Raw genomic sequence first — 113,420 nt, 5'->3', positions numbered from 1 at the left:
GACCCCCTCCAGCCCGTCCGCGTCCACGCCGAGCACGGGGAGGCGGTCGAGGCGCGGCGTACCGGCCTCCTCGCGGGCCAGCACGACCGTGGAGCGCAGCACGTCGGTCGCCGCGGTCACGCCGGGCCGCAGCCGCACCCGCTCGGCCGTCGTGCCGGAGACCGCGAGGTTCGCGGTGGTCGCCGCCCGCGCCTGGGCGGCGCCGGCCCGTTCCATGGTGGCGCCCGCGGTGAGCTGGACGAGGGCGAAGGCGGTGACCAGGACGACCGGGGTGAGGGCGGCGCCCAGGCGCCGCGAGCGGGCGGCGGCACCGGCGGCGGCGAGCCGCCCAGGCGCACCGCCGAGCCGCCGGAACGGCCGGTCCAGGACCCGCATCGCGCCCCGCGCGAGCCACGGCCCGAGCAGCGCGCACCCGGAGACGAGCGTCACGGTGGCCGCTCCCGCCGCGACGCCGGCGGCCTCGCCGCCCTGGAGCGTGGCCGTTCCGGCCGAGCCCACGCCGAGCACGAGCAGCACGAGCCCCGCCACCCGCCGGGCCCGCCCGGGACCCGACGGCGCCCGGCCCGGACGGCCGGCCCCGAAGGCCACGACGAGCCGGGCGAGTCCGGTCACCAGCAGGGCGGTGACGAGCGGTGCCGCGAACAGCCAGAACGGAGTGGCGAGTTCGAGCCCCTCGGCCGCCGCGCCGGGCCGGGCGCGCAGCGCCGCCCACAGCGCCAGGAACGCGGGTACGGCCCCGAGCGCGCCGAGCACCGCCGCCGCGCCCGCCACCCGGACCACCTCCCGGCCGGCCGCGGCCCGCACCTGACGGGGCGTCGCGCCGACGGCGAGCAGCAGCTCCCGCTCGGCGGCGCGCTGCTGGAGCGCCTGCGCGACGAGCGAGGCGAGGACCAGGACGGAGACGAGGACGACGGCGCCGGAGACGGCACCGAGGAGCTCCAGGAGCGCGGACCGGGCGGGCCGCGCGCCGAGGTGTTCGGCGTCTCCGCGCCCGTCGCCGGTCAGGGCGCGGAGCGGCAGGCCGGAAGCGGTGTCCGTGAGCCCGGCGGAGTCGAGGGCCGCCCGCACGCGCGCGTGGAGGGTGTCCACCGGGACGCCGGGCGCGGCGACGACGCCGACGGCGTCGATCTCCCCGGGGTGCCCCGCACGCTTCCGGGCCTCCGCCTCGGTGACGTACACGGCGGCGGGCCCCTCGGCGACCCCGACGACCCGGAATCCGCCCGTCCGGTCCCCCGTCCGGAGCCCCAGACCCGCGCCCACGACGGCCTCGTCGTCCCGCCGGGGCCCGCGGCCCTCGGTCAGGGCGTACGGGGCGAGGGCGGCGGCGGCCCAGGAACGGCCGGGACGGGTGAGCGGCGGGCCCTCCGGGTCCGTGCCCGGCTCCCGTACGGCGAAGGTGTGGTCCGGGACCGCCGCGCGGACCCCCGGGACCGCGCGCACCGCGGCGGCGGCCGCTTCCGGGATCCGTACCCGTTCGGTCAGGCCCGCGGTGGCGGTCCTGGGTTCGCTGCCCCAGGGCGTGGCCGTCCAGCGGACCTCCTGGTCTCCCGTGACGACCACGGCGGCGCCCGCGTACCGCTCCACGCGCGCGTGCCCGAGCGCGGTCGAGCCGAGGGCGAGGGCGAGGGCGCCGAGCAGGACGGAGGTGACGGCGACGGCGGCGAAGACGGCCGCCCACGCTCCGCGGTGGGTCCGCAGGGAGCGGGCGGCGAGGAGGCGCACGGCCGGGTTCACCGCGTCACCGCCGCCGGGCGCGCGACGGCGGCAGCGGCGGCGCCGGTCCCGGGGACCGGGCCGGTCCCGTCGCCGAGGCCGGTGAGCACGCGGCGGACGCGGGCCTCGTCCGGCCGGTCGAGGTGGCCGGCGAGCCGGCCGCGGTCCAGGAAGACGGCCTCGTCGGCCCAGGCCGCCGCCACCGGGTCGTGGGTGACGAGGACGACGGTCCGGCCGCGCGCGTCGACCGCGTGCCGCAGCAGGGCGAGCACCTCGCCCGCCGTGACCGGGTCGAGCGCGGCGGTCGGCTCGTCGGCGAAGACGACCGCGGGATCGGTGAGCAGGGCGCGGGCGACGGCGACCCTCTGCCGCTGGCCCCCGGAGAGGTTCCCGGGCCGGTCCTCGGCCCGGTCGGCGAGGCCCACGGCGGCGAGCCCGTCCAGGGCGCGGGCGTCGGTCGCCCGGTCGTCGCGGGCCCCGGCGAGCAGCAGGGGGAGGGCGACGTTCTCGCGCACGTTCAGGGCGGAGACGAGGTTGAGCGACTGGAAGACGAAGCCGATCCGGTCGCGCCGGAGCCGGGTGAGGGCGGCGGTCTTCAGGCGGGCGAGGTCGGTGCCCCCGATCCGTACCGTGCCCGCCGTCGGCCGTTCGAGGCCCGCCGCGCACCGCAGCAGGGTGGACTTGCCGGATCCGGAGCGGCCCATCACGGCCACGAACCTGCCGGGCGCCACGGTGAGGCTCACCCCGTCGAGCGCGGGGAGCGCCCCGGCGCCCCGCCCGTACGTCCGGCTGACCCGGTCCAGGACGAGCGCGCTCCCGTCGTCCGCCACTGCTGTCGTCGTCATGCCGACCACGCTAGGCAGCCGCGGGCCGCGGAGGGAGGGAGCGGGCTGCCCGGCCGGTGGTGGAGCAGGCTCCACCACCGGCCGGGCCGGTGTCACGGGCGGCGGCCCCGGCCGCCGGTCGCGTCGCCGTCCCCGGCTCCGTCCTCGTCCTCGTATCCGCCGAACAGCTCGTCCGCGAGGGTCGGCAGGTCGTCCAGCGGGGTCTCCTCGGCCCAGTCGGAGCGGCGGCGCGGCCGGCCCTGCTCGTCGAGCTGCGGCAGCTCGCGGGTGACGTCGTTCGCCCCCGCGCCGGCCTCCGGCTCGTCGCGGAAGAAGTCGCTCGGCACCCGGTCGACCGGATCGGCCCGCCGCTCGTCCCGCACCCGCGGCAGCACCGCGGTCTCGTCCGGGGCGGTGTCCCGCACCGGCGGCAGCACGGCGGTCTCGTCGGCCGCGCGGTCGCGCACCTGCGGCAGGATCGCGGTCTCGGCCTCGCGGCGCGGGTCCTCCGGCCGGACGACCGGGGTCGCCACGGTGACCTCGTCCGGCGAGACGGCCGGGGCGTCGCCGCCCGCCGCCGGGGCCGTACCGGAGTCCTTGGCGAGCTTCACGACCGGCGTCTGGACGGTGACCTCGGCGGCCGACGCCTCGGCCGCCCGGCGCTCGGCCTCGGCCCTCTCCCGGGCCGCCTTCTCGGCCGCCGCGCGCTCGGCCGCGGCCTTCTCCCGCGCGGCCCTCTCCGCCGCCGCGCGCTGGGCGGCGGCCCTGGACGCGGCCTCGGCGGCCGCCTTCTCCGCGGCCGCCTTCGCGGCCTGTTCGGCGGCGAGCTTCTCCGCCGCGGCGGCGGCCTCCTCGGCCGCCTTGGCGGCGGCGGCCGCCGCCGCGAGCCGGCGGGCCTCCTCCGCGCGGAGCAGGGCCTCCTCGGCCTTGCGCTGCTTCTCCTGGCGGAGCGCCTCGGCCTCGGCGCGGAGCCGGGCCTCCTCCTCGGCCTGCTTGCGGAGTCGTTCCTCCTCCTCGCGGCGGGCCTTCTCCTCGGCCGCGCGCCGGCGGGCCTCCTCCTCGGCGGCGATCCGGGCCTCCTCGGCCTTCCGCCGGGCCTCCTCCGCCTGCCGCTCGGCCTCCAGCCGGCGGGCCTCCTCCTCCTCGCGCCGCTTGCGCTCCTCCTCCTCGGCGCGCAGCTTGGCGAGCTGTGCCTGGCGCTCGCGCTCCAGGCGCTCCTCCTCGGCCTTGCGGGCGGCCTCTTCCTCGGCCTTCCGCCGGGCCTCCTCCTCGGCCTTCCTGCGGGCCTCCTCGGCGGCCTTCACCTCGGCCTCGGAGAGGGGCAGCATCCGGTCGAGCCGGTGGCGTACGACGGTGGTGACGGCCTCGGGCTCCTGGCCGGCGTCGACGACGAGGTAGCGGCTCGGGTCGGCGGCGGCGAGGGCGAGGAAACCGGCCCGCACGCGCGCGTGGAACTCCGGCGGCTCCGACTCCAGCCGGTCCGGCGCCTCGGTGAACCGCTCCCGGGCGGTCTCCGGGGAGACGTCGAGGAGGACGGTCAGGTGGGGTACGAGGCCGCCGGTCGCCCAGCGGGAGATGCGGGCGATCTCGGTCGGCGACAGGTCCCGGCCGGCGCCCTGGTAGGCGACGGACGAGTCGATGTACCGGTCGGTGATGACGATGGCGCCCCGCTCCAGGGCGGGCCGGACCAGCGAGTCGACGTGCTCGGCGCGGTCGGCGGCGTAGAGCAGCGCCTCCGCCCGGTTGGACAGGCCGGCCGAGGAGACGTCGAGCAGGATCGAGCGGAGCCGCTTGCCGATGGGGGTGGCGCCGGGCTCGCGGGTGACGACGACCTCGTGGCCCTTGGCGCGGATCCAGTCGGCGAGCGCCTGGACCTGGGTGGACTTGCCGGCGCCGTCGCCGCCCTCCAGGGCGATGAAGAAGCCGGTGGCGGAGGGCGCCTGGGCCGGGTCGGCGCCGCGCAGCGCGTCGCGCAGGTCGCGGCGGAGCGGCACGCCCGCGCGGTCGTCGGTCTTCGCGAGGACGAGCGCGGCGACGGGCAGCAGCAGCGCGCCGACGAGGGCGAGGGTGAAAGCGGCGCCGCCGTGGTCGAAGACGAACTTCCCGGAGTCGGAGACGAAGCGGTGCGGGCCGATCGCGGCGGCCAGCAGCGGCGCGGCGAGCGCGCCGACGGCGATGCCCACGCGCGCGGTCGCCTGGAGGTGCGCGGTGGTGCGCTCCCGGCGCGGCTCCTCGGTCTCCTGGTCGATGAGGACGTGCCCGGTGTTGGCGGCGACGCCGGCGGCGTACCCGGCGAGGACGGCGAGGAGGAGCACGGTCGCGGTGTCGGGCACGAGGCCGACGGCGATCAGGGCGACGCCGGTGACGGTGACGGCGAGGGCGAGCAGCCGGCGCCGGGAGAGCACCGGAAGCACGGAGCGGGCGGTGCGGATGCCGACGGCGGTGCCGCCGCTGAGCGCGAGCACCAGCAGGGCGTAGGTGACGGGGCCGCCGTCGAGGTCGAAGGCGTGCAGGGCGGCGAGCGAGGCGGCGGCGCCGATGGCGCCGGCGACGGTGGCGCAGGCCAGGACGAGCAGCGGTACGGCTCCGGTGCGGCCCTTCTCGGCGGCGGGGCGGCGCAGCCCCTCCAGCGGCGAGCGGGGGCGCGGGGTGCGTCCGCCGGGCAGGGTCATCGCGGCGAGGACGCTGGCGGAGGCGGCGAAGAGGCCGGCGGCGACGTAGGCGCCGAGGGCGGCCTGGTGGAGCGAGAACCATTCGATGCCGGAGCCCAGCAGGTTGCCGACGAGGGTGGCGGCGAGCAGGACGGCGGCGGCGGCCGGGACGGCGAGGAAACCGGTGCGCTGGGTGAGCGTGCGCAGGGCGCCGAGGTGGTCGGGGAGCGGCCGGACGGCGTCGCCCTCGACGGGCGCGGCGGGCAGCAGGGCCGGGGCGGCGCCGTCGCGGCAGACGGCCCACAGGCGCTCGGCGGCGCCGGTGAGGAAGACGGTGCCGAGCAGGAACCACAGGGCGCTGCCGGGGGTCCAGTCGATCCACAGGGGCGCGATGACGAGCAGCGCGATCCGCAGCCCGTCGGCGCCGAGCATGGTCCACCGCCGGTCGAGGGCCGCGCCGGGGGCCGTCCAGGTGGTGAGCGGGCCGAGCAGGACGGCGCCGAAGAGGACGGTGGCGAGCAGCCGGGCGCCGACGACGGCGGTCACCGCGAAGGCGGCGCCCCGGTAGCCGCCGCCGAAGGCGCCCTCGGTCACGGCGGCCTGGAGGCCGAGCAGGACGAGGACGAGGAGGGCGAGGGCGTCGCCGACCCCGCCGACGACCTGGGCGCTCCACAGCCGTCGCAGTGGCTGATGGCGTACGAGGGCCCGAACGGCACGCTCCCGGGAGTCCGCGACGAGGGCCGCGTCGGAGACGGGGGCGGCGCCGGGGGCGGGTGCGGCTTCGGAGTCGCCCAGAAGCTCTGGCTGCTCTGCTCGCGTCATCCGTCCACCCTATCCGGACGGCCTTGCTCACCGGGTCCACAGCCGAACAAACGTAGGAAGGGCGGGAGCCTCGCTCCCGCCCTTCCCCACCGTCCTTCCGGCGCGCCCCACCGTCCTTCCGGCGCGCGGCCGCTCCGGCCCGGCCGGCGCGGACTACTCCGGCTTGGCCGCCGCGGCCTTCTTCGCCGTGGTGGTCTTCTTGGCGGCCGTCGTGGTCTTCTTCGCCGCGGTCTTCTTGGCCGCGGTGGTCTTCTTCGCGGCCGTCTTCTTGGCCGCGGTCTTCTTCGCCGGGGCCTTCTTGGCGGTCTTCTTCGCCGGGGCCTTGGCGCGCTTCTCGGCGAGCAGCTCGTAGCCGCGCTCGGGCGTGATCGTCTCGACGCTGTCGCCGGTGCGCAGGGTCGCGTTGGTCTCGCCGTCGGTGACGTACGGGCCGAAGCGGCCGTCCTTGACGACCACGGGCTTCTCGCTGACGGGGTCGGTGCCGAGCTCCTTCAGCGGCGGCTTGGCGGCGGCCCGGCCCCGCTGCTTGGGCTGGGCGTAGATCGCCAGCGCCTCCTCCAGCGTGATGCTGAAGAGCTGGTCCTCGCTGGTCAGCGACCGCGAGTCGGTGCCCTTCTTGAGGTACGGGCCGTAGCGGCCGTTCTGCGCGGTGATCTCGACGCCCTCGGCGTCGGCGCCGACGACCCGCGGCAGCGACATGAGCTGGAGGGCCTCCTCCAGGGTGACCGTGTCCAGGGACATGGTCTTGAAGAGGGAGGCGGTGCGCGGCTTGACCGCGTTCTTGCCGGTCTTCGGGGTGTCCTCGGGGAGGATCTCGGTGACGTACGGGCCGTAGCGGCCGGCCTTGGCGACGATCTGGTGGCCGCTGACCGGGTCGGTGCCCAGCTCGAAGTCGCCGCTCGGCTTGGCGAGCAGCTCCTCCGCGTACTCCACCGTGAGCTCGTCGGGCGCGAGGTCCTCGGGGACGTCGGCCTTCTGGTAGCCCTCCTGCTCCCGCTCGCCGCGCTCGACGTAGGCGCCGTAGCGGCCGACGCGCAGCACGATGCCGTCGCCGACGGGGAAGGAGGAGATCTCGCGGGCGTCGATGGCGCCGAGGTCGGTGACGAGTTCCTTGAGGCCGCCGAGGTGGTCGCCGTCGCCGTTGCCCGCGTCGGCCGCGCCGCCGGACCCCTCGCCCTCGCCGAAGTAGAAACGCTTCAGCCACGGCACGGACTGGGCCTCGCCGCGCGCGATGCGGTCGAGGTCGTCCTCCATGCGGGCGGTGAAGTCGTAGTCGACGAGCCGGCCGAAGTGCTTCTCCAGCAGGTTGACCACGGCGAAGGAGAGGAAGGACGGCACGAGGGCCGTGCCCTTCTTGAAGACGTAGCCGCGGTCGAGGATGGTGCCGATGATCGAGGCGTACGTCGACGGGCGGCCGATCTCGCGCTCTTCCAGCTCCTTGACCAGGGTGGCCTCGGTGTAGCGGGCGGGCGGCTTGGTGGCGTGGCCGTCGGCGGTGATCTCCTCGGCGGCGAGCGCGTCGCCCTCGGCGACCTGCGGCAGGCGCCGCTCGCGGTCGTCGAGCTCCGCGTTCGGGTCGTCGGCGCCCTCGACGTACGCCTTCATGAAGCCGTGGAAGGTGATCGTCTTGCCGGAGGCCGAGAACTCGGCGTCGCGGCCGTCGGCGGAGGTGCCGCCGATCTTCACGGTGACCGAGTTGCCGGTGGCGTCCTTCATCTGGGAGGCGACGGTCCGCTTCCAGATGAGCTCGTACAGCTTGAACTGGTCGCCGGTCAGGCCGGTCTCGGCCGGGGTGCGGAAACGATCACCCGAAGGCCGGATCGCCTCGTGCGCCTCCTGCGCGTTCTTGACCTTGCCGGCGTAGACGCGCGGCTTCTCCGGCAGGTAGTCGGCGCCGTACAGCTGCGTCACCTGGGCGCGGGCCGCGGTGACGGCGGTGTCGGAGAGCACGGTGGAGTCCGTACGCATGTAGGTGATGAAGCCGTTCTCGTACAGCTTCTGCGCCACCTGCATGGTCGCCTTGGCACCGAAGCCGAGCTTGCGGCTGGCCTCCTGCTGGAGGGTGGTGGTGCGGAAGGGCGCGTACGGGGAGCGGCGGTACGGCTTCGACTCGACCGAGCGGACCGAGAAGCGGGTGTCGGCGAGGGAGGCGGCGAGCGCGCGGGCCTTCTCCTCGTCGAGGTGGAGCACGCTCTCGCTCTTCAGCCGTCCGTCGGCGCCGAAGTCACGGCCCTGCGCCACGCGCTTGCCGTCGACGGAGGCGAGGCGGGCGGTGAGGGACGAGGGGTCGCTGGGGTCGCCGGGGCGGCCGGTGGAGAAGGTGCCGGTGAGGTCCCAGTACTCGGCGGAGCGGAAGGCGATGCGCTCGCGCTCGCGCTCGACGACGAGCCGGGTGGCGACGGACTGCACGCGGCCGGCGGAGAGGCCGCGCATGACCTTCTTCCACAGGACCGGCGAGACCTCGTAGCCGTAGAGGCGGTCGAGGATGCGGCGGGTCTCCTGGGCGTCGACCATCCGCTTGTTCAGCTCGCGCGGGTTCCGCACGGCCTGCTGGATCGCGTCCTTGGTGATCTCGTGGAAGACCATCCGGTGGACGGGGACCTTGGGCTTGAGGACTTCCTGGAGGTGCCACGCGATGGCCTCGCCCTCGCGGTCCTCATCGGTGGCGAGGAAGAGCTCGTCGGACTCCGCCAGCAGGTCCTTGAGCTTCTTGACCTGCGCCTTCTTGTCGGCGTTGACGACATAGATGGGCTGGAAGTCGTGCTCGACGTCGACGCCGAGGCGGCGCACCTCGCCGGTGTACTTCTCCGGCACCTCGGCGGCGCCACTGGGGAGGTCACGGATGTGCCCGACGCTCGCCTCGACGACGTAGCCGGGGCCGAGGTAGCCCTTGATCGTCTTCGCCTTGGCAGGCGACTCGACGATGACGAGTCGGCGGCCGCCGTGTGCGGTCTCGCTGGTCGGGGACAACTTCGCTCTTCTCTCCGGTCGACACTCTCTAGGCCCGTACGGGCCCGTGCGGGCCAGGGGCTGGCCTGTACGGCGTGGCACGCACGGCAGCGCCACGGACGGTGACGCTCCCGTCGCTGCGGAGTGTGACGGTACAACCCGCCCCCGTGTCAAACGGCGAAAGCCCGCAACGGCCACTCGAACGGTAACCCGACTCCTGCCCTTCCTGCCGCCCGGACCGGCGGACCGGCGGGGCGACCGGGTGTGGAGCGCGTCTCAGCGAGTGGCTCGGGCGGCGGCTCAGAGGCGGCCGAAGCACCAGACGCCGAGGACGAGGAAGGCCGCCCCGGCGAGGCCCGCGAAGGCGGCGGCGGCCCGGGGGGCGACGCCGAGCGCGACGGGCTCGCCCTGCCGGACGCGGACCGTGGTCCACAGCAGCAGCGCGCCTCCGAACAGCGCGAACGCCGTTCCCGCGAAGATCGCCGGCCCGCTCTCCATGCCCGTACCCGCTTCCCGTCCCGCCGCCGTACCCGCGCGGTGTGTGTCCCCCGGAGGTGTCCTGGAAGGGAGGCTGACACCTCCCGGCGTCAGGGACGCGAATTCCGGGTGAACGACGCGGGCCGGGCCGTCCGGTTTCACGAAGATGGCCGGTAGTGCCCCACTACTCCGTCCCCCTCCTCCTTACTTCTCCTCCGCCGGAAGCAGGGACTCCGGGGTGAGGAAGCCCTCCTCGACGAGGAGCCGGATCGCCTGCGGGGTGCGGTCCCGCAGCAGCACCGGGTCCTCGCCCATGAGCTGGGCGATCGCGTCGAGGATCCGTCCTGCGCTGAGGGTGCCGTCGCAGACGCCCGCGAAACCGGCGCCCACGTGGTCGACCCGGGTGGCGCGGCGCATGCCCCGGTTCTGCCGGAGGACGACGTGCTCGGGGTCCTCCGCGCCGGGCAGCCCGACCTGCTCCTGGACGACCTCGGGGGCGAGGGTGAAGCTGTCCGCGAGCAGGGCCGCGTCGTCGCGGGTGCGGAGGTAGTCCTGGCGCTCGAAGTGGGCGCGGACGGCCGGGCCGAGCGGCTGCTCCACGGGGTGCGGCCACTCCTCGACCACGATCGACGGCTCGGCCTTCCCGGCCGCCACCGCCGGGTCGCGCCGCAGGGTGATCCAGCCGAAGCCGATCGACCGGGTCCCGCTCGCCTCGAAGGCGTCCAGCCAGCGGTCGTACGCCGCCCGGTACGCCTCCGGGTCGCCGCGGTGGTCGCCGCTGTCGCGCAGCCACAGCTCGGTGTACTGCGTGACGTCCTGCACCTCGCGCTGGACGATCCAGGCGTCGCAGCCGCGCGGCACCCAGGAGCGGAGCCGGTCCTGCCACTCCTCGCCGTCGACGTGCTGCCAGTTGGCGAGGAACTGGGCGTACCCGCCGTCGTTCAGCCGCTCCCCGGCCTGCCGCACGAGGGTGCGGCACAGGTCGTCGCCGCTCATCCCGCCGTCCCGGTAGGTGAGGCCGGCGCCGGGGGAGATCACGAACGGCGGGTTGGAGACGATCAGGTCGTACGTGTCGCCGTCGACCGGCTCGTAGAGCGAACCCTCCAGGAGTTCGGCCTCGCGGGCCCCGGAGAGGGCGAGCGTGAGCCGGGTGAAGTCCAGCGCCCGCGGGTTGAGGTCGGTGGCGGTGACCAGGGTGGCGTGCTGGGCGGCGTGCAGGGCCTGGATGCCGGAGCCGGTGCCGAGGTCGAGCGCGGCGGCGACCGGGGTGCGGACGGTGATGCCGGCGAGCGTGGTGGAGGCGCCGCCGACGCCGAGCACGACCCCCTCCTCCTTGCTGCCGATGCCGCCGGCGCCGCCGACGGCACAGCCCAGGTCGGAGACGATGAACCAGTCCTCGCCGTCCGGGCCGCCGTACGGCCGGACGTCGACGGTCGCCCGCACGGCGCCGGCCTCCTCGACCACCCAGCCGTCGGCCAGGGCCTCGTCGAGCGGGAGGGCGGCGGCGGCCCGGCCGGACTCGACGTCCCGCTGGAGCAGGAAGAGCCGGACGAGGGTCTCCAGCGGGGAGTCGCCGCGGGTGGCCCGCAGGGCGGGCACGGTCTCGCTGCGGGCGAGCGCCGCGTAGGCGGGGGCACCGAGCAGGTCGAGCAGACCGTCGGCGGTGAAGTCCGCGGCGAGCAGGGCCTCGCGCAGTCGGGCGGCGTGCGCGGGCACCGGAAGGCTGGTGGTCAGGCTGGTCGTACTCACGCGTCCCATTGTGACCGCCACCCCCGACAGCCCGAGCACCGACAGTCCGAGCGGAACGGTCCGGACGTGACCGGTCCGGACGTGGCCGGTCCGGACGTGGCCGGTCCGGGGGCGAGTGGTGCTGGGGCGGGCGATTCCGGGGGCGAGCGGTACGGATGCTGACGGTCCGCCACTGTGCGGTCCGCGGGGCCGGGCAGGGGCGGAACGCCCGTACGGCGGCACGCCCGTACGGCGGCACGCCCGTACGGCGGCACGCCCGTACGGCGGCACGCCCGTACGGCGGCACGCCCGTACGGCGGCACACCCGTGGGCCGGGTGCCTCGCGGCACGGCGGCGCGCCGATGCGGCCGCCGCGGCGGGCGGCCGTATCGGCGCGGACGGGGGCGAGGCGCCGGGGTGTTACTCCGCGGAGGCCGAAGCCTTGGGCTTCGGGGACGCGGAGGCGGTCGGCGTCGCCGTGGCGCCCGCCTTCGGGGAGGCGGAGCCGGACGGCGACTTCGGCACCGACGGGGTCGGCTTCTGGCAGCCCGGCTGCTTGGCCATGGCCTGGCCGAGCTCGCCGTCCTCCAGGTTGGCCAGCGCGTTCTGGTCCATCTTCTCGATCTTGGTGAGGCCGTCGGCGACGTCCTTCAGCCCCTCGGCGAACTTCTGCTGGTTCGTCGGGTCGAGCGCGTCGACCTGCTTCTTCAGCCCGTCGTAGGCGACGGCGGTCGCGTTGAGCTCCGCGACGACGTCCTTCTGGATCTTCTCGCCGTTCTCGACCGGCGGGACGCCGGAGCTCTCCACGGCCTTGGCCAGCGCCCGGTCGGCGTCCGCGATGTCCTTGAACGCCTTGGAGTCCGCGGCCTGGATCTCCGCCGGACGGCTGTCCGCCGCGGTCGAGATGATGATCTGGTGGGCGTCGGCCCGCTTCTGGATCTGCGGCTTCGCCTGGTCGCAGAACGACTTGGCCCAGTCGTTGACCTTGTCGCCCTCGTCGTCGCTGCAGCCGGACAGCACGAGCACCAGTACCGCACCGCCGGACAGCGCTGCCGCAAGCTTCTTGTTCACCGGATCGGTCCCTTCCAAGACTCTCGGCCCCGGAACATACACGCCGCACGGGTGACTTCCACCTTTCGTACGATGGATTCCTCCCGTGTTGAATCCGTTTGAACCAAGCGCCACCGGGCCTCCGGGCGGCTCGCGCGCCCCGGAAGTGAGACGGACGCCACGTCAGGCGACGGCCACCGGACGCCGTTGGGAGACGCCCACCGCGACCGCCACGACGAGCAGCGCCAGGACCGCGATCCCGGCCCGCGCCCAGGCGTTCTCGTCCTCCCCGTACCCGAAGCGCACCACCGCCGGGGCGATCAGCAGCGCCACCAGGTTCATCACCTTCAGGAGCGGGTTGATGGCCGGCCCCGCGGTGTCCTTGAACGGATCGCCCACGGTGTCGCCGATCACCGTCGCCTCGTGCGCCGGACTGCCCTTCCCGCCGTGGTGACCGTCCTCGACCAGCTTCTTCGCGTTGTCCCAGGCGCCGCCGGAGTTGGCGAGGAAGACCGCCATCAGCGCGCCGGTGCCGATCGCCCCGGCGAGGTACGCCCCGAGCGGGCCGACGCCGAGCGCGAACCCGACGGCGACCGGGGCGAGAACGGCGAGCAGCCCGGGGGTGGCGAGTTCGCGCAGCGCGTCCTTGGTGCAGATGTCGACGACCCGCCCGTACTCGGGGGTCTCGGTGCCGTCCATGATCCCGGGATGCTCGCGGAACTGCCGCCGCACCTCGTACACCACCGAACCGGCCGACCGGGAGACCGCGCTGACGGCCAGTCCGGAGAAGAGGAAGACGACGGCGGATCCGAGGATCAGCCCGACGAGGTTGTTGGGCTGGGAGATGTCCATGGAGAGGGTCAGCTCGCCGGCCTTCGCGCCGACCTCGGCGACCGAGGTGGCGATGGCGTCCCGGTACGAGCCGAAGAGCGCCGCGGCGGCGAGGACGGCGGTCGCGATCGCGATGCCCTTGGTGATCGCCTTGGTGGTGTTGCCGACGGCGTCCAGCTCGGTGAGGACCTGCGCGCCGGCACCCTGGACGTCCCCGGACATCTCGGCGATGCCCTGCGCGTTGTCGGCGACCGGGCCGAAGGTGTCCATGGCGACGATCACGCCGACCGTGGTGAGCAGCCCCGTCCCCGCGAGTGCGACCGCGAACAGCGCCAGCATCACGGAGGCGCCGCCGAGGAGGAAGGCCCCGTAGACGGAGAGGGCGATGAGCAGCGCCGCGTAGACGGCGGACTCCAGGCCGATGGCGACGCCGGCGAGGACGACGGTGGCGGGGCCGGTGAGCGCGGAGCGGCCGATGTCCTGGACCGGCCGCCGGCCGGTCTCGGTGAAGTAGCCGGTGAGCCGCTGGATGAGCGCGGCGAGCAGGATCCCGATGGCGACGGCGACCAGCGCGAGGACCCGCGGGTCGCCGTCGTGGCCGGTCAGCCCCGGTTCGGTGACACCGGCGAGCCCGGCGTAGGACGACGGCAGGTAGACCAGGGCGGCGACCGCGACGAGGGCCAGCGAGACGACCGCGGAGACGAAGAAGCCGCGGTCGACGGCGCGCATCCCGCCGCGGTCGGAGCGCCGGGGCGCGACGGCGAGGATGCCGATCACGGCGGTCAGGACGCCGATCGCGGGCACGATCAGCGGGAAGACCAGGCCGTGGTCGCCGAAGGCCGCCTTGCCGAGGATGAGGGCGGCGACCAGGGTGACGGCGTACGACTCGAAGAGGTCGGCGGCCATGCCGGCGCAGTCCCCGACGTTGTCGCCCACGTTGTCGGCGATGGTGGCGGCGTTGCGCGGGTCGTCCTCGGGGATGCCCTGCTCGACCTTGCCGACCAGGTCGGCGCCGACGTCGGCGGCCTTGGTGAAGATGCCGCCGCCGACCCGCATGAACATGGCGATGAGGGCGGCGCCCAGGCCGAAGCCCTCCAGGACCTTGGGCGCGTCGGCGGCGTAGACGAGGACGACGCAGGCGGCGCCGAGCAGCCCCAGGCCGACCGTGGACATGCCGACGACCCCCCCGGTCCGGAAGGCGATCCGCATGGCCCTGTGGGCGGCCTCGGCGGGGTCGCGGCCGGGTGCGCCGGGGGTCGGCGCGGCCTCCCTCGCGGCCGCCGCGACCCGGACGTTGGCCCGGACCGCGAGCCGCATCCCGACGTATCCGGTGGCCGCCGAGAACAGGGCGCCGACCAGGAAGAACAGCGAACGGCCGGCCCGCTGCGACCAGGAGTCGGCGGGCAGCGCCATGAGGAGGAGGAAGACGACGACGGCGAACAGGCCGATGGTGCGCAGCTGGCGGGCGAGGTAGGCGTTGGCGCCCTCCTGCACGGCGGCGGCGATCCGTCGCATCGCCGGGGTGCCCTCGTCGGCCTTGAGCACCTGGCGGCCGAAGAGCCGCGCGGTGACCAGTGCGGCGAGGGCGACACCGGCGACGACGGCGACGATCGTCCGGTTCCCGCTGGTGAGCACCGCCGCGGCGAGGGCGGCGGGGGCCTGGGCCAGTTCCGGTTGCGGGTGCATGGGCACGGATCATAGGCATCCGAAGCAGGACAAACCGGCTTCCGCAGGCTCCACCCCGCCGGAATCCATCGATTGCCCCGAGGGGGTACGCGCAAAGGGAAGAGGCCCTGCCGTGCGGCAGGGCCTCTTCCCTCATGGGTCCGTCGCGGGGGCGCGGGTCAGGACAGGACGTCCGCGTCCGCCTCCGCGGGGGCGGTGGGCCAGCTCATCCGGATGGTGCCGCCGTCCTCGCCGGCGGTCACCTCGACGTCGTCGACGAGCCCGCGGATCACCGCGAGACCCATCTCGTCCTCGCCGTCGGCGTCGCCGTCCTCCGCGGGGGCCTCGGCCCGCGCGCCGGGAACACCGGCGGCCGCACCCGCACCGGGCACCTCGTCACCGACCTCGATGGAGAACGTCTTCTCCTCCTCGGTCAGCACGACCCGGATGGGCGTGGTGACGCCGTTGCTGCGGTGCAGCCCGACCGCACGGGAACACGCCTCGCCGACGGCGAGCCGCACCTCGTCGAGGACCGCCTCGTCCACCCCGGCCCGGCGGGCGACCGCGGCCGCCACCAGGCGGGCCGTACGGACGTGCTCGGGCTGGGCGCTGAAGCGGAGTTCAACGGTGGCCATGGGATCCCCCCGGTCAGTCGACCGCGTTGACGGCCTCGTCGACCGACGTGTGGATCGGGAAGACCTTGGTGAGGCCCGTGATCCGGAAGATCTTGAGAATGCGCTCCTGGTTGCAGACCAGGCGCAGCGAGCCCTCGTGGGCGCGCACGCGCTTCAGGCCGCCCACGAGCACGCCGAGGCCGGTGGAGTCGAGGAAGTCCACTCCCTCCATGTCGACGACCAGGTGGTAACTGCCGTCGTTCACCAACTCGACCAACTGCTCGCGCAGCTTGGGCGCGGTATAAACATCAATCTCGCCACCGACCTCGACGACCGTACGGTCGCCGCCAGCTCCGGGCACAGTGCGAGTCGACAGGGACAGGTCCACGGATCCTCCAGCACCTTGCTATCGGGCGTTCGCCCCCTCGGATCTCCCGGACGGAGTCGGAGAACGAATCGCCAGCCGCGATGGCATTCAATCACTTACCAGCAGCCATGCACGACGCCTTGGAAGCATTGTCCGTCACGCCGGTGACACACTCGGTGCCGATGGCCAAGAATCAGCGCACCGCTCGACCCGCCGGAGACACGGGCAGCCGCCCTTCCCCGCACCGGGTCCTCGAACGGCTCGCCTCCGGCGAGAGCCGGGCCGCGCGCATCACTCATATGGAGCACATGCCCGCCCGGACGGGCCGCCATGCCGTCTGGCCGGACCGCATCCGTTCCGAGGTGATCGCCGCGGTCCAGGACGCCGGCATCGAGCACCCCTGGGCCCACCAGGCCGAGGCGGCCGAGCACGCCCTCGACGGCGAATCCGTGGTGATCGCCACAGGAACCGCCTCGGGCAAGTCGCTCGCCTACCTCGCCCCCGTCCTCTCCGCCCTCCTCGACGGCGCGGAGGCCGCGAACGGGCGCGGCGCGACCGCCCTGTACCTCTCCCCCACCAAGGCCCTCGCCGCCGACCAGCGCCGGGCCGTCCGCGAGCTCGCCGCCCCGCTCGGCAACCGGATCCGGCCCGCCGTCTACGACGGCGACACCCCGGTCGAGGAGCGCGAGTGGGTCCGCCAGTACGCGAACTACGTCCTCACCAACCCCGACATGCTGCACCGGGGCATCCTGCCCTCCCACCCCCGGTGGTCCTCCTTCCTGCGCTCCCTGCGCTACGTCGTCATCGACGAGTGCCACACCTACCGGGGCGTCTTCGGCTCCCACGTGGCCCAGGTCCTGCGCCGGCTGCGCCGGATCTGCGCCCGGTACGGCTCCGAGCCGGTCTTCCTCCTCGCCTCCGCCACCTCCGCCGACCCGGCCCGCGCCGCCGGCCGGCTCACCGGCCTGCCCGTCACCGAGGTCTCCGACGACGCCTCCCCGCGCGGCGAGCTCGTCTTCGCCCTCTGGGAGCCGCCCCTCACCGAGCTCCAGGGCGAGCGCGGCGCCCCGGTCCGCCGCACCGCCACCGCAGAGACCGCCGACCTGCTCACCGACCTCACCCGGCAGGGCGTCCGTTCGGTCGCCTTCGTCCGCTCCCGGCGCGGCGCCGAACTGATCTCGGTGATCGCCCAGGAACGGCTCGCCGAGACCGACCGGGCGCTCGCCCGGCGGGTCGCCGCCTACCGGGGCGGCTACCTGCCCGAGGAGCGGCGCGCCCTGGAGCGGGCCCTGCACTCCGGGGAGCTCCTCGGCCTCGCCGCCACCACCGCCCTGGAGCTGGGCGTGGACGTCTCCGGCCTCGACGCCGTCCTCATCGCCGGCTACCCCGGCACCCGGGCCTCCCTGTGGCAGCAGGCCGGCCGGGCGGGCCGCTCCGGCGAGGGCGCCCTCGCCGTCCTGATCGCCCGCGACGACCCGCTGGACACCTTCCTCGTCCACCACCCCGAGGCGATCTTCGACCAGCCGGTCGAGTCGACCGTCCTGGACCCCGACAACCCGTACGTCCTCGCCCCCCATCTGTGCGCCGCCGCGTCCGAGCTCCCGCTCACCGAGGCCGACCTGGCCCTCTTCGGCCCCGCCGCGCCCGGCCTCATGCCCCAGCTGGAGGCGGCCGCGCTGCTGCGCCGCCGCGCCGGCGGCTGGTACTGGACCCGCCGCGAGCGGGCCGCCGACCTCGCCGACATCCGGGGCGGCGGCGGCAGCCCGGTCCGGATCGTCGAGGAGGGCACCGGCCGGCTCCTCGGCACGGTCGACGAGGCCGCCTCCCACACCGCCGTCCACGAGGGCGCCGTCCACCTCCACCAGGGCCGCACCTACCTGGTCAGGAAGCTGGACCTGGAGGACTCCGTCGCCCTCGTCGAGGAGGCCGTCCCGCCGTACTCGACCGTCGCCCGCGACACCACCTCCATCCGCGTCCTGGAGACCGACACCGAGATCCCCTGGGGCTCGGGCCGCCTCTGCTACGGCTCCGTCGAGGTCACCAACCAGGTCGTCTCCTTCCTGCGCCGCCGGCTCATCACGGGCGAGGTGCTGGGCGAGACCAAGCTCGACCTGCCGCCCCGCACCCTGCGCACCCGGGCCGTGTGGTGGACGGTCACCGAGGACCAGCTCGACGCCGCCCGGATCACCCCGGAGATCCTCGGCGGCGCCCTGCACGCCGCCGAGCACGCCTCCATCGGCATGCTGCCGCTCTTCGCCACCTGCGACCGCTGGGACATCGGCGGCGTATCCGTCCCGCTCCACCCGGACACCCTGCTGCCGACCGTCTTCGTGTACGACGGGCATCCGGGCGGCGCCGGGTTCGCCGAGCGCGCCTTCCACACCGCCCGGGCCTGGCTCACCGCCACCCGCGAGGCGATCGCCTCCTGCGAGTGCGAGGCAGGCTGCCCCTCCTGCATCCAGTCCCCCAAGTGCGGCAACGGCAACGACCCCCTCCACAAACGAGGCGCCGTCCGCCTCCTCACCGAACTCCTCCGCCCACCCCCTCCCCGGACCGAACCACCTGCGACGCCCCCACTGCCGGAGGAGGAAGCGCCGGGGGAGGCATCGCCGGAGGAGGAAGCGCCGGGGGAGGAAGCGCTGGAGGAACTGACGGCAGAGGCATCGCCGGAGGAGGAACCGACGGCAGAGGAATCGCCGGGCCAGGTCCCGCCGGGTCGGGTCCCGCCCGGCCAGGCACCGCCGGAGGAGGCGCCGCCGGGCCGGGTCCCGCCCGGGCTCTGACCGTCGGGGCCCAGGCCCCGACGGTCACCCTCGCCGTCACCTCCGCCTCCGCGCCGGTCACCGCGCACCGCACCACCTCGGCCCCCTGGGCGGCGGCGACCCGGGCGGCCGCCGCGCACGCCTCCACCGCGCCCCACAGGGCCCGGTCGGCGGCGGCGAGGGCCGCGAGGTCGGCGGCTCCGCCCGCCCGGTGCCGCACCGCCACCGCCTGCCCCAGCGCCAGCACCGCCCCGAAGACCACGCAGAGCGCGCAGGCCGCGATGGCCGTCCACACGGTCGCGACCCCCCGGTCACCGCCCCCGCACCGCACCCCGGGCCGCCCCACCAGGGCGCCGGCCCGGCGCCCCGTGTCCCGCCCCGTGTCCCGCCTCATGCCGCGCCACCTCCCCCGACCGCGTCCTCGGCGAGCGCCGCGGCCCCGGCCCGCAGGGTCACGCCCAGGCCGGCCGGTCCCGGCGCGGCCGCCCGCACCGTCACCCGCCACAGCTCTCCCTCCCGTACGACCTCCACCCGGGCGCCCTCGGGCGCGGCGGCGCGGGCGGCGGCCGCCACGGCCTCCGGGGGCTCCGAGCGGGCCGCCGCCCGGGCCCCGGCCCTGGCCGCGTCCACGCAGCGGATCTGCGCGGCGGACGCGGCCAGCGCCCAGAGCAGCGCCATCGCGAAGAGCACGAGCACCGGCAGCACGATCGCCGCCTCCACGGTCACGGAGCCCCGGTCACCCGGTCCTCCGGGCGCGCCCCGGGCCCGGAGGCGGGCCCGGTTCCGGCCTGCCTCAGAACGGCCCATCGAGGGCCTTCGTGACCATCGACTCCAGGGCGCCCGAGACGCTCGCGCCCGTCATGACCTTGTAGAACATCACCGCGACGCCGGCCGCGGTGAGCAGGCCGAGCGCGTACTCGACGGTGCTCATCCCGGTGTCGGTCCGCAGCGCCTTCCGCCGGGTCGCCCAGAACGCCCCCAGCGCCTTCCGCGCCCACCTGTACGTCGTTCCCATCTCCGTCTTCCCTTCCGTTCCTCGCACGTGTCCTCCTGGCCTGTCCCGTCCTGTCACGCCCTGTCCCGTCCGGACCTGCCCCGCCCGCGCTCAGCGGCCGAGCAGGCCCGACGCCAGGCCGATCACCACCGGGGCCACCCCGACCGCGAGGAACGCGGGCAGGAAGCAGAGCCCCACGGGAGCGCTGATCAGCACCTGGGCCCGGCGGGCCCGGGCGGCGGCGGTGCGGGCGCTCGCCGCCCGCAGCCCGGCCGCGTGCCGGGCCACGGCGTCCGCGGCGGGCGCCCCTGAGGCGCCGGCCCGCTCCATGCAGCGGGCGAGCCCCTCTGCGCCCGGTATCGCGCCGAACCTCCCCCACACCTCGGCCGGTTCGCCGCCGAGCCGCAGTTCGGCGGCGGTCCGCAGCAGCCGCTCGCCGAGCGGTCCGCCCAGCGACCGCCCCACGGCCTCCGCAGCCTCCCCCGGCCCGGCCCCGGCCGAGGCGCAGGCCGCCAGCAGATCGGCCGCCTCCGGCAGCTGCCGCACCGCCTCGCGGTCCACGGCCGGCGCCCGGGCGGCTCCGGCCCGCCGCAGCCACCACCGGGCGGCGAGGACACCGCCCGCGCCCGCCGCGAGCGCCGCCGGCCACCCGAGGAACATCCCCGCGCCGAGCACGCCCCCGACGACCGCGCCCCGCACCGGCCCCGGCACCTCCCGCAGTCCGGCCGCCGCACGGTCCCAGGCCCCTCGCCCGGCGGGACGCCCGCCGAGCCGCCCGAACCGCCCGAGCCGCCCCGTGCCGCCGTCCCGGCCGGGCGCCGCCAGGACGCCGAGCCGTCGGCGGGTGTCCCGCTCCCGCCGGGCCCGCGCCAGCCGGAGCCAGGCCCGGCCGAGCAGCCAGCAGGCCAGGAACACCAGCGGGGCCGATTCCGTCAGTTCACTCCGCATCGCCGCCGCCTCCCCGCACGATCCGCGCGGCCCACCACAGGCCGACCGCCTCCAGCCCGCACCCCAGGAGGAGGCAGGCCACGCCGGCGGGCGTGTGGAGCAGGACCCGCAGCGGCTCAGCGCCCATGGCCGCGCCCATGCCGATCCCGGCCACCGGCAGGGCGGCGAGCACGGCCACCGTGGCCCAGGCCCCGGCCAGTTCGGCCCGCAGTCCTTCGCGGCGCTCGTGCCGCTCGCGCAGGGCCGCCTCCAGCCGGTCGAGCCCGGCCGCGAGCCCCGCCCCGCCGTCGACGGCCACCTGCCAGCAGGCCGCCAGGCCCGCGAGCCCCTCGGCGCCCTCCCGGCGGGCCGCCGTCCGCAGGGCCTCCGGCACGTCGCCGCCGAAGCCGACCGCGGCGAGCACCCGCGCCTCCTCCGGGCCGAGGGCACCGGTGCGGCGGGCCGCGTAGGCGAGGGCCGGGCCCGGCTGCCGGCCGGCTCTCAGCTCCCCGCCCGCGGTCTCGCACAGCGCCACCACCCGCCCGGCCAGCGCCTCGCGCTCCTTGCGCCGGCGGGCCGCCCCCAGCCGGCCCCGCGCCAGAGGCACGGCCAGGGCACCGGCCACCAGCGGCAGCGGCGACTCCCCGAGCAGCGCGATCAGCCCGGCGGCGGGCAGGCACAGCCACTCGGGCCGCCCCCGGGCCGCCGCCCACCAGCGCGCCGCCGTCTCCCGGCCGGGTCCGCCGCTCCCGGGCGCCGCGCCAGGCCCGCGGAGCAGGGCCGCCGCCCTGCGGGACGCCCGGCGGGTGCCGGTCGCCCGCCGGAGGGCGAGCAGACAGCTCGCGGCCACGCAGAGCGCGGAGAACCGCTCGGCCGTCACGGGGCACCGCCCACGAGCGCGCGCAGCCGGGGCCAGCCCCGCTCCCGCTCGAACCCGTCCGGGCCCCAGCGGAGCGCGGGCACCGTCCGCACCAGGCCGGCCCGGTCCCGCTCCAGCACATGGACCTCGGCGATCCGGCGCCGTCCGCCGCGGTCCCTCACCAGGTGCACCACGGCGGACAGCCCGGCGCCCAGCTGGCTGTGCAGGGCGGCCCGGTCGAGCCCCGCGGCCGTGCCGAGCGCTTCGAGCCGGGCGGGGACGTCGGCGGCGGTGTTGGCGTGAAGAGTCCCCGAGCCGCCTTCGTGGCCGGTGTTCAGGGCCGCCAGGAGATCGACGGCCTCGCCGCCGCGGACCTCGCCGACCACGAGCCGGTCGGGCCGCATCCGCAGGGCCTGGCGGACCAGGTCCCGGAGGGTGACCAGCCCGGCGCCCTCCTGGTTCGGCGGCCGGGCCTCCAGGCGGACCACATGGGGGTGGTCGGGGCGCAGCTCGGCCGAGTCCTCGGCGAGGACGATCCGCTCCCGCTCCCCGACGAGGCCGAGCAGGGCCGCGAGGAGGGTCGTCTTGCCCGTGCCGGTGCCGCCGCTGACCAGGTACGACACCCGGGCCTCGATCAGCGCGCGCAGGACCCGGTCGCCGTCCGGCGGCACGGTCCCGGCCGCGGTCAGCTCGTCCAGGGTGAAGGCCCGGGGGCGCATCACCCGCAGCGAGAGGCAGGTGGAGCCGACGGCGACCGGCGGGAGGACCGCGTGCATGCGGGTGCCGTCGGGCAGCCGCGCGTCCACCCAGGGCCGGGCGTCGTCGAGGCGGCGCCCGGCCACCGCGGCGAGGCGCTGGGCGAGCCTGCGGACGGCGGCGGCGTCGGGGAAGACGACGGGCGCCCGCTCCAGGCCGGCGCCCCGGTCGACCCACACCCGGTCGGGCGCGGAGACGAGGACGTCGGTCACGTCGGGGTCGGCCAGCAGGGCCTCCAGCGGTCCGGCGCCGGTCAGTTCGCAGCGCAGTTCCTCCGCGGCGCCCAGCACCTCGGCGTCCCCGAGCAGCCGCCCCTGGGCGCGCAGGGCGGCCGCCACCCGGGCCGGGGTCGGCTCGGCGCCGCTCGCCGCGAGCCGCTGCCGCACGGCGTCGAGGAGTCCGGCGCCGCCCGGCCGCCCGACCGGGACCGCCGTCGTCCCGGTCTCCGTCGTGCCCGTCCCCGTCATGCCGCACCTCCGGCGGGCAGCGCGCGCTCCCAGAAGGCGGCGCAGAAGCGGCCGAGCGGTCCCCGGGGCTGGGCGCCCGGTGGGGCGCCCGCGTCCTGGTCGGTCACGATGCCGGGGTCGTAGGGGAGTTCGCCGGCGAGCGGCAGCCGCAGCGCGTCGGCGACCCAGCGCTCGTCGAGCCCCGCCGCGTACGGCCCCCGGACCACGGCCCGCAGGTCGCGCACGAGCAGGGAGAGGGTGGCGGTGATCCGGTGGGCGGCCGCGACCGCCCGCAGTTCTCCGGGGACGACGAGGAGGCCGAGGTCGAGCTGGGCGAGGGCCTCGGCCCCGGCCTCGTCGACGGCGCGCGGCAGGTCGACCACGACGACCCCGCCCCGGCGGCGGGCCGCGGCGAGCACGGAGCGGACCGCCTCGGGCGGCACGGCACCGGTGGGCTCCCGGCCCCAGCTGAGCACCCGCACGCCCCGGGCGGCGGGCAGCGACGCCTCCAGCGCCCCGCCGGCCAGGCGCCCCTTGGAGGCCGCGAAGTCGCCCCAGCGCCGGCCCGCCTCCCGCTCGGCGCCGAGCAGCACGTCGAGCCCTCCGCCCAGCGGGTCGCCGTCGACGAGCAGGGTCCGCCGGCCGGCGCGTGCGGCGGCGAGCGCGAGCCCGCAGGCGAGGGTGGAGGCCCCGGCCCCGCCCCGCCCGCCGACGACGCCGACGGTCAGCGCGGTCCGGCCGACGCCCTCGGCGGCGTCCGCGATCCGGTCGACGAGCACGGACTCGGCCCCCGGCAGGCGCAGGACGCTGTCGGCGCCGACCTCGACGGCGAGCCGCCACACCGCAGGATCGTCCTGGGCGCGCCCGACGAGGACCACTCCGGGCCGGCGGGTGGCGCCCCGGCAGCGGGCCGCCGCGTCCTCGCCGACCAGGACGAGCGGAGGGTCGGTCCAGCTCGCCCGCCGCTCGGGCACCCGGTGATGGACCTCGGGCTCGACGCCGGCCGCGGCGCACAGGCGCAGCAGGTCGTCGAGGAGGACGACGTCCTCGGTGACGATCAGCGGGCCGGGCCCGCGCACCCCTTCCCCGTCCCGCGCCGGGTCCCCGTGCTCCGCTCCGCCCGTGCGGGAAGCCGTCGGCTCCTGCATCGCGCACACCCCTCTCGTGATTCCTTGCCGGCCGCGAACTTCGCGCCGGGAATCACCGTGAGGCCGCCGGGGAAATCGTGCGGAGCCCACCGAAAAACTGTGGACAATCCACCGCCTGTGAATATCTCGACCACCCGCCCGAGGGCTGCCCGGAACGCAGTCCACCGGCTACTCTGAGTGACGAAGCGAGAGATCGCCGGGCCGGGGGCGGCCGGATGTACGGCGACACGAGAGAGGGGAGCGAGCGATGGCTCAGCGCGTGAAAACGGCTCCGGACATGCGACGACCCCCGCCGGGGGGGAGAGCGGGGGTCGTCTTTCCGGCCGACTCGGGGGGGGAGGAGCCGGACCGGGTTAGCACGGTCGCGAACGATCCGTGACTTCCATGGTGTACCCGAGAGCCTTCTCAGGCAAACCCACGCGCCCCAGCGTACGCCGAATGGCGGGCACCTATGCTCAGCGTTGTGGAAAACCACTCCTTGCCGCGCACAGCCGCCTTCTTTGACCTGGACAAGACGGTCATTGCGAAGTCATCGACGCTGACCTTCAGCAAGTCCTTCTACCGGGGCGGACTGATCAGCCGCCGTGCCGCCCTGCGGACGGCCTACATCCAGTTCGTGTTCCTGGTCGGCGGGGCCGATCACGACCAGATGGAGCGGATGCGCGAATATCTTTCCGCGCTCTGCAAAGGCTGGAACGTGGCCCAGGTCAGGGAACTCGTCGCCGAGACCCTGCACGACCTGATCGACCCGATCATCTACGACGAGGCCGCCTCCCTCATCGAGGAACACCACGCCGCCGGCCGCGACGTCGTGATCGTGTCCACCTCCGGTGCCGAGGTGGTCGAGCCGATCGGGGAGATGCTCGGGGCCGACCGGGTCGTCGCCACCCGGATGGTGGTCGGCGAGGACGGGTGCTTCACCGGTGAGGTGGAGTACTACGCCTACGGCCCGACCAAGGCCGAGGCCGTCCGCGAGCTGGCGAAGTCGGAGGGGTACGACCTCTCCCGCTGCTACGCCTACAGCGACTCGGCGACCGACATCCCCATGCTGGAGGCCGTCGGGCACCCGTACGCGGTCAACCCGGACCGGACGTTGCGCCGCGAGGCGGTGGCCCGGGAGTGGCCGGTGCTGGTGTTCGACCGGCCGGTGCGGCTCAAGCAGCGGCTGCCGGCGTTCCGGATGCCGCCGCGTCCGACGCTCATGGCCGCGGCGGCCGTGGGCGCGGCGGCGGCCACCGCGGGGCTGGTCTGGTACGCCACCCGCCGGCGTCACCGGGCCTCCGCGACCGCCCTCGCGGGGCACTGACCGCTTGTCCCGGTTTCGGGCGATCCGGAAAGAGCGCAAAGAAGCGGAGCCACCACTTTCGCTTACCGGCGGACAGGAGTAGAAAGGAATCAGGCCCGCGAGACCTGGGACATCCGAGAGGATCACCTGTTGAGCATCAAGGCCCCACGGACCTGACGCACAAAAACCTGGCACCCACGCGACGTCGACCCGTCGATTACGGGCCAGCCGCACCAGGCGAAGGGCAAAGCAACCCCGCCTGATGGGCACATATCGAGGACGCTTGGTAACTGGGTGGACGTGCCAGCGGCGGTACTGATCCTTGGTACCGCCGCAACCCATGTCCGGGGGTGTGTCAGGCAGCGCCGCGCTGGAGCGCCTCGCAGACCGCGGTCGACTCCCGGACGCCGAGTTCCACCGCCCGCCCGCAGTGCGCGATCCACGCGCCGACGCCCTCCGGGGTGCCGGTGAGGTACCCCTCGAAGGCGGCCGCGTAGGCGGCCCGGCCCTGCTCCGCGTGGCCGACCTCGGCGGGGCAGATGCCCTTCGGGTCGAGGCCGCTCCCCTCCAGCACGATCCGCTCGGCGGTCCGGGCGACGAGACCGTTGTGCGAGGTGAAGGGGCGCAGGGCGAGCAGTTCGCCGTGGACCACGGCGGAGACGACGAGCGCCGGGGCCTCGCTGTCCGCGACGACCAGCTCCGCGAGGCCCTCCAGGCGGGCGGCGACCTCGTCGGGGCTCGGCAGGGGGGCCTCGATCAGCGGCTCGGTGACGGTCTCGCCGGCCTGGCGGGGGCGGCCCGTCGAGTCCTCGTGCTCGCCGGCGGCGACCAGGTGCAGGCGGGCCAGCACCCGGAGCGGCGACTGGCGCCAGATGGAGAGCAGTTCGCCCGCCTCGGCGCTCAGGCGGAGGGCGGCGCCGACGGTGCGGGCCTCGGGGTCGGCGCTGAAGTCGGTCCGGCGGCGGACCTCCTCCAGAGCCCAGTCGGCGCCGGCCAGCGCGGCCGAGCCGCGGGCGCCGCGGAGCGCAGCCTCGTGGGCGATCTCGTTGCTGCGGCGGCGCATCACGCGGTGGCCGTAGACCCGGTCGACGGCCTTGCGTACGGAGTCCACCGCGTCGGCGACGCCCGGCAGGGTGCCGAGGGCGGCCAAGGGGTCAGAGGCGTGCGTACTCATAGGTAGGGAGGCTACGCGCCCCCGGGGCCCGCCCCACGAAGGAGTGGTCTTCTTCATAGACCTCGACCACTAAGCGCGTTCATGCCACTACGCTAGGTGAACATGAAGATCGCTTTCGTCGGGAAGGGCGGCAGCGGCAAGACGACGCTGTCCTCGCTCTTCGTCCGCCACCTCGCCGCCACCGAGTCCCCCGTCGTCGCCGTCGACGCGGACATCAACCAGCATCTGGGGGCCGCGCTCGGTCTCTCCGAGGAGGACGCGGCCGCGCTGCCCGCGATGGGGGCGCATCTGCCGCTCATCAAGGAGTACCTGCGCGGCAGCAATCCGCGGATCGTCTCGGCCGAGACGATGATCAAGACGACGCCGCCCGGGGAGGGTTCGCGGCTGCTGCGGGTCCGCGAGGAGAACCCGGTGTACGAGGCGTGCGCGCGACCGGTCCGGCTGGACCCCGGCGAGGTGCGGCTGATGGCGACCGGCCCGTTCACCGAGGCGGACCTCGGCGTGGCCTGCTACCACTCGAAGGTCGGCGCGGTGGAGCTGTGCCTGAACCATCTGGTGGACGGGGCCGACGAGTACGTGGTCGTCGACATGACGGCGGGCTCGGACTCGTTCGCGTCCGGCATGTTCACCCGCTTCGACATGACCTTCCTGGTCGCCGAGCCGACCCGCAAGGGCGTGTCGGTGTACCGCCAGTACAAGGAGTACGCGCGGGACTTCGGCGTCGCGCTGAAGGTCGTCGGCAACAAGGTGCAGGGCCCGGACGACCTGGACTTCCTGCGCCAGGAGGTCGGCGAGGACCTGCTCGTCACGGTCGGCCACTCGGACTGGGTCCGCGCGATGGAGAAGGGCCGACCTCCGCGCTTCGAGCGGCTGGAGCCGGAGAACCACCGTGCGCTGCGGGCCCTGCGGGAGGCGGCGGACGACTCGTACGCGCGCCGCGACTGGCGGCGCTACACGAGCCAGATGGTCCACTTCCACCTCCGCAACGCGGAGAGCTGGGGCAACGCCAAGACCGGGGCCGACCTGGCGGCGCAGGTCGACCCCGGCTTCGTCCTCGGCGAACCGGCCGCCGCGGCGGCCCGCTGACGGCCCCCGCCGCCCCGGACCGCCCGCCCCGGTACCGCCTTCCCGCACCCCGCCCGCGCGCCCCGGGAGTCCCGCTCCGTTTCCGGGGCGCGCTCCGTTCCCGGGGCGCGGTGGCGCGTCAGCTCCGTGCGGCCGGCTGTGCCGCCGGAGCGGTGGCCGGAGCGGCCGGGGTCGCCGGGGAGGCAGGGGCGGCCGGGGAGGCCGGCCGGGGGGCGAGGAAGGCGGACCAGCCGCCGGCCGGGGCCTCGCCGACCTTCAGGGTGCGCATCTTGGCGACGACGGCCGGGTCCTGGGCGTCGAGCCAGTCCGCGAGCTGGCGGAAGGAGACGCACTCGACGTCCTTCTGCACGCAGACCGTGGCGATGGTCTCCTCGACGGCGCGCATGTAGGTGCCGCCGTTCCAGGACTCGAAGTGGTTGCCGATGACGACCGGCGCCCGGTTGCCCCGGTAGGAGCGCTCGAACGCCTGGACGAGGCCGTCGCGCATCTGGTCGCCCCAGTAGCGGTGCATGCCGGGGTCGCCCTGGGTCGTGCCGGGCGACTGGTTGACCATGAAGTTGTAGTCCATGGACAGGGTCTGGAAGGCGCGGCCGGGGACCGGGACGAGGTGCATGGACAGGTCCCAGACGCCCTGGTCCTTCTTCGGCCAGATCTGGTCGTTGACGCCGCTGGTGTCGTAGCGGAAGCCGAGTTCGGAGGCGGCCTTCACGAAGTTCTCGCGGCCCTCCAGACAGGGCGTGCGGGCGCCGACGAGCTCCTTGTCGTAGTCGAATGGGAGCGGCTGCTCGGCGCGCAGGCCGGCGTTGGTCTTCCAGTTCTTGACGAAGGACCTGGCCTGCTTGATCTCGCTCTTCCACTCCTCCACGGACCAGGTGCCGACGCCGCCCTCGGCGCCGCAGAAGTGCCCGTTGAAGTGGGTGCCGATCTCGTTGCCCTCCAGCCACGCGCCGCGCAGTTCGCGGACGGTGGCACGGATGCCCTCGGTGTCGTTGAAGCCGATGTCGGAGCGGCCCGCGGAGTGCTGCGGCGGGTCGTACATCGTCCGCTTCTCCTCCGGCAGGAGGTACACGCCGCTGAGGAAGTACGTCATGGTCGCGCCGTACTTCTTGCCGACGTTCCGGAAGTGGGAGAAGAGCTTCTGGCTGTCCTCGCCGGCGCCGTCCCAGGAGAAGACGACGAACTGCGGCGGGGCCTCGCCGGGCTTCAGCTTCTTCCACGTCGGCTGGTGCGGCTGGGCGCCGGTGTACGCGGTGGAGCCGTCGCCGATCAGCCGGACGGCGTTCTCCGGCGCGGCGGCGGGACCCTTCTTCCCGGCGCCACCCGCACCCGCACCGGCACCGGCACCGGCACCCGTGGCGCCCCCGGCCGGCGGGCCGGCGGGATCCGAGCAGCCGGCGAGGCCGCCGATCAGGGCGACGGCCAGGGCACCGGCGGCCAGCGCCTTCCTCCGGAACGTACTTCCTCGCGCGGCGGCTGACATCCGCCCACCTCTCTTCTCCGACATCCCCGAGCACGGACACGGGCTACGACCTACGAGCGGCGTCAACCTCGCACCGCACCCGCCGGAGCGATGAAACGACAAGCGGCAATGCGCCTCCCAATCACCGGAACCGGTGAACCATTGCCCTGTTTGCCCCGAAAATAATGCCGGAGACTTTACTCTCCATTACGATTCGTTTACTCAGAGTTGAGGTACCCGTTCGGCCCCGGAGGAGACCGGATGACCCTCTGCACCCCTGCCCGCACGCCCAACCGGCCGCGCGTCCAGCGGCCCCACAGCCCACCCGGAGGCGGACGCCGCTTCCGCCCCGCCGGCGCGGACGTCTCCGCGTCGATCGCCGTCTTCCTGATCGCGCTGCCGCTGTCGCTCGGCATCGCCCTCGCCACCGGAGCACCGCTCCAGGCCGGACTGGTCGCCGCCGCCGTCGGCGGTCTGGTCGCCGGCCGTCTCGGCGGCTCACCGCTCCAGGTGAGCGGACCCGCCGCCGGCCTCACGGTCGTCACCGCCGAGCTGATCCAGCGGTACGGCTGGCGCACCACCTGCGCCATCACGGTCCTCGCAGGACTCGCCCAACTCGCCCTGTCCGCCCTGAAGGTGGCCCGCTCGGCGCTCGCGGTCTCGCCCGCGATCGTGCACGGCATGCTGGGCGGCATCGGCGCCACCATCGCCCTGGCCCAGCTCCACATCGTCCTCGGCGCCACCCCGCAGAGCTCCGCGGTCGCCAACGTCCTCGGGCTCCCCGACCGGGTGACGGACGTCCGGCCGGCCCCGCTCGTCATCAGCGCGCTGACCATCGCCGTCCTGCTCTGCTGGCCCCGGCTGCCGGGTCGCGCGGGCCGCTGGGCGCGCAAGGCGCCGGCCGCGCTGGTCGCCGTCGGCGGCGCGACCCTGCTCGCGGTGGCCGCCGGCCTCTCCGTGCCCCGCGTCGACCTCCCCTCCTGGAGCAGCCACGCGCTGCCGGGGCTGCCCGACGGGCCGGTCCTCGGGATCGCCGCCGGCGTGCTGACGATCACCCTGGTCACCAGCGTGCAGTCGCTGCTCTCCGCCGTCGCCGTCGACAAGCTCGTCGCCGCCCGCCCGGACCGAGGCCGGGGCGTGCCGCGCTCCGACCTCGACCGCGAGCTGGCGGGCCAGGGCGTGGCCAACATGGTCTCCGGGGCGCTCGGCGGCCTCCCGGTCGCGGGGGTCGCGGTCCGCAGCGTCGCCAACGTGTCGGCGGGCGCGGTCAGCCGCGCCTCCACCATGCTGCACGGCCTGTGGATCGTGGTGGCCGCGCTGCTCCTCGTGCCCGCGCTGGACCTGATTCCGCTCGCCGCGCTCGCCGCCCTCGTCATGGTGGTCGGCATCCAGATGGTGAGCATCACCCACATCCGTACGGTCACCCGTCACCGCGAGATCGTGGTGTACGCGGTGACGCTGACCGGGGTCGTCCTGGTCGGCATCCTGGAGGGCGTCGCCCTCGGCATCGCCGTCGCGGTCGCGGTCGCGATGCACCGGCTGGCCCGCACCCGGATCACCCGGGAGGACCGCGACGGGCGCCAGCTGCTGCGCGTCCGCGGCCAGCTGACCTTCCTCGCGGTGCCGCGGCTGAGCCGCGCGCTGCACCAGATCCCCGCAGGCTCGGAGGTGACCGTGGAGCTGGACGGCTCGTTCATGGACCATGCCGCGTACGAGACGCTGAACGACTGGTCCACCGGCCATCTGGCGCACGGCGGGACGGTCGCGCTGACCGGCCCCACCGGCGGCCGGATCACCGGCTCCCCCGCCGCCCGTCTTCCCGGCGCCGATCTGGGGACCGGCTCCGCGGACGCCCCGGCCACGAGCCCCGCGGCCGCCGCGCAGGAGGCGTCCCCCCACGCCTGCTGCCGTCCCTGGACCCCCTGGCACAACCACCAGTGCGCCGAGCGGCCCGCGCCGCCGCCCGCCCCCGCGGCCGAGGAGCCGGCCCGCCCGACGGGTCATCAGCTGGCCCACGGCATCGGCAAGTTCCAGCGGAACACCGCACCGCTGGTCCGGGACGAGCTGGCCCGGCTGGCGCGGGAGGGCCAGACCCCCTCGCAGCTCTTCCTCACCTGCGCCGACTCCCGGGTGGTCACCAGCATGATCACGTCCAGCGGGCCCGGCGACCTCTTCACCGTGCGCAACGTCGGCAATCTGGTGCCGCCGCCCGGGGACGGGAGCGGGGACGACTCGGTGGCGGCGGCGATCGAGTACGCGGTGGACGTGCTGCGGGTGCAGTCGATCACCGTCTGCGGCCATTCCGGCTGCGGCGCCATGCAGGCCCTGCTCGGCGCCGGTCCCGACGAGCCGGCGACCCCGCTGCGCCGCTGGCTGCGGCACGGCCGGCCGAGCCTGGAGCGGATGGCGAGCCGCCGCCACGCCTGGGCGCGGATCTCCGGACGGCTGCCGGCGGACGCGGTGGAGCAGCTGTGCCTCACCAACGTCGTCCAGCAGCTGGAGCACCTGCGGGCGTACGAGTCGGTGGCGCGGCGGCTCGCCGACGGCAGCCTCACCCTGCACGGGATGTACTTCCACGTGGGCGAGGCGCAGGCGTACCTGCTCTCCGGGGACGAGGTGCGCGGGTACGACGACGTCTTCGACAGCGTCCCGCCCGCGGTCCTGGCGGCCCGGGCGTCCTGACGGCCGCGGCCCCGCCCAGGGGCCCGGCCCGACCCGCCCAGGGGTCCGGCCAGGCCAGGAGCCGCGGCCCGACCCGGCGCGGGGCCCGCCCGGCCCCGCGCGCGGCCCCGCCCGCCCTGGGCCGCGCCCCGCCCCCCTCCCCGCGCGTCCTGAACCTTTCCCGGCGCGCGTCCGTGAGACTGTGTGGCCCCTTCTCCCTCCGCTCGGGACGAAGGGGCCCCCGTCCGTCAAGACACTCACAGGTCTAAACCAATTCCCCGGAGACTCTTGTCACCCGGGGCCTCGGGCTGATGAGGTATGACGCGGGACACATACGCACAGAGGACGCCCTGGGAAAGGGAGATGTCGTGAGCAACGAGAGCCTGGCCAATCTGCTCCGGGAAGAGCGCCGCTTCGCGCCGCCCGCCGAGCTGGCCGCGCACGCCAACGTGACGGCGGAGGCGTACGAGCAGGCCGAGGCGGACAGGCTGGGCTTCTGGGCCGAGCAGGCCAAGCGCCTGACCTGGGCCACGGAGCCGACCGAGACCCTCGACTGGTCGAACCCGCCGTTCGCGAAGTGGTTCGCCGACGGCGAGCTCAACGTCGCGTACAACTGCGTCGACCGGCACGTCGAGGCCGGCCACGGCGACCGGGTCGCCATCCACTTCGAGGGCGAGCCGGGCGACAGCCGCGCGATCACCTACGCCGAGCTCAAGGACGAGGTCTCCAGGGCCGCCAACGCCCTGACCGAGCTGGGTGTCCGGAAGGGCGACCGGGTCGCCGTCTACCTGCCGATGATCCCCGAGGCCGCGATCACGATGCTGGCCTGCGCCCGCGTCGGCGCCGCCCACTCGGTCGTCTTCGGCGGCTTCTCCGCCGACGCCGTGGCCTCCCGCATCCAGGACGCCGACGCCAAGGTGGTCGTGACCGCCGACGGCGGCTACCGCCGCGGCAAGCCGTCCGCCCTGAAGCCCGCCATCGACGAGGCCGTCGCCAAGTGTCCGACGGTCGAGCACGTCCTGGTGGTCCGCCGCACGGGCCAGGACACCGCCTTCACCGAGGGCCGCGACGTCTGGTGGCACGAGCTCGTCGAGCGCCAGTCCGCCGAGCACACCCCCGAGGCGTTCCCGGCCGAGCAGCCGCTCTTCATCCTGTACACCTCGGGCACGACGGGTAAGCCGAAGGGCATCCTGCACACCTCCGGCGGCTACCTCACCCAGGCCGCGTACACCCACCACGCCGTCTTCGACCTCAAGCCGGAGACCGACGTCTACTGGTGCACGGCCGACATCGGCTGGGTCACCGGCCACTCGTACATCGTCTACGGCCCGCTGGCCAACGGCGCCACGCAGGTCATGTACGAGGGCACCCCGGACACCCCGCACCAGGGCCGGGTCTTCGAGATCGTGCAGAAGTACGGCGTGACCATCCTCTACACGGCGCCGACGCTGATCCGCACGTTCATGAAGTGGGGCGACGACATCCCCGCCAAGTTCGACCTGACCAGCCTCCGCGTGCTGGGCTCGGTCGGCGAGCCGATCAACCCCGAGGCGTGGGTCTGGTACCGCAAGCACATCGGCGCCGACCGCTGCCCGATCGTGGACACCTGGTGGCAGACCGAGACGGGCGCGATGATGATCAGCCCGCTCCCCGGCGTCACCGAGACCAAGCCGGGCTCCGCCCAGCGTCCGCTCCCCGGCATCTCCGCCACCGTCGTCGACGACGAGGCCCGCGAGGTGCCGAACGGCGGCGGCGGCTACCTGGTGCTCACCGAGCCGTGGCCGTCGATGCTCCGCACCATCTGGGGCGACGACCAGCGCTTCATCGACACCTACTGGTCCCGCTTCGAGGGCAAGTACTTCGCCGGCGACGGCGCCAAGAAGGACGACGACGGCGACATCTGGCTGCTCGGCCGCGTCGACGACGTCATGCTCGTCTCCGGCCACAACATCTCGACCACCGAGGTCGAGTCGGCGCTCGTCTCCCACCCGTCGGTGGCCGAGGCGGCCGTCGTCGGCGCCGCCGACGAGACGACCGGCCAGGCGATCGTCGCCTTCGTGATCCTGCGGGGCACGGCCAGCCAGGACGAGGGCCTCGTCGCCGAGCTGCGCAACCACGTGGGCGCCACCCTCGGCCCGATCGCGAAGCCGAAGCGGATCCTCCCCGTGGCCGAGCTGCCGAAGACCCGCTCGGGCAAGATCATGCGCCGTCTGCTCCGCGACGTGGCGGAGAACCGCGAGCTGGGCGACGTCACCACGCTGACCGACTCCTCCGTGATGTCGCTCATCCAGACGCAGCTTCCGGCCGCGTCCAGCGAGGACTGAGCACCGCCACCGGCAGGACGTGAAGGCCCGCCCCGGCCCCCGGGGCGGGCCTTCGCGCGTCCGCGCCCCGGCGCGACGAAAGCCCTGTACCTCCCTAAAGTGATCCTCGCCGGACACGCCTCGGGCTCCTTAGGTAAAGTAAGGACCGCGTCAGAAACGCGTCAGAAAGACCTAGGTGCGCCGGGAAGTCTGGTCGGCATGTGCTGTGTGCTGCCCACCCGACCGGAGGCTCCCCGTGTCCACCGACCGCAAGTTCCTCGGCCGGCTCTCCCTCCCGGAGCGCCGCTACCTCACCGATGCCCTGCGCACCGAGACGGTCGGCGGTGTCCTGCTGCTCGTCGCCGCCGTCGCCGCGCTCGTCTGGGCCAACGCCTCCCCCGGCACGTACGCCTCCGTCTCCGGCTTCCACATAGGCCCCGCCGCCCTCGGCCTCGACCTGTCGGTCGCGCACTGGGCCGCCGACGGCCTCCTGGCGGTCTTCTTCTTCGTCGCCGGCATCGAGCTCAAGCGCGAACTGGTCGCCGGCGAGCTGCGCGACCCCAAGGCCGCCGCCCTCCCCGTCATCGCGGCGATCTGCGGCATGGCCACCCCGGCCCTCGTCTACGTCCTGGTCAACGCCGTGGGCGGCGGCTCCATGGACGGCTGGGCCGTGCCCACCGCCACCGACATCGCCTTCGCGCTCGCCGTCCTCGCCGTCATCGGCACCTCGCTCCCCTCGGCCCTGCGCGCCTTCCTGCTCACCCTCGCCGTCGTCGACGACCTCTTCGCGATCCTGATCATCGCGGTCTTCTTCACCAGCGACCTGGACTTCGCCGCCCTCGGCGGCGCCTTCGCCGGCCTCGCCCTCTTCTGGTTCCTGCTCCGCAAGGAGGTCCGCGGCTGGTACGTGCACGTGCCGCTGGCCCTGGTCGTCTGGGCCCTGATGTACAACAGCGGCGTCCACGCCACCATCGCGGGCGTCGCCATGGGCCTGATGCTGCGCTGCACCACCCGCGAGGGAGAGGAGCACTCCCCCGGCGAGCACATCGAGCATCTGGTCCGGCCGCTCTCCGCCGGTCTCGCCGTCCCCCTCTTCGCGCTCTTCTCGGCCGGCGTGACCATGTCCAGCGAGGCGCTCCGCGACGTCTTCACCCAGCCCGTCACCCTCGGCATCGTCCTCGGCCTGGTCGTCGGCAAGGCGGTCGGCATCTTCGGCGGCACCTGGCTCGCGGCCCGCTTCACCAGGGCGGAGCTCAACCCCCAGCTGTCCTGGCCCGACGTCTTCGCCGTCGCCACCCTCGCCGGCATCGGCTTCACCGTCTCGCTCCTCATCGGCGAACTCGCCTTCGAGGGGGACGCGGCCCTCACCGGTGAGGTGAAGGCCGCGGTCCTCATGGGCTCGCTCATCGCCGCCGCGTGCGCCACCCTCCTGCTCAAGCTGCGCGTCCGGAAGTACCAGCTCCTCGTCACCGAGGAGGACCGCGACGACGACCAGGACGGCATCCCGGACGTGTACGAGGAGGGCACCGAGGCGTACCACCTCCGGATGGCGGAGATCCTGGAGCGGAAGGCCGCGGAGCATCGCGAGCGCGCCCGACTGGCGGGGGCACCGCGCGACGGGGCCGACCGTCCGGCATGATCTGACTGGACCGTACAAGAGGAGAGGGAGAGCGATGAGCGACCCGTTCGACGGAACCGAGCGCAGCCTCGGCCAGCTGGTCGCCTCGGCGACCGCCGAGATGTCCGCACTGGTGCACGACGAGATCGCCCTGGCCAAGGCCGAGCTCCGGCAGGACGTCAAGCGCGGCGCGATCGGCGGCGCCGCGGGCATCACCGCCGCCGTGGTGCTGCTGTTCTCGCTGCCGATGCTGAGCTTCGCGCTCGCGTACGCCATCAACACCTGGACCGGCGGGCACAACGGCAACGGCGGCTGGAACCTCGTCTGGTGCTTCCTGCTGTCCTTCGCCTTCAACGTGATCGTCGCGGGCCTCCTCGGCCTCGTCGCGGTCTCCAAGTTCAAGAAGGTGAAGCCGCCGGAGAAGTCCATCGCCTCGGCCAAGCAGACCGCGGCGATGCTCCAGAACGTGAAGCCGCACCCCCGTCCGGAGGGTGTCCCGGCCGCCGAGGTGACGATGGCCAAGGCGCAGTCTGTGGCACGCTCGTCCGTATGACCCTCCCCGAGAGCAGCACCCCCGGCGGCGGGCCCGTACGCCTCGACGGTCCGTGGACCCACCGTGACGTCGCGGCCAACGGCGCCCGCTTCCACATCGCCGAGATGGGCGACGGCCCCCTGGTGCTGCTGCTGCACGGCTTCCCGCAGTTCTGGTGGACCTGGCGCCACCAGCTGCCGGCGCTCGCCGAGGCCGGCTTCCGGGCGGTCGCGATGGACCTGCGCGGGGTCGGCGGCAGCGACCGCACCCCCCGGGGCTACGACCCCGCCAACCTGGCCCTCGACATCACCGGCGTGGTCCGCTCGCTCGGCGAGCCGGACGCCGCGCTCGTCGGCCACGACCTGGGCGGCTACCTGGCCTGGACGGCCGCGGTCATGCGGCCCAAGCTGGTCCGCCGCCTCGTGGTCTCCTCGATGCCGCACCCGCGCCGCTGGCGCTCGGCGATGCTCTCCGACTTCGCCCAGTCCCGGGCCGGCTCGCACATCTGGGGCTTCCAGCGGCCGTGGCTGCCGGAGCGTCAGCTGGTGGCCGACGACGCCGAGCTGGTGGGCCGTCTGATCCAGGAGTGGTCGGGCCCTCGCCCGGCCGACGAGGAGGCGGTCGAGGTCTACCGGCGGGCGATGCTCGTCCCGTCCACGGCGCACTGCTCGATCGAGCCGTACCGCTGGCTGGTCCGTTCGCTGGCCCGCCCCGACGGCATCCAGTTCAACCGGCGCATGAAGCGGCCGGTCCGGGTGCCGACGCTGCACCTGCACGGCTCGCTGGACCCGGTGATGCGGACCCGCAGCGCGGCCGGATCGGGCGAGTACGTCGAGGCCCCGTACCGCTGGCGGCTCTTCGACGGCCTCGGGCACTTCCCGCACGAGGAGGATCCGGTCGCCTTCACGACGGAGCTCGTGAACTGGCTGAAGGACCCCGAGCCCGACCGCTGAGTCCCGTACGGGCCCGCGCCCGCACGGGTTTGCGTCGAACGGCCATGTGCCCCGCGCATACTCCGATTGGCGGGCCCCGGAACGGTTACCGGGCCCGGACCCCGGGCAGACGTCCGGGTATGGGCTGGACGCACGACTACGGTGACACGGCACGCGACCGCCGCTCCGCCTCCGGGCCGGGCTCCCGCGAGCGGGGAGGCCCGCCGGACCAGGGCCGCGCTCCCGGCGGGCAGGTCGGGATCTCACGCATCCTCAGGCGGCGGGCCCGCTGGGTCTCGGCCCGGCTCCGCCACCCACGCGACACCTCCTGACCCCGCCTCGGGTCAGAGGGCGCAGCCGTCGGTGTCGACCTGCTGGTTCGCGGTACGGCCGAGCTCGATGTCCTCGCGGATCTCCTCGACCGTCAGCGCGTACCCCGTGTTGGCGTCGTCGCGGGAGCGGGCGAAGATCACGCCCGAGACCGTGCCTTCCTCGGTGAGCAGCGGGCCGCCGGAGTTGCCCTGGCGGACCGTCGTGTACAGCGAGTAGACCTCCCTGCGCACCTCGCCCCGGTGGTAGATGTCGGGGCCGTCGGCGCTGATCCGGCCGCGGACGCGGGCCGAGCGGACGTCGTACGAGCCGTTCTCGGGGAAGCCGGCGACGATGGCGTCGTCGCCGCTGTGCGCCTCCTGCTCGGTGAAGCGCAGCGGGGTGGCCTGGAGGTCCGGCACGTCGAGGACGGCGATGTCGCGGCGCCAGTCGTAGAGGACGACCTTGGCGTCGTAGAGGCGGCCTTCGCCGCCGATCTGCACGGTGGGCTCGTCGACGCCGCCGACCACGTGCGCGTTGGTCATCACGCGGCGGTCGGAGAAGACGAAGCCGGTGCCCTCCAGGACCTTGCCGCAGCTCGGGGCCGTGCCGACGACCTTGACGATGGAGCGCTGCGCGAGGGTCGCGACGGGGCTGCCGGCGAGCGCCGGGTCCGGCGGGAGGACCTCGGTGATGGGCTCGTTGGCGAAGGGGCTGAAGACCTGGGGGAAGCCGCTGCGGGCGAGGGTGGAGCTGAAGTCGGCGAACCAGACGCTCACCTGATCGGGCATCACCCGGGAGACGCCCTGGAGCACCTTGGAGCCGCGCACCTCCTTGCCCAGGGTGGGCAGGGACGTGCCGGCCAGCGCCGAGCCGATCAGCCAGGCCACGAGCAGCATGGCGACCACGTTGACCAGCGCGCCGCCGGTGGCGTCGAGGGCGCGGGCCGGGGACCAGGTGATGTGGCGGCGGAGCTTGTTCCCCAGGTGGGTGGTGAACGCCTGGCCGATGGAGGCGCTGACGATGACCGCCATCACGAAGACCACGGTGACCGTGGTGGTGACCTCGCTCTGCTCGGTGAGCTGGTCCCACAGGATCGGCAGCAGCCACATGGCGGCGAGCCCGCCGCCGAGGAAGCCGACCACGGAGAGGATGCCGACCACGAAGCCCTGGCGGTAGCCGATGATCGCGAACCACACGGCCGCGAGCAGCAGCAGGATGTCCAGCACGTTCACGGTCGTCAGCCTCGCAGTGTCGTTTCCGGTCGCCGCTTCGTCTCCGGTCGCCCGGAGGCCCAGCCTGTCATGACCGCCAGTCGAGCGGGACCTTACGGGAGGTGTCCCAGGGGCGCTCCCAGCCCGCGAAGTGCAGCAGCCGGTCGATCACTCCGGCGGTGAAACCCCAGACCAGAGCGGACGCGACGAGGAACGCGGGGCCCGCGTGGCCGGCCGGGTGGACGGCGGTGGCGCGGTTGGCCGGGTCCGTGAGATCCGCCACGGGCACCGTGAAGACCCGGGCGGTCTCGGCGGGGTCCACGGCCCCGACCGGGCTCGGCTCGCGCCACCAGCCGAGGACGGGCGTGACGACGAAGCCGCTGACCGGGATGTAGAGCCGGGGGAGCACGCCGAAGAGCTGGACCCCGGCCGGGTCGAGGCCGGTCTCCTCCTCGGCCTCGCGCAGGGCGGCCCGCAGCAGCCCGCCGTCGTCCGGGGCGCCGTCCTCGGGGTCGAGGGCGCCGCCGGGGAAGGAGGGCTGTCCGGCGTGCGAGCGGAGGCTGCCGGCCCGCTCCATGAGGAGCAGCTCGGGGCCGCGCTCGCCGTCGCCGAAGAGCACGAGCACGGCGGACTGGCGGCCGGCGCCGCTCGCGGGCGGCAGGAACCGGCTCAGCTGCTCGGGCGCGACCGTGCGCGCGGCCCGGTCGACCGGCGCGAGCCAGTCGGGCAGTCCGTCCCGGTCCAGCAGGCCGCCGGTCCCGGGGCCGTAGATCTCTTCGTCCGTGCGCGTCATGGGCACCCCCGTTTCGTCCAACGCCGTCGCCGTGCCCCTTCGTTCCCGTGGGCCCCGTGCCGCCCGTTCCCGGCTCACTCGGCCCCGGAGGGCCGCTGTACGGCCCCGGGGGCCACGCCGGGCGCGGGCGGGGCGGGGCGGCCGGGATAGTCGGCGGGCGGGTTGAGCCGCTGGCCGGGGTAGCCGCCCTTCTCGTACTTGAGCAGCTTCCGGGCCTTCTCGGGGTCGGTCTCGCCCTCGCCGTAGGCCGGGCAGAGGGGGGTGATGGGGCAGGCCCCGCAGGCGGGCTTGCGGGCGTGGCAGATGCGGCGGCCGTGGAAGATCACCCGGTGCGAGAGCATCGTCCAGTCGCTCTTCGGAAAGATCTCGGCGACCTCGGCCTCGATCTTGACCGGGTCGTCGGACGTGGTCCACCGCCAGCGGCGGGCGAGCCGCATGAAGTGGGTGTCGACGGTGATCCCGGGGACGCCGAAGGCGTTGCCGAGGACGACGAAGGCGGTCTTGCGGCCGACGCCGGGGAGCTTGACCAGGTCCTCCAGGCGGCCGGGGACCTCGCCGCCGTGCTCGTCCCGGAGGGCGGCGGCCAGACCCATGATCGACTTGGTCTTGGCGCGGAAGAAGCCGGTCGGGCGGATGAGCTCCTCGACCTCCTCGGGGACGGCGGCGGCCAGGTCCTCGGGGGTCGGGTACCGGGCGAAGAGCGCGGGGGTCGTCTGGTTCACCCGCAGGTCGGTGGTCTGCGCGGAGAGGACGGTGGCGACCAGCAGCTCGAAGGGGTTCCGGAAGTCGAGCTCCGGGTGGGCGTACGGGAACACCTCCGCGAGCTCCCGGTTGATCCTCCGGGCCCGCCGGACCATGGCGAGCCGCGACTCGGCCTTGCCGGGTCTCGCGGACGCGGCGGACGCGGGCGCCTTCACCCCTCCGGCCGGGGCGGCCTTCTTCGCGGGTGCGGCCTTCTTGGCGGGTGCGGCCGGCTTCGCGGGTGCGGCCGGCTTCGCGGGTGCGGCCGGCTTCGCCGCCCCGGTCCTCTTCGCCGGCGCGGTCTTCTCCGTGGACGCGGGCTTCTTCGCGGCCGCCTTCTTCAGAGGCGAATCATCCCGATCCGCCCCTTTCGACCGCTTCGACACGCCGCGTTCGCCCACAGCGGAATTCCCTTCGGCCGACACTCTTCCAGCCCCCTTGGCCTGCGTTCTCACCGGCGAGTTGGACACCCGGCCAGCCTAGGGGCCGAGGCCGACATCCGCCCCGCCCGCCGCCGATCGGACCCCGATCGGGCCCCTGACGTTCGGCAATGGCGTCCGGTGCGTCAAACTTGTTGTGATTGATCGCACTGTTTGGCACGTCCGGCATCATGGGAGCCAGGTCCCGTGAGCAGGTCGACAGTAGGAGTGAACTCGTGGACGACGTTCTGCGGCGCGCCCCGCTCTTCGCGGCGCTCGATGACGAGCAGGCCGCCGAGCTGCGCGCCTCGATGAGTGAGGTGACGCTCGCCCGTGGCGACGCGCTCTTCCACGAGGGCGACCCCGGCGACCGCCTGTACGTGGTCACCGAGGGCAAGGTGAAGCTGCACCGCACCTCCCCCGACGGGCGGGAGAACATGCTGGCGGTCCTCGGCCCCGGCGAGCTCATCGGCGAGCTGTCCCTCTTCGACCCGGGCCCGCGCACCGCGACCGCGACGGCGCTGACCGAGGTCAAGCTGCTCGGCCTCGGCCACGGCGACCTCCAGCCCTGGCTGAACGCCCGCCCCGAGGTGGCCGGCGCCCTGCTGCGGGCCGTCGCCCGCCGTCTGCGCAAGACCAACGACCAGATGTCCGACCTGGTCTTCTCCGACGTGCCGGGCCGCGTCGCCCGCGCGCTCCTCGACCTGTCGCGCCGCTTCGGCGTGCAGTCGGAGGAGGGCATCCACGTCGTCCACGACCTCACCCAGGAGGAGCTGGCCCAGCTGGTCGGCGCCTCCCGCGAGACCGTGAACAAGGCGCTCGCCGACTTCGCCCAGCGCGGCTGGCTGCGCCTGGAGGCCCGCGCCGTGATCCTGCTGGACGTGGAGCGCCTCGCGAAGCGCTCGCGCTAGCGGAAGCCGTACGTACGCGAAGGGGGCCGCCCGGTTCGACCGGGCGGCCCCCTTCCGCGTGCCGTGCGGGCGGTGGGTCAGCGCTTGGTGCCGTCCACGATCACCGGGGCGGAGCCGCCGCCGGAGCCGCAGGGGACCGCGTAGACCGGGTTCTTGGCCGCCGCCTCCTTGAAGGCGTCGATGCACTGGTTCGCCAGGACCTTGTCGGTCAGCGAGTCGTTGAGGATCTTGTTGGCGCGGGCGATGCCCTCCGCCTCGATGCGGCGCCGGTCCGACTCCGCCTTGGCCGTACGGGCGGCCTCCAGGGCGCGCTCGGTGGCCTGCTGCTGCTGGATCTTGCGGTCGATCTGGCCCTGGAGCGCGTCCGAGGGCTTCACGTTGCGCAGGTTGACCGTGGTGACGACGATGCCGCGCGGCTCCAGGCGCTCCGTGATGAGCCGGGCGATCTCGGCGTTGATCTTCTCGCGGTCGGAGGCGTAGCCCTGCTCGCTGCTGTAGCGGGCGAAGACGTTGCGGACGATCTCACGGCTGTCCGGGTAGACCAGCCGCTGCTGGATGGCGTCCTCGCTGCCCGCGAGCTTGTAGAGCTCGACGGCCTTCGAGGGGACCACGGCCCACTTCACCGTGACCTCGGCGTACATGACGCCGCCCTGCGAGGAGCGGACCTCGACCACGTCCTTGTCGGAGAGGTTGAGGTCGACCGGGCGGGTGGAGAAGGTCGTGACGTCGGTGAACGGCGACTTCACGTGCATGCCGGAGGTCATCGGCGTCCCGACCTTGCCGAAGGCGACCGGCACGCCGACCTCGTACGCGCTGATCACGTACGTCATGCTCACGATCACCGAGAAGACGCCGGCGACCAGCGCGCCGACGGCCCCGAGCTTCCAGCCGGTCGAGTCCTGCGACCGGCCGACGAACCAGAGCACCACCGCGGCGATGACCAGCAGGATGGCTATGACGAACATGGGCATTCCCCCGAGAGCTGCGGCCTGATGTAAGCGGAGCGTAAGACATCAGGGGAAGCTCCCGGGTTCCCGGGGTGCCCGGTCAGATCAGGCCACGTTCCCTGAGGTACTCCAGCTGTGCCCGCACGGAGAGCTCGGCCGCCGGCCACAGCGAGCGGTGCACGTCCGCGTAGACGTGCGCCACGACCTCCGGCGCCGTCCGGTGCCCGGCCTCGACCGCCGCCTCCACCTGCGCGAGCCGGCCGGCCCGGTGCGCCAGGTAGAAGTCCACGGCCCCCTGGGCGTCCTCCAGGACCGGCCCGTGGCCCGGCAGGACCGTGTGCACCCCGTCGTCCACGGTCAGCGAGCGCAGCCGCCGCAGCGAGTCCAGGTAGTCGCCCAGACGCCCGTCCGGGTGCGCCACCATCGTCGTGCCCCGCCCGAGGATCGTGTCCCCGGTGAGCACCGCGCGGTCGGCGGGGAGGTGGAAGGAGAGCGAGTCGGAGGTGTGGCCGGGCGTCGGCACCACCCGCAGCTCCAGGCCGCCGACCGTGACCACGTCGCCCTCGCCCAGGCCCTCGTCGCCGAGGCGGAGCGCCGGGTCGAGCGCGCGGACGGCCGTCCCGGTCAGCTCGGCGAAGCGGCCCGCGCCCTCGGCGTGGTCCGGGTGCCCGTGGGTCAGCAGGGTCAGCGCGATCCGCTTGCCCAGCTTCTCCGCGGTGTCGATCACGTGCCGGAGGTGGCCCTCGTCGAGCGGGCCCGGGTCCACGGCGACGGCCAGGCCGGAGCCGGGCTCGGAGAGCAGCCAGGTGTTGGTGCCGTCCAGGGTCATCGCGGACGGGTTGGGCGCGAGCACGTTCACGGCCCGCGCGGTCGCGGGCCCGGAGACGACGAGCCCGCGCGGCTGGCCCGGCAGGGCGGCGGCGTCGGTCACGGGGTGCCTCCGACCCGCTTGGTGAACTTGTCGTGGCCGGGCCAGCTCAGCACCACCTGGCCGCCCTCCACGCGCGCCTGCGCGAGGACCGGCGCCAGGGACTGCTTCCCGGCCGCCGCCAGGGCCTCGGCGGCCGTGGAGCAGGGCTGGAGGGACCGCAGGGTCGCGATCGTCGGCGGCATCATCGTCAGCTCGCCCCGGTCGTAGCCGTCGGCGGCGGCGGCCGGGCGGGTCCAGACGGTCCGGTCGGCCTCCCCGGAGACGTCCCGGGTCCGCTGCCCCTCCGGGAGGACGGCCACGAAGAACCAGGTGTCGTACCGGCGCTGCTCGAACTCGGGGGTGATCCAGCGGGCCCACGCGCCCAGCAGGTCGGAGCGGAGCACGAGGCCGCGCCGGTCGAGGAAGTCCGCGAAGGACAGCTCGTGGGCGACCAGCGCCGCCCGGTCCCGCTCCCAGTCGTCGCCTGTGGTGTCGCCGACGACGGTGTCCGGGGTCTCGCCGGCGAGCAGCACGCCCGCCTCCTCGAAGGTCTCGCGGACGGCCGCGCAGACCACGGCCTGCGCCCGCGCGGGGTCGTCGAGCCCCAGCCGCTCCGCCCACTCCTCCAGCGCGGGACCGGCCCAGCGCACCGGCTGCTCGTCCCTCGGGTCGACGCCGCCCCCGGGGTAGGCGTACGCGCCTCCGGCGAAGGCCATGGAGGTGCGGCGGCGCAGCATGTGGACCTCGGGACCGGCGTCCGCGTCCCGCAGCAGGAGCACGGTGGCGGCGCGCTTCGGCGTCACCGGCACCAGCTCGCCGGCGGCGAGGGCGCGGATGCGGTCGGGCCATTCCGGCGGGTACCACTGACCATTCGACATGGGCGGATGCTATGCGCAACCAACGGAATGCACGAGAGCCGGCCGCCCCGGGCGAGGGGCGGCCGGCTCCGTGTACGGACGATCCGGTACGAGCTCCGCGGACCGGCGCCACGCGCGCGCGTGGCGGCCGGGAACGGGCCTCGGTCAGGCCCCGGTCAGCTCGACCTGGACCTCGACCTCGACGGGGGCGTCGAGCGGGAGGACGGCGACGCCGACGGCGCTGCGGGCGTGCACGCCCTTGTCGCCGAGGATCTCGCCGAGCAGCTCGCTGGCACCGTTGATGACGCCGGGCTGGCCGGTGAAGTCGGCGGCGGAGGCGACGAAGCCGACGACCTTCACGACGCGCTTGATCCGGTCGAGGTCACCGGCGACCGACTTGACGGCCGCGAGCGCGTTCAGCGCGCAGGTGGCGGCGAGCGCCTTGGCCTCCTCGGCGGTCACCTCGGCGCCGACCTTGCCGGTCACCGGAAGCTTGCCCTCCACCATCGGGAGCTGGCCCGAGGTGTAGACGTACACGCCGGACTGCACGGCCGGCTGGTAGGCGGCGAGCGGCGGGACGACCTCGGGCAGCTTCAGGCCCAGCTCGGCGATCCGCGCCTCGACGGCCCCGCTCACGACTGCGGCCGCTTCATGTAGGCCACCAGCTGCTCCGGGTTGGGCCCGGGCACGACCTGGACGAGCTCCCAGCCGTCCTGGCCCCAGTTGTCGAGAATCTGCTTGGTCGCGTGCACCAGAAGCGGCACCGTGACGTACTCCCACTTGGTCATGGAGGCGACTGTAGCCGCTGCGGAGGAGTGCTCCTCCGAGGCTCTCCCCCTAGGGCCCGGGCTCGGGGACTTCTCCGGGGCGGTCCGCTGATTGCGCGGGCCCGCCAGTGGTTAGGCTCGACAGCGTGAGCAGGCTCCAGGTCGTCAGCGGCAAGGGCGGTACCGGTAAGACGACGGTCGCCGCCGCCCTCGCCCTCGCCCTCGCGACGGAGGGGAAGCGCACGCTCCTCGTCGAGGTCGAAGGCAGACAGGGCATCGCACAGCTCTTCGAGACGGAGGCGCTTCCCTACGAGGAGCGCAAGATCGCCGTGGCTCCGGGCGGCGGCGAGGTGTACGCGCTGGCGATCGACGCCGAGCGCGCGCTCCTCGACTACCTCCAGATGTTCTACAAACTGGGCGGCGCCGGCCGGGCGCTGAAGAAGCTCGGCGCGATCGACTTCGCGACGACGATAGCTCCGGGGGTGCGGGACGTCCTGCTCACCGGCAAGGCGTGCGAGGCGGTCCGCCGGCGGGAGCGGGACGGCCGCCCGGTCTACGACCACGTGGTGATGGACGCGCCGCCGACCGGCCGCATCACCCGCTTCCTCAACGTGAACGACGAGGTGGCCGGGCTGGCCAGGATCGGCCCGATACACAACCAGGCGCAGGCGGTGATGGGGGTCCTCAAGTCCCCCGAGACGGCCGTGCACCTGGTGACGCTCCTGGAGGAGATGCCGGTCCAGGAGACGGCGGACGGCATCGCCGAGCTGCGCGCGGCGGGGCTGCCCGTGGGCCGGGTGGTGGTGAACATGGTCCGCCCCCAGGTCCTCGACGAGGCGGCGGTCCGGGCCGCCTCCGGCGACCACCGCGAGGCCCTCGCGCGGACGCTGGCCGGCGCCGGGGTCGCGGGCGCCGCCGGCCTGGTGGAGCCGCTGCTCGACCAGGCGGCCGAGCACGCCCGCCGGGTGGAGCTGGAGCGGGCGCAGCGGGCCGTCCTGGACGGCGTCGGCGTTCCCGCGTACGAGCTGCCGTACCTGGGCGACGGGGCGGACATCGCGGGCCTGTACCGCCTGGCGAAGGAACTGCGGAAGCAAGGGGTGGGTACGGCGTGACGGAGAAGACCCCGGGCACCGCGGACGGCGGTCCGGTGCCCTCGGCGGGCGCCGGCCTGGACGCGGTCCCCTTCCTGGAGATCGACCCGATCCTCGACGACCGGGGCACCCGGATCATCGTCTGCTGCGGCGCGGGCGGGGTCGGCAAGACGACCACGGCGGCGGCGCTGGGCGTGCGGGCGGCGGAGCGGGGCCGGCGGGTGGTGGTCCTCACCATCGACCCGGCGCGCCGGCTGGCCCAGTCGATGGGCATCGACGCGCTCGACAACACCCCGCGCAAGGTCGACGGCATCAAGGGCTCCGACGGCGGCGAACTGCACGCCATGATGCTGGACATGAAGCGGACCTTCGACGAGATCGTCGAGGCGCACGCGGAGCCGGCGCGGGCGCGCGCGATCCTGGAGAACCCCTTCTACCAGTCCCTGTCGGCCGGCTTCGCCGGTACGCAGGAGTACATGGCGATGGAGAAGCTGGGCCAGCTGCGGGCCCGGGACGAGTGGGACCTGATCGTCGTCGACACCCCGCCGTCGCGCTCGGCGCTGGACTTCCTGGACGCGCCGAAGCGTCTCGGGTCCTTCCTGGACGGGAAGTTCATCAAGCTGCTGATGGCGCCGGCGAAGGTGGGCGGCCGGGCCGGGATGAAGTTCCTCAACGTCGGCATGTCGATGATGACGGGGACGCTGGGGAAGCTGCTGGGCGGTCAGTTCCTGGGGGACGTGCAGACCTTCGTCGCCGCGATGGACACGATGTTCGGCGGCTTCCGGACGCGGGCGGACGCCACGTACCGGCTGCTCCAGGCGCCAGGCACGGCCTTCCTCGTCGTCGCGGCGCCCGAGCGGGACGCGCTGCGGGAGGCGGCGTACTTCGTGGAGCGGCTGGCAGCCGAGGGCATGCCGCTGGCCGGCCTCGTCCTCAACCGGGTGCACGGCAGCGGGGCGGCACGGCTCTCGGCCGAGCGGGCGCGGGCGGCCGCGGAAAATCTTGACGAGGGCCGCATTGTGGATCAGGGGCCCGGGAAGACTGGACTGCGTGGCGCCCCGGCCACGTCGTCCGAGCCGTCGCACGCCACCGCCGCCGACTCCCCCGCACGTCCCTCCGCCGCACCCGAGGCTGCCCCCACAGCCGACGCGACCGAAGAGCACAGCACCACGGACACCGGCCCTGACACGCGCACCGGAGCCGGCCCCGACGCCGGCCCGGACCACGACGCGGACCACGACACCGACATCGCGCGGCTCACCGCGGGTCTGCTCCGGCTCCACGCCGAGCGGATGCGGGTGCTCGCACGCGAACAACGCACACGGGACCGCTTCACGGCCCTCCACCCCGAGGTGGCGGTGACCGAGGTGGCCGCCCTGCCCGGCGATGTGCACGACCTCGCCGGGCTGCGGGCCATCGGTGAGCGCCTCTCCTCCCCGCGCGAGCGGTCCTGACGGGACCTCACGGGGCGAGCGGGACTATCCGACCGCGGCGTACTCCTCGTACGTCGCGTCGTCCTGCATGGCCACGGGCAGCAGGCCCGCGCCGCGCTCATACTCGGTGCGCGCGGTCTCCAGGAGCCGCCGCCACGAGGTGACCGTGGGACGCCGGCGCAGCAGGGCACGGCGCTCGCGCTCCGTCATGCCGCCCCACACGCCGAACTCCACACGGTTGTCCAGGGCGTCGGCGAGGCACTCGGTGCGCACCGGGCAACCGGTGCACACCGCCTTTGCCCTGTTCTGTGCCGCTCCCTGCACGAAAAGTTCATCCGGATCGGTAGTGCGGCAGGCCGCCTGCGCACTCCAGTCAGCTACCCAGCCCATACCGGCGCCGTCCTCTCCCGAATCGAGGCTCCCCCACGGCGGCAGCGGCATATTCACCGCTGCCAGTTGGGACGTTACGGAAGGCGGGGACAGCGCAACACCCCCTTCGGGCCCAATCTTGAATGGTCCGAACGGACTATGCGTGCGCGTCAGATCACCCAGGGGAGTGATCGGAGGACATGCGTGTGTTATGGGGCACCCTGCGACACACGCACCGGAATCGGACACGTCTTGCCCGCGGATTCGGGGACGCGGGAACTCGTGCCGGAAATCAGGCGATTGTCACGCACGGGGGTTGATACGGGACCGCACTCCTGTGACAGTTGGGAGCAGCTTAGGCCAAGGCATATACGTGTGTCCGGCGATTGAGAACGTAGGCTGCCCCCATGGCAAAGAAGCGCTCGGGCGGTGGTCTGACCGGGACCCAGCAGGCCGCCAAGTTCCTCGGTGTCAGTGTGCTCTCCGGAGCCGTGCTGGCGGGCATCGCCCTGCCCGCGGCCGGCGCACTGGGTCTGGCGGCGAAGGGCACGGTCGAGGGGTTCGACGAGATCCCCTCCAACCTGAAGACCCCGCCGCTCAGTCAGCGCACCACCATCCTGGACTCCAAGGGCGGGCTGATCGCCACGGTCTACTCGCGGGACCGCAAGGTGGTGCCGCTGGAGAAGATCTCCCCCTACATGCAGAAGGCGATCGTCGCGATCGAGGACTCGCGCTTCTACGAGCACGGGGCCATCGACCTCAAGGGCGTGCTGCGCGCGATCAACAAGAACGCGCAGTCCGGCGGGGTCTCCGAGGGCGCGTCCACGCTCACCCAGCAGTACGTGAAGAACGTGTTCGTCGAGGAGGCGGGCGACGACCCGGAGAAGGTCGCGCAGGCCACCCAGCAGACGATCGGCCGCAAGGTCCGCGAGCTGAAGTACGCGATCCAGGTCGAGGAGGAGCTGGGCAAGAAGAAGATCCTGGAGAACTACCTCAACATCACGTTCTTCGGGCAGCAGGCGTACGGCATCGAGGCCGCCTCACAGCGCTACTTCTCCAAGCCCGCGGCCAAGCTGGAGCTGGGCGAGGCCGCGATGATGGCCGGCCTGGTGCAGTCGCCGAGCCGCTTCGACCCGATCAACGACCTCCAGGAAGCCACCAAGCGGCGCAACATCGTCCTCCAGCGCATGGCGGACGTCGGCGACATCAGCCAGGCCGAGTTCGACCAGGCCAAGGCCAAGCCGATCAAGCTGAAGGTGAAGACCCCGAGGAACGGCTGCATCACCGCCGTCGACGGCGCCGGCTTCTTCTGCGACTACGTCCGCAAGACGATCCTCAGCGACCCGGTCTTCGGCAAGACCGCCGAGGACCGCCAGAAGCTGTGGAACCTGGGCGGCCTGACCGTCCGGACCACGCTGGACCCGAAGGCGCAGGCGGCGGCGAACGAGGCGGCCGTGGCCAAGGTCAACAAGGACGACGGGGTCGCGACCGCCGTCGTCCAGGTCCAGCCCGGCACCGGCAAGATCCTGTCGATGAGCCAGTCCCGCCCGTACGGCCTGGACCAGAAGCAGCACCAGACCACGCTCAACCTCGCCGTCGGCAGCAAGATGGGCGGCACCACGTACGGCTTCCCGGTCGGCTCGACCTTCAAGCCGATCACGGCCGCCGCCGCCCTGGAGAAGGGGCTGTCCCCGGCGACCAGCTACGACACGCCGTGGAAGATCGCGATGCAGGAGAGCGACTACACGCGCTGCGACGGCAAGCCCTCGGGCTACGCGGAGTGGTCGGTCCAGAACGAGCTCGAGTCGGAGAAGGGGGCGTACGACATGACGAGCGCCCTCGGCAAGTCCATCAACACCTACTTCGCCAAGCTGGAGCAGGCCGCCGGCCTCTGCGAGACGCTGACGATGGCGAAGAAGGTCGGCTACGAGCGCGAGCTGGGCAAGCCGATCAAGCAGAGCCCGTCCGCCACCCTCGGCTCCCTGGAGAGCACCCCGCTCGACATGGCGAACGTCTACGCGACCTTCGCCAACCGCGGCATCTACTGCGTGCCGGTGGTCATCGACTCGATCAAGGCCGCCAACGGCGACAAGCTGAACGTGCCGCAGACCAAGTGCACGCGCGCGATGTCCGACCGGACCGCCGACATGATCAACCAGATGCTGAAGGGCGTCGTCGAGGACGGCACCGGTACCCGGGCCGGTCTGAGCGACCGGGACAACGCGGGCAAGACCGGTACCACCGAGGGCCGCAAGGACGCCTGGTTCGTCGGCTACACCCCGAACCTGTCCACCGCGGTCTGGGTCGGCGACGACGTCGGCAAGCGCGACGAGATGTTCGACCTCACCATCGGCGGCGTCTACTACGACAAGGTCTGCGGTGGCTGCCTCCCCGGCCCGATCTGGCGGATCGCGATGACGGGCGCGCTCGGCGACGACAAGCCCTCCTTCGTCGGCGTCAAGGTCCCCCGGGCCGAGAAGCCGAAGCCGAAGGACAAGCCCGAGGGCGGCAAGCCGCGCGACCGCGACAACGACGAGGACGACAAGCCGGCCGACCGGCCGACCATCCCCGGCATCACGCTCCCGGACCTGACCGGCGGCGACGCCACCCGGGGCAACAACGGGCGCGGCAACCGCTGACGCGGACGCCCGCACACCGGCGCACGCACGAGGGCGCCCCCACCGATCCGGTGGGGGCGCCCTTCCCGTGCCGGGGGCTCAGCCCGCGAGCAGCTTCTTCACCGTGGCGGCGACCCGGCCGCCCTCGGCCAGTCCGGCCACCTTCGGGTTCACGATCTTCATGACGGCGCCCATGGCGCGCGGGCCCTCGGCGCCGGCGGCCTTCGCCTCCTCGACGGCGGCGGCGACGATGCCGTCCAGCTCGTCGTCGGAGAGCTGCTTCGGCAGGTACGCGTCGAGGAGGACGCCCTCCGCCCGCTCGCGCTCGGCCGACTCGTGGCGACCGCCCTGCTCGAAGGCGTCGGCGGCCTCGCGCCGCTTCTTCGCCTCCCTGGCGATCACCTTCTGCACCTCGTCCTCGGAGAGCTCGCGCTTGGTCTTGCCCGCGACCTCCTCCTTGGTGATCGCGGTGATGGTCAGCCGCAGGGTCGAGGAGCGCAGTTCGTCCCGGTCCTTGATGGCGGCGTTGAGGTCGTCCTTCAGTCGTGCCTTGAGCGTGGTCATGGCACCCAGTGTCGCAGGTGCGCCCCGCCCCCCGCCCGTCCATTTCCACCCCGCGGGTCTGGAACGATGGGGGGATGCGCGCACGGTACGGGATCCCCCTGAAGATCACGGCAGGCGTCGCGGCCACGGCCGCGGCCGGACTCGTCTACGCGGCGGGCTTCGAGGCCCGCTCCTTCCGGCTCCGCCGGATCACCGTCCCCGTCCTGCCTCCGGGCATGGACGACCTGCGGGTCCTCCAGGTCTCCGACGTCCACATGGTGTGCGGCCAGGACAAGAAGCGGGCGTGGCTGCAGAAGCTCGCCGGGCTCCGCCCCGACTTCGTCGTGAACACCGGGGACAACCTCTCCGACACCGAGGCCGTGCCGGAGCTCCTCGACGCGCTGGGCCCGCTGATGGAGTTCCCGGGCGTGTACGTCTTCGGCTCCAACGACTACTACGGCCCCCGGCTGCGCAACCCCGCCCTCTACCTGCTGGAGAAGGCGCAGGGCCGGCACGGGCTCAACGGCAACAAGCCGGTCGTCGGCGCCGTGCACAACCCGTGGGAGGGCATCAAGGACGCCTTCGACGCGGCCGGCTGGGTGGACCTCACCAACACCCGCGGCCGGCTCAAGCTGCCCCAGGCCGACCTGGCCTTCACCGGCCTCGACGACCCGCACATCAAGCGGGACCGGTACGAGCGGGTGGCCGGCGGCCCCGACACGTCGGCGGACTTCTCGCTCGGCATCGTCCACGCCCCGTACCTGCGCGCCCTCGACGCCTTCACCGCCGACGGCTACGAGCTGGTGCTCGCCGGGCACACCCACGGCGGGCAGCTGTGCATCCCCTTCTACGGGGCGCTCGTCACCAACTGCGACCTGGACACCGGCCGGGTGAAGGGCCTCTCGACCCACACCGCCGGCGGGCACACCTCCTACCTGCACGTCTCCGCCGGCTGCGGCACCAACCGCTTCACCCCGGTCCGCTTCGCCTGCCCGCCCGAGGCGACGCTGCTCACCCTGACGGCACGCGCCTGACCTCCGTACGGGGGCCCACCCGCCCCCGTACGGTGAGGGCCATGCCGCATCGGTTCACCGCCCTCGTCCGCGGCCTGATCGCCCTGGCCGCGGCGACCGGCATCGTGATCGAGTGCGTCGAGGGGAACCCCCTCGTCGTCTTCAGCTTCTTCACGATCTGGTCCAACACCGCCGTCGCCGTCGTCCTCGGCCTCGGCGCCGTCCGCGCCTGGACCGGCCGGCCGCCGCTGCCCGCGGTGTGGACCGGCGGCGTACTGCTCTGCGTCACGATCGTCGGACTCGTCTTCCACCTGGTCCTCGACAACCCGTCGAGCCCCTTCGGCCAGGCCGCCGACATCGCCCGGCTCACCGGCGCCCGCGCCGTCGCCAACCAGCTCCTGCACACCGTCACCCCGCTCGGCGTCGCCCTGGAGTGGCTGCTCCTCACCCCGCCCGGCGCGCTCCGCCCCCGCCACGCCGTGCTGTGGCTCGCCGCGCCCGGCACCTACCTGCTCTTCGCCCTCGCCCGCGGCGCCCTGCTCCCCGCCGGCGCCCGGACCCGCTACCCGTACCCGTTCCTCGACGTCGCCGCCCACGGCTACGCCGGCGTCCTGCTCCACGCCCTCGTCCTCGGTCTCGCCTTCTGCGCCCTCGGCCTCCTCCTGGTCACGGCGGACCGCTTCCGACCTGCGGTGGCACCTCGCCGAAACCGGATTTCGTCTCTGGGCGCGGGTGGGCTAAAGTAATCGATGTCGCCGCGACGTGAAGAACAGAGCAGCGACATCGGGGTGTAGCGCAGCTTGGCAGCGCGCTTCGTTCGGGACGAAGAGGTCGTGGGTTCAAATCCCGCCACCCCGACAGCCGCAAGACCAGGTCAGGGGCCTGATCCGAGACATCGGATCAGGCCCCTGAGTGGTTTCCGGGGGTCCGCGCGCGCCGGCCGGCGGAGTTTCCCGGACCGCCGGCCACGAAACGGCCGGATCACGCTGTCAACGGCCACCCTTCGGCCAACAGCGGTCTCGACCGGTTTGGCGACTGTCATCCACAGCGATCCCCCTCTTACCGTGAACCTCGCCTGGACACGGGGAGGGAAAGACATTGGATCCGCTGGCGTTATCGACCCTGGCCGGAACCGTGCTGGAGGACGGGAACAGTCCGCGGCTCGCGCGGGTGATCGTCCGCCTGGTCGCCGTCGGCTTCTGCTTCGCGGCGGTGGTGGCGACCTCGGCCAACCGGGAGGGGATCGGCCCCCTGATGGTGGCCTCGGCCATCCTGGTGGCGACCCTGGGGCTCCACCTGCGGCACTCGGCGCGCGTCACGGTGCGACGCCGCAGACCGTGGTGGCCCTGGTCGCTCGTGGCGCACGGGGCCGTGACCTACGGGCCGTACCTGTTCTTCCAGGACACCTGGGTCGGCATCCCCGGCTCCTTCGCCGCCGCGGTCCTCCTGACCACGCCCCTGCCGCACGCGTGGACCGCCTTCGGCGCGCTCGCCGTCCTCCAGGTGCCGCTGACCCTCGCCCTCGGCGAGACCACCGGACAGGCCCTCAACTCGGCGGTCTCCCACGCCGTCGGCGGACTGGCCCTGTTCGGGGTGGCGCGCCTCGCGGACCTGACCGAGGAACTGCAGTCCGCCCGCGCCGAACTGACGCAGCGGGCCGTCGACCACGAACGGCTGCGGTTCGCCCGCGACCTGCACGACCTGTGCGGCTACTCGCTCACGGCGGTCACCCTCCAGTGCGAGGGGATCCAGCGCTTCGTCCGCAGCGACGGACGGCGGGCCGAGGAGGAACTGGTCCGGACGCAGGCGCTCGCCCGGCAGGCGCTCTCCGAGATGCGGGCCGTGTCCTCCGGGTACCGCGTGCTGTCGCTGGCCCGGGAGGCGCAGTCGGCGGCCGAACTGCTCAGGACCCTCGGGGTGGACGTCGACCTCGAACTCGCCGAGGGCCTGCTGCCCGGACAGATCGACGAGACGCTGGCCATCGTGGTCAGGGAGGCCGTCACCAACGTGCTGCGCCACAGCAAGGCCCGGCACTGCGAGATCCGGCTCACCGCCGGAGGCGGCCGGACCGACCGGCGCTGGGTCCGGCTGGAGGTCTCCAACGACGGGGCCGCCGACGCCGGGAGGGCGCAGGAACGCGCCGCCGCCCATCCCCGGGCGCTCGGCGGCAGCGGACTGCGCAACCTGCGGGAGCGGGCCTCGGAGCAAGGAGGGCTGCTCACCGTCGAGACGGAGGGGAAGGACCTGTACCGGCTGTCGGTGACGCTGCCGTGGCAGCTCCGTACGGTCCTCCCGGCCCCCCGCCCCGGCACCTCGCCGACGCGGCCGGACGGAGTCCCGCGGCGGCGGTGACGCGGGGCCGCGGGCCCGCCGCGCCGCGGACCCGCGGTGACCCGGGCCGGCTCCTGGCCCGCGGGGCCGGCCGGGGGCGGGCGTTCCGCCGGTCAGGAGACGGCCCTGGCCAGGCCGCCGGGGGTGGCGGCGGAGCGTCGCATGACCGTCCCGCCGACGAGGACGGCCGTCGCCGCGGTCACCGCGGGCGCCCCGACCGCCAGGGCCGCCAGCGCTCCGCCGGCCAGGGCCGGGACGGGCGTCCCGCCGAGCGAGAGGCTGAGCGGCACGAGGACCGCGAGGCAGACCAGGGCGGCCAGCGACAGCGCGACGACGCAGGTGAGGACGGCCTCCCAGGCGAGCATCCGCAGCACCTGGCCGGACTGGGCGCCGGCCAGCCGCAGCAGGGCGAACTCCCCGCGGCGCTTCGCCGTCGCCATCCCCAGGGTGTTGACGACGGCGATGGCGGTGAAGACGTTGATCATCGCCAGGAGCAGGAGGACGAAGAGACCGGCCGCGCCCGGGGCCGACCCGCCCTCCGCCGGAGCGCCGGCCCCGTCGACCCGCGCCCCGGGGTACTCCGCCGCGAGGGCCGCCAGCCGGCGTCCGACGGCGTCCCGGTCGGCGCCCGCGGCGGTCCGGACCAGGACGGTGCCCTCCAGGGGGTCGGCGGCGTGCCGGGCCGCGGCGGCGCGCGGGAGGAGCGCGTCGGCGAAACCCCGGTCGTGGGCGTAGACGGCGGCGACACGGAAGGTGCCGTGGGTGCCGTCCGCCCAGTCGACCCGGACGTCGTCCCCGACCCCGGCGCCCAGCTCCCCGGCCGCACCCGCACCGAGCGCCAGCGAGGTCGTGCCCAGGGAGTCGATCGAGCCCGCGCGGACGCCGAGGTCGAGGAGCCGCCCCACCGCGTCGGCGCGCATCGCGACCAGGCGGCCGCCGACGACCGACCCGCCGTCGCCCTCTCCGGCGTCCGCGCGCCGCAGCCCTCCGTCGACCGGAAGCTGCCCCGACGCGGCCGCCACCCCGGGGATCCGGGCGGCGCGCTCCGCGAACTCCGGTGCGAGCACCGGCCGGCCTGAGGTCACCACGTGGTCGGCGAGCAGCCGCTGCCGGTCCGCCCGCTCCGCGCTCTCCGAGGTGATCAGCGGGGCACAGAGGAGCGTGGCGGTGAGGGATACGGCGAGCACCAGCGGTGACCCGGTGGACGCCAGCCGGCCGTGCTGCCGCTGCAGGTTGCGCACGGCCCACCCGCCCTCCTTCGGGAGGAACGGCCGGACGGGGACCAGCAGCAGCGCTCCGGCCGCGCGGAAGAGCGGTGGCGCCAGCAGCGCCACCCCCACCATCAGGACCAGGACCATGCTCTCGGCCGTGCCCCCGCCGCCGTCCAGGCGGCCCGCGGCCATCGCGCCGAGCGCGCCGCCCGCCGCCGCGAGCACGCCCGCCCCGGCGAGGACCCGCCACCGGCCGATCCCGGGAGCGGGCACGGCCGACTCGCGCAGCACCTCCACCGGGCGCACCCGGGAGGCGCGCCGGGCGGCGGCGAACGAGGCGATCTGGGCGGTGAGGAGGGTCAGTCCGACGGTCAGCCAGGGCGCGGCGGGCCCCACGGAGAGGGCGAACGACGGCGGCAGCACCTCGCCGTCCACCAGGAAGCGGTGCAGGAGCAGGGCGAGTCCGATGCCGCCCGGTACGCCGACGAGCGCCGCGGCCACCGTCACCAGGAGGGCCTCCGCGGCGATCATCCGGCGGATCTGGCCCGTGGTGGCCGCGACGGCCCGCAGCAGCCCGATCTCGGTGAGCCGCCCGGAGACCGCGAGCGACAGGGTGCCGGAGACGACGAAGCCCGCCACGAACAGCGCGAGCACCCCGAAGGTGCCGACGAGCGAGGAGAGCACCGACCCCGGGTCCGGCACGTTCCAGAACTCCGCCTCGGCCCGCCCGGCCCCGGAGGCCACCACGACCGGAGCCGCGCCGTCCCCGTGGACGCGGCCGGCCTCCCGCTCCACCTGCCGCCGGAGCGCCTCGACGTCCGCGGACGTCCTGGCGACGACCCCGACGGCGCGGACCGGCTCGGCGGAGCCGGCCGTGAGCCGTGCCGCCTCGCCGGGGGTGTGGAAGACCGCGTACTGGCGCGCGAGCCGGCGCGGCGGGTCGGCGACCCCGGCGACCCGGTAGGCGCGCGGCCCGTCGGGTCCGGCCAGCCGCACGGAGTCCCCCGGGCCGGTGCCGAGCCGGGCGGCGAGGGCTCCGTCGAGGACGACCTCGTCGTCGCGCGCCGGGGCCCGGCCGCGGGTCAGCGCGAAGGCGCCGAGGACGGCGCTGTCCCACGCGTGTCCCAGGGACGGGCCGCCCCAGCGCGGCTCGACCGGCTCGCCCGATCCGTCCACCGCCGTCGTCGGGAACGACAGCTCGGACACCACCCGCTCGACCGCGGGCAGTTCCTCCAGCGCCTCGCGCAGCGCCTCGGCCCGCGGCACGAAGGGGTACCCGGAGACGACCACGTCCGCGGCCGCGTACCGCTCGGCCCGGGGTTCGCCGCGCGTGCTCGATTCCAGCAGCACGGCGCACGCGGTCGTCATGATCAGCGCGAGGACCAGGGCGAGAAAACTGGCCGCCCAGTTTGTTCTGCGGCCCGAAAAGGTCCGCCACGCGAGTCGTAACACAGGCACCTCTCCAGGCGGTGGACTTCTCCCTGTCCGGGTCTCGGCAGCCTATCCAAGCACGGGGTGACATTCACCAAATCCCAGGTGGACCAGGCACTTTGGCTGAATCCACCACGCTGGACCATGCGTTCTTCACGGTTCAAGTTGTGCATTGTGTACTGGTGCAAGCAATTCCCCCATGAAAGATTTCGAGCTGTTCGAGCAGATCGAATGCGAGCCGGCGGGGCGGACGAGGGGGGACTCGGAAATGCGCTACGAGGCGTATTGCATGGCGGACCGGACGTTCTTCGATTCGCCTTCCACGGCGGGCGACGACGGGTACGCCTTCGCCGCCGCGGACCGGGCGCTCCCCGACGGGTGGCGGAGGGTCGGCCAGGACGACTGGCTGGTCTGCACCCCGGAGGGCGCCCGCCGGCCGGAGCAGGGCTGGAAGGTCCACACCTCCGGGTGCCAGGACAACGCCGAGAAGATCCTCGACGCCGTCTGGGACTTCTGCGTCCCCCGGCGGATCCCGTTCAAGTTCCTGCGCGGGCAGCACATCCTGCGGCTGCGGAACATGAAGTACGCGGCGCGGGGGGCCAGCGGGAAGCTGGTCACCGTCTACCCGGCCGACGAGGCGGAGCTGCGCGAGGTGCTGGAGGGGCTCGACGCCGTCGTCGGCGGTGAGCCCGGGCCGTACATCCTCAGCGATCTCCGCTGGAACCAGGGGCCGTTGTACGTCCGCTACGGCGGGTTCGTCGAGCGCCACGTCGTCTCCGAGAAGGGGATCCTGGAGCCCGCCGTCGCACGGCCCGACGGCACGCTCGTGCCGGACCGCCGGCGCCCCGGGTTCCACGTCCCTGACTGGGTGACGCTGCCGGCGTTCCTGGAGCCGCACGCCGAGGCCCGGCGCGACTCCTCCCTGGCCGAACTGCCCTACGCCATACGCCGGCCGGTGCACTTCTCCAACGGCGGCGGCGTCTACGTGGCCGAGGACATCCGCACCGGCAAGGAGGTCATCCTCAAGGAGGCCCGCCCCCACGCGGGGCTGACGGCCGACGGCCGGGACGCGGTCAGCCGGCTCCGGCAGGAACGGGACATGCTCCAGCGGCTGGCCGGCCTCGAAGCGGTCCCGGAGCTGCTGGGCTGGTTCACCGTGGGCGACCACCACTTCCTCGCCCAGGAGCTCGTCGAGGGACGCCCGTTGAGCAAGTTCTTCGGGCTGAAGTACCCGGAGACCGGGCCACGGGCCGATCCGGCCGAGGTCGCCGCGTACACCACGTGGGCGATGGACGTCTGCCGGGCCGTCGAGCGCGCGGTCGCCTCGGTGCACGAGCGCGGCGTCGTCTTCGGCGACCTGCATCCGTACAACGTCATCGTGGGGGACGACGGCCGCGTCGGGCTGATCGACTTCGAGGTCGCGGCCCCCGCCGAGGCCGGGGCGGCCCGGATCCTGGGCCACCCCGCCTACGCGGCGCCCCGTGACCGCACGGGGTTCGCGGCGGACGTCTACGCCCTCGGGTGCATCGAGCTCGCCGTCTTCCTGCCGCTCACCGCGTTGCTCCGGTTCGACCCGCACAAGGCGTCGGAGCTGGCCGACGAGATCGCGGAACGCTTCCCGGTGCCCCGCGCGTACCTTGACTCCGCCGTCCGCAAGATCCTCGGCGACGGCTCCCCCGCGGACACCGGCGACGGCACGGGCGGCACCCGCCGCACGGCCGCCGGTCCCGCACGCCGGCCCGCCCGGCCGCCCCGCCCGCGCGCCGACCGGAAGAGCTGGCCCTCCGTGCGCGCCTCGCTGGCGGAGGGGATCCTGGCCAGCGCCACCCCGGACCGGGACGACCGGCTGTTCCCCGGCGACATCGCGCAGTTCAGCACGGGCGGCCTCAATCTGGCGCACGGGGCGGCGGGCGTGCTCTACGCCCTGGACGTCACGGGCGCGGGCCGCAGTCCCGCGCACGAGGAATGGCTCCTCGAACGGGCGCTGCGCCAGGAACAGCGGTCCAGGATCGGCTTCTACGACGGGCTCCACGGCGTGGCCTTCGTCCTCGGGCACCTGGGGCACCACGACGCGGCACGGCGGGTCCTGGACCGATGTAGGGCCGAGCGGTGGCAACGGCTCGGCACAGACCTGTCCAGCGGTCTGGCCGGCGTCGGACTCAACCTGCTCCACTTCGCCGGCACCACCGGCGACACCACCCTCCGGGAGAGCGCCCTCGGCGTGGCCGGCCTCGTGGCCGAACGCCTCGGCTCCGAGACGGACGTCCCCGAGGTGAGCGGCGGGCCCCATCCGCGCGCGGGACTCCTGCACGGCTCGTCGGGACCGGCCCTGCTCTTCCTCCGCGTCTACGAGGCCACCGGCGACGCGGCCTTCCTCGACCTCGCGGCGACCGCGCTCCGCCAGGACCTGCGCCGCTGCACGGTCCGGGAGAACGGCGCCCTGCACGTCAACGAGGGCTGGCGCTCGCTGCCGTACCTGGCCGAGGGCAGCGCGGGCGTGGCGATGGTCCTGGACCTCTACCTGGCCCACCGGGACGACGAACGCTTCCGGACCGCGGCGGCCGGCGCGCTGATCTCGTCGAGCTCCCGCTTCTACGTCCAGCCGGGACTCTTCAACGGCCGGGCCGGCATCCTCGCCCACGCCACCGCCGTCTCGGCGGAGCGCACACCGTCCGACGATCCCCTCGTGGCCGCGCACATCGACGCGCTGAACTGGCACGCGCTGGAGTTCCGGGGCCATCTCGCCTTCCCCGGCGAACAGTTGCTGAGGCTCTCGATGGACCTCGCGACCGGCTCGGCCGGAGTGCTCCTGGCCCTCGGCTCCGCGCTGCACGACGCTCCCGTGCGACTGCCGTTCCTCTGACCCGCCCCGGGCCCGTACCCCGGCCCCTCAGACCTGCCCGCCGATCACGGAGGGCGCCCGCGACGCGGGCACGCGCATCCGCGCCGGAAGGAGGTGATCCCACGATGTCCCTGCTCGACCTTCAGGAGATGGAACTCCCGACCGAGTCCGCGGAGGAGCAGCTGCTCGGCAGCGGTACCAGCCAGCACTGCTCCGACGCCAGCTGGGTCTTCTGCTGACCGGCCCGACGGGCCGGCGAGCACCGCGCACAGCCAGGAATCCGAACCACACCGACGAAAGGACACACCATGTCCCTGCTCGACCTCCAGGAGATGGAACTGCCCGCCGAGAACCCCGAGGCGGAGATGCTGGGCAGCGGCACCAGCCAGCACTGCTCCGACGCCAGCTGGGTCTTCTGCTGATCCACGCGTCGCCGGGTCCGCGCACCGCGGCCTGAGAGCGTCACACGCGGCCTGCGGGCCGTGAACGGCCGGTCGGCGGGTGTCGCAATCACCCGCCGGCCGTGCCGCGTTCCGTCCGGCGGCCCACCGGCCCGCGTCCAGGGAGCAGAACCTTGACCACCAGTCGTCCGCCGCGCAGCGTATCCCGGGGGCCGGACCGCGCGGCAGACCGGCTGCTGCTGCGGACCGCCCGGGAAGGCGGCCTCTCGACTGTTGTACTGCTCGTCACGGCGATTGTCTCCACCGCCGGACAGATCTCCTTCCCCGCCCTGCTCGGCAAGGCCCTGGACTCCGCGCTCGCCGGGGGCCGCCCGAGCGGCTGGACGGCCGCCTGCGCCGCCGCCGTCGCCGCCATGGTCCTCGCCGACGCGCTGTTCGAGCGGGCCGGCGGGATCGCCGCCGCGCGGGGCACGGCACGGCTCCGCCGGTCGATGCTCCCCCCGCTCCTCACCTGGACCGCCACCGGCCACCCCCGCACGACCGCCGGGGACTCGGTGAGCCGGCTGGTGGGCGCGACGGGCGAGGCGGGCGGCGTCGCCGCGGTGCTGGTGCGGGCGGTGCTGTCGGTCGTGCCGGCCGTCGGCAGCGTCGTCGCCCTGTGGCTGATCGACCCCTGGCTCGCCGGCACCTTCCTCCTCGGCTTCCCGGCCGTCGTCCTCCTCCTGCGGACGTTCACCCGCCGCATCTCCGACGTGTCCACCCGGTACCTGGAGACGCAGGGCCGGCTGGCGACGGCGCTCCTGGAGGCCCTCGCGGGCCGCCGCACCATCGCCGCCGCCGGCACCACGGAGGACGAGGTGCGCAGGGTCCTGCGCGTCCTGCCCGAACTCGGCCGGCTGGGCCGCGGCACATGGCGGGCCCAGACGCAGGTCGCCGGACGGTCCGCCGTGATCACCCCGCTCCTGGAGATCGGGGTCCTGTCGGTGGCGGGCTTCGCGCTCGCCGCCGGGCGGATCACCGTCGGCGAGATGCTGGCCGCCGCACAGTACGTGGCCATCGGGAGCGGCCTGGGCATGACGACCATGCTCCTGGGGAGGCTGGCCCGGGCTCGGGCCGGAGCCGAACGGGTCCGGGAGTTCCTGGAGCAGCCCGTCATGGAGTACGGCGACCGGTCGCCGGGGCGGGGTCCCGGCCGGCTGGAGCTGCGGGGCGTCCGGGTCGCGGCCGGGGGCCGGACGGTGCTGGACGGCGTCGACCTGACCGTTCCCGGCGGGACCTGCCTGGCGGTCGTGGGCAGGTCGGGCTCCGGGAAGTCGCTCCTCGCGGCCGTCGCGGGCCGGCTGGCGGACCCCGACGCGGGCACGGTCCTCCTCGACGGCGTACCGCTCCGGCGGCTCGGCCGTCCCGGTCTGCGGGCCGCCGTCGGCCACGCGTTCGCCCGCCCGGTGCTCTTCGGCGGGACGCTGGGCGACGCGATCGCCCGCGGCACGGGCCGGGCCGCGTCCGGCGCGCCGGACGGGCGGACGGTGCGGGCGGCGCGCGCCGCCGACGTCGACGGCTTCGTCCGCCGGCTCCCCGAGGGCTACCGGACCCCGCTGCGGGACGCCGCCCTGTCGGGGGGCGAGGTCCAGCGCGTCGGCCTCGCCCGGGCGTTCGCGCACTCCGGGCGCCTGCTCGTCCTCGACGACGCCACGTCCAGCCTGGACACGGTCACCGAGCACCGGATCGGGACGGTGGTGACCGAGGGCCTGCGGGACCGGACCCGGATCGTCGTCGCCCACCGCGCGGCGACCGCGGCCCGCGCGGACACCGTGGCGTGGCTCGACGGCGGCCGGGTGCGCCGCGTCGGCCCGCACCGCGAACTCTGGCGCACGGAACCGGAGTACCGGCGGGTGTTCCGCGGAGCCGCCGCCGGAAAGGCGCCGTCGTGAGGAGGCGGGCGGCGGAGGGAGCCCGCCCCGGGACGCCCCGGGAGGCGCTGCTCCCGCTCCTCGTGGCCCCGCTCACCGCACGCCCCGGACTCCTCGCGCGCCTGATCCTGTGGTCCCTGGTGGAGGCGGCGCCCGCCCTGCTCGCCGGGCACCTGGTGGCCCGGGCCGTCGATCACGGCTTCGCGGCCGGGAACCCGGCGGCCGGCCTGGGGTGGCTCGCCCTGATGGGGGCCGGGGTCTTCGCCGGAGCGTGGGGGACCCGGCAGGCGTACCCGCTCCTCGCCGACGCGGTCGAACCGTTCCGGGACGACCTGGTGCGCCAGGTCGCCGAGAGCTCCCTGCACCAGGCCGTGGCGGGCCGGTCCGTCGACGCGTCCGGGGTCTCGCGGCTCACCCTCCAGGTCGAGATGGTGCGCGAGGCGTACGCGGGTGTGCTGATGGTCGTCCGCGGGTTCCTGCTCACCGTCGGCGGGGCGCTCCTCGGCCTGGTCCTCCTCGCCCCGGCGGCCCTGATCCTCGTCGTGCCCCCGTTCCTGGCGGGTCTCGGCCTCTTCCTGCTGCTGCTGCGCCGGATGGCCTCGGCCCAGCGGGACGTCATCCTCGCGGACGAGCGCGTCGCGGAGGCGACGGGCACCGCGCACGCGGCCGTCCGGGACATCGTGGCCTGCGGCGCCGAGGACGGCGTACGGGCCGAGCTCACGGCGTGCGTCGACGCCCAGGAGGCCGCCGCGCGGCGCCTCGCCGCCCTCCTGCCGGTACGCGTCCTCTGCCTCGCCGTGGCGGGCTGGCTCCCCCTGATCCTGCTCCTCGCGGCCGCGCCGGGACTGCGCGCGGGCGGGCTGACCACGGGCGCCGTCCTGGGAGCGGCGACCTATGTGACCGGCGGGCTCCAGCCGGCGGTCCGCTCGCTCGTCCAGGGCCTGGGCGGCAGCGGCCTGCGGCTGGCCGTGGCGCTGCGCCGCATCCGGGAGACGTCGCGGCGGCCGGCGACGCCCGCCGGCCCGGTCCCGGACGCGAGGTCCGCGGGCCCGGTCCCGGACGCGGCCCCGGGGTCGTCCGGACCCGCGCCCGGACCCGCGGCCGAGCCCGCTGCCCGGCCCGCCTCCGAGCCCGCTGCCCGGCCCGCGGCCGCCGTCGAGCTCACCGGGGTGTCCTTCGGCTACGGCGCCCACGCGGATCCGGTCCTCCGCGATCTCGACCTCGTGATCCCGGAGGGGGGTCACCTCGTGGTGGTCGGCCCGAGCGGCATCGGCAAGTCCACGCTCTCCGGCCTGATCGGCGGGGTCCTCGCACCGGACCGGGGCCGGGTCCGGATCGGCGGCCTGTCGCCCGGCTCCCTCGCCCCGGCCGAGCTGGCCGCCCGGCGGGTCCTCGTGCCGCAGGAGGCGTACGTGTTCTCGGGCACCCTGATGGAGAACCTGCGCTATCTGCGCCCCGACGCCCCTGTGCGGGACGTGATCGCCGCCGTCGACGCGGTCGGGGCGGGACCGCTGGCCGGCCGGCTCGGCGGCATCGGCGCCACCGTCGACCCCGCCGCCCTCTCGGCCGGTGAACGGCAGCAGATCGCGCTCGCGCGCGCCTTCCTCTCCCCGGCGCCGCTGGTCCTGCTGGACGAGGCGACCTGCCACCTGGACCCCGCGGCCGAGGCCCACGCCGAGGAGGCGTTCGCGCGGCGCCCCGGGACGCTGGTCGTGATCGCCCACCGGATCAGCTCCGCGCTCCGCGCACCGCGGGTCCTGGTCATGGACGGCGACCGGGTGGTGGGCGGCACGCACCGGGAGGTCCTGGCGGCATCCCCGCTCTACCGCGACCTGGTGGGCCACTGGAGCGACGACGGCTCCCCTCCGCACGACGGCTCCCCGACGCACGACGGCGACGCGGTGGCCTCCGGCCGGACGGGCGGAGCGGTCAGAGCCACCCCGCCTCCGTCGCGATCCTGACCGCGTCGACCCGGCTGCGCGCCTGCGTCTTGGTCACGACGGACGCCAGGTGGTTGCGTACCGTCCCGACCGAGATGTAGAGCTGCGCGGCCACGTCCCGGGTCGACTCCCCCTGTGCGGTCAGCCGCAGCACCGCCACCTCGCGGGGGGTCAGCGGGTTGTCCGACACCGACGCCGCCGTGATGGCCAGCTCGGGGTCCAGCACCCGGCGTCCCTGGGCCACCTGCCGGATGTCCTCGGCGAGCCGCGAGGTCGGCGCGTCCTTGCGGATGAACCCGAAGACCTTGGCCGCCAGCGCGCGGCGTACGTGCTCCGGCCGGGCCACGCTGGTCAGCAGCAGCGTCCGGCAGGAGGGCAGTCGGGTCTGCAGGTCCAGCGCGGCGGTGATCCCGTCCGTACCGGGCAGGTCGATGTCGAGGACCGCGACGTCCGGCAGGGTGTTCAGGGCGGCGGGCACGATGAGGTCGCCGTGGTCGACCGCCTCCACGATGTCGATGTCGGGCTCCTGGGAGAGCAGCGCGGTCAGCGCCTGGAGGATCAAGGGAGCGTCCTCGGCCAGCAGCACTCTGATCGGCGCGCCCGCTCCGGACCCGCTCCCGCCGGTTCTTCCTTCCCGCACGCCCACGCCCCCCTGTCCCCGGACTTCGCGTCCGGCCGGCGGCCGGTGCCGCCGAACGGCTCAACGCCGAAGGGGCCGCCGGGAGTTCCGTCGGGCCCCGGCACCGGCGGGCGGGGACCCGTCCGCCGGTGCCCGTCCGGCCCCGCTCCGCCCGGCGGACGGCGGCTCCCGCCGCGGGCCTCCCGGTCCGCGGACGGCGGCCGGGGACGGCGGCCGGGGGCGGGGTGGGAGGCTTGGGCGCTGAGGGGATCCGGAGGTGGGAGGACCGTGGCGGAGCTGAGGGCGTACGAGGCGTATCTCGACGGGTACGACGCGATCCTGGCCGGGGTGTGCGCGACCGGGCGGCGGCTGAGCCGGGAGGAGCTGGAGGGGCTGCGGGAGCGCGGGGAGCGGGCGGCCGAGGCGGGGATCGGGCTGCGGGCGCTGGTGCGGGCGCATCTCGCCGCCGCGCGGGACGTACGGGGCGGGCTGCCCCGGGGGGCCGATCCCGACCTGCTGCTGGGGGCCGTCGAGCAGGCGGTGGACGCGTTCGCCGAGGGGCACGAGCGGGCACAGGCGATGGCGGTCCGTCAGGAGGAGGCGGCACGGCGGGAGTTCGTCGACGACCTGCTGTACGGGCGGAGCGATCTGGGGCGGCTGGCCGAGCGGGCCGAGCGGTTCGGGCTGCTGCTCTCGCACGCGCACGCCGTGGCGGTGGCCCAGGGGCCGGAGCCGTTCGGGGACGGGTATCCCGTCTCGCGGAGCGTCGAGTCCTCGCTGCTGGCCCGCTTCGGGACCCGGCGGATCCTGCTCACGACCAAGGACGGGCGGCTGATCTGTGTCGCCCCGGCGGACGAGCCCGAGGTCCTGGCCCACTTCGCGAAGCAGGCGTACGCCGCCGCCGACGGCAGTCTGGTCGCGGTCGGGCGGCCGCATCCGGGCGCGGGCGGGGTCGTCCACTCGTACGAGGAGGCGCTCGGCGCCCTCGATCTCGCCGAACGGATCGGGCTGGACGGGCCGGTGCTGTACGCCGCCGACCTGCTCGTCTATCCGGTCCTCGGGCGGGACCGGCAGGCGATGGCCGATCTCGTCGGGACCGTGCTCGGGCCGCTCGCCGCGGCCCGGGGCGGGGCGCGGCCGCTGCTCGACACCCTGCACGCCTACTTCGACGCGGGCTGCGTCACAACCGAGGCGGCCCGGCGGCTGGCGCTGAGCGTGCGGGCCGTCACGTACCGGCTCGACCGGATCCACCGGCTCACCGGATCCGATCCCGGCGATCCCACCCAGCGGTACACGCTGCAGACCGCCGCGATCGGGGCGCGGCTGCTCGGCTGGCCCGACGAGGAGCTGTGAGCCGGCCCGTTCCGCAGGGCACCGAGCACGGCATCACGCACGGCGTCGCGCAGGGCACCACGCACGGCGTCCGGCACGGCACCGAGCACGGCATCGAGCACGGCATCAAGAACGCGTAAAGACTGCCGGTCGTCGGCAATGCGGCCGAAGGGTTCACGATGAAACGATCCTTCGGACGGCGGGCAGGGCACGGCGACCGAAGGAGCGGGGACATGATCTGGTTTCTCGGTCTCGGCATCGGCGGTCTGCTGCTGCTCGTCCTGAGCCTGGTCTTCGACGGGGTCCTGGAAGGACTCTTCGACGGCCTCGGGGGGCTCGACGGGCTCCTGTCGCTGCCGGTGGTCGCCGGGTTCCTCTCGGCGCTCGGCTTCACGGGGGCGCTCGTGCTCGGCACGACCGGCACGGGAACGGTGGCCGCGACCGGCGCGGGCGTGCTCGCGGGCACCGGCACGGGGTGGGTGACCTGGCGGTTCTGCCGGGCGCTGCTGCGCGACACGACCGCGCCCGCGCCGCGCGGCGAGGACCTGACCGGAAGCTCCGGGTCGGTGGTCACCGCCGTCCCGGCGGACGGCTACGGCGAGGTGCTGCTGTACCTGGGCGGCCAGCCCGTGAAGTACGCGGCGAAGGCGTCCGGGCCCGTCCCGCGCGGCACCGAGGTGTGGGTCGAGTCGGTCCTGTCGGCCACCTCCGTCCACGTGCGCCCCGTCGAACGCTGACCGCCGTCCTCTCCGCTGAACCCGACCGAAGGGGGTTTCGTCATGAGCCCTGTCCTCACCGCCGTGGTGGGCATCGTCGTCCTCGTCGTCCTGCTCGCCCTCGCCGTCGTCACCCGCTACAAGGTCGCGGGCCCGAGCGAGGCGTTCATCATCACCGGCCGGCGCGGCCAGAAGGCCACCGATCCGGCGACCGGCCGCGTCTACACGGACAACAGCGGCCAGAAGGTCGTCGTCGGCGGCGGGGTCTTCGTCGTGCCGTTCGTGCAGCAGAAGTTCACCCTCGACCTCTCCAGCCGGCACATCCCCATCGCCGTCCGCGGCGCCGTCACCCTGCGCGGCGTGAAGGCCAACCTGGAGGGCGTCGCGATCGTCAAGGTCGGCGGCACCGAGGACTCGATCCGCGCCGCCGCCCAGCGCTTCCTGATGCAGCAGGACGGCATCGTCGGCTTCACCCAGGAGGTGCTCTCCGGCGCGCTGCGGTCCATCGTCGGCCGGATGTCCGTGGAGGACATCATCCGCGACCGGGCCGCCTTCGCCGGGCAGGTCGCCGAGGAGGCCGAGGCGAGCCTCTCCGGGCAGGGCCTCGTCCTCGACGCCTTCCAGATCCAGGACATCACCACCGAGGGCTCCTACCTGGAGGACCTCGGCCGGCCCGAGGCCGCCCGCGCCAAGCAGGAGGCCGACATCGCCGAGGCCGAGGCCCGGCGCGCCGCCGAGCAGGCCCGGCTGAAGGCCGAGGAGGAGATCGCGGTCGCCCAGCGGACGCTGTACCTGAAGCAGGCCGAGATCAAGGCGCAGACCGACGAGGCCGCCGCCCAGGCCAACGCCGCGGGGCCGCTCGCCGAGGCCGCCCGCCAGCAGGACATCCTCGCCGAGCAGGAGAAGGTCGCCGCCCGGCAGGCCGCCCTGACCGACCGCCAGCTCGACACCCAGGTCCGCAAGCCCGCCGACGCCAAGCGGTACGAGGCCGAGCAGCAGGCCGAGGCGCAGCGCACGGCCCGGGTGAAGCAGGCCGAGGCCGAGCGGATGGCGGCCATCGCGGCGGCCGAGGCCGAGGCCGAGCGGGCCCGGCTCACCGGTGAGGGCGAGTTGCAGCGCCGCCAGGCGCTGGCGGAGGCCGAGGCCATCGAGGGCGCCAAGCGCGGTGAGGCCGAGCGGGCCCGGCGTGCCGCCATCGCGGAGGCCGTCCGGCTGGAGGGCGACGCGGAGGCCGGGGCCATCGCGGCGAAGGGCGCGGCCGAGGCCGAGGCCATGCACAAGCGGGCCGACGCGTTCGAGCGGTACGGCGACGCGGCCGTGCTCCAGATGCTGGTCGAGGTCCTGCCGGAGGTCGTCGCCAAGGCGGCGGAGCCGCTGGCCGCCGTCGACAAGATGACCGTCATCTCCACCGACGGCGCCGGCAAGCTGCCCCGCGCGGTCGCGGACAACGTGGCCCAGGGCATGGAACTCCTCAGCTCCACCACGGGAGTCGACCTGTCCTCGCTCCTCCAGGGGCTCACGGCCAAGGCCGTCCCGGCCGCCCCCGCCGCCCCGGTCAACGGGACGCACGGGAAGGTCGAGATCACCGACTGACGCCGTCCGGCCCCGGCCCCGCCCCCGCCGTGATAGGCAGGGACGGGGCCACGTCGGCGTCGGGAGGCGGGAGTCGGGATGTCGGGGCTGCTGTTGATCCACGGAGCCGGAGGGAGCGCCGAGACCCACTTCGGCGGGCTGACGCGACGGCTGGGGGACCGTTTCCGGTACGTCCCAGGGGAGTTGCCCGAGCGGGGCGGATCCGGGGCCGACGAGGTCGTGGACGGCTTCGTGGCCGCCGCGGACGCCGCCGGGGCCGCGTCCTTCGCCGTCTGCGGGTACTCGCTCGGCGCCCCGCTGGCCGTACGGCTCGCGGTCCGGCACCCGGAGCGGGTCACGGCCCTGGTGCTGACCGCGCCGTTCCCGTGCGCCGACCACCGGATGCGGCTCGGCCTCTCGCTCTGGCGGGGACTGTACGAGAGCGGGCGGCACCGGCTGCTCGCCGAGCACCTGGCGCTGACCGGGCTCGGCGGGACGTTCCTGGACCGGACCGACCCGGCCCGGCTGCGGGCCATGCTGATGCTGGCACCCCCGCCGCCCGCCGCGACCCCGGCCCATCTGGAGCTCGCCGGGCGGATCGACGTACGGGAGGACCTGGGGCGGCTCGTGGTGCCGACGCTCGTCGTCGTCACCGCCGAGGACCCGCTCGTCTCCCCCGCCCGCCAGCGCGCGCTCGCCGCCGCCGTCCCGGGCGCCCGGACCGCCGAACTCGCCACCGGGCACCTGCCGTTCTGGGAGGACCCGGAGGCGTGGGCGGACGCCGTCGAGGACTTCCTGACGGTCGGGGACCCTCTGTCCGCCCGCGTCAGATGATCGGCGGGCGGCCCAGCTTCGTCATGCGCAGCACGGTCGACCAGCGCATCGGACGGCGCGGCCCGGCGGGGGCCTTCAGGCCCTCCGCGAACCCGGCGAACCAGGAGCGCAGGCCCCGCACCGAGCGGGTGCGGGCCACGGTGAGGAGGACCCAGACCGCCAGGTAGAGCGGGACGAGCGGGGCCGGCAGATTCCGCTTCGCCAGCCACACGCGGTTGCGGGCGGTCATCCGGTAGTAGACGTCGTGCCGGGCCGGGCTGGTCTTCGGGTGCTGGAGCAGCAGCTCGGGCGCGTACTGGATCCGCCAGCCCGCGTCGAGCGCCCGCCAGGCCAGGTCGGTCTCCTCGTGGGCGAAGAAGAAGTCCTCCGGCCAGCCGCCGATCCGGTCGAGCATCGGCATCGACAGGCCGTGGCCGCCGCCGAGGAAGGTGGTGACCTCGCCGCCGCGCATCGGGTCCTTCGCGCCGAGCCGGGGGATGTGCCGGCGCTGGGTCTCGCCCGTCTCGTCGGCGATCCGGAAGGAGACGACGCCGAGCTTCGGCTCGGTCTCGTACAGGTCCACCAGGCGGCGGAAGACGTCCGTGTCGACCAGCAGGCCGTCGTCGTCCAGGTCCACCAGGACGTCCACGTCGCCGAAGGAGCGGAGGGTGTCGATGGCCACGTTCCGGCCACCGGTGACGCCGCGGTTCTCGGGCAGCTCCACACCGGTGACGCCGTCGGGGAGCGCGGGCAGCGAACCGGTGCCGTTGCCGACCACCACGACCCTGGCGGCGGGCTCGTCCTGCTTCGCCACCGAGTCGAGCAGCGCGCCCAGCTCGGCGGGGCGGGTGCCCATCGTCAGTACCGCCACGCCCACTCTCGGTCGCGCCACGGTCCACTCCGTTCCAAGATCGGGGTCGGGTCTCGTGTGCGGGCCGGCTCCCGCCGGCCCCACGGCACCCATTGTTCACCCTCCGGGAACCCGGGCGGAACCCGGAAGGAACCCGGGAGGCCCGGACCCGGGGAAGGGCGCGGTCCCCGGAACCCCCGAGGGCCTCCCGTACGTCCGTGCGTACGACGGCGGTTCCGCCGTGGTTCCGCCGCGGGCCGGTCGTGGTTCCGCTTCGGGGGGAGCGCGGCGAGGACGCGGAGGTGACGGCTCTACCCTGGTCATCTGCCGTCAAGTGATCGATTGTCGAAAGGGCGTCTCCTGGTGCTGGTCGCGGACCGATATCGGCTTCACGGGTGTATCGGACGTGGCGGCATGGGCGAGGTGTGGCAGGCCACCGACGAGGTCCTCGGCCGGCCCGTCGCCGTGAAGCTGATGCTGGCCCAGTCCACCGACCCCTCGGGCGCCGACCGCTTCCGGCTGGAGGCCCAGACCGCCGCCCGGCTCAGCCACCCGCACGTCGTCGGCGTCTTCGACTTCGGCACCTGGGACGGCAAGCTCTTCCTGGTGATGGAGCTGGTCGAGGGCGACAGCCTCGCCTCCTCCCCCGCCCAGCCGCTGGTCCTGCCCGCCGAGCGGGTCGCCGTGGTCGCCGCGCACGCCGCCGCCGGCCTCGCCGCCGCCCACCGGCAGGGCGTGGTCCACCGCGACATCAAGCCCGGCAACCTCCTCATGGACGCCGAGGGCACGGTCAAGCTGGCCGACTTCGGCATCGCCCGCTTCGTCGACGACCCCTCGGCCGGCCTGACCACGACCGGGCAGATCGTCGGCACCGGCCTCTACCTGGCCCCGGAGCGGGCCCTCGGCAAGCCCGCCTCGCCCGCCTCCGACGTGTACTCCCTCGGCTGCGTCCTCTACCAGCTGCTCACCGGCCACCCGCCCTTCCGCGCCGACACCGCGACCGCCCTGCTGTACCAGCACATCGACAGCGCGCCGACGCCGCCGAGCCGGCTCGGGGTGGTCCTCACGCCCGCCTTCGAGGCGTACCTGCTGAGCCTGCTGGCCAAGCAGCCCGAGCAGCGCCCGCCGGCGCAGGCCATCGCCGACTGGTTCGGCTCCGGCGCCTGGCGGGAGTACGCGCCCCGCCCCGCCGCCGCGGCCATGCCGGGGGCCGTCCACGCCCCGCCCGCTCAGGCCGCGCCGCCCGCGCGCACCGCGCCCGCGCCGCCCCTGACGGCCATGCCCGCCCCCCGCTCCCCCTCCTCCGGGCCGATGGCTGCGCCGAGGTCCGCGCCGACCTCCGCCGCCGCGCCGGTGGGCGGCTCGGGCTCCCGGCGGCGGGCGCCCGAGCGGTCCGGGGGCTCCGGGTCCGCCGGCGGCGCGCTCGCCGAGCTGTCCCGCCGCCGGCCGCGCAAGACGGCCGCCGTCGCCGGGGTCGTCGCCTTCGTCGTCTTCCTCTTCATCGGGATGGCCTGGCTCTCCTGACCCGCCCGCGGAGCCCCGGCCCGGTCCGGCCGGGGCGCCTCAGTACAGCCGGGGCGCCATGACGTGCGGATCCGCGTCACCTTCGGCGAGGAGGAGGCAGCGGGGCACTCCCGGCCCCAGGGTGGCGCGCACGGTGGCCTGGGTCGGCGGGTCCGTCGGCAGCTCGATCGGGACGGCCACCGGGCGGTCGTCCCTGGTGCTCGTGTGCCCGGTCTCCTTGCCGTCGACCAGGACCTCGACCACGGGCCTCAGGCCGGTCTCCACGGTCGCCGAGACCGAATGGCCCCGGTAGTCGATGTGGAAGTGGTGGCGTCGCCTCATGGGGTCACCTCCGCGGAGGGCTCCGGACGCCTCCACCGGCACCCGCGGACACCTCCGTCCCTCCAGGGTAGGGACGGAGGGCCGCGCCCGCCCCTCCGGAGCCCGCCGTCACCTCGTGACGGCCAGCCCCAGGCAGCCGATGCCGACCAGCACGGCGCAGACCGTCAGGTTGACCGCCCGGTACTCCAGGAAGACCGCGGCGAACTCGCGGATCGTGGCGCTCGGCCAGAAGTACGCGGCGGTCGGCGAGCCCACCACCTGGCCGTCCACCCCCGCCTTCCGCGCCATCAGCGCGGCCCGGAAGGCGTGGAAGTTGTTGGTGACGATCACGCAGCCGGCGCCCGGCCGCTCCGCCTCCATCAGCTCCTTGCTGAACAGCAGGTTCTCCTCCGTGGTGCGGGAGCGGTCCTCGCGGACGATCCGGTCCTCGGGAAAGCCCCGCTCCACCAGATACGCGGCCATGGCGTGGGACTCCGGCAGCTCCTCGTCCGGGCCCTGGCCGCCGGAGGTGACGAGCAGCGGAGCCCCGCCGCGCGCCGCCAGCCGCTCGTACACCTCCCGCCCCCGGTCGAGCCGGCTCGCGAGCAGCGGCGGGACCCGCCGGCCGCCGATCAGCCCGGAGCCCAGCACCACCACGAAGCCGGCGTCGCGGCGCAGCCGCGTCCGGCCGTACAGGAACGCGTACCCCACGAAGCAGAGGAAGAGGAAGGAGACGTATCCGAGGACGAGGAGCAGGGTGACGGCGACGACGCCGAGGACCCGCGAGCGGAGGAGGACCGCGACCGCCATCAGCCCGAGCACGCCGAGGATGCCGAGGCCGGCGAGGAGCGAGAGCAGGTTGGCCGGGCGTCTGCCCTCCTTGCGGATCATCTCGACACCGTTGGCGCAGAGCAGCCCGGCGAGGACCACCGGGCCCAGTCCGAGCACCAGCAGGAGCAGGACGAGGATCGTCTCCGTCAGGCCGTGCGGCAGGTCGTCCACGGCCGAGAGCAGGCCGAGGCCGAGGAAGGTGACGGCGAGACCGAGGTACACCGCGTTCCCGAAGCGGCGGCGGTCGCGCAGCACACCGACCCCGAAGAGGAGAAGGAACAGGGCGGACACCGCGAATGCGATCATGCCGTCATCGTAGGCACCCCGCCCGGCGGCGGAGCAGACCCCGGACGAAGCTGTGGACAACTCCTCGCCGAACGGTCCGTCCCCACCCCTCACGGGTGAGCGCGACCGCTCCGCACGGGCGGCGGGCGCCGCGGAGGACGGAGTCAGCGCTCCCGGGAGAGCGCGAACAGGCCCTTCCGCGCGCCCTCTTCGTACGCCTCCCGCAGATCCGGGTCGTCCAGCAGCGCGTCCAGCGCCACGTCGCCGCGGGCCCGCGCCACCGTGCAGGAGCGCGACGGACGGTCGGCGTCGCCGAAGACCGAGGTGCGCAACAGGTCGACGGCGCCCAGGAGATGGGCCGCCCGGTCGGGGCGGCCGTCGAGCAGCCTTATCCGGGCGAGGAGTTCGGCCGCGCAGGCGGCGCCGACCGTGGAGCCGAGCCGCAGGTGCTCGCAGAGCGCCCGGCGGGCGTGCTCGGCGGCCCGGGCCCGCTCCCCGTCCCAGGCGAGGAGTTCGGCCCGGGCGTGGTCCGCCCAGGCGTCGGCGTAGAGGTCGCGGCCCACCCACGCCCGCCGCCCCACCCCGTCGAGCTCCAGCTGGTCCAGCGCCTCCTGCGCGGCCTCCGGGTCGGTGCGGCTGAAGCAGAGCGCCAGCGCCGCCCAGCACGCCTCCCGGGTCGGGCCGAACTCGGGCACGTCGCCGATCTGCGCCAGCGCCTCCCGGAACTCGTCCGCCGCCGCCCGGGTGCGGCCCTGGTGGAGGGCGATGGAGCCGCGCAGATGGGCCAGCAGCCCCAGGCACCGCTCGTCGCCGTCCCGGACCGCGCTCGCCCACGCCTGCACCAGCAGCGGGTCGGCGTCCTCGGGGCGGCCCGACTCCAGCTCCAGGAAGGCGGCGAGCCACAGCGCCCGGGCGGGCGGCGGGCCCTGGTGCAGCGCGAGGGCGTGCCGCAGCCGTGTCCGCCCCTCGGCGGCCCGCCCGCAGGCCACCCACAGGAACCACAGCGAGACCGCGATCTCCAGGGCCGCCCCGGCCTCGTCGCCCGGCGCGAGCGGCGCCGTCGTCGGGTCCATCCCGGCGGCCAGGTCGGGGAGTTCGCGCAGCGCCAGGTCGCGGGCGTCCACCTGCCGGCCGCGCTGCCACCACTCGGCCGCCCGCCGGGCCACCTTCACGCACCACCTCCGGTGGTGCAGGACCACGATCCAGCGGTCGCCGCGGGCGGTGAGCCGCCGGGCGCCGACCGCCCGCATCGCGTGCGGCATCCAGTGGCGCGGCCCGCCGTCCTCCCCGTCGAACAGGTCGTCCACCGGCAGCAGCGCCCGCGGCGCCAGCCGGTCCAGGACGGCACCGACGCCGACGGCGCCCAGCGCCCCGTACCCGCAGACCTCCTCCACCGCCCGCCGGTCGAAGGCACCCTCGAAGACCGACAGCCGCTCCCACAGCAGCCGTTCGGCCGGGCCGGCGGACGCGTATCCCTCCTCCGCGGCGGCGAGTTGGCCGGATCCGACCGGCTCGCCCCACAGCACCTCGTACTCGGGCGGCTCTCCCGCCACTCGCCCCATGGTCTCCATCCCCCGTGCGTCCCCGTTTCGCTGGATATGGCCCGGCCGCCGGGTGTCGTCGCTGTGACGTACGGCCGATTTCATGGCCATCGAGCGCCAAGGCGGCTTGAATGCATATGCCCTGGTCCACATCCTGGGGTGCCCCCGGAGCCACGACCAAGGTTTTCCGGGGATCGGCCAAGGAGGGAAATGCGTACCGGGGAATCCGTCCTGGGAGAGGCGGACATGTCGCTGATCCACGCACTCCAGATACTGCCGCGGGCCAGCTGGACCCAGCTCTCCACCGTCCTCGGGACCGGGCCCGACACCCTCGCGCGCCGCTGGGAGCACCTCACCGCCGGCGGCCACGCCTGGACCTCGCTGCTCATCGCCCGGCGCGGCACCGAGGCCGCCCTCTACGCCTGGGTCGAGCTGGAGTGCACCGCCGACAGCGTCGAGGCCACGGCGGTCGAACTCTCCGGCGACCCCGGCACCCTCGGCGTGCACGCGGTGACCGGCGGCGCCGACCTGATCCTCCTGCTGATCGCACCGGACCTGCCCGCCCTCGACGCCTACGTCACCGGCCGGGTGCGCCGGCTGCCCGGCGTGCTCCGGGCCCGCACCCAGGTCGTCACCCGGATGCACAACCGCCCCTACCGCTCCCGCGTCGAGCACCTCACCCCCGCGCAGGCCCGGCTGCTCGCGGAGGTCACCGCGCTGGACCGGCGGGACGGGGCACGCGCGCGCGTGGTCCCCCAGGTGACGGAGCTGGACCGGCGGCTCGTCGCGGAGCTGTCCGGCGACGCCCGCAGGTCCGCCGCCGAGCTGGCCCGGCAGTGCGGCACCAGCGAGTCGACGGTACGGCGCAGGCTGGACGTCCTGTCGGCGGGCGGTGCGCTCCACCACCACTGCCAGCCCGCGCCCCGCTTCTCCGGGCGCCCGGTGTGGGCGATGGTGACGGCCCAGGTGGCGCCGCTCGACGAACCGGCGACGGTGGCGGCGCTGACCCGGGTGCGCCGCACCCAGGTGATCACCTCGGTGACCGGTCCGCACAACCTGGCGGTGGCGATGTGGCTGGGCTCCGTCGAGGAGCTGCACGAGATCACGGCGGGGCTCGTCCGGGCGGCGCCGGCGCTGCGGATCACGGGGACGGCGGTCAGCATGCGCACGTACAAGATCGGGGCCCAGGTGCTCGGCGCGGACGGCCGCCGGACGCACCACGTCCGCCCGGAGGCGTGACCGGGGCGCGGGCCCCTTGGTTCCACGTGAAACCGGACTGGGGGTCCCGGCCCCTTGGTTCCACGTGAAACCACGGGCGCCGGGGAACGGCCCCCCTCCCGGCCCCTCCCGGCCCGTCCCACTCCCCCGGCACGTCCGGCCCCTCCCGCTCCCCGGGCCTCCCGGCCCCTCCCACTCCCCCGGGCCCTTCCGCTCCCCCGGGCCCTTCCGCTCCTCCGGCCCTTCCGGCCGTCCGGGTCCCGTGGTCTCCTGAGGGCATGGAGTTCGCCGTGTTCGTGACGCTGCCGGGTCTCGTCATCCTGCTGACCGCGGTCGCCTTCGCCGACCAGTTCCTGCGCATGACCGGCCGCGGGAAGCGCCGGGGCACGGTCTCCTCGACCGGCTTCGAGCAGCTGCACGCCACCTTCTCGCCGGGCAAGCAGAGCGAGCTGAAGGAACGGCAGAGCGCCCTGCTGCTCCGCGACGACGAGGAGGACGGCGCGCCGCCGCGCCGGACCACGGTGGATCTGGCGGGCGGCCGCGCGGTGATCCGGCTGGGGCCGGGCGCGACCCTCTGAGGGGCGCGGGGGCCGGGATTCGGGTGCCCTCCTGGCGGGGCTCCGGGGCGGTCCCCGTACCGTGGGGGGCGTGTACCGGTTCCTGAGGACCCCCCGCTGGTGGGGAATCAATCTCTTCGTCCTGCTGGCCATCCCGTTCTGCGTGTTCATGGGGACCTGGCAGCTGGGCAAGTTCGAGGATCGCGTCGACTCCCACCAGGAGGCCGAGCGGAAGCCCGACGCGGGCACGCAGCAGGCCGAGCCACTGGCGTCGCTGCTGCCGGTGGACAAGGAGACCTCCGGCCGCGCCGCCGAGGCCGGCGGCCGGTACGGGGAGCAGTTCCTGGTGCCGGACCGCACGCTGGACGGCAGACCGGGCTCGTACGTGCTGACGCTGCTGCGGACGGACGAGGGGCGGTCGCTGCCGGTCGTCCGGGGCTGGCTCCCGGCGGGCGCGGAGGCCCCGGCCCCGCCGTCCGGCGAGGTCACGGTCGTGGGCGCGCTCCAGGCGTCGGAGAACCAGGGCACCAAGGGCGTGCGGACGGCCGGCGGGCTGCCCGAGGGGCAGCTCGGCATGATCAGCGCGGCCTCGCTGGTGAACGTGGTGACCGACGACGTGTACGACGCCTGGATCACGCTCACCGACTCGCCGGCCGGTCTGACGCCGGTGCCGGCGGCCGCGGCGGCGGGCACGGGTCTGGACGCGAAGGCGTTCCAGAACCTGGGCTACACGGCGGAGTGGTTCGTCTTCGCGGGCTTCGTGGTCTTCATGTGGTTCCGGCTGCTGCGCCGGGAGGCGGAGTCGGCCCGGGACGAGGCGCTGGGCCTGGCCGAGCACTGACCGGCGGGACGGGACGGACAGGACCGGGACGCACAGGACCGGGACGGACAGGACCGGGACGAGGCGAAGGGGCCGGGGGAGATCCCCCGGCCCCTTCGCCGTGCCGTGCGGGGCGGGCTCAGCCCTTGAGCAGGCCCGTCCGGTAGACCGTGCCCGCGCAGGCGCCGGAGAGCACCGTGGTGACGGTGGGGTCGCCGGGCTCCGCGGTGTGGCTGACGGAGACGCTGCCCTGGACCGGTTCGGCGCGCATGAGCTGGGTGGTGACGCCGGAGTCGGTGCCGGAGCCGGTGCCGCTACCGGTGCCGCCGCCGGCCTCGGCGCCGCCCGGGACGGTGCCCTCGCCGCCCTCGGAGGCCGTGGGCGTGGGCTCCGTCGGGGTCGGGGTCGGTTCGGTGGGCGTGGGCGTGGGCTCCGTCGGGGTGGGCGTCGGCTCCGTCGGCGTGGGCTCCGTCGGGGGGTCGACCGGTCCGAGGCTCGGGCAGGTCCCGCTCGGCACCCAGGCGAACTTCACCTGGTACGAGCCGCCGGGCTTGAGCACCACCGAGGCGGACTCCGCCGAGGGGTCGGGCAGGCCGGTCGCCGGGTCGCCGTTGCTGTGCCGCACGACGCCGATCCGGTTCGGGTCGGCGGAGCCGATGGTCGAGACGCCGACCAGTCCGTCGCCGTCGACCACGCAGGTGGCGTCGGAGGCGTTGACGATGGTGAAGCCGCCGTAGACGACGCCGGTGGCGTCGGCGCCGCTGTTGTACGCGCCCGCCGACTGGAGCGTGCCGCGGCCGCAGCTGGGCACCGCGCCGGAGCCGGCGGCGGAGCCGGACGCGGCCGGGGTCCCCTTGGGGCCGGGGCGCTGGGTGCCGTTGCCGGTGGAGTCCTTGGTGGGTCCGGTGGTGGGCGAGACCTTGACGGAGGGTGCCTTGGTGGAGGCCGGGCCCTCGGCCTCGGCGCCGGTGCCGCCCTGCGCCTGTTCGCCGTGGCCGGCGAGGGCCGGGTTGGCGGCGGTGACGCCCGGGGAGCCGGCGACGTGGACGAGGGCCGGGACGGCGGTGCCGATCAGGACCGCGGCCGCCGCGGCGCCGACGAGCGCCTGCCGCTTGCGGGCGCGGCGGGCCGGGACGGCGTGCCGGAGGTGGTCGAGGGCCTCGGTGGAGGGTTCGAGCCCCGCGACGGCGCCGTGGAGCAGCCGCCGCAGCGCGAGCTCGTCCTCGCCGTCGTCCTCGCCGGGGCCGGGCTCGAAGTCCATCATCAGTCGTCCGCTCAGGTCGTCACGTCCGACGCGTCCCCGCTCGGGGGCGCGTCCGCTGCGTTCGTCGGGGTCGTGGCGCTCCTCGCCCGCACCGCGCTCGTCGCGCTCGTCCCGCTTCTCGCCGTCCTCCCGCTCCGCGCTCATGCCTTGGCCTCCATGACGACGCGCAGGGCGGCGATCCCGCGGGAGCCGTACGCCTTCACCGAGCCGAGCGAGATCCCGAGGGTCTCGGCGACCTGGGCCTCCGTCATGTCGGCGAAGTAGCGCAGGACGAGGACCTCGCGCTGGCGGCGCTGGAGGCCCTTCATCGCCTTGATGAGGGCGTCGCGCTCCAGCTGGTCGTACGCCCCCTCCTCGGCGCTGGCCATGTCGGGCATCGGCTTGGAGAGCAGCTTGAGGCCGAGGATGCGGCGGCGCAGCGCGGACCGGGAGAGGTTGACCACGGTCTGGCGCAGGTAGGCGAGCGTCTTCTCGGGCTCGCGGACGCGCCGGCGGGCCGAGTGGACGCGGATGAACGCCTCCTGGACGACGTCCTCGCAGGAGGCGGTGTCGTCGAGGAGGAGGGCGGCGAGACCGAGCAGCGACCGGTAGTGGGCGCGGTAGGTCTCGGTGAGGTGGTCGACGGTGGTGCCGGCGCCGGTGGCGGCGGCCTCGGCGGCCTTGCGCGGCGCGGGAATGCCGCTGACTCCGCTCGCGCGGGACTCGGTGGGCACGACGGTGGTCACCGGCGGCCCGTCGAGCGGGCGCGGACGTCCGAGCGGGCGGGCCCCGAGGGCGCGTCCGGACGCGGGGGTGCCACCGGACGCCCGCAGGGGGAGCACGGCCGCGCGCACCCCGCGGAGCGGGGAGATCGCAGGGATGTCGAGTACGTCTGCCACGCCTGTTGGACTCGTGTTCCCCCGGGATGGTTGTACGCGGACACCGCCGTTCTCGGCAGCGTGCTGATCATCCTCATGCGTAACCGTTCTCCCCCTTTGCCCCGTTTCCTCGCGTGTTCCGCGCCACGTTCGTGGGTGAACGCGGAGACGCGCCCCGCCCAACTACTAGTTGCAGCAAGGGGGAAGAGCATCGTCCGCCACCGCATCGCCGCAGTTCAAGGGGGTTCTGCCGCCGAATTGCTCACAGGATGTTCACAGATCCTACGAAGCCACCACAATCGGATACGACGACCGCGCCCGGCCGCTGGGGAGCGGCCGGGCGCGGTGGTGGGGACGCGAAGGGCGCGGTCAGCGCCCGGTGCCGCCGTAGACGACGGCCTCATCCGAGTCGCTGTCCAGTCCGAAGGCGGTGTGGACGGCGGTGACGGCCTCGTTGACGTCGTCGGCCCGGGTGACGACCGAGATGCGGATCTCGGAGGTCGAGATGAGCTCGATGTTCACGCCCGCGTCGGACAGGGCGCGGAAGAAGTCCGCGGTCACGCCCGGGTTGGTCTTCATGCCGGCGCCGACGAGGGAGATCTTGCCGATCTGGTCGTCGTAGCGGAGCGAGTCGAAGCCGATCGCGGTCTTCGCCTTCTCCAGGGCGTCGATGGCCTTGCGGCCCTCGGCCTTGGGGAGGGTGAAGGAGATGTCGGTGAGACCGGTGGAGGCCGCCGACACGTTCTGCACGATCATGTCGATGTTGATCTCGGCGTCCGCGACGGCCCGGAAGATGGCCGCGGCCTCGCCCGGCTTGTCCGGCACGCCGACGACGGTGATCTTCGCCTCGGAGGTGTCGTGGGCGACACCGGAGATGATGGCCTGCTCCACCTTGTCCCCTGTCGGTTCGTTGCTGACCCACGTGCCCTGGAGTCCGGAGAAGGACGAGCGGACGTGGATCGGGATGTTGTAGCGGCGTGCGTACTCGACGCAGCGGTGCAGCAGCACCTTGGAGCCGGAGGCGGCGAGCTCCAGCATGTCCTCGAAGGAGATCCAGTCGATCTTCTTCGCCTTCTTCACCACGCGCGGGTCGGCGGTGAAGACGCCGTCGACGTCGGTGTAGATCTCGCACACCTCGGCGTCGAGCGCGGCGGCGAGCGCCACGGCCGTGGTGTCCGAGCCGCCGCGGCCCAGCGTGGTGATGTCCTTCTTGTCCTGGGACACACCCTGGAAGCCGGCGACGATGGCGATGTTGCCCTCGTCGAGGGCGGTGCGGATCCGGCCCGGCGTGACATCGATGATGCGCGCTTTGTTGTGGACCGAGTCGGTGATGACACCCGCCTGGCTGCCGGTGAACGACTGGGCCTCGTGGCCCAGGTTTTTGATCGCCATCGCCAGCAGGGCCATGGAGATCCGCTCTCCGGCGGTCAGCAGCATGTCGAACTCACGTCCGGCAGGCATCGGAGACACCTGCTCGGCGAGATCGATCAGCTCGTCCGTCGTGTCGCCCATCGCGGAGACCACGACGACCACCTGGTGGCCGTTCTTCTTGGCTTCCACGATCCGCTTGGCGACGCGCTTGATGCCCTCGGCATCGGCAACGGAGGAGCCTCCGTACTTCTGCACGACAAGGCCCACGTGCGCTCCTCGCTCGGTCGGTGCCGCAGCCTGTGCTGCGGTCGGCTCAGTCTAACGAGCGACCGAAAAACACCGGCCTGCTATCACATCCTGAGACGCCGTGCTCAGAGAATGATCAGAAGGGGGTCACAGACCCTTCATCCCCAGCGGTCCCGCGATCTCCTGGATCATCACCCGGCCCGCCTCCTCGGCGAGGTCGTCCTCGGTCAGGTCCTCGTCCGTGTCGAGCCCGTCCAGGGCCGCCAGCGGCTGGTCGAGACGGACGTGCGCGACCAGGGACTGGAGGGCGCGGAGGGTGGCCGAGGCGGTGGGGCCCCAGTTGGAGAAGTAGGAGAACTGCCACCACCACAGCGCCTCGGAGGTGCGGCCGGCGCGGTAGTGGGCGAGGCCGTGGCGGAGGTCCGCGACGATGTCCGCGAGGTTGTCCGAGATCCGGGCCGGGACCGGCGCCTTGCGGGGCTCGTACGGGTCGAAGACCTCGGAGAAGACGTCCACCGGGTCGAGCATGGCCGCGAACCGCTCCCGCAGCTCGTCCACGTCCGGCTCCGGACCCGTGTCGGGCTCGTACCGCTCGTCCGGGAGGATGTCCTCGTGCGCGCCCAGCCGGCCTCCGGCGAGCAGCAGCTGGGAGATCTCCAGGAGCAGGAAGGGCACCGCGCTGTCCGGCTCGTCGCCCTTGGCGACCTCGGTCGTGGCGACGATGAAGCTCTCGACGGAGTCTGCGATCTGGACCGCGAAGTCGTCGGGACTCTGCGTGATGGAGTGGAGCGTGGGGTCAGACATCGAGGAGCCTCCCTGAGAGCTCACCGGCACCGGCCCGGTCCTCCCGCGCCCGGTCGTCATACATCTAGCAGCCTCCGCCCCTCGAAGGCACGGCCGAGCGTCACCTCGTCGGCGTACTCCAGGTCGCCGCCGACCGGGAGCCCGCTGGCGAGCCGGGTGACCTTCAGCCCCATGGGCTTGATCATCCGCGCCAGGTACGTGGCGGTCGCCTCGCCCTCCAGGTTGGGATCGGTCGCCAGGATCAGCTCGGTGACCGCGCCGTCCGCGAGGCGGCCGAGCAGCTCCCGGATCCGCAGGTCGTCGGGGCCGACGCCCTCGATCGGGCTGATCGCGCCGCCGAGGACGTGGTACCGCCCCCGGAACTCGCGGGTCCGCTCGATCGCGACGACGTCCTTCGGCTCCTCGACCACGCAGATGACGGTCAGGTCCCGGCGCGGATCGCGGCAGATGTTGCACCGCTCCTGCTGCGCCACGTTCCCGCAGACCTCGCAGAACCGGACCTTCTCCTTGACCTCCAGGAGCGCGTGGGCGAGACGGCGCACGTCCGTCGGCTCGGCCTGGAGGATGTGGAAGGCGATCCGCTGCGCGCTCTTGGGACCGACGCCGGGCAGCCTGCCCAGCTCGTCGATCAGGTCCTGAACCACGCCTTCGTACAACGGAACGCCCTTTCCGGGTGTGCTCTTGCCCTCTTACGGTAGTGGCTGGAAGTGCCCGCTAGAAGCCCAGGCCCGGCATTCCGCCGAGGCCCTGCGCCAGCGGGCCCAGCTTGGCCTGCTGGAGCTGCTGCGCGTTGTCGTTCGCGGCCTGCACGGCGGCGATCACCAGGTCCGCCAGGGTCTCCGTGTCCTCCGGGTCGACCGCCTTCGGGTCGATGACCAGACCGCGCAGCTCGCCGGAGCCGGTCACGGTGGCCTTGACGAGACCGCCGCCCGCCTGGCCCTCGACCTCGGTCGCGGCGAGCTCCTGCTGGGCGCGGGCGAGGTCCTGCTGCATCTTCTGCGCCTGCTGGAGGATCTGCTGCATGTTGGGCTGGCCGCCACCGGGGATCACGGTCACTCCTCGTGGTTGAAAGGTCGGTCGGTCCCGTCTGGTACCGGTGTTCCGAGCCTACGCGGTCACGGACCGCCCTGCCGCGACAACTCTTTCGAGTGAGAAACTGCGGGCTCCTCTACCTGATCAACACCCTCTTGCGGGCGGAAATCCCGGGATTCCGGGCCCATCGCCCACCATTCGGCGGTAGGAAGGGCAGGCACCACGTGCACCGCACGTCACAGAAGGACACGAGCGCCACGAACGCTGGGCTGAGCAGAGGAGTCCCCCGGTGAGCCACCAGCCGGAGATGCAGCCGCCGGGGCAGCCCGGGGAAGCCGTCCACAGAGATCTGACGGGGAAGCCCTTCCCCCTGGGCGACTGGGGCGAGCCCGCGGAGCGCCTCGACGAGCTCTACCGGTGGGTGGAGGCGGGCGCCCTGCGCACCGCCGAGTGGTACCTCTCGGACCGGGTCTGGAAGCGCCGCTGCGCCCGCGCGCTGCGGATCGGCACCGCGCTCGGGGTGATCGCCGGGGCCGCGCTGCCGCTGCTCGACCTGACCGGGGTCGCCGAGGGCACGGCCGGCTGGGGCTATCTCTCGCTGCTGCTCGGCGCGGCCTGCATGGCCTGCGACCGGTACTTCGGGCTGACGTCCGGCTGGATAAGGGACGTGGCGACCGCCCAGGCCGTGCAGCGACGGCTCCAGGCCCTCCAGTTCGACTGGGCCTCGGAGAGCGTGCGGGAGGTCCTCGGCCCGACCGAGGGGACCGCCAGCGAGGCCGCCGAGCGGTGCCTCGGGGTGCTGCGCCGCTTCTCGGAGGACGTCACGGAGCTGGTGCGGGCGGAGACCGCGGACTGGATGGTCGAGTTCCGCTCGGGCCCCGCGCCGCTGGCCCTCCAGTCGGTCGGGGTCGTCCCGGCCCGGCCGGAGGCGGCGCATCCGTCCGGCCGCTTCCCGCTGCCGCCGGGCACCCGGCCGAACATGCCGCGCCAGCGTCCCCCGGAGGCCCGCTGAGGGCCGCCGGGGTCCACGGGCGGGACGTCAGCTGAGCATGATCATCGAGCCCTGGGCGAGGCTGCGGGTGGCCGCCGCGTGCAGCCCCAGCCAGACGTGCCGCTCCCGGGCGAAGGGGCCGTCGTCGTACGGCGCGGGCGCGGCGGGCTCCTCCAGCTCGGTGGGCCGGGCGGGCGGGGCCGGGGGGGCCGGCGGGTTCGCCGGGTCGATGCCGAGCGCCGGGGCGACGAACTCCAGCTCCCGCAGCAGCCCGTAGGAGGAGCCGAGCGGACCGCCGCCCTCCAGGAGCTGGTCGTTGGAGAGCGGGACGGGGAAGTCGACCGGCACGTAGGCGCCCGCGTGGTCGTAGTGCCAGACCAGGTGGGACTGCTGGGCGGTGGCCTCGAACATCTCCAGGAGCTGCTCGTAGTCCCCGCCGAGCTCGCCGACCGGCTCGACCGGCAGCCCGCAGATCGCCAGCAGGTAGGCGCGGCGCAGGAAGTGCAGGGCCTCGTAGTCGAAGCCGGCGACCGGGGCGACGTCCCCGGAGAGTCCGGGCATGTACGCGTACACGGGCACGGTCGGCAGGCCCGAGGCGCTCAGCACGGCGTCGTAGGCGGCGAGGTCTTCGGCGAAGGGGTTGTCGGGGCTGTGGCACAGCACGTCGACGAGGGGGACCAGCCACAGGTCACAGGCCAAGGGAGGCTCGCTCTCCGTCAGTTCCGGGGAGGGTCAGGGTAGTCGGCGGGGCCGACGACGCCCACCCGTGGGTGGCCTGCCCCGGGAAGAGGGGCCTCAACCCGGCGGCGGGTCACCGGGTGAGCCGGGCCTCCAGGCGGTCGGCCCATTCCAGCGAGTGCGCGTTGTAGGCCCGGACGACTCCGACGGCGGCCTCGGCGTCGCCGCGGGTGACGGCGTCGATCAGCTCCACGTGTCCGGACCAGAGCCAGCCGTGCAGTTCGCGCTCGGCGCGCAGGTAGGGCACGGAGAAGACCCACGCCTGGACGCGGAGGCGGTGCAGGAAGCCGGCGATGTGCTCGTTGCGGGCGACGAGCCGGCCCAGCTCGTGCCAGTAGCGGATGTCGTAGCCGATGAGGACGTCCAGGTCGCCGGCGCGGGCGGCGCGGACGGCGGCCTCTCCCCGGCGGCGGATCGACACCAGGACGACGCCGATGCCGGCGTCCGGCTCGGGGAGCGCGGCGCGCTCGCGCGGGGTGTGGCGGCGGAAGATGCCGTCGGCGACGAGCATCCGGGCCTCGACCATCTCCCGGTAGTCGGCCACCGAGAACTGGTGGACGCGGAAGCCGCGGTGCTGGTCGGAGTCGAGCAGGCCCTCGGCGCAGAGTTCGACGAGGGCCTCGCGGACCGGGGTGGCGGAGACCCCGTACTGCTCGGCGATCTGCTTGACGGTGAACTCCTGGCCGGGCTGGAGACGCCCCGCGAGGACCTCGTCACGCAGAGCGTCCGCGATCTGCCGGCTGAGGGTGCTGCGGGTGACGGCGCTGTTCGCGGACGTGCCGGGCATGCGGATGGGGCCCCCTCCATGAGGTTCCGGAAGACTCTAGTCCAGACCTGGTCCCTCGGGAGGAGGCCCTCGTCACACGGGGTGACGCCGGTGCCGTGCCGTCGGCGGGCGGTGTCAGACCGTGTGCTCGTCGGCGACGGTGAGCGCCGCGTCCAGGGCCGCCAGGCCCTCCTTGACCTCGTCCTCGGAGACGTTGCAGGCGGGGACGGCGTGGGTGCGGTTCATGTTGACGAAGGGCCACAGGCCGTTCTTCTTCGCCGCGGCGCCGAAGGCGGCCATCGGGGCGTTGGCCTCGCCGGCCGCGTTGTACGGGACGAGCGGCTCGCGGGTCTCCTTGTTCTTGACCAGGTCGAGGGCCCAGAAGACGCCCATGCCGCGGACCTCGCCGACGGACGGGTGGCGCTCGGCGAGCTCGCGCAGGCCGGGGCCGAGGACGGTCTCGCCGATGCGGGCGGCGTGCTGGACGACCTGCTCGTCCTCCATCACCTGGATGGTGGCGACGGCGGCGGCGCAGGCCAGCGGGTGGCCGGAGTAGGTGAGGCCGCCCGGGTAGGGGCGGGTCTCGAAGGTGGCAGCGATCTTCTCGCTGATGGCGACGCCGCCGAGCGGCACGTAGCCGGAGTTGACGCCCTTGGCGAAGGTCATGAGGTCGGGGACGACGTCGAAGTGCTCGGCGGCGAACCACGCGCCGGTGCGGCCGAAGCCGGCCATGACCTCGTCGAGGACGAAGACGATGCCGTACTTGTCGCAGATCTCGCGGACGCCGGTGAGGTAGCCGGGCGGCGGGGTCATGATGCCGGCGGTGCCGGGGACGGTCTCCAGGATGATCGCGGCGATGGTGCCGGGACCCTCGAAGGCGATGGTGTCCTCCAGGTGCGCGAGGGCGCGCTCGCACTCCTGCTGCTCGGTCTCGGCGTAGAACGGCGAGCGGTAGAGGAAGGGCGCCCAGAAGCGCACGACGCCGGCGGAGCCGGTGTCGGAGGCCCAGCGGCGCGGGTCGCCGGTGAGGTTGATCGCGGTGGAGGTGGCGCCGTGGTACGAGCGGAAGGCGGAGAGCACCTTGTGGCGGCCGGTGTGCAGCCGGGCCATCCGGACGGCGTTCTCGACGGCCTCGGCGCCGCCGTTGGTGAAGAAGATCTTGTTCAGGTCGCCGGGGGTGCGCTCGGCGATGAGGCGTGCGGCCTCGGAGCGGACGTCGACGGCGAAGGCGGGCGCGAAGGTGGTGAGCTTCGCGGCCTGCTCCTGGATGGCGGCGACCACCTTGGGGTGCTGGTAGCCGATGTTCGTGTAGACGAGACCGCTGGTGAAGTCGAGGTAGCGGTTGCCGTCGTAGTCCCAGAAGTACGACCCCTCCGCGCCGGCCACGGCGAGCGGGTCGATCAGGCCCTGGGCGGACCAGGAGTGGAAGACGTGCGCGCGGTCCGCGGCCTTGACGGCGGCGCCGGCCTGGGGGTCGGGTACGACATGAGGGGTCATGCACCGAAGGGTAAGGAACCCCAGGTGGGGCGGCCATCACCATCTTGTCCACCGAGAACGCGCCGGACGCGACACTGTGCTCTGCCCGCCGGGCGGCTGCGGATTTCGTCGTGCCGCCGGCACCCCTCTTCATTGACAGCATGCTGTCGTCATGGCAGTCTGCTGTCATGACCTCCAGGACCGTTCACCTCGCCGTGTACGACACGCTCGCCGACTGGGAGACGGGGCACGCCACCGCGTGGCTCGCCCGGGCCGGCTTCACCGTGCGGACCGTCGGCCTCGACGCCGGGAAGCCCGTCACCACGATCGCCGGGATCCGGATCGTGCCCGATCTCGCACTGGACGACCTGCGCCCCGAGGAGAGCGCGCTGCTCATCCTCCCCGGGGCCGAGAAGTACGACGAGGGCGACGAGCTCGCCCCCTTCACCGCCGCCGCCCGCGCCTTCCTGGACGCCGGGGTGCCGGTCGCCGCCATCTGCGGGGCCACCGCCGGACTCGCCCGGGAAGGACTCCTCGACACCCGGGCGCACACCGGCGCCGCCTCCTTCCACCTCGCCGCGACCGGATACGCGGGCGCCGAGCGGTACGTGGAGGCGGACGCCGTCACCGACGGGGACCTCGTCACCGCCGGACCGACCGAGCCCGTCGCCTTCGCCCGCGAGATCTTCGCCCGCCTCGGCGCCTACGAGGGCAAGCGGGACGCCTGGTACCGGCTCTTCCACGACTCCGACCCGGCCGCCTTCGCCGAGCTGAACGGGTGAGCCGCGCCCAGCAGGACGCCCTGAGCCGGACCGCCCTCGGCGTCTTCCGGCTCAACGGCCAGTTCCTCGCCGTCTCCGAGAAGCTGGCCGAGCCCGCCGGGCTGACCGCCGCCTGGTGGCAGGTGCTCGGCGCGGTGCTCCGGGAACCGCTGCCGGTGGCGGGGATCGCCCGGGTCATGGGCATCACCCGGCAGAGCGTCCAGCGCATCGCCGACCTGCTGGTCCGCGACGGCCTGGCGGCCTACGCGCCCAACCCGGCGCACCGGCGCGCCAAGCTGCTCGCCCCCACGGAGGCCGGCCGGGCCGCGATCGCCCGGATCGGCCCGGGCCACGCGGAGCTGGCCGCCCGCCTGACCGCCGCACTGGGCGGCCAGGACGCCTTCGAGGAGACGGTGCGGGTGCTGGACCGGCTGTCGGCGGCGCTGGAGTCGGTCGAGGCGACGGAGCGGGCGGACTGACCGGACGCACGCACGCACGCCCCGGCCGGGAGGCCGGGGCGTGCGGAGGAGGGCCGTGCGGGGTCGTACGGGGCGCGAGCGGCTCAGCAGGAGAGGTTCGAGCCCGCGGGGACGCCGAGGATCTGGGTGAACTGCTGGTACTTGGTGACGCGGCTCTGGACCTGGGCGGGGTTGCCGCCGTTGCACTCCAGGGAGCCGTTGATGGCCCAGATGGTCTGGCCGAAGCCGGCGCCGTTGACCATGGCGTTGTGGGCGGTCATGGTGCCGGGGCCGTTCTGCGTGTTCCAGTACCAGAGGCCGGTCATCATGGCGATGTCCGGCTCGCGCTCGACCCGCCAGGGGTTGTTCAGGAGGTCGATGCCGAGGGCGTCGCCGGCGGCCTTGTAGTTGAAGTTCCAGGAGAGCTGGATCGGGCCGCGGCCGTAGTAGGCGGCCTGGCCGGCGGGGCAGCCGTAGGGCTGGTTGCGGTCGCAGTAGTGGGGGTAGTTGGCGGTGTTCTGCTCGACGATGTGGACCAGGCCGCCGGTCTCGTGGGAGACGTTGGCGAGGAAGGCCGCGGCCTCCTGCTTCTTCACGGTGTCGCTGCCGGTGCCCGCGAAGGCCGGGTACTTCTTGGTGGCGGCGACCAGACCGGCGTACGTGTAGAAGGGGTTCCGGTTCGGGAACATCTGGTTGAACTGGGCCTCGGTGACGACGAAGCCGGACGGGTCGGGGGTGCCCCCGCCGCCGCCGGTGCCGCAGGTGCCCTCGTCGCGCCAGACGTCGCTGGAGCCGGGTCGCTCGTTCTGCGTCCACCACTTCGCGTACCAGTTGTGGCCGTTGTACGAGGCGGTCATGCCGCCCGTGTAGACCTGGCCCGAACTCCAGGCGGTGACGCAGGCGGGGGCCGCGCCGGCGGTGGCGGGCAGCAGGACCGCGAGGCCGAGTGCCGTACAGAGGGCGGCGATCAGGGCGAGTAGACGTCGCATGGGCGCTGTCGTCCTTCCGGTGGGGGGAAGGCCAGCGAAGCGGCACTGGTCTGTACCTGTCAAGGTCTAGACCAAGACTCGGGACAGATGGCCGGCCGACGGGGCCGCCCCGCTCCCGGATCTCCGGGAACGGGGCGGCTTCACGCGAAGTGCCCCACGCCTAGACCAGGCGGAAGTTCTTCATGAAGGAACTCATCACCTGCACCGGTGCCGTGAACGGCCGCGCCGCGTCACCCGTGCCCGAGTACCGGAGCATCTCCCCCGTCTTCTTCCGGGCCAGCAGGTCCACCTTGCCGTCTTCGTCCATGTCACCGATCGACAGCAGCCGGTCGTAGGCGTTCCACCCGTGGCCGATCTTCGTACGGCCCGCGAAAGGCGCCTTGTAGTCGCCCGTGCCCTTGTAGAGCCACAGGACACCGACCGTGTCACGGGCGACGATGTCGGCCCTGCCGTCACCGGTCAGATCCCCCTGGCCGGCCAGCTCGGTGTACTGGCCCCAGCCGCCGCCGACCCGCGTGCGGGAGCTGAGGCGACCGTCCGGGTAGGACAGGTGGCTCCACAGCACACCGGCCTTGTCGAGGGCGATCAGGTCGGCCTCCTTGGCCCCGCCGAGGTTGCCGGGCGACAGGACATGGGTGTAGATGTTCCAGCCCTTGCCGATGGGCCTGTCCGACTGCCAGCGGCCGTTGACGGAACCGGTGAACTCCAGCCGGCCGTCCTTGTAGCGGCTCCAACTGGCTTCGCCGTAGCCGTTGTTGTTGTTGTCGACGAAGATGAGGTCGACAAGGTCGGGGTAGGTCCCCGGAGCCGGCATCTCGGCGACGAGTTCGGGCCCGTCCTGGAGCCACTCCCACAGCTCGTGGGTCTGCTGGTGCACGCCGTACAGGTCGAACCGGGGCGCCACCGGCTCGGCCACCGGAGCGGCGACGGCGGAGGCCGCGCCGGTGGCCGTCGCCGCCACGACGGCCGTGGCGACGAGCGCCGCCTTCAGCCCGGGCCTGAATCGTTCGGACATGTCGGGTTCCCCCCTGGGTTGTATCGCTCTCACCCCTCCGACCCGCGAAGGCCCCCCAGGGTTGTCCGAAACCGTGCGCTGATTTCTCCCACCTGCCCGATCGTCAGATCATCAGCACGATCCGGCCCGGCCGGTGCCCCGCCTCAGCGCGCCGGTGCGCCTCCGCGGCCTGCTCCAGCGGAATCACGTCGGCCACCCGGGTCGCGAGGGCGCCCGCGCCCAGCAGTTCCAGGAGCTCCTTGAGCCGCGCCGCGTCCGGACGGCCCTCCACCACGTCGACCCGGACGTCCCGCTCGGCCACCGGCACCCGTTCGGCGGAGGCGGAGACGAAGACGCCGCCGTCCTTGACCGCGGGCAGCAGCGGATCGGCGATCAGGGCCGCGTCGAAGACGCCGTCCACCCGCTCCGGGGCGAGGCCGAGCACCCCGGTGATCACCTCTTCGGGCGAGCCGCGCCCCACCACCCCATGAGCCCCGAGGAGCCGCAGCTCGTGCACGTCGTCCGCGTCGCCGAGGGCGATCACCCGGTGGCCCGACCGCGCCGCCAGCTGCACCGCGAACCGGCCCACGACCCCGCTCGCCCCGGTGACCAGCAGCGTCGAGCCCTCGGGCAGTTCCAGCAGGTCGAGCGCCTGCGCGGCGGTCAGCGCGGAGAGCGGCAGCGAGGCCGCCGCCGTGAAGTCCACCTCGTCCGGGACCGGCGCCAGCCACGCCGGCTCGACCAGGACCGTCTCCGCGTACGTCCCCACGCCGTCGCCCTCCGCCACCCAGGGCACGAAACCGGCCACCCGGGTGCCCGCCTCCAGGCCGGGTGCCGGGTCCACCAGGGTCCCGGCGAAGTCGTAGCCGAGCACGAAGGGCGGGGCCAGAGCGCCGAGCGCGGCGGCGAAACGACCGGAACGGATCTTGAGGTCCGCCTGGTTCACCCCGGCGGCCTTCAGCCGCACGCGGACCCGTCCCGGGGCGTCCGCGGGGTCCGGCTCGGGACGGCGGGCCACTCTGAGGACCTCGGGTCCGCCGTAGGCGGTCACTTCGACGACACGCATGGGGTTCCTCCTCCGGAAGGGCCCCCTCATGGCCATTACATCCACGCTCCTCCGGCCCGGGCAACCCCGGCCGGGCCACCCGGACGACCCCGCCCCGGACCTCGGCGGCCCGGCTGAACGAGCGGCGAAATCCAGATGTCGGGCCGCTACGCCGCCCCCGGCTTCGCACACCCGTCCGTACCGTCCCGGCCATGGAGTGGATAACCGCAGAGAACGTGGTCGCCGTCGCCACCGCCCTCCTCGGCGTCCTCGTCTCGGTCGGCGCCGTCTGGATCGACCGCTTCAAGCCGCAGCGCAAGCGCCTCGGCTACCGCGTGCAGCTCAACACCCCGCTGCACAAGGAGGGCGACGACCAGGACGGCGGCGTGATGACCGTCCGCGACGGCGAGGTGCTCGGCAGCGCCGCCGCCGGCGCCACCCTCGTCCTGCTCCGCATCGAGAACGACCGCGACCTCGACATCAGCATCGACGACTACGGCGTCGGCGCCGCCGAGCACGCCCTCCGCATCACCTTCGGCACCCCCGCCGTCATCGTCCGGGGCGTCGTCGCCACCGTCCCTCCCGGCTGGAACGCCGTCCGCGACGACCTCGACAGCGCCCCCCGGCTGGGCCGGACCGGCAACGCCGTCCTCGTCCCCCGGGTCGCCCTCGACACCGGCAAGTACTTCAAGCTGCTCGTCCAGCTCTCCGGACCCGTCGCCGACCGCGACATCAAGGTGCACGGCACCGTCGCCGGCGGCTCCATCCGCCGCAACCGCTCCACCACCCCCGACGACCAGGCCGGCCGCTTCAGCCCCACCGCCCGCACCGTCACCGTCGTCCTCACCGCCTGCGTGGTCGCGCTCGCCGCGATCATCGTCCGCGAGCGGACCCCGCCCCCGATCGGCTGCGCCCGCGGCAGTCTCACCGTCACCGGCTCCACCGCCTTCGCCCCCGTCGTCCGGGAGGTGGCGAAGGCGTACGAGAAGGACTGCGCGGGCGCCACCGTCACCGTCGACGCCGACGGCTCCACCTCCGGCGTCCGCGACCTCGCCGACGCCGGCGAGCACACCGAGGGCTCCCCCGCCGTCATCGCCCTCTCCGACGGCCGGGGCCCCGGCAGCCACCCCCGGCTGCGCGAGCACATGGTGGCCGTCTCCCTCTTCACCGTCGTCACCCACGACTCCGTCCCCGTCCGCGCCCTCACCCTGGAACAGATCCGCTCCCTCTACCGCGGCGACGTCACCCGCTGGAACCAGCTGGAGGGCCCCGACCTGCCGGGGAACCTCCCCGACCTGCCCGTCCTCCTCGTCAGCCGCGACGCCAACTCCGGCACCCGGGAGGTCTTCCAGCGCCGCGTCCTCGGCCGCAACGAGCCCGCCCACTCCTCCCGCGACTGCGCCACCGTCGACGACCCGGAGGCGAAGGTCGTCCGCTGCGAACTCGACTCCACCGGCCAGGTCCTGTCCACCGTCGCCCGCCTCCCCGGCGCGCTCGGTTACGCCGAACTCGGCGCCGTCGCCACGGCGAAGGGCCTGCACCGCGTCGACCTCGACGGCCGCGGACCGGTCCTGGAGGAGCTGGGCACCTCCCCGTACCCGTACCGGGAGATCGAGTACGCCTACACCTGGGGCGATCCCCCGAGCGACTCCCTGACCGCCGGCTTCCTCGCCTACCTGACGCGCGGACGCGGCCAGGACGTCGTGCGCGCCCGCGGCCACCTGCCGTGCGCCACCCCGAAGGGACTGCGGATCTGCGGGGAGGGCTGACACCGGACCGTGACCCCACCCCCCGCGCCAGGTCTGGCATCCTCTTGCCACGTGGATCCCTTGAACGCGGAAGACCCGGCTGTCATCGGCCCGTTCCGACTCATCGGCCGGCTCGGGGTCGGCGGCATGGGCCGGGTGTTCCTCGCGCGTTCGGCCGGCGGGCGGACCGTCGCCGTGAAGGTCGTGCACGCCGAACTCGCCGCCCAGGACGAGTTCCGGCGCCGCTTCGCCCGCGAGGTCGAGGCGCTGGAACGGGTCGGCGGCAGCGGCACCGCGCCCGTCCTCGGCTCCGACACCACCGCCGCCTCCCCCTGGGTGGCCATCGGCTACGTGCCCGGGCCCTCGCTGCGGACCGTCGTCGGCGACGAGTACGGGCCGCTGCCGCCCGAGACCGTCCGCGCCCTCGGCTCCGGCCTCGGACAGGCCCTCGACCACATCCACCGGGCCGGGCTCGTCCACCGCGACCTCAAGCCCTCCAACGTGCTGCTCACCGTCGACGGCCCCCGGATCATCGACTTCGGCATCGCCCGGGCCGTCGACACCGTCACCGACGGCGGCCTCACCAGCACCGGCGCCGTCGTCGGCTCCCCCGGCTTCATGTCGCCCGAGCAGGTGCGGGGCGAGAAGGTCGGCCCGGCCTCCGACATCTTCTGCCTGGGCTCGGTCCTCGCCTACGCGGCGACCGGCCGCTCCCCCTTCGGCACCTCCGACAGCGGGGTGCACGCGCTGATGTTCCGGATCGCCCACGACGATCCGGACCTGACGGACGTGGCGCCCGCGCTGACCGGGCTGATCCGGGCCTGTCTGGCCAAGGACCCGGCGGCCCGGCCCACGGCGGCCGAGATCGCCGAGACGCTGCCGGTCACCGACCCGTGGCTGCCCGCCGACGTCCTGGTCCGCCTCGGCCGGCACGCGGCCCGGCTCCTGGAGGCGGAGGGCTCGGCGGAGGGGACCGCCGGGGGCGGCGCCGGCACCGGCACCACGCCCGCCCCCGACCGCACGGCGGGCGGCGCGGCGGCCGGCGACCCGACGCCCGCGCCCGCACCGGAGCCGGAGCCCCCGCGGCCCCGCTCCCGGCGGCGGGTGCTGACCGCCGCGCTCGCGACCGCGGCCGTGGCGGCCGCGGCGGGCGTCGGCTACGCCTTCTGGCCGCTCGGCGGAGCAGACCGCACCCCCGGCGGCGACGGCAGGGGCACCGGCTCCGGCTCGTCCTCCACCTCCGCCCAGCCCGCCGGGGACGTGCCGGCCGCCTTCCTCGGCGCCTGGGAGGGGATCCTCCAGGGCACCGAGGAGCATCCCCGCGAGACCGTCCGCATCGAGCTCGTCCAGGGCGCGGCCGGCACCAAGACCGCCGTCTACACGCACGTCGGCGACAACCGGCTCTGCATGGGCCGCTCGCGGCTCGTCTCCGCCGACGAGGACAAGGTCGTCCTCGGCGAGTCCGACGTCACCACCAGCGTGCCCGCCCGCCGGTGCATGGCCGCCGCCCACCAGACGCTCACCCTGCGCTCCCCCGAGGTCCTCTCCTGGTCCTCGGGCACCGCGAAGGCCACCTTCCACAAGGCCCGCACCGGCCCGGAGATCCTGCCCGCGGAGTACCTCGGCCGGTGGAGGATGAAGCCGCTGGTCGAGGGGCCGGAGGCGGACCGCTACACCGACGAGGTGACGGTCACCCAGGGCGCGGTCGGCGCGGCCGTCCTCCGCGTCCTGAGCGTCTACCCGCGCACGGACGCGGAGGGCAACCAGCTCGCCGACGCGGTCAACTGCACCTGGACGGCGATCCTGGCGAGCACCACGCCCCCGTACGTCCTCGGCCCCATGGACCTGGAACCCGGCGCGGACCGCGAGTGCGTCCGCGACGACCCCGGCAGCTACCTGACGCTGACGACGTACAAGGGCAAGGAGATCCTCCAGGTCTACCCGATGTACGACACGGAGCCGGGCGAGTACCACCGGGCGGACTGAGGCGGACGTGCGAAGGGCCCGCGCCCCGGGGAGGGGTGCGGGCCCTTCGGCGGTCCTGCCTACAGGAAGGAGTTGATCTCGATCGTCTCGGTGCGGCCGGGGCCGACGCCGATGGCGGAGATCGGGGCGCCGGACATCTCCTCCAGCGCCTTCACGTAGTTCTGCGCGTTCTTCGGGAGGTCCGCGAAGGTCTTGGCCTTCGTGATGTCCTCGGACCAGCCGGGGAGGGTCTCGTAGATCGGCTTCGCGTGGTGGAAGTCGGTCTGGGAGTACGGGAGCTCCTCGACGCGCTTGCCGTCGATCTCGTACGCGACGCAGACCGGGATCTCCTCCCAGCCGGTCAGCACGTCCAGCTTGGTGAGGAAGAAGTCCGTCAGGCCGTTGACGCGGGTGGCGTAGCGGGCGATGACCGCGTCGAACCAGCCGCAGCGGCGGTCACGGCCGGTGGTCACGCCGCGCTCGCCGCCGATGCGGCGCAGGGCCTCGCCGTCGGCGTCGAAGAGCTCGGTCGGGAACGGGCCGGCGCCGACGCGGGTGGTGTACGCCTTGAGGATGCCGATGACGCGGTTGATCTTCGTCGGGCCGACGCCCGCGCCGGTGCAGGCACCGCCGGCGGTCGGGTTCGAGGAGGTGACGAAGGGGTACGTGCCGTGGTCCACGTCCAGGAGGGTGCCCTGGCCGCCCTCGAAGAGGACGACCTTGCCCTCGTCGATGGCGTTGTTGAGGATCAGGGTGGTGTCGGCGACGTACGGCTTGATCTGGTCCGCGTACTGGAGCATCTCCTCGACGATCCGGCCGGACTCGATCGCGCGGCGGTTGAAGACCTTGGCGAGGAGCTGGTTCTTCTGCTCCAGGGCCGCCTCGACCTTCTGCTCCAGGATCGACTCGTCGTAGAGGTCCTGGACCCGGATGCCGACGCGGTTGATCTTGTCGGCGTAGGTGGGGCCGATGCCGCGCCCGGTGGTGCCGATCTTGCGCTTGCCGAGGAACCGTTCCGTCACCTTGTCGAGGGTGACGTTGTACGGGGTGATCAGATGGGCGTTGCCGCTGATCAGCAGCTTCGACGTGTCGACACCGCGGTCGTTCAGCCCGCTCAGCTCGGAGAGCAGGACCGCAGGGTCGACGACGACGCCGTTGCCGATGACCGGGGTGCACCCCGGCGAGAGGATTCCGGAGGGGAGGAGGTGGAGCGCATACTTCTGGTCGCCGACGACGACCGTGTGGCCGGCGTTGTTGCCGCCCTGGTAACGCACCACATAGTCAACGGAACCACCGAGGAGGTCGGTGGCCTTTCCCTTGCCCTCGTCACCCCACTGAGCACCGAGCAGCACAAGTGCGGGCACAGGCGTACACCCCTTCCGGAGGGGGCATTCCAAGGTCAGGGGGCCTACGCCGCCTCACCGGTGTGCCCCGGAATAGACGAAGCCCCTGGCGCAATAGCGCAAGGGGCTCTTGCACAAAGAGACTACCCGAGGAAGGACCGAGGTGTCGGATCACGACCAGCTGCTGGTCATCGTCGACCCGGTCGCCCGCCGAAGTGACGGCGAGTCCGTACGGATCGCGAAGGATGTGTTGTCCGCGGGCGCGGAAGCGAAGATCTGCCTGCCGGACTCCCCCGAGGAATTCTCCCGGGCCCTGTCCCGGCGCGGCTCCCGCCGCCCGGTCGTGCTCGGCGACGACCGGGCGCTGCTGCGCGCGGTGACCCTGCTGCACCGGGACCGGGCGCCGCTCGCCCTGGTCCCGATCGGCCCGCCGGACGCCCTGGAGGTCGCGTACGGCTTCGGCGTGCCGCGTTCGGCAGTGGCGGCGGCCCGGGCGGTCCTGGACGGGACGGTGCGGAGCCTGGACCTGCTGGTGGACGACAGCGACGGGGTGGTCCTCGGGGACCTGCGGGTGCCCGCCGTGCCCGTCCCCGCCGCCGGCACCGCCCCCTCCGTCTGGGGCACCTGCCGCTCCCTGGTCCGCACCCTGGTGCGGCCCGCGCCGCCGGTCCCCTCGGTGCTGGTGCACCGGCTGCGGGTGGAGGCGGACGGGGTGCTGCTGGCCGACGTGGACGCGCCGGTGACGGCGGTGACGGCCCGCCCGGCGGACGGCGGCACGGCGATGGTGACCGTCCACCCGGTCGCGACGGCGGGCCCCCCGCGCCGCACGGCCGCCGGGGTCCTGACCGTCTCGGGCCCCGACTTCCGCTACCGCGCCGACGGCCGCGTGGCGGGCCCGGTCCGCCGCCGCACCTGGACGGTCCGCGCCGGCGGCTGGGGCCTCACCCTGCCCCGGGACCCGGCCACGGTCCCGGTCCCACCGTTCTGAGCGGCCCTTCCGGGACGTGCGGCCCTGGCCCCGTCCGGGTCCGGCGGATACCGTCGCCGTCGGATCGCGCCGGAGGGGCAAGGGGTGGTGGACGTGGCCGGGGGGCCTGAGGTGACCGGGGTGTGCGCGCTGGACCTTCCGGGGACGGCGGAGGAGCTGAGGAGGTACCGGCGCGGGGGCGTCCTGCTGACGGCGGGGGGACTCGCCCTCGCGGTCCTCGCCCTCGCCGGCGTCGCCGTGTTCCCCGAGGACCCGCCGTGGGCACAGGACGTGGCCGGCTTCGTCTGCGTCGGCGGGGCGACGGCCTTCCTCCTCGGCCTCGTCCGGTTCCCCTACGCCCGCCGTTTCCGCCGGATCCTCTCCGCCGGCCCGTGGTCGGCGCACCCCGCGACGGCGGTGGCCCGCGCCTGGAGCGGTGAGGCCGTCGTCCTGGCGGCCCCGGACGGCGAGGGCGTGTGGCCGCTGCGGGTGATCGCGAGCCGGTCGCGCTGGCAGGAGGTCCGGCCCGCCCCGGCGGGCGTGCTGTGGTGGTGCGGCGGCCCCGGGAAGGGCGGGGTGCTCGCGGCGCCGGGCGGCGGCCCGCTCTTCCGGGCCGCGCCGGTCCGGGGGACGGCCGCGCGGCGACGGCTGCTGGTCCTGGCCGAGGAGGCGGGCCTCACGGCCCTGCCGACCCCGGCGCAGCCGCACCCCGCGCCCGGCACGACCGCCGCCGCTCCGGAGACCTCCGCCCCGCCCTACGCCCGGTTCGCCGCCCACGCCGGGTCCTGGGCGGCGGTGCCGCCGCGCCGGAGGCGTCCGCGCCGTCCGGAGGCGGACCCGCGGGCGGTTCCGTGGTGGCGGGTGCGGTCGCTGCGGCGGGTGGCGGGGCTGCCCCAGATGGGGTACGGCCTGATCGTCCTCGCGACGTGCGGCGGGCTGCTGTCCCTGGACGTGATCTGGCCCGACCCGGAGTCGGCCGGGACGCCCACGAGCGGCGTGGTCCTGACGGCCGTGGCCACGGCCTGGACCCTCTGGGCCTCCGCCCAGGTGTGGCGCCGGGGGCTTCCCGTCGTGCGGCTCCTGGTGCGGGCCGCGCTCGCCCCCGTACCCGTCGAGCGGCGGTACGCGCTGGTGCCCGCGCCGGTCGGCGAGGACGTGGCGCTGGTGCTCTTCCCCGCGCACGGCGGGCCGGACGACCGGCCCGAGGGGGTGCTGCCGCTGCTGCCCCCGGAGCGGCCGGTGGAGCCGTCCGGGACGGTGGAGCTGCGCGGGTGGCTGGACCGGGACGGGACGGACGCGGAGGACCCCGTGGTGGTGGCCTGGCACGGCGGGCGGCCGCTGTGGCCCGCCGGGCCGTACCTGGAGGCCGGTACGGCGGACGGCGCGGCGCTGCTGGAGGACCTGGCCGGGCTGCTGGGCCCCGTGCCGGGGCCCGGGCCTCAGGGCTGAGCCTCCCGGCCGCCCGCGCGGGTCGCCTTCCGCTCGCGCCAGCGGTCCATCATCGTGATCATCTCTTCCTGGAGGAAGGCGAAGAAGTCGGCGGTCTCGGCGGTGCGGGCGCCTGCGGCGGTGTCCGGACCGAGGGTGCCGGAGCCGTCGCGCAGGACCTTCTCCCAGCGGAGGAGGACCTGGTCGCGGCGGGTGAAGGTCTCGTACCAGATCTCGTTGTGGAGCACGTACCGCTCGCGCCGGGTGCCGGGTTCGCGCTCGCGGGCGACCATGCCGACCTGGGTGAGGTAGCGGATGGCGCCGGAGACGGCGGCCGGGCTGATCCTGAGCTGTTCGGCGAGCTCGGCCGAGGTGAGCGAGGCGGTCTCGGAGGCGAGCAGCGCGGCGAAGACCCGGGAGGCCATCCGCTGCATGCCGGCCTCGGTCATCTCCGCGGCGAAGCGTTCCACGAAGCGGGAGACGGCGTCCTCGCGGGCGGTGTCACCGGTGGTGTCCTCGGTGGTGGTCATGCTCCGACTGTATACCGTCTCTTTTTACGGTTCCTTAACTTCACAAGTTTGTGAAATGAGCGTACGTTCCGAAGCATGACGAACGCCATCAGCGTCGCCGGACTCCACAAGTCCTTCGGCCGCACGCACGCCCTCGACGGACTCGACCTCACCGTCGCCACCGGCGAGGTCCACGGCTTCCTCGGACCCAACGGCGCCGGCAAGTCCACCACGATCCGCGTCCTCCTCGGACTGCTGCGCGCCGGCGCCGGCACCGTCCGGCTGCTCGGCGGCGACCCCTGGGCCGACGCCGTCGCCCTCCACCGGCGCCTCGCGTACGTCCCCGGCGACGTCACCCTCTGGCGGAACCTCTCCGGCGGCGAGGTCATCGACCTGTACGGGCGGCTGCGCGGCCACGGCCTCGACCCGGCCCGCCGCGCCGACCTCGTCGAGCGCTTCGAACTCGACCCCACCAAGAAGGGCCGCACCTACTCCAAGGGCAACCGGCAGAAGGTCGCCCTCGTCGCCGCCTTCGCCTCCGACGCCGAGCTGCTCGTCCTCGACGAGCCCACCAGCGGCCTCGACCCGCTGATGGAGGAGGTCTTCCAGGACTGCGTCCGCGAGGCCCGCGACCGGGGCCGGACCGTCCTCCTCTCCAGCCACATCCTCAGCGAGGTCGAGACCCTCTGCGACCGGGTCAGCATCGTCCGCAAGGGCCGCACGGTGGAGTCCGGTTCGCTCGCGCAGCTGCGCCACCTGACCCGCACCAGCGTCACCGCCGAACTCGCCGGCGCCCCCGAGGGCCTGGACCGCCTCACCGGCGTCCACGACCTGCACGTCGACGGCCGCACGGTCCGGCTCCAGGTGGACACCGACAAGCTCGACCCGGTCCTCGCCGCCCTCCTCGCGGCCGGCGTCCGCTCGCTCACCAGCACCCCGCCCACCCTGGAGGAGCTCTTCCTCCGCCACTACGCGGACACCGAGGTGGCCTCATGACCGCGCTCGCCGGCACCGGCACCCTCACCCGGCTCGCGCTCCGCCGCGACCGGCTGGCCATCCCCCTCTGGGCCCTGGTCACCGGCGGCCTCGTCGCCTCCGGCCCCGGCTCCCTGGAAGGGCTCTACGGAACGGCCGCCGCCCGCGCCGAACTGGCCGCCTCCATGACCGCCAACAGCTCCATGCGCTCCCTCTACGGACCGGTCTTCTCCGACTCCCTCGGCGGGCTCGTCGCCTGGCGCTTCGGTACCTTCGCCGCCGTCCTCGCGGCCGTCGCGAGCCTGATCGTCGTCGTCCGGCACACCCGCGAGGAGGAGGAGACGGGCCGTCAGGAACTGCTCTCCGCCGGGGCGGTGGGCCGCCGCGCGCCGCTCACCTCCGCGCTCCTCGCCGCCCTGACGGTCAACGCCGCCACCGCCCTCCTGATCGTCGCCGGACTCGCCGGCCAGGGCCTCGCCGGGGCGCTCGCCCTCGGCCTCGCCGTCGGCGGCACCGGCATGGTCTTCGCGACCGTCGCCGCGCTCGCCGCCCAGCTCACCGAGAGCGCCCGGCTCGCCAAGGGCATCGCCGGCGGCGTCCTCGGCCTCGCGTTCGCGCTCCGCGCGGCGGGCGACTCCGGGGACGCCTCCGGAGACTCCGTCCTCACCTGGCTCTCCCCCGTCGGCTGGGCCGGGAACGTCCGCGCCTACGGCGGCGAACGCTGGTGGGTGCTGCTGCTGATCGCCGCCGCGGTCCTGGTCCAGACGGTCCTCGCGTACGGACTCGCCGCCCGCCGCGACGTCGGCGCGTCCTTCCTCGCCACCCGGCCCGGCCCCGCCGCCGGCCGCCTCTCCGGCGCCGGCGCCCTCGCCCTGCGGCTCCAGCGCGGCGCGCTCGCCGGCTGGGGGACCGGTTTCCTCCTCGGCGGGCTCGTCTTCGGCGGCATGGCCGAGGGGGCGGCGGAGATCGTCGGCGAGAACGAGAAGGCCCGCGAGATCTTCGAGCGGATGGGCGGCCAGACCGCGCTCACCGACGCCTTCCTCGCCACGATGGTCTCCCTCTTCGGGATGCTCGCCTCGCTGTACGCGGTCGGCGCGGTCCTGCGGGCCCACGGCGAGGAGACCTCCGGGCGGGCCGAACCCCTGCTCGCGGGCTCCCTCGGCCGGCTCCGCTGGGCCGCCGGACACCTGCTTCCCGCGTACGCCGGCTCCGCGCTGATCCTCCTCGCGGCGGGCCTCGGCCTCTCCCTCGGCCACGGGGGCTCGCACGGACCCGTGCTCGGCGCCGCCCTCGCCCAGCTGCCCGCCGTCTGGACCCTCGCCGGCGTGGCGACCCTGCTGTGGGGCGCGGTGCCGCGGGCGGCGGCCGCGGGATGGGGAGCGGCGGGGCTGTGCCTGGCCCTCGGCTGGATCGGCCCGGCCCTGGACCTCCCCCAGGCCCTCCTGGACGTCTCCCCCTTCGCCCACCTCCCGAAGCTCCCCGGCCCCGGGGCGGCCTGGGGCCCGGTCCTCGCCCTGACGGCCCTGGCGGCCGCCCTCACCGCCGCCGGCCTGGCGGCGCTGCGCCGCCGCGACCTCCAGGTCTGACGCGGGCGGCTCAGACCTCCACGTGGAGGGAGCCGAAGCCCCGGATGACGTAGCCCGGCGTGCGCACCGGTTCCGCGGCGAGCCGCAGGCCGGGCGCGCGCCGGATCAGCTCGGCGAAGACCGCGGTGAGTTCGAGCCGGGCCAGCGGGGCGCCCAGGCAGTAGTGGACGCCGGCGCCGAAGGTGACGTGGGGGTTATCGGCGCGGGCGAGGTCGAGGTCGTCCGCGGTGGGCCCGAAGCGGCCCGGGTCCCGGTTGGCGGAGCCGAAGAGGAGCGCGATCTCCGAGCCGCGCGGGATCACGGTCCCGCCGACCTCGATGTCGTCGAGGACCCAGCGCTCGAACATCTGGAGCGGTGTGTCGTAGCGGAGCAGTTCGTCCACAGCTGTGGACAACTTCTCCGGCTCCGGGGACACGGCCCCCCACCGCCCGTGCCGCAGCAGCGTCCACACCCCGCCCACCGTGGTGTTCACCGTCGCCTCGTGCCCCGCGTTCAGCAGCAGCACACAGGTGGAGATCATCTCCTGCTCGGTCAGCTCCTCGACCCCGATGAGCGCCGAGATCAGATCGTCGCCGGGGTCGGCCCGCCGCCGCGCGATCAGCTCCCGCAGATAGCCGGAGAACTCGATCGAGGCGGAGACCGCCCGCCGGGCCGTCTCCTCCGACGGGTTCAGCTCGAACATCCCGCAGATCGCCGCCGACCAGGGCCGCAGCATGGCCCGCTCCTCGTCCTCCTCCGGGACGCCCAGCATCGCGGCGATCACCGCGACGGGCAGCGGTTCCGCGACCGCCGCCTGGAGGTCGCCGCCGCCCGCCGCGACCAGCTCGCCGACCAGGCCGGCGGCCAGCTCCCGTACCGTCGGGGCCAGCCGCTCCACCGTCCGCGGCGTGAACGCCTTCGACACCAGCCGCCGGATCCGGGTGTGGTCGGCGCCCTCCAGGTCGAGCAGCCCGTGGTCGTTGAGGGTGTGGAAGGGCTCGTGGGCCGCGTCCGGCGCCTCGCGCCCGAACTCCTCGTGGGTGAACCGGTGGGTGTACGTCCGGCCCAGGCGCCGGTCCCGCAGCAGCGCCGACACGTCCTCGTGGTGCGGGATCAGCCACTGCCGCGTCGGCCCGTACCAGTGGGCGCGGCCGGCGGCACGCAGCTCCGCGTAGGCCGGATAGGGGTCGGCGACGAACTCCGGGGACCAGGGATCGAAAGCGGCGACGGCGTCCATGGCACGGACGCTACCGCCGTACCGCCCCCCGGGCCGTCTCTTCCGGACCGGGCCGGGCTCGCGGCGCGGTCCGGAAGGAACCGCCCGCGCCGCGAGCCCGGTGAGATCCGGAAGGGACGGCCTAGCGGCCGACCTGGACCAGGCGTGCCTCGTAGGCGAAGACCGCCGCCTGGGTGCGGTCGCGCAGGCCCAGCTTCACCAGGATCCGGCTGACGTGCGTCTTGATCGTCGACTCCGCGACGACCAGGTGCTCGGCGATCTCCTGGTTGGACAGCCCCTGGGCGATCAGCACCAGGACCTCCGTCTCGCGCTCGGTCAGTTCGCCGATCTGGGCGACGGCGGGCGCCTTCGGCGCGGCGTCGGCGGACTTCGCGAACTCGGTGATGAGCCGCTTCGTGACGGTCGGCGCGAGCAGCGCCTCCCCCGCGGCGACGACCCGGACGCCCTCCGCGAGCTGCCGCGCGGAGGCGTCCTTGAGGAGGAAGCCGGAGGCACCGGCGCGCAGCGCCTGGTACACGTACTCGTCGAGGTCGAAGGTGGTCAGGACGAGCACCTTGGCGTCCGCGTCGGCGGCGACGATCTCCCGGGTGGCGTCGATGCCGTTCAGCTCGGGCATCCGGATGTCCATGAGGACGACGTCCGGGCGGAGCGCGGCGACCTGGGCGATCGCCTCCCGGCCGTTGACGGCCTCGCCGACGACCTCGATGTCCGGCATCGCGCCGAGCAGCACGGAGAAGCCCTCGCGGACCATGATCTGGTCGTCGACGATCAGCACCTTGATCACTGGTCGGTCCCTTCGCGCTGGACGGGGACGAAGACGGCGACCTCGTAGCCGCCGTCGTCGGTCGGCCCGTCGGTCATCTCCCCGCCGAGCATCGTGACACGTTCCCGCATGCCGGTGATGCCGTGGCCGGCGCCGGGGGAGGGCTTCACGAGACCGCGCGCGGGCCCGTTGGCGATCCTCAGCCCGAGGCCGCCGAGCACATGGCTGACCTCCACCTTCGCGTCGGCCCCGGGCGCGTGCCGCAGCACGTTGGACAGGGCCTCCTGGACGATCCGGTACGCGGAGAGCTCCACGCCCTGCGGCAGCTCGCGCACCGCGCCGGTCACCGCCATGGACACGTCGAGCCCGGCCTCCCGGACGTTCGCGACCAGCCCGTGCAGGTCGGCGAGGGTCGGCTGCGGGGCGTCGGGGGCCTCGTAGTCCTCGGCGCGGACGACGCCGAGGATGCGGCGCAGCTCGGTGAGGGCGGCGACGGCGTTCTCCCGGATGGTGCGGAACGCCTGCTCCAGCTCCGGCGGCGGGTTCTCCACCCGGTAGGGCGCGGCCTCGGCCTGGATGGCCACCACCGACATGTGGTGCGCGACGACGTCGTGCAGCTCCCGCGCGATGGTGGTCCGCTCCTCCAGGAGGGTCCGCTTCGAGCGCTCGACGGCGGTGACGGTCTGCTGCGCGGTGACCTCCCGGTCCGCCTCGCGCCGGATCTGGACGACGGCGATGACCAGCAGGAAGAGCGCGGAGAAGAAGAGCATCTCGGCGCCGTTGGAGCCGTACCCCGCGGACATGCCCAGGAAGAAGGAGGTGAAGGTGGCGTACGCGGCGGTGATCAGCCACATCCACGCGGCGGCCCTGGGTCCGGTCCGCAGGGCGACGATCACCAGGACGAAGAGGTGGGCGGCGAAGGAGTTCGGCGTCCAGGGCCAGCCGTCGTACCCGCTCAGATAGGAGACGAAGGGCGTGGAGCCTATCGAGAGCCAGAAGGCCGTGGCGGGACGGATCAGGGTGAGGAAGACGGCGGCCGCCGGCACCACACAGGTGACGAGGGCGGTCGGCGCACGGTCGCCGCCGCCGTCGACGCCGAGGAGGAAGGTCACCGCGGCCAGGAAGCCGATCGCCGCGTGCGGCAGCAGCCCGGCGTGCGGGCGCAGCCGCCGGGGCAGGAAGCGCAGGGCGGCGCTGTCCGGCGCGAGCCGGGGCAGCGGGCGGTAGGAGAGGGCATCGCCGGCGAGGTCCGCGCGCAGACCGCCGAGCGCGTCCAGCGTCATGCGGAGCTCGGGGCTGCGGCTGCCCGTGTCGGGGGTCTGTGTCGGGTTCACGCCGACCACGGTACGGACACCGGGGGGAGGCCCGCGTCCGGCTGGATACGGATCCCGGGCCGTCCCCCTTGAGTACTACGTTCCGGCTTCCGTTCAGTACGCGAGCTGGGCGATCTCCTCCGCGACCACCGCGCACGCGTCGGCCGCCGGGTCGATCAGCGGGAAGTGCCCGATGTCCTCCAGGAGCGTCAGGCCGACCGTCTCGCCCGCCTTCGCCGCCGCCTCGACGAACGCGTCGGCGACCTCGGCGGGGACGGTGAGGTCCTCGCGGCCCTGGACGAGGGCGGTGGCGATGCCGGTGGGCAGCAGCCGCGCCGGGTCGGCGGCGGCGGCCCGCTCCTCGTACGCCTCCTCGCCGCCGAGCAACTGGACCACCGCGCCGCCGCACACGTCCAGCTCGCGGGCCCGCTCGAAGTGCCCGATCGGGGCGAGGGCGACGACCCCGCGGAGCGCGGGCGGGGCGGGCAGCCGCCAGGGGGAGCCGGCCGGCAGCACGTGCCGGGCGGCGGCCCACAGGGCGAGCTGGCCGCCGGCCGAGTGCCCGGTGAGGACCGTGCGGTGCGGGTCGGCCCGCGGCAGGTGGACGGCGGCGAGGGCGGGCAGCGCGTCGAGGGCGGCGGCCACGTCGTCGAAGGTCTCCGGCCAGCGGCCGGCGACCGGGGCCGTGCCGCCCTGGTGGGGCAGGCCGGGGCCGCGCCGGTACTCGACGCTCGCGACGGCGAAGCCGCGGCGGGCGAGGAATCCGGCGAACGGGCTGATGTGCTGCCGGTCGTAGGGGGCCCGCCACGCGCCGCCGTGCAGGACGACGACGAGCGGGGCACGCCCGTCGCCTTCGTCCCGGGGGGCGTGGAAGTCGATGATCTGGTCGGGGTGTTCGCCGTACGCGGCGGTGGCGTCGGGAGGGACGGCCGGGTGCGAGAAGGCCGATGCCTCTTCGGCGGCGTCGCGCGCGGCGGGGTCCGGCATGGGGTTCCAACCTCTCGGTGACGGGGCCGAATTGGCCTGACCTGCGGGGACCGTATCAGGGTCCCGGCCCCCGCCGATCAGGTGATGATCCGACCTGACGGCCGGTCACCGGCCGCCTGCCACCGGTCGATTGCCGTCGACCGGCCGCCGGCGGTCCGCCCCGTGCGCCGGACGGACGGGGGGCGCCCGTCCGTCCGGTCGGGCACCGGCTAGCCGGCGTCCGGCGCCCCGGCGAGGACGTCGGCGAGGACGCGGGCCGCGCGCTCGGCGTCCGCGTAGCCGACGTACAGCGGGGTGAAGCCGAACCGCAGGATGTCCGGGCGGCGCAGGTCGCCGACCACGCCGCGCGCGATCAGCTCGGCCATGACGGCGGGCGCGTCCGCGCAGCGCAGCGCGACCTGGCTGCCGCGTTCGCCGTGCGCCTCCGGGGTGACCGGGGTGACCCGGCCCTCGGGGACGTACGCCCGCACGCACTCCAGGAAGAAGTCCGTGAGGGCGAGGGACTTGGCGCGGACGGCGTCGATCGCGACCCCGTCCCACACGTCGAGCGCCGCCTCCAGGGCCAGCATGGACAGGATGTCCGGGGTGCCGACGCGGCCCCGGACGGCGCCGTCGGCGGCCCGGTAGCCGGGGGTCATCCCGAAGGGGTCGGCGTGCGAGGTCCAGCCCGGCAGCGGCGAGTCGAAGCGGTCCTGGTGCCGCTCGGCGACGTACAGGTACGCGGGCGAACCGGGGCCGCCGTTGAGGTACTTGTAGGTGCAGCCGACGGCCAGGTCGACGCCGTGCGCGTCGAGGCCGACGGGCAGGGCGCCGGCGCTGTGGCACAGGTCCCAGACGGCCAGCGCGCCCGCCGCGTGGAGGGCGGCGGTGGTGCCGGGCAGGTCGTGGAGCCGCCCGGACCGGTAGTCGACGTGGTTGACGAGCGCGAGCGCCGTCCGCTCGCCCGCCGCGGCGGGGATGTCGGCCGGGTCGAGGGCCACGATCCGGTGACCGGTCATCCGCGCGGCGGACTCGGCGATGTACCCGTCCGTGGGAAAGGTCGACGCGTCCACCAGGATCTCGTCGCGTCCCTCTCCCGCGAGACGGGCCGCCGCGACGACCGCCTTGAAGACGTTCACGCTGGTCGAGTCGGAGACCACGATCTGGCCGGGGGCGGCGCCGACGAGCGGGGAGATCCGGTCGCCGATCCGCTCCGGGGCGGTCCACCAGCCCGACTCGTCCCAGGACCGGATCCGCAGCTCGCCCCACTCGCGGCCGATGACGTCGGCCACCCGGGCGGGGACGTGCGCGGGGAGCGCGCCGAGCGAGTTGCCGTCGAGGTAGACGGTGGCGTCGTCGAGGGCGAACTTCGCCCGGTGGCCGGCGAGCGGGTCGGCGGCGTCGAGGCGCTTGGCCTCCTGCTGCAGGTCAGACATGGCTGCGGGCCGTCCAGAGCTCGGGGAACACGTTCTTCTGGGCGCGCTTCTCCAGCCAGGCCACGCCCGCGGAGCCGCCGGTGCCGGTCTTCGCGCCCATCGCGCGGCGGGTCGCCACCAGGTGGTCGTTGCGCCAGCGCCACACCAGCTCGGCGACGTCGCTGAGCGCCTCGCCGAGGCGGACGAGCTCGGTGTTGCCGTCGGCCTCGGGCTCCGCGTAGAGCCCCGCCCACACGGCCTCGACCTGCGCCGACGGCTCGTACCGCTGCGTGAGGTCGCGGGCGAGGACGGACGGCGGGACGGGCAGGCCGCGCCGGGCGAGGAGGGCGAGCACCTCGTCGTACAGGCTCGGCTCGTGCAGCGCCTTCTCCAGCTCGGCGTGGACGCGGGGCGCGCCGCGGTGCGGGACGAGCATGGAGGCCGACTTCTCGCCGAGCAGGAACTCCATCCGGCGGTACATCGCCGACTGGAAGCCGGAGCCCTCGCCGAGCGCGCCCCGGTAGGAGTTGAACTGGGCGGGGGTGAGCTGGGAGAGCGGCCGCCAGGAGTGGTTGAGCGCCTCCAGCTCGCGCACCGAGCGCTTCAGCGCGTCGATCGCGACCGGCATCCGGTCCTCGCGCAGGGCGCGGCTCGCGGTCTCCCACTCGTGGACGATGACCGTGAACCACAGCTCCATGACCTGGGTGGTGACCAGGAAGACCATCTCGCCGGGGTCGTCCGAGCGGAGGTGCTGGAGGTGGGTGAGGACGTCCGCCTGGACGTAGTCCTCGTACGGCGTGGTGCCCGCGAAGTCGAGGTTCGGCGCGTCGGTGACCGCGTCGGCTCCGGAGGCATCGGGAGAACCCTGGTAGGTCGACATTTCTGTCTCCTCGATACGAACTACCGGGTAGCGGTCCGCTCCACCGCGTGCGTCCCTCCGCTGCGTACGGAAGGCGCCACGGGAGCCCCGGTCCCCTCAGGAGGCGTGCGTCGTCGCGCGCCGTCCCAGACGCATCATGACACGATCGGACCGGTGATGTAGAGCCCGTCTTCGTCATACGGAAAAGCGTTCGACCGACAGCCGTTGAGGCCCTTGATCTGCTGCATCATCGCGGGAGCGGGCTTCCCCGGGCCGCCGCAGCCCATGTGCTGCCGGATCCCGATCTCGTGGCCGACCTCGTGGTTGATGATCAGATGCCGGTACTCCTCCGGCGGCCCCGCGAAGGTCGGCGAGCCCAGCATCCACCGCTTGAGGTTCACCACGACGCCGTCGGCGGTCTCGCAGTTCAGCTCACCGTGCGTGTTGAAGCCCTGCCGGGCGCAGAGCGCGTCCGCGGTGTCGGGGGTGGCTATCCGGATCACGAAGTCGGCGTTCGACGCCACCAGCTGGAAACGGCCCCGGCCGTGCGCGGCCCAGCTGCGCGGATGGGCCAGGATCGCCTCGATCTCCTCGGCGGTCCCGCGGGCCGACAGGTCGACGCCCTGCTCTATCTGCACCCGGTACCGGCGCAGCGTGCCGCTCGTGCCGGAGACCTTGCCGGAGGCGGTGGCGGTGGTGAAGGTGCCCGGGCCGGACTGCGGCACGGTCGCGGGCTTCTTCTTGGTGGCGGTCGGCTTCGGCTTCGGCTTGGGGGTGGGCTTCGGCTTCGGCGTGGCCTTGCGGGTCGGCGTCGGGGAGGCCGTCGTCGGTTCGGGCGACGGCGGGGCCTCGGACACCGGGGCCGGGGCGGCGGTGTCCCCCAGGCCGCCCTCGCTCCGGAAGTGCGCGAGCGCCACGCCCGCGCCGAGCGAGACGGCCATCAGGACCACGGTCGACAGGACGAGCCGGCCGCGGCGCGTGACACGCGTCCCCCCGCGGCGGCGGCTCCTCCCGCTATGTCGGTTCTGTCGGCGCCGGTCAGGCGCTCCACGCTTGCCCACGACAGTTCCCCCCTGTTCAGGCCGGTCCGGGGGATCGTACCGGCCGGGGGGAACGCCACTCAGCCCAGCGTCTCGGCGGCGGTCTCCGACGAGTCCCGCAGGAAGGTCGTGCAGCGCTCGTACTCGCCCTGCTCGCCGATCTCCCCCGCGGCCCGCGCCAGCGCGTGCAGGGCCCGCAGGAAGCCGCGGTTCGGCTCGTGCTCCCACGGCACCGGACCGTGGCCCTTCCAGCCGTTGCGGCGCAGCGCGTCGAGCGCCCGGTGGTAGCCGGTACGGGCATAGGCGTACGACTCCACCACACGGCCCGCCTCGAACGCGTCGTCCGCGAGCTGCGCCCAGGCGAGCGAGGAGGTCGGGTACTTCGCGGCGACGTCGGACGGGGCGGTGCCCTGCGCGAGCAGCTCGCGCGGCTCGGGCTCGTCGGGCAGCAGGGTGGGCGCGGGCCCACCCAACAAGTTCTCATGCATAGCCATCCCCCCAGTCTGCCCCACCCCCCGCCGCTCCGTTGCGGCATCGTGCCGCCGGTTCAGGGGGTCCCCGGGTCCAGCGGCGGGGAGGTCACGGCGCAGTGGTGCCGGCAGCCGGGGTGGCAGGCGGGGGCCTCGGGGGTCCGCATCGTGAACCAGGCGAGCCCCGCCCCCAGCACCAGCACCCCCGCGCAGATCGGCATCGCCTTCCCGAACGTCGCGTCGAACTCCGCCGCCGACCGGTAGACCTCCGGCCCCATCCCCGTCAGCAGCGGCAGCGCCGCGACCGCGATGAGGCCGGCCGCCCGCGCCGCCGCGTTGTTGATGCCGCTGGCGAGACCCGCGCGGGAGACGTCGACGGAGGCGAGGACGGTCGCGGTCAGCGGGGCGACCAGGGCGGTCATGCCGAGGCCCAGGACGACGAGGGCCGGCAGCACGTCGCGCACGTACGAGGCGTCCTCCCCCACCCGCAGCATCAGCAGCATCCCGGCCGCGCACAGCAGCGGTCCGACGGTCAGCGGGATCCGGGGGCCGATCCGCTCCCCCAGCTCGCCGGACTTCGCGGAGAGCAGCAGCATCAGGACGGTGGTGGGCAGCAGCGCCGTACCGGCGCCGAGGGCGGAGTAGCCGGAGACGACCTGGAGCTGGAGCGCGGCGAGGAAGAAGAAGCCGCCGAAGGCCGCGTACACGCAGAGCGTCACGAGGTTCACGGCGGTGAAGAGCCGGGAGCGGAAGATCGACGGCGGCACCATCGCCCGCTCGGCGCGCCGCCGCTCCACCGCCACGAACCCGGCCCCGGCCAGCACGCCCGCCGCCCCGGCCCACCAGACCGCGCCGATCAGCGCGTAGGTGACGAGGCCGAGCGCCACCGCGCCGAGCACCGCCCCGAGCACGTCGAAGCGCCCGTGCGCGGCCTCGTCGCGGGACTCCGGGACGTGCCGCAGCGCCACCGGCACGCAGAGCGCGGCGAGGGGCACGTTCAGGAGGAAGACCCACCGCCAGCCGGGCCCGTCGACGAGCCAGCCGCCGACGAACGGCCCGATCGCGGCCCCGACGCCGCCGAAGCCGGACCAGAGCCCGACCGCCCGGGCCCGGTCGTCCGGATGGAAGCTCGCCTGGATCAGCGCCAGCGACCCGGGGGTGAGCAGCGCCCCGCCGACGCCCTGGAGGGCGCGGGCGGCGATGAGCACGCCGGCGTTCGGGGCGAGGCCGCAGAGCAGCGAGGCGAGGGCGAACCACACCACGCCGACGACGAAGATCCGCCGCCGTCCGTACCGGTCGCCGAGCGAGCCGCCGAGCAGGATCAGCCCGGCGAGCGTCAGCATGTAGGCGTTGACGGTCCACTGGAGCACGGCGAGGTCGGCGCCGAGGTCCTCGCCGATGTGCGGCAGCGCGACGTTGACGACGGTGGAGTCGAGCAGCGCCATCCCGGAACCGAGCACGGTCGTGAAGACGATCCACCGCCCGGTGCCGGAGGCCATCCGCACCTCGGGCCCAGCCACACTCATGCCTGCATGGTCCCCCGGACGCGGGCTCCCCGCCTCCCCGGCCGCGCGTCAGGCGGTCCGGAGCCGGCCCGCCGCCCTGACCAGGGCGTCGATGCCCTGTTCGGCCTTGGCCCGGGGACAGCCCACGTTGAGGCGGACGAAGCCGGGGGTGCCGTAGGTGCCGCCGGGCATGACGGCGACCTTCTCGGTCCGGACGAGTTCCTCCTGGAGCCGGTCGTCGTCGATGCCGAGCGGCCGGAGGTCGATCCAGGCGAGGTAGCCGGCCTGCGGCGGCCGCCACACGACGCCCGGCAGGCCGGCGCCGATCCGCTCCGCGACCATCGCCATCGTGCCGGCGACGTAGGCGCGCAGGGCGTCGAGCCAGGGGGCGCCGTGCCGGTAGGCGGCGATGTGGGCGGTGAGCGAGAGGACGGCCGGAGAGGCGAGGCCCTCGCCGGTCTCCATCCGCCGGACGAACGCCGCCCGCTCCTCCGGGGCGCCGACGAAGCCGTACGAGCCGGAGAGCGCCGGGAAGTTGAACGCCTTGGTGCCGGAGGTGACGAGCGCCCAGCGCCGGTCGCCGCCCGCCTCCGCGATCCGGGTCCAGGGGACGTGCCGGTGCCCGTCGGTGGTGAGGTCGGCGTGGATCTCGTCGCTGACGACGGGCACCCCGTGGCGGCGGGCGAGCGCGGCGAACTCCGTGAGCTCCGCCTCCGTCCACACCCGCCCGGTGGGGTTGTGCGGGGAGCAGAGCAGCAGCATCGTGCTGTCCGGCCGGGCCAGCTCCCGCTCCAGCGCGCCGAGGTCGCCGACCGGCACCCCGCGCAGCTCGCGGCCGAGCCCGGTGACGGCCTTGCGGAAGCCGTCGTAGGTGGGCGTGTGGGTGACGATCCCGTCGCCGGGCCGGGTCCACATCCGCAGCAGCTGGGAGACCTGGTTGAGCACGGAGGGCGCGTACACCAGCGCCTCGGTGTCGACGGCGGTGTCGTACCGGCTCGCGTACCAGTGGCGTATCGCCTCCCGGAAGCCGTCGGGGCCGCCGAGCCGCCAGTCGGTGTAGCCGAAGACGCCGTGGTCGACCCGGGCGCGCAGCGCGTCGAGGACCTCCGGCGGGGAGGCGAAGTCCATGTCGGAGATGGTGAAGGGCAGCAGGCCGGAGACGCCGAAGCGGTCCGCGATGCCGTCCCACTGGACCGACCAGGTGCCCGTCCGGTCCCGCGCCTCGTCGAAGTCGTACATCGATCCCTACCTCCAGGTACGCGAAGGGCCCGGCACCCCTGGGGTGCCGGGCCCTTCGGTCACGGCTTACTTCAGCTTCTTGCCGGCCGAGCGCAGCGCCTCGCACGCCTCGGTGACGCGCTTGGCCATGCCCGCCTCGGCGAGCTTGCCCCAGGTGCGCGGGTCGTAGGTGGACTTGGTGCCGACCTCGCCGTCGACCTTCAGGACGCCGTCGTAGTTGCGGAACATGTGGTCCACGACCGGACGGGTGAAGGCGTACTGGGTGTCGGTGTCGAGGTTCATCTTCACCACGCCGTTCTCGATGGCGGTGGCGATCTCCTCGGCGGTGGAGCCGGAGCCGCCGTGGAAGACGAAGTCGAACGGGGACGCCTGGCCGAACTTCTCGGCGACACCGGCCTGGAGGTCCTTGAGGAGCTCGGGGCGCAGGACGACGTTGCCCGGCTTGTAGACGCCGTGCACGTTGCCGAAGGAGGCGGCGAGCAGGTAGCGGCCCTTCTCGCCCAGGCCGAGGGCCTCGGCGGTGCGGATCGCGTCGTCGACCGTGGTGTAGAGCTCGTCGTTGATCTCGTGGCTGACGCCGTCCTCCTCGCCGCCGGTCGGGGTGATCTCGACCTCAAGGATGATCTTGGCGGCGGCGGCCTTCGCGAGCAGCTCCTGCGCGATGGACAGGTTGTCCGCGAGGGTCTCGGCGGAGCCGTCCCACATGTGCGACTGGAAGAGCGGGTTCTCGCCGCGGGCGACGCGCTCGGCGGAGACGTCGAGCAGCGGGCGGACGTAGCCGTCCAGCTTGTCCTTCGGGCAGTGGTCCGTGTGCAGCGCGACGGTGATGTCGTACTTCGCGGCGACGATGTGCGCGAACTCGGCCAGGGCGACGGCGCCCGTGACCATGTCCTTGCTGTACTGGCCGCCCAGGAACTCGGCGCCACCGGTCGAGATCTGGATGATGCCGTCGCTCTGGGCCTCGGCGAACCCGCGCAGCGCCGCGTGGAGGGTCTGGGACGAGGTCACGTTGATGGCCGGGTAGGCGAACTTGCCAGCCTTCGCCCGGTCGAGCATCTCGGCGTAGACCTCGGGGGTTGCGATGGGCATTCGTCCGCTCCTTGTGATGTGCGGGTGTGGGCGTTGCTATGTCCCTGACCTAGGGGCGACGTCATCGTCGGTGCCATCTTTCCAGACTCTTGTGCGGCCTCCCACGGGCGGCGCATGCCGAAGGGCGGGGTGTTTCACGTGAAACACCCCGCCCTTACGGAAAAGCGCAGGTCAGGACCGCATTCGCCGGGGTCCGGGACCTAAGTCACGACTTCGCGGCGGTTACGCCGGTCCTCAGGCCCGGTCCTCAGGCCCGGTCCTCGGGCCCGGTCCTCGGGCCCGGTCCTCGGGCCCGGTCCTCGGGCCCGGTCCTCGGGCCCGGTCCTCAGGCGAGTCCGAGATCCGCGAGCTGGTAGCCGGTGAGGTACGGGAGCCCCGCGTCGGCGATCGCGCCGGCCGCGCCCCGGTCGACGATCGTGGCGACGGCGACGACCTCGCCGCCGGCCTCGCGGACGGCCTCGACGGCCGTCAGCGGGGAGCCTCCGGTGGTCGAGGTGTCCTCGACCACCAGGCAGCGGCGGCCCTTCACGTCGGTGCCCTCGATCCGGCGCTGCATGCCGTGCGCCTTCTGCGCCTTGCGCACGACGAAGGCGTCGAGGCGCTGCCCGCGCGCGGCGGAG

General features: G+C 74.3%; 99 protein-coding genes, 1 tRNA gene and 1 pseudogene (2 of these 101 cut by a window edge). 40 read left to right on the top strand and 61 right to left on the bottom strand.

The features are described from left to right. The 10 genes from ACFVU3_RS10120 to ACFVU3_RS10075 all read right to left on the bottom strand — a co-directional run. A protein-coding gene (locus ACFVU3_RS10120) for an FtsX-like permease family protein (RefSeq protein ID WP_390065304.1) crosses the window boundary here: on the bottom strand, positions 1-1,734 show its 5' portion. It extends 684 nt beyond the left edge of the window; the window shows 1,734 of its 2,418 coding nt (coding positions 1-1,734); it begins with the start codon at positions 1,732-1,734; the stop codon falls past the left edge of the window. Beyond that, a complete protein-coding gene (locus tag ACFVU3_RS10115; protein WP_390065302.1) occupies positions 1,731-2,558 on the bottom strand; it encodes an ABC transporter ATP-binding protein in 828 nt (275 codons plus the stop codon). The genes ACFVU3_RS10120 and ACFVU3_RS10115 overlap by 4 nt, the downstream gene beginning before the upstream one ends. A 92-nt stretch (positions 2,559-2,650) precedes the next feature. After that, on the bottom strand, positions 2,651-6,010 hold the full coding sequence (tmk, locus tag ACFVU3_RS10110; RefSeq protein ID WP_390065300.1) for a dTMP kinase: 3,360 nt from the start codon (positions 6,008-6,010) through the stop codon (positions 2,651-2,653). Between the two features lie 153 nt (positions 6,011-6,163). After that, the gene (topA, locus tag ACFVU3_RS10105) at positions 6,164-8,980 is read right to left on the bottom strand and encodes a type I DNA topoisomerase (protein WP_390065298.1); all 2,817 of its coding nucleotides are present in this window, start codon (positions 8,978-8,980) and stop codon (positions 6,164-6,166) included. A 279-nt stretch (positions 8,981-9,259) separates the two neighbouring features. Beyond that, on the bottom strand, positions 9,260-9,457 hold the full coding sequence (locus ACFVU3_RS10100) for a hypothetical protein (RefSeq protein WP_390065296.1): 198 nt from the start codon (positions 9,455-9,457) through the stop codon (positions 9,260-9,262). A 183-nt stretch (positions 9,458-9,640) separates the two neighbouring features. After that, a complete protein-coding gene (locus ACFVU3_RS10095) occupies positions 9,641-11,194 on the bottom strand; it encodes a methyltransferase (protein ID WP_390065294.1) in 1,554 nt (517 codons plus the stop codon). A 390-nt stretch (positions 11,195-11,584) separates the two neighbouring features. Next, positions 11,585-12,235, bottom strand: coding sequence for a small secreted protein (locus tag ACFVU3_RS10090; RefSeq protein WP_390065292.1), 651 nt, complete (start codon positions 12,233-12,235; stop codon positions 11,585-11,587). 162 nt (positions 12,236-12,397) lie between these two features. Next, entirely contained in the window at positions 12,398-14,731 is a 2,334-nt protein-coding gene (locus tag ACFVU3_RS10085) for a sodium-translocating pyrophosphatase (protein WP_390065290.1), read from the bottom strand. 158 nt (positions 14,732-14,889) lie between these two features. Then, the gene (locus tag ACFVU3_RS10080) at positions 14,890-15,345 is read right to left on the bottom strand and encodes an ATP-binding protein (protein WP_390065288.1); all 456 of its coding nucleotides are present in this window, start codon (positions 15,343-15,345) and stop codon (positions 14,890-14,892) included. A 13-nt stretch (positions 15,346-15,358) separates the two neighbouring features. Further along, the gene (locus tag ACFVU3_RS10075) at positions 15,359-15,712 is read right to left on the bottom strand and encodes an STAS domain-containing protein (protein ID WP_030749286.1); all 354 of its coding nucleotides are present in this window, start codon (positions 15,710-15,712) and stop codon (positions 15,359-15,361) included. A gap of 80 nt (positions 15,713-15,792) precedes the next feature. On the opposite strand from ACFVU3_RS10075, the gene ACFVU3_RS10070 reads away from it, so the two are divergent. Then, complete coding sequence (locus tag ACFVU3_RS10070; protein ID WP_390065286.1) at positions 15,793-18,474, top strand: DEAD/DEAH box helicase; 2,682 nt, start codon at positions 15,793-15,795, stop codon at positions 18,472-18,474. Positions 18,475-18,514: 40 nt separating this feature from the next. Here the strand turns inward: ACFVU3_RS10070 and ACFVU3_RS10065 are convergent. The 7 genes and pseudogenes from ACFVU3_RS10065 to ssd form a co-directional block, all read right to left on the bottom strand. Further along, positions 18,515-18,847, bottom strand: a pseudogene (locus tag ACFVU3_RS10065) (Rv3654c family TadE-like protein); the annotation flags it as partial. Next, a complete protein-coding gene (locus ACFVU3_RS10060; protein WP_390065284.1) occupies positions 18,844-19,179 on the bottom strand; it encodes a TadE family type IV pilus minor pilin in 336 nt (111 codons plus the stop codon). The gene ACFVU3_RS10060 and the pseudogene ACFVU3_RS10065, both read right to left, overlap by 4 nt. A 67-nt stretch (positions 19,180-19,246) precedes the next feature. Continuing rightward, a complete protein-coding gene (locus tag ACFVU3_RS10055; protein WP_390065282.1) occupies positions 19,247-19,468 on the bottom strand; it encodes a DUF4244 domain-containing protein in 222 nt (73 codons plus the stop codon). A 90-nt stretch (positions 19,469-19,558) separates the two neighbouring features. Beyond that, complete coding sequence (locus ACFVU3_RS10050) at positions 19,559-20,395, bottom strand: type II secretion system F family protein (protein ID WP_390065280.1); 837 nt, start codon at positions 20,393-20,395, stop codon at positions 19,559-19,561. After that, positions 20,385-21,254: a type II secretion system F family protein gene (locus ACFVU3_RS10045; protein WP_390065279.1), complete on the bottom strand. Its 870-nt coding sequence runs from the start codon at positions 21,252-21,254 to the stop codon at positions 20,385-20,387. The genes ACFVU3_RS10050 and ACFVU3_RS10045 overlap by 11 nt, the downstream gene beginning before the upstream one ends. After that, complete coding sequence (locus ACFVU3_RS10040) at positions 21,251-22,456, bottom strand: TadA family conjugal transfer-associated ATPase (RefSeq protein WP_390065278.1); 1,206 nt, start codon at positions 22,454-22,456, stop codon at positions 21,251-21,253. Before ACFVU3_RS10040 ends, ACFVU3_RS10045 begins: the two co-directional genes overlap by 4 nt. Continuing rightward, positions 22,453-23,583 carry a septum site-determining protein Ssd gene (ssd, locus tag ACFVU3_RS10035; protein WP_390065276.1) on the bottom strand — a complete coding sequence of 377 codons (1,131 nt, stop codon included), beginning with the start codon at positions 23,581-23,583 and terminating at the stop codon, positions 22,453-22,455. Before ssd ends, ACFVU3_RS10040 begins: the two co-directional genes overlap by 4 nt. Before the next feature lie 451 nt (positions 23,584-24,034). On the opposite strand from ssd, the gene ACFVU3_RS10030 reads away from it, so the two are divergent. Beyond that, complete coding sequence (locus ACFVU3_RS10030; protein WP_390065275.1) at positions 24,035-24,889, top strand: HAD family hydrolase; 855 nt, start codon at positions 24,035-24,037, stop codon at positions 24,887-24,889. Between the two features lie 334 nt (positions 24,890-25,223). Here the strand turns inward: ACFVU3_RS10030 and ACFVU3_RS10025 are convergent, their stop codons facing one another. Further along, the gene (locus ACFVU3_RS10025) at positions 25,224-26,042 is read right to left on the bottom strand and encodes an oxidoreductase (protein ID WP_390065273.1); all 819 of its coding nucleotides are present in this window, start codon (positions 26,040-26,042) and stop codon (positions 25,224-25,226) included. A gap of 102 nt (positions 26,043-26,144) precedes the next feature. On the opposite strand from ACFVU3_RS10025, the gene ACFVU3_RS10020 reads away from it, so the two are divergent. After that, positions 26,145-27,128, top strand: coding sequence for an ATP-binding protein (locus tag ACFVU3_RS10020; RefSeq protein ID WP_390065271.1), 984 nt, complete (start codon positions 26,145-26,147; stop codon positions 27,126-27,128). A 118-nt stretch (positions 27,129-27,246) separates the two neighbouring features. On the opposite strand, the gene ACFVU3_RS10015 is transcribed toward ACFVU3_RS10020, so the two are convergent. Beyond that, positions 27,247-28,608 (bottom strand): hypothetical protein, encoded by a 1,362-nt coding sequence (locus ACFVU3_RS10015; RefSeq protein WP_390065270.1) that lies wholly within the window; start codon positions 28,606-28,608, stop codon positions 27,247-27,249. A 240-nt stretch (positions 28,609-28,848) separates the two neighbouring features. Between ACFVU3_RS10015 and ACFVU3_RS10010 the strand changes: the two genes are divergently transcribed. From ACFVU3_RS10010 to ACFVU3_RS09985, 6 genes are all read left to right on the top strand, one after another. Then, positions 28,849-31,269 (top strand): SulP family inorganic anion transporter, encoded by a 2,421-nt coding sequence (locus ACFVU3_RS10010; RefSeq protein WP_390065268.1) that lies wholly within the window; start codon positions 28,849-28,851, stop codon positions 31,267-31,269. A gap of 290 nt (positions 31,270-31,559) precedes the next feature. Further along, a complete protein-coding gene (gene acs / locus ACFVU3_RS10005; protein ID WP_390065267.1) occupies positions 31,560-33,572 on the top strand; it encodes an acetate--CoA ligase in 2,013 nt (670 codons plus the stop codon). Positions 33,573-33,807: 235 nt separating this feature from the next. Then, positions 33,808-35,190 carry a Na+/H+ antiporter NhaA gene (nhaA, locus tag ACFVU3_RS10000; RefSeq protein WP_390065265.1) on the top strand — a complete coding sequence of 461 codons (1,383 nt, stop codon included), beginning with the start codon at positions 33,808-33,810 and terminating at the stop codon, positions 35,188-35,190. Between the two features lie 34 nt (positions 35,191-35,224). Further along, positions 35,225-35,722 (top strand): phage holin family protein, encoded by a 498-nt coding sequence (locus ACFVU3_RS09995; RefSeq protein ID WP_390065263.1) that lies wholly within the window; start codon positions 35,225-35,227, stop codon positions 35,720-35,722. Further along, a complete protein-coding gene (locus ACFVU3_RS09990; protein ID WP_390065262.1) occupies positions 35,719-36,654 on the top strand; it encodes an alpha/beta fold hydrolase in 936 nt (311 codons plus the stop codon). The genes ACFVU3_RS09995 and ACFVU3_RS09990 overlap by 4 nt, the downstream gene beginning before the upstream one ends. 119 nt (positions 36,655-36,773) lie before the next feature. Beyond that, positions 36,774-36,965: a hypothetical protein gene (locus ACFVU3_RS09985; RefSeq protein ID WP_390065260.1), complete on the top strand. Its 192-nt coding sequence runs from the start codon at positions 36,774-36,776 to the stop codon at positions 36,963-36,965. A 12-nt stretch (positions 36,966-36,977) separates the two neighbouring features. Here ACFVU3_RS09985 and ACFVU3_RS09980 read toward each other — a convergent pair whose 3' ends face one another. The 3 genes from ACFVU3_RS09980 to nth form a co-directional block, all read right to left on the bottom strand. Continuing rightward, positions 36,978-38,177: a MarP family serine protease gene (locus ACFVU3_RS09980; RefSeq protein WP_390065258.1), complete on the bottom strand. Its 1,200-nt coding sequence runs from the start codon at positions 38,175-38,177 to the stop codon at positions 36,978-36,980. 67 nt (positions 38,178-38,244) lie between these two features. Then, positions 38,245-38,949, bottom strand: coding sequence for an NUDIX hydrolase (locus tag ACFVU3_RS09975; protein ID WP_390065256.1), 705 nt, complete (start codon positions 38,947-38,949; stop codon positions 38,245-38,247). A 74-nt stretch (positions 38,950-39,023) separates the two neighbouring features. Next, positions 39,024-40,160 carry an endonuclease III gene (nth, locus tag ACFVU3_RS09970; protein ID WP_390065254.1) on the bottom strand — a complete coding sequence of 379 codons (1,137 nt, stop codon included), beginning with the start codon at positions 40,158-40,160 and terminating at the stop codon, positions 39,024-39,026. A gap of 185 nt (positions 40,161-40,345) precedes the next feature. On the opposite strand from nth, the gene ACFVU3_RS09965 reads away from it, so the two are divergent. Next, the gene (locus ACFVU3_RS09965; RefSeq protein WP_030495802.1) at positions 40,346-41,020 is read left to right on the top strand and encodes a Crp/Fnr family transcriptional regulator; all 675 of its coding nucleotides are present in this window, start codon (positions 40,346-40,348) and stop codon (positions 41,018-41,020) included. Between the two features lie 77 nt (positions 41,021-41,097). Here ACFVU3_RS09965 and ACFVU3_RS09960 read toward each other — a convergent pair whose 3' ends face one another. The 5 genes from ACFVU3_RS09960 to ACFVU3_RS09940 form a co-directional block, all read right to left on the bottom strand. After that, entirely contained in the window at positions 41,098-41,985 is an 888-nt protein-coding gene (locus tag ACFVU3_RS09960; RefSeq protein ID WP_390065252.1) for a prohibitin family protein, read from the bottom strand. An 82-nt stretch (positions 41,986-42,067) separates the two neighbouring features. Further along, positions 42,068-42,898: an MBL fold metallo-hydrolase gene (locus ACFVU3_RS09955; protein WP_390065250.1), complete on the bottom strand. Its 831-nt coding sequence runs from the start codon at positions 42,896-42,898 to the stop codon at positions 42,068-42,070. Next, the gene (locus tag ACFVU3_RS09950) at positions 42,895-43,755 is read right to left on the bottom strand and encodes an NUDIX hydrolase (RefSeq protein WP_390065249.1); all 861 of its coding nucleotides are present in this window, start codon (positions 43,753-43,755) and stop codon (positions 42,895-42,897) included. The genes ACFVU3_RS09955 and ACFVU3_RS09950 overlap by 4 nt, the downstream gene beginning before the upstream one ends. Positions 43,756-43,899: 144 nt before the next feature. Next, on the bottom strand, positions 43,900-44,370 hold the full coding sequence (locus tag ACFVU3_RS09945; protein WP_390065247.1) for a RidA family protein: 471 nt from the start codon (positions 44,368-44,370) through the stop codon (positions 43,900-43,902). After that, positions 44,367-44,522, bottom strand: coding sequence for a DUF4177 domain-containing protein (locus tag ACFVU3_RS09940; protein WP_158821993.1), 156 nt, complete (start codon positions 44,520-44,522; stop codon positions 44,367-44,369). Before ACFVU3_RS09940 ends, ACFVU3_RS09945 begins: the two co-directional genes overlap by 4 nt. 125 nt (positions 44,523-44,647) lie before the next feature. Between ACFVU3_RS09940 and ACFVU3_RS09935 the strand changes: the two genes are divergently transcribed. Together ACFVU3_RS09935 and ACFVU3_RS09930 are read left to right on the top strand one after the other, a co-directional pair. Next, a complete protein-coding gene (locus tag ACFVU3_RS09935) occupies positions 44,648-45,613 on the top strand; it encodes an ArsA family ATPase (protein WP_390065245.1) in 966 nt (321 codons plus the stop codon). A gap of 35 nt (positions 45,614-45,648) precedes the next feature. Then, on the top strand, positions 45,649-47,046 hold the full coding sequence (locus ACFVU3_RS09930; RefSeq protein WP_390065463.1) for an ArsA-related P-loop ATPase: 1,398 nt from the start codon (positions 45,649-45,651) through the stop codon (positions 47,044-47,046). A 24-nt stretch (positions 47,047-47,070) separates the two neighbouring features. Here the strand turns inward: ACFVU3_RS09930 and ACFVU3_RS09925 are convergent, their stop codons facing one another. Then, a complete protein-coding gene (locus ACFVU3_RS09925; RefSeq protein WP_030749207.1) occupies positions 47,071-47,415 on the bottom strand; it encodes a WhiB family transcriptional regulator in 345 nt (114 codons plus the stop codon). Between the two features lie 386 nt (positions 47,416-47,801). Between ACFVU3_RS09925 and ACFVU3_RS09920 the strand changes: the two genes are divergently transcribed. Next, positions 47,802-50,033: a transglycosylase domain-containing protein gene (locus ACFVU3_RS09920; RefSeq protein ID WP_390065244.1), complete on the top strand. Its 2,232-nt coding sequence runs from the start codon at positions 47,802-47,804 to the stop codon at positions 50,031-50,033. Between the two features lie 78 nt (positions 50,034-50,111). Here the strand turns inward: ACFVU3_RS09920 and ACFVU3_RS09915 are convergent, their stop codons facing one another. Continuing rightward, positions 50,112-50,576, bottom strand: coding sequence for a GatB/YqeY domain-containing protein (locus ACFVU3_RS09915; protein WP_390065242.1), 465 nt, complete (start codon positions 50,574-50,576; stop codon positions 50,112-50,114). A gap of 74 nt (positions 50,577-50,650) precedes the next feature. On the opposite strand from ACFVU3_RS09915, the gene ACFVU3_RS09910 reads away from it, so the two are divergent. The 4 genes from ACFVU3_RS09910 (at position 50,651) to ACFVU3_RS09895 (ending at position 53,920) form a co-directional block, all read left to right on the top strand. After that, positions 50,651-51,589, top strand: a complete 939-nt coding sequence (locus ACFVU3_RS09910; RefSeq protein ID WP_390065240.1) for a metallophosphoesterase — start codon at positions 50,651-50,653, stop codon at positions 51,587-51,589. Between the two features lie 41 nt (positions 51,590-51,630). Next, positions 51,631-52,314 carry a Pr6Pr family membrane protein gene (locus ACFVU3_RS09905; RefSeq protein WP_390065238.1) on the top strand — a complete coding sequence of 228 codons (684 nt, stop codon included), beginning with the start codon at positions 51,631-51,633 and terminating at the stop codon, positions 52,312-52,314. Positions 52,315-52,352: 38 nt separating this feature from the next. Next, positions 52,353-52,426, top strand: a tRNA-Pro gene (locus ACFVU3_RS09900). A gap of 276 nt (positions 52,427-52,702) precedes the next feature. Further along, positions 52,703-53,920: a sensor histidine kinase gene (locus ACFVU3_RS09895; protein WP_390065236.1), complete on the top strand. Its 1,218-nt coding sequence runs from the start codon at positions 52,703-52,705 to the stop codon at positions 53,918-53,920. 92 nt (positions 53,921-54,012) lie between these two features. Here the strand turns inward: ACFVU3_RS09895 and ACFVU3_RS09890 are convergent, their stop codons facing one another. Further along, positions 54,013-56,562 carry an FtsX-like permease family protein gene (locus tag ACFVU3_RS09890; protein ID WP_390065235.1) on the bottom strand — a complete coding sequence of 850 codons (2,550 nt, stop codon included), beginning with the start codon at positions 56,560-56,562 and terminating at the stop codon, positions 54,013-54,015. A 268-nt stretch (positions 56,563-56,830) separates the two neighbouring features. Here ACFVU3_RS09890 and lanKC point away from each other — a divergent pair, with 268 nt between their 5' ends. The 5 genes from lanKC (at position 56,831) to ACFVU3_RS09865 (ending at position 63,655) form a co-directional block, all read left to right on the top strand. Then, positions 56,831-59,404, top strand: a complete 2,574-nt coding sequence (gene lanKC, locus ACFVU3_RS09885; RefSeq protein WP_390065233.1) for a class III lanthionine synthetase LanKC — start codon at positions 56,831-56,833, stop codon at positions 59,402-59,404. Between the two features lie 104 nt (positions 59,405-59,508). Further along, a complete protein-coding gene (locus tag ACFVU3_RS09880; RefSeq protein WP_390065232.1) occupies positions 59,509-59,622 on the top strand; it encodes a SapB/AmfS family lanthipeptide in 114 nt (37 codons plus the stop codon). 69 nt (positions 59,623-59,691) lie between these two features. Beyond that, positions 59,692-59,805, top strand: a complete 114-nt coding sequence (locus tag ACFVU3_RS09875; RefSeq protein ID WP_390065230.1) for a SapB/AmfS family lanthipeptide — start codon at positions 59,692-59,694, stop codon at positions 59,803-59,805. Positions 59,806-59,957: 152 nt separating this feature from the next. Further along, entirely contained in the window at positions 59,958-61,715 is a 1,758-nt protein-coding gene (locus ACFVU3_RS09870) for an ABC transporter ATP-binding protein (RefSeq protein WP_390065229.1), read from the top strand. Continuing rightward, on the top strand, positions 61,712-63,655 hold the full coding sequence (locus ACFVU3_RS09865; protein ID WP_390065227.1) for an ATP-binding cassette domain-containing protein: 1,944 nt from the start codon (positions 61,712-61,714) through the stop codon (positions 63,653-63,655). Before ACFVU3_RS09870 ends, ACFVU3_RS09865 begins: the two co-directional genes overlap by 4 nt. Here ACFVU3_RS09865 and ACFVU3_RS09860 read toward each other — a convergent pair. After that, a complete protein-coding gene (locus tag ACFVU3_RS09860; protein ID WP_390065461.1) occupies positions 63,624-64,226 on the bottom strand; it encodes a LuxR C-terminal-related transcriptional regulator in 603 nt (200 codons plus the stop codon). The genes ACFVU3_RS09865 and ACFVU3_RS09860 overlap by 32 nt on opposite strands. Before the next feature lie 315 nt (positions 64,227-64,541). Between ACFVU3_RS09860 and ACFVU3_RS09855 the strand changes: the two genes are divergently transcribed. The 5 genes from ACFVU3_RS09855 (at position 64,542) to ACFVU3_RS09835 (ending at position 68,707) form a co-directional block, all read left to right on the top strand. Continuing rightward, entirely contained in the window at positions 64,542-65,606 is a 1,065-nt protein-coding gene (locus ACFVU3_RS09855) for a PucR family transcriptional regulator (RefSeq protein WP_390065225.1), read from the top strand. Next, positions 65,603-65,725: a hypothetical protein gene (locus tag ACFVU3_RS09850; RefSeq protein ID WP_390065224.1), complete on the top strand. Its 123-nt coding sequence runs from the start codon at positions 65,603-65,605 to the stop codon at positions 65,723-65,725. The genes ACFVU3_RS09855 and ACFVU3_RS09850 overlap by 4 nt, the downstream gene beginning before the upstream one ends. Before the next feature lie 93 nt (positions 65,726-65,818). Next, positions 65,819-66,322 (top strand): hypothetical protein, encoded by a 504-nt coding sequence (locus ACFVU3_RS09845; RefSeq protein ID WP_390065223.1) that lies wholly within the window; start codon positions 65,819-65,821, stop codon positions 66,320-66,322. Positions 66,323-66,364: 42 nt separating this feature from the next. Continuing rightward, positions 66,365-67,894 carry an SPFH domain-containing protein gene (locus ACFVU3_RS09840; RefSeq protein ID WP_390065221.1) on the top strand — a complete coding sequence of 510 codons (1,530 nt, stop codon included), beginning with the start codon at positions 66,365-66,367 and terminating at the stop codon, positions 67,892-67,894. Between the two features lie 78 nt (positions 67,895-67,972). Continuing rightward, positions 67,973-68,707, top strand: coding sequence for an alpha/beta fold hydrolase (locus tag ACFVU3_RS09835; RefSeq protein ID WP_390065220.1), 735 nt, complete (start codon positions 67,973-67,975; stop codon positions 68,705-68,707). On the opposite strand, the gene ACFVU3_RS09830 is transcribed toward ACFVU3_RS09835, so the two are convergent. Next, positions 68,700-69,578, bottom strand: coding sequence for a glycosyltransferase family 2 protein (locus ACFVU3_RS09830; protein ID WP_390065218.1), 879 nt, complete (start codon positions 69,576-69,578; stop codon positions 68,700-68,702). The two genes, ACFVU3_RS09835 and ACFVU3_RS09830, sit on opposite strands and share 8 nt — an antisense overlap. 321 nt (positions 69,579-69,899) lie before the next feature. Between ACFVU3_RS09830 and ACFVU3_RS09825 the strand changes: the two genes are divergently transcribed. Beyond that, positions 69,900-71,060, top strand: a complete 1,161-nt coding sequence (locus ACFVU3_RS09825) for a serine/threonine-protein kinase (RefSeq protein WP_390065459.1) — start codon at positions 69,900-69,902, stop codon at positions 71,058-71,060. Between the two features lie 39 nt (positions 71,061-71,099). Here the strand turns inward: ACFVU3_RS09825 and ACFVU3_RS09820 are convergent, their stop codons facing one another. The 3 genes from ACFVU3_RS09820 to ACFVU3_RS09810 all read right to left on the bottom strand — a co-directional run bounded on the left by ACFVU3_RS09820 (position 71,100) and on the right by ACFVU3_RS09810 (position 74,029). Then, positions 71,100-71,381 (bottom strand): hypothetical protein, encoded by a 282-nt coding sequence (locus ACFVU3_RS09820; protein ID WP_390065216.1) that lies wholly within the window; start codon positions 71,379-71,381, stop codon positions 71,100-71,102. 108 nt (positions 71,382-71,489) lie between these two features. Next, positions 71,490-72,497 carry a YdcF family protein gene (locus ACFVU3_RS09815; protein ID WP_390065214.1) on the bottom strand — a complete coding sequence of 336 codons (1,008 nt, stop codon included), beginning with the start codon at positions 72,495-72,497 and terminating at the stop codon, positions 71,490-71,492. A gap of 143 nt (positions 72,498-72,640) precedes the next feature. Continuing rightward, positions 72,641-74,029 (bottom strand): tetratricopeptide repeat protein, encoded by a 1,389-nt coding sequence (locus ACFVU3_RS09810; protein WP_390065213.1) that lies wholly within the window; start codon positions 74,027-74,029, stop codon positions 72,641-72,643. Between the two features lie 198 nt (positions 74,030-74,227). On the opposite strand from ACFVU3_RS09810, the gene ACFVU3_RS09805 reads away from it, so the two are divergent. The 3 genes from ACFVU3_RS09805 to ACFVU3_RS09795 all read left to right on the top strand — a co-directional run bounded on the left by ACFVU3_RS09805 (position 74,228) and on the right by ACFVU3_RS09795 (position 76,633). Then, the gene (locus ACFVU3_RS09805; RefSeq protein WP_390065211.1) at positions 74,228-75,256 is read left to right on the top strand and encodes an Lrp/AsnC family transcriptional regulator; all 1,029 of its coding nucleotides are present in this window, start codon (positions 74,228-74,230) and stop codon (positions 75,254-75,256) included. A gap of 257 nt (positions 75,257-75,513) precedes the next feature. After that, on the top strand, positions 75,514-75,813 hold the full coding sequence (locus ACFVU3_RS09800; protein ID WP_390065210.1) for a DUF6191 domain-containing protein: 300 nt from the start codon (positions 75,514-75,516) through the stop codon (positions 75,811-75,813). Between the two features lie 70 nt (positions 75,814-75,883). Beyond that, the gene (locus tag ACFVU3_RS09795) at positions 75,884-76,633 is read left to right on the top strand and encodes an SURF1 family protein (RefSeq protein WP_390065208.1); all 750 of its coding nucleotides are present in this window, start codon (positions 75,884-75,886) and stop codon (positions 76,631-76,633) included. Between the two features lie 118 nt (positions 76,634-76,751). Here the strand turns inward: ACFVU3_RS09795 and ACFVU3_RS09790 are convergent, their stop codons facing one another. From ACFVU3_RS09790 to ACFVU3_RS09765, 6 genes are all read right to left on the bottom strand, one after another. Then, positions 76,752-78,020, bottom strand: coding sequence for a hypothetical protein (locus ACFVU3_RS09790; protein ID WP_390065207.1), 1,269 nt, complete (start codon positions 78,018-78,020; stop codon positions 76,752-76,754). After that, positions 78,017-78,754, bottom strand: coding sequence for a SigE family RNA polymerase sigma factor (locus ACFVU3_RS09785; protein ID WP_390065205.1), 738 nt, complete (start codon positions 78,752-78,754; stop codon positions 78,017-78,019). The genes ACFVU3_RS09790 and ACFVU3_RS09785 overlap by 4 nt, the downstream gene beginning before the upstream one ends. Positions 78,755-79,102: 348 nt before the next feature. Continuing rightward, a complete protein-coding gene (locus ACFVU3_RS09780; RefSeq protein WP_360602561.1) occupies positions 79,103-80,371 on the bottom strand; it encodes an aspartate kinase in 1,269 nt (422 codons plus the stop codon). A 126-nt stretch (positions 80,372-80,497) separates the two neighbouring features. Then, positions 80,498-81,154 (bottom strand): DUF5063 domain-containing protein, encoded by a 657-nt coding sequence (locus tag ACFVU3_RS09775; RefSeq protein ID WP_390065204.1) that lies wholly within the window; start codon positions 81,152-81,154, stop codon positions 80,498-80,500. A 56-nt stretch (positions 81,155-81,210) separates the two neighbouring features. Beyond that, the gene (gene recR, locus ACFVU3_RS09770) at positions 81,211-81,810 is read right to left on the bottom strand and encodes a recombination mediator RecR (RefSeq protein WP_390065202.1); all 600 of its coding nucleotides are present in this window, start codon (positions 81,808-81,810) and stop codon (positions 81,211-81,213) included. 58 nt (positions 81,811-81,868) lie between these two features. Then, on the bottom strand, positions 81,869-82,204 hold the full coding sequence (locus tag ACFVU3_RS09765) for a YbaB/EbfC family nucleoid-associated protein (protein WP_189849084.1): 336 nt from the start codon (positions 82,202-82,204) through the stop codon (positions 81,869-81,871). Positions 82,205-82,493: 289 nt separating this feature from the next. Between ACFVU3_RS09765 and ACFVU3_RS09760 the strand changes: the two genes are divergently transcribed. Then, the gene (locus ACFVU3_RS09760) at positions 82,494-83,198 is read left to right on the top strand and encodes an SLATT domain-containing protein (RefSeq protein WP_390065458.1); all 705 of its coding nucleotides are present in this window, start codon (positions 82,494-82,496) and stop codon (positions 83,196-83,198) included. 27 nt (positions 83,199-83,225) lie between these two features. Here the strand turns inward: ACFVU3_RS09760 and ACFVU3_RS09755 are convergent, their stop codons facing one another. From ACFVU3_RS09755 to ACFVU3_RS09745, 3 genes are all read right to left on the bottom strand, one after another. Further along, positions 83,226-83,876 (bottom strand): hypothetical protein, encoded by a 651-nt coding sequence (locus ACFVU3_RS09755; RefSeq protein WP_390065200.1) that lies wholly within the window; start codon positions 83,874-83,876, stop codon positions 83,226-83,228. 112 nt (positions 83,877-83,988) lie between these two features. Next, positions 83,989-84,702, bottom strand: a complete 714-nt coding sequence (locus ACFVU3_RS09750; protein ID WP_390065198.1) for a GntR family transcriptional regulator — start codon at positions 84,700-84,702, stop codon at positions 83,989-83,991. A 114-nt stretch (positions 84,703-84,816) separates the two neighbouring features. After that, positions 84,817-86,178, bottom strand: coding sequence for an aspartate aminotransferase family protein (locus ACFVU3_RS09745; protein ID WP_390065196.1), 1,362 nt, complete (start codon positions 86,176-86,178; stop codon positions 84,817-84,819). A gap of 167 nt (positions 86,179-86,345) precedes the next feature. Here ACFVU3_RS09745 and ACFVU3_RS09740 point away from each other — a divergent pair, with 167 nt between their 5' ends. Continuing rightward, the gene (locus ACFVU3_RS09740) at positions 86,346-86,939 is read left to right on the top strand and encodes a DJ-1/PfpI family protein (RefSeq protein ID WP_390065195.1); all 594 of its coding nucleotides are present in this window, start codon (positions 86,346-86,348) and stop codon (positions 86,937-86,939) included. Then, positions 86,936-87,397 (top strand): MarR family winged helix-turn-helix transcriptional regulator, encoded by a 462-nt coding sequence (locus ACFVU3_RS09735; RefSeq protein WP_390065193.1) that lies wholly within the window; start codon positions 86,936-86,938, stop codon positions 87,395-87,397. Before ACFVU3_RS09740 ends, ACFVU3_RS09735 begins: the two co-directional genes overlap by 4 nt. A gap of 83 nt (positions 87,398-87,480) precedes the next feature. On the opposite strand, the gene ACFVU3_RS09730 is transcribed toward ACFVU3_RS09735, so the two are convergent. The 3 genes from ACFVU3_RS09730 to ACFVU3_RS09720 all read right to left on the bottom strand — a co-directional run bounded on the left by ACFVU3_RS09730 (position 87,481) and on the right by ACFVU3_RS09720 (position 90,425). Further along, positions 87,481-88,365, bottom strand: coding sequence for a glycoside hydrolase family 19 protein (locus ACFVU3_RS09730; protein ID WP_390065191.1), 885 nt, complete (start codon positions 88,363-88,365; stop codon positions 87,481-87,483). Between the two features lie 160 nt (positions 88,366-88,525). Continuing rightward, positions 88,526-89,380: an FG-GAP repeat domain-containing protein gene (locus ACFVU3_RS09725; protein ID WP_390065190.1), complete on the bottom strand. Its 855-nt coding sequence runs from the start codon at positions 89,378-89,380 to the stop codon at positions 88,526-88,528. Between the two features lie 103 nt (positions 89,381-89,483). After that, positions 89,484-90,425 (bottom strand): NADP-dependent oxidoreductase, encoded by a 942-nt coding sequence (locus tag ACFVU3_RS09720; protein ID WP_390065189.1) that lies wholly within the window; start codon positions 90,423-90,425, stop codon positions 89,484-89,486. 191 nt (positions 90,426-90,616) lie between these two features. Here ACFVU3_RS09720 and ACFVU3_RS09715 point away from each other — a divergent pair, with 191 nt between their 5' ends. Both ACFVU3_RS09715 and ACFVU3_RS09710 read left to right on the top strand, forming a co-directional pair. Continuing rightward, positions 90,617-92,173, top strand: a complete 1,557-nt coding sequence (locus ACFVU3_RS09715) for a PstS family phosphate ABC transporter substrate-binding protein (RefSeq protein ID WP_390065187.1) — start codon at positions 90,617-90,619, stop codon at positions 92,171-92,173. A gap of 51 nt (positions 92,174-92,224) precedes the next feature. Beyond that, positions 92,225-94,138, top strand: coding sequence for a serine/threonine-protein kinase (locus ACFVU3_RS09710; RefSeq protein WP_390065186.1), 1,914 nt, complete (start codon positions 92,225-92,227; stop codon positions 94,136-94,138). A gap of 59 nt (positions 94,139-94,197) precedes the next feature. Here the strand turns inward: ACFVU3_RS09710 and ACFVU3_RS09705 are convergent, their stop codons facing one another. Next, entirely contained in the window at positions 94,198-95,481 is a 1,284-nt protein-coding gene (locus ACFVU3_RS09705; RefSeq protein WP_390065184.1) for an adenylosuccinate synthase, read from the bottom strand. A 142-nt stretch (positions 95,482-95,623) separates the two neighbouring features. Here ACFVU3_RS09705 and ACFVU3_RS09700 point away from each other — a divergent pair, with 142 nt between their 5' ends. Further along, entirely contained in the window at positions 95,624-96,448 is an 825-nt protein-coding gene (locus ACFVU3_RS09700; protein ID WP_390065183.1) for a diacylglycerol kinase, read from the top strand. Positions 96,449-96,541: 93 nt separating this feature from the next. Then, positions 96,542-97,876: a hypothetical protein gene (locus tag ACFVU3_RS09695; RefSeq protein ID WP_390065182.1), complete on the top strand. Its 1,335-nt coding sequence runs from the start codon at positions 96,542-96,544 to the stop codon at positions 97,874-97,876. On the opposite strand, the gene ACFVU3_RS09690 is transcribed toward ACFVU3_RS09695, so the two are convergent. After that, the gene (locus ACFVU3_RS09690) at positions 97,867-98,385 is read right to left on the bottom strand and encodes a GbsR/MarR family transcriptional regulator (RefSeq protein ID WP_390065180.1); all 519 of its coding nucleotides are present in this window, start codon (positions 98,383-98,385) and stop codon (positions 97,867-97,869) included. The two genes, ACFVU3_RS09695 and ACFVU3_RS09690, sit on opposite strands and share 10 nt — an antisense overlap. Before the next feature lie 75 nt (positions 98,386-98,460). Between ACFVU3_RS09690 and ACFVU3_RS09685 the strand changes: the two genes are divergently transcribed. Together ACFVU3_RS09685 and ACFVU3_RS09680 are read left to right on the top strand one after the other, a co-directional pair. Further along, positions 98,461-99,360 carry an ATP-binding cassette domain-containing protein gene (locus ACFVU3_RS09685; RefSeq protein WP_390065178.1) on the top strand — a complete coding sequence of 300 codons (900 nt, stop codon included), beginning with the start codon at positions 98,461-98,463 and terminating at the stop codon, positions 99,358-99,360. Further along, positions 99,357-100,925, top strand: coding sequence for an ABC transporter permease (locus tag ACFVU3_RS09680; RefSeq protein ID WP_390065176.1), 1,569 nt, complete (start codon positions 99,357-99,359; stop codon positions 100,923-100,925). The genes ACFVU3_RS09685 and ACFVU3_RS09680 overlap by 4 nt, the downstream gene beginning before the upstream one ends. 10 nt (positions 100,926-100,935) lie before the next feature. Here ACFVU3_RS09680 and ACFVU3_RS09675 read toward each other — a convergent pair whose 3' ends face one another. The 12 genes from ACFVU3_RS09675 to pyrE form a co-directional block, all read right to left on the bottom strand. Continuing rightward, positions 100,936-102,141 (bottom strand): cytochrome P450, encoded by a 1,206-nt coding sequence (locus ACFVU3_RS09675; RefSeq protein ID WP_390065175.1) that lies wholly within the window; start codon positions 102,139-102,141, stop codon positions 100,936-100,938. 121 nt (positions 102,142-102,262) lie between these two features. After that, positions 102,263-102,925, bottom strand: a complete 663-nt coding sequence (locus ACFVU3_RS09670; protein ID WP_390065173.1) for a response regulator — start codon at positions 102,923-102,925, stop codon at positions 102,263-102,265. After that, positions 102,922-104,247 (bottom strand): sensor histidine kinase, encoded by a 1,326-nt coding sequence (locus ACFVU3_RS09665; RefSeq protein ID WP_390065171.1) that lies wholly within the window; start codon positions 104,245-104,247, stop codon positions 102,922-102,924. Before ACFVU3_RS09665 ends, ACFVU3_RS09670 begins: the two co-directional genes overlap by 4 nt. An 84-nt stretch (positions 104,248-104,331) precedes the next feature. Continuing rightward, entirely contained in the window at positions 104,332-105,204 is an 873-nt protein-coding gene (locus ACFVU3_RS09660) for an alpha/beta hydrolase family protein (protein WP_390065170.1), read from the bottom strand. 209 nt (positions 105,205-105,413) lie between these two features. Continuing rightward, the gene (gene kynU / locus ACFVU3_RS09655) at positions 105,414-106,619 is read right to left on the bottom strand and encodes a kynureninase (RefSeq protein ID WP_390065168.1); all 1,206 of its coding nucleotides are present in this window, start codon (positions 106,617-106,619) and stop codon (positions 105,414-105,416) included. Continuing rightward, positions 106,612-107,478 carry a tryptophan 2,3-dioxygenase family protein gene (locus tag ACFVU3_RS09650; RefSeq protein WP_390065166.1) on the bottom strand — a complete coding sequence of 289 codons (867 nt, stop codon included), beginning with the start codon at positions 107,476-107,478 and terminating at the stop codon, positions 106,612-106,614. Before ACFVU3_RS09650 ends, kynU begins: the two co-directional genes overlap by 8 nt. A gap of 134 nt (positions 107,479-107,612) precedes the next feature. Continuing rightward, positions 107,613-108,398: a DUF3152 domain-containing protein gene (locus ACFVU3_RS09645; protein ID WP_390065165.1), complete on the bottom strand. Its 786-nt coding sequence runs from the start codon at positions 108,396-108,398 to the stop codon at positions 107,613-107,615. 179 nt (positions 108,399-108,577) lie between these two features. Further along, a complete protein-coding gene (locus tag ACFVU3_RS09640; protein WP_390065164.1) occupies positions 108,578-108,991 on the bottom strand; it encodes a DUF3151 domain-containing protein in 414 nt (137 codons plus the stop codon). A gap of 53 nt (positions 108,992-109,044) precedes the next feature. Beyond that, positions 109,045-110,493, bottom strand: coding sequence for an MFS transporter (locus tag ACFVU3_RS09635; protein WP_390065163.1), 1,449 nt, complete (start codon positions 110,491-110,493; stop codon positions 109,045-109,047). Between the two features lie 48 nt (positions 110,494-110,541). Continuing rightward, on the bottom strand, positions 110,542-111,711 hold the full coding sequence (locus ACFVU3_RS09630; RefSeq protein ID WP_390065161.1) for a MalY/PatB family protein: 1,170 nt from the start codon (positions 111,709-111,711) through the stop codon (positions 110,542-110,544). 66 nt (positions 111,712-111,777) lie between these two features. Then, a complete protein-coding gene (gene fbaA, locus ACFVU3_RS09625; protein WP_390065160.1) occupies positions 111,778-112,800 on the bottom strand; it encodes a class II fructose-bisphosphate aldolase in 1,023 nt (340 codons plus the stop codon). Positions 112,801-113,125: 325 nt separating this feature from the next. Further along, on the bottom strand, positions 113,126-113,420 hold the 3' portion of the coding sequence (gene pyrE, locus ACFVU3_RS09620; protein ID WP_390065159.1) for an orotate phosphoribosyltransferase. It continues 245 nt past the right edge of the window; 295 of the gene's 540 nt are visible here — the last part of the coding sequence; the start codon falls outside the window, past its right edge; the stop codon is at positions 113,126-113,128.

Origin of the sequence: Streptomyces sp. NPDC058052 (genome assembly GCF_042885515.1) — a bacterium.
Taxonomy (GTDB): Bacteria; Actinomycetota; Actinomycetes; order Streptomycetales; family Streptomycetaceae; genus Streptomyces.
The sequence above is the reverse complement of the archived record's forward strand: the minus strand, read 5'-3'. Positions and strand labels throughout refer to the sequence as shown.

What these genes read in the sequence shown, in the direction of transcription:
- ACFVU3_RS09805 (WP_390065211.1), top strand. Translation starts at nt 74,228, where the DNA reads ATGCGTACCGGGGAATCCGTCCTGGGAGAGGCGGACATGTCGCTGATC.
- ACFVU3_RS09640 (WP_390065164.1), bottom strand. Translation starts at nt 108,991, where the DNA reads ATGGCTATGCATGAGAACTTGTTGGGTGGGCCCGCGCCCACCCTGCTG.
- ACFVU3_RS09715 (WP_390065187.1), top strand. Translation starts at nt 90,617, where the DNA reads ATGGAGTGGATAACCGCAGAGAACGTGGTCGCCGTCGCCACCGCCCTC.
- ACFVU3_RS09815 (WP_390065214.1), bottom strand. Translation starts at nt 72,497, where the DNA reads ATGATCGCATTCGCGGTGTCCGCCCTGTTCCTTCTCCTCTTCGGGGTC.
- ACFVU3_RS10050 (WP_390065280.1), bottom strand. Translation starts at nt 20,395, where the DNA reads ATGCGGAGTGAACTGACGGAATCGGCCCCGCTGGTGTTCCTGGCCTGC.
- tmk (WP_390065300.1), bottom strand. Translation starts at nt 6,010, where the DNA reads ATGACGCGAGCAGAGCAGCCAGAGCTTCTGGGCGACTCCGAAGCCGCA.
- ACFVU3_RS09835 (WP_390065220.1), top strand. Translation starts at nt 67,973, where the DNA reads ATGTCGGGGCTGCTGTTGATCCACGGAGCCGGAGGGAGCGCCGAGACC.
- lanKC (WP_390065233.1), top strand. Translation starts at nt 56,831, where the DNA reads ATGGCGGACCGGACGTTCTTCGATTCGCCTTCCACGGCGGGCGACGAC.
- ACFVU3_RS10055 (WP_390065282.1), bottom strand. Translation starts at nt 19,468, where the DNA reads ATGGGAACGACGTACAGGTGGGCGCGGAAGGCGCTGGGGGCGTTCTGG.
- ACFVU3_RS09925 (WP_030749207.1), bottom strand. Translation starts at nt 47,415, where the DNA reads ATGGGCTGGGTAGCTGACTGGAGTGCGCAGGCGGCCTGCCGCACTACC.
- ACFVU3_RS10115 (WP_390065302.1), bottom strand. Translation starts at nt 2,558, where the DNA reads ATGACGACGACAGCAGTGGCGGACGACGGGAGCGCGCTCGTCCTGGAC.
- ACFVU3_RS10085 (WP_390065290.1), bottom strand. Translation starts at nt 14,731, where the DNA reads ATGCACCCGCAACCGGAACTGGCCCAGGCCCCCGCCGCCCTCGCCGCG.
- ACFVU3_RS09985 (WP_390065260.1), top strand. Translation starts at nt 36,774, where the DNA reads ATGGGCTGGACGCACGACTACGGTGACACGGCACGCGACCGCCGCTCC.
- ACFVU3_RS09740 (WP_390065195.1), top strand. Translation starts at nt 86,346, where the DNA reads ATGACCTCCAGGACCGTTCACCTCGCCGTGTACGACACGCTCGCCGAC.
- ACFVU3_RS09645 (WP_390065165.1), bottom strand. Translation starts at nt 108,398, where the DNA reads ATGGCCGTCTCGCTCGGCGCGGGCGTGGCGCTCGCGCACTTCCGGAGC.
- ACFVU3_RS09690 (WP_390065180.1), bottom strand. Translation starts at nt 98,385, where the DNA reads ATGACCACCACCGAGGACACCACCGGTGACACCGCCCGCGAGGACGCC.
- ACFVU3_RS10020 (WP_390065271.1), top strand. Translation starts at nt 26,145, where the DNA reads ATGAAGATCGCTTTCGTCGGGAAGGGCGGCAGCGGCAAGACGACGCTG.
- ACFVU3_RS09760 (WP_390065458.1), top strand. Translation starts at nt 82,494, where the DNA reads ATGCAGCCGCCGGGGCAGCCCGGGGAAGCCGTCCACAGAGATCTGACG.
- fbaA (WP_390065160.1), bottom strand. Translation starts at nt 112,800, where the DNA reads ATGCCCATCGCAACCCCCGAGGTCTACGCCGAGATGCTCGACCGGGCG.
- ACFVU3_RS09800 (WP_390065210.1), top strand. Translation starts at nt 75,514, where the DNA reads ATGGAGTTCGCCGTGTTCGTGACGCTGCCGGGTCTCGTCATCCTGCTG.
- ACFVU3_RS09675 (WP_390065175.1), bottom strand. Translation starts at nt 102,141, where the DNA reads ATGGACGCCGTCGCCGCTTTCGATCCCTGGTCCCCGGAGTTCGTCGCC.
- ACFVU3_RS09630 (WP_390065161.1), bottom strand. Translation starts at nt 111,711, where the DNA reads ATGTACGACTTCGACGAGGCGCGGGACCGGACGGGCACCTGGTCGGTC.
- ACFVU3_RS10030 (WP_390065275.1), top strand. Translation starts at nt 24,035, where the DNA reads ATGCTCAGCGTTGTGGAAAACCACTCCTTGCCGCGCACAGCCGCCTTC.
- ACFVU3_RS10015 (WP_390065270.1), bottom strand. Translation starts at nt 28,608, where the DNA reads ATGTCAGCCGCCGCGCGAGGAAGTACGTTCCGGAGGAAGGCGCTGGCC.
- ACFVU3_RS10010 (WP_390065268.1), top strand. Translation starts at nt 28,849, where the DNA reads ATGACCCTCTGCACCCCTGCCCGCACGCCCAACCGGCCGCGCGTCCAG.
- ACFVU3_RS10095 (WP_390065294.1), bottom strand. Translation starts at nt 11,194, where the DNA reads ATGGGACGCGTGAGTACGACCAGCCTGACCACCAGCCTTCCGGTGCCC.
- ACFVU3_RS09905 (WP_390065238.1), top strand. Translation starts at nt 51,631, where the DNA reads ATGCCGCATCGGTTCACCGCCCTCGTCCGCGGCCTGATCGCCCTGGCC.
- kynU (WP_390065168.1), bottom strand. Translation starts at nt 106,619, where the DNA reads ATGTCTGACCTGCAGCAGGAGGCCAAGCGCCTCGACGCCGCCGACCCG.
- ACFVU3_RS09820 (WP_390065216.1), bottom strand. Translation starts at nt 71,381, where the DNA reads ATGAGGCGACGCCACCACTTCCACATCGACTACCGGGGCCATTCGGTC.
- ACFVU3_RS09660 (WP_390065170.1), bottom strand. Translation starts at nt 105,204, where the DNA reads ATGCCGGACCCCGCCGCGCGCGACGCCGCCGAAGAGGCATCGGCCTTC.
- ACFVU3_RS09750 (WP_390065198.1), bottom strand. Translation starts at nt 84,702, where the DNA reads ATGCCCGGCACGTCCGCGAACAGCGCCGTCACCCGCAGCACCCTCAGC.
- ACFVU3_RS09960 (WP_390065252.1), bottom strand. Translation starts at nt 41,985, where the DNA reads ATGTTCGTCATAGCCATCCTGCTGGTCATCGCCGCGGTGGTGCTCTGG.
- ACFVU3_RS09910 (WP_390065240.1), top strand. Translation starts at nt 50,651, where the DNA reads ATGCGCGCACGGTACGGGATCCCCCTGAAGATCACGGCAGGCGTCGCG.
- ACFVU3_RS09880 (WP_390065232.1), top strand. Translation starts at nt 59,509, where the DNA reads ATGTCCCTGCTCGACCTTCAGGAGATGGAACTCCCGACCGAGTCCGCG.
- ACFVU3_RS09720 (WP_390065189.1), bottom strand. Translation starts at nt 90,425, where the DNA reads ATGCGTGTCGTCGAAGTGACCGCCTACGGCGGACCCGAGGTCCTCAGA.
- ACFVU3_RS09995 (WP_390065263.1), top strand. Translation starts at nt 35,225, where the DNA reads ATGAGCGACCCGTTCGACGGAACCGAGCGCAGCCTCGGCCAGCTGGTC.
- ACFVU3_RS09915 (WP_390065242.1), bottom strand. Translation starts at nt 50,576, where the DNA reads ATGACCACGCTCAAGGCACGACTGAAGGACGACCTCAACGCCGCCATC.
- ACFVU3_RS09840 (WP_390065221.1), top strand. Translation starts at nt 66,365, where the DNA reads ATGAGCCCTGTCCTCACCGCCGTGGTGGGCATCGTCGTCCTCGTCGTC.
- ACFVU3_RS10040 (WP_390065278.1), bottom strand. Translation starts at nt 22,456, where the DNA reads ATGACGGGGACGGGCACGACGGAGACCGGGACGACGGCGGTCCCGGTC.
- ACFVU3_RS09920 (WP_390065244.1), top strand. Translation starts at nt 47,802, where the DNA reads ATGGCAAAGAAGCGCTCGGGCGGTGGTCTGACCGGGACCCAGCAGGCC.
- ACFVU3_RS09990 (WP_390065262.1), top strand. Translation starts at nt 35,719, where the DNA reads ATGACCCTCCCCGAGAGCAGCACCCCCGGCGGCGGGCCCGTACGCCTC.
- ssd (WP_390065276.1), bottom strand. Translation starts at nt 23,583, where the DNA reads ATGCAGGAGCCGACGGCTTCCCGCACGGGCGGAGCGGAGCACGGGGAC.
- ACFVU3_RS09680 (WP_390065176.1), top strand. Translation starts at nt 99,357, where the DNA reads ATGACCGCGCTCGCCGGCACCGGCACCCTCACCCGGCTCGCGCTCCGC.
- ACFVU3_RS09650 (WP_390065166.1), bottom strand. Translation starts at nt 107,478, where the DNA reads ATGTCGACCTACCAGGGTTCTCCCGATGCCTCCGGAGCCGACGCGGTC.
- ACFVU3_RS10080 (WP_390065288.1), bottom strand. Translation starts at nt 15,345, where the DNA reads ATGGCCACCGTTGAACTCCGCTTCAGCGCCCAGCCCGAGCACGTCCGT.
- ACFVU3_RS09635 (WP_390065163.1), bottom strand. Translation starts at nt 110,493, where the DNA reads ATGAGTGTGGCTGGGCCCGAGGTGCGGATGGCCTCCGGCACCGGGCGG.
- ACFVU3_RS09950 (WP_390065249.1), bottom strand. Translation starts at nt 43,755, where the DNA reads ATGTCGAATGGTCAGTGGTACCCGCCGGAATGGCCCGACCGCATCCGC.
- ACFVU3_RS10100 (WP_390065296.1), bottom strand. Translation starts at nt 9,457, where the DNA reads ATGGAGAGCGGGCCGGCGATCTTCGCGGGAACGGCGTTCGCGCTGTTC.
- ACFVU3_RS09790 (WP_390065207.1), bottom strand. Translation starts at nt 78,020, where the DNA reads ATGAGCGCGGAGCGGGAGGACGGCGAGAAGCGGGACGAGCGCGACGAG.
- ACFVU3_RS10025 (WP_390065273.1), bottom strand. Translation starts at nt 26,042, where the DNA reads ATGAGTACGCACGCCTCTGACCCCTTGGCCGCCCTCGGCACCCTGCCG.
- ACFVU3_RS09685 (WP_390065178.1), top strand. Translation starts at nt 98,461, where the DNA reads ATGACGAACGCCATCAGCGTCGCCGGACTCCACAAGTCCTTCGGCCGC.
- ACFVU3_RS09875 (WP_390065230.1), top strand. Translation starts at nt 59,692, where the DNA reads ATGTCCCTGCTCGACCTCCAGGAGATGGAACTGCCCGCCGAGAACCCC.
- ACFVU3_RS09725 (WP_390065190.1), bottom strand. Translation starts at nt 89,380, where the DNA reads ATGTCCGAACGATTCAGGCCCGGGCTGAAGGCGGCGCTCGTCGCCACG.
- acs (WP_390065267.1), top strand. Translation starts at nt 31,560, where the DNA reads ATGAGGTATGACGCGGGACACATACGCACAGAGGACGCCCTGGGAAAG.
- ACFVU3_RS09730 (WP_390065191.1), bottom strand. Translation starts at nt 88,365, where the DNA reads ATGCGACGTCTACTCGCCCTGATCGCCGCCCTCTGTACGGCACTCGGC.
- ACFVU3_RS09775 (WP_390065204.1), bottom strand. Translation starts at nt 81,154, where the DNA reads ATGTCTGACCCCACGCTCCACTCCATCACGCAGAGTCCCGACGACTTC.
- ACFVU3_RS09745 (WP_390065196.1), bottom strand. Translation starts at nt 86,178, where the DNA reads ATGACCCCTCATGTCGTACCCGACCCCCAGGCCGGCGCCGCCGTCAAG.
- ACFVU3_RS09845 (WP_390065223.1), top strand. Translation starts at nt 65,819, where the DNA reads ATGATCTGGTTTCTCGGTCTCGGCATCGGCGGTCTGCTGCTGCTCGTC.
- ACFVU3_RS09975 (WP_390065256.1), bottom strand. Translation starts at nt 38,949, where the DNA reads ATGACGCGCACGGACGAAGAGATCTACGGCCCCGGGACCGGCGGCCTG.
- ACFVU3_RS10070 (WP_390065286.1), top strand. Translation starts at nt 15,793, where the DNA reads ATGGCATTCAATCACTTACCAGCAGCCATGCACGACGCCTTGGAAGCA.
- ACFVU3_RS09940 (WP_158821993.1), bottom strand. Translation starts at nt 44,522, where the DNA reads ATGACCAAGTGGGAGTACGTCACGGTGCCGCTTCTGGTGCACGCGACC.